The sequence below is a fragment of the Streptomyces sp. NPDC047982 genome, from assembly GCF_043204165.1.
Taxonomy (GTDB): Bacteria; Actinomycetota; Actinomycetes; order Streptomycetales; family Streptomycetaceae; genus Streptomyces.
In genome coordinates this window covers 115,343-230,685 of sequence record NZ_JBIDBS010000008.1, presented here as the reverse complement: position 1 = coordinate 230,685, position 115,343 = coordinate 115,343, and the positions used below count along the sequence as shown (strand labels likewise).

Here is a 115,343-nt window from a genome sequence, read left to right as displayed (position 1 = left end):
GACGGGGACTGCGTCATCGCCACCGCCCACAAGGCCGACGAGCCGGGCTCCGAGTCCCCGTACGGCGACCTGAAGGCCGTGCTCCACTTCGTCCCGTGGGGCCACGACGGCATGTCCCTCGACCTCATGCGCCGCGACCGCTCCGCCGACCCAGGCATGAACGAGTTGCTGATCGTCGCCGCCCTCCAGGCCGCCCCCCGGCTGTCCGTCGACCGGGTCTCGCTGAATTTCGCGATGTTCCGCTCGGCCCTCGCCCGCGGTGAGAAGCTGGGCGCGGGACCGGTGCTGCGGCTCTGGCGCGGGCTGCTGATCTTTCTGTCGCGCTGGTTCCAGATCGAGTCGCTGTACAAGTTCAACGCCAAGTTCCGGCCCCGCTGGGAGCCCCGCTTCGTGGTCTACCGCACCGCCCGGGACCTGCCCCGGATCTCCCTGGCCGCCATGCGGGCCGAGGGCTTCGTGAACCTGGCCCTGCCCCGCCCGTTCGCGCGCCGCTTCCCCCGCTCCCAGCCCCGCCCCTGCGCCCATCCTCCGGCGACAAGCCGGGAGCAGCACGCCCGCGCCGCGTAACGGCACACCGTACGGGGCCTACGCTGGTCGCATGAGTACGTTGCGTGGACGAGGCACGGTCCAGGGCCTGCCGGAGTGGGACCGCTGCGCGGTCATGGGTGTCGTCAATGTGACCCCGGACTCCTTCTCCGACGGTGGTCGCTGGTTCGATACCACGGCCGCGATCAAACACGGTCTCGACCTGGTCGCCCAGGGCGCCGACCTGATCGACGTCGGCGGCGAGTCGACCCGGCCCGGCGCCAGCCGGGTGGACGCCTCGGAGGAGCTGCGGCGCGTGGTCCCGGTGGTCCGGGGCCTGGCCGCCGAAGGCGTCACGGTCTCGGTCGACACCATGCGGGCCAGGGTCGCCGAGGAGGCCGTCGTGGCCGGGGCCGCCCTGGTCAACGACGTGAGCGGCGGTCTCGCCGACCCGGCCATGGTCGGGGTCGTCGCCGACGCCGGGGTGCCGTTCGTCGTCATGCATTGGCGCGGTTTCAGCGAGTCGATGAACAGCCGCGCGGTGTACCAGGACGTCGTCGCCGAGGTCGCCCGGGAGCTGCGGGAGCGGATGGACGCCGTGGTCGCGGGCGGTGTCGCCCCGGAACGGATCGTCATCGACCCCGGCCTCGGCTTCGCCAAGGACGCCGCCCACGACCTCGCCCTGGTCGCCCACCTCGACGACCTGCGTGCCCTGGGCCGCCCGCTGCTGGTCGCCGCCTCCCGCAAGCGCTTCCTCGGCCACGTGCTGGCCGGCGAGGGCGCCACACCGCCGCCCGCCCGCGAACGCGACGCCGCCACCGCGGCGGTCTCCGCGCTCTCCGCCCACGCGGGCGCCTGGGCCGTCCGGGTCCACGAGGTGCGCGCCACGGCCGACGCCGTACGGGTCGCCCGCGCCGTCGAGGGCGCCGCGTGAGCGGGCCGCGCGACGAGCACGCCGAGGCCGCCGCCGACATCGCGGCCGTCGAACAGGCCAACACCGCCTTCTACGAGGCGGTGGAGCGCGGCGACCTGGACGACCTGTCCGGACTGTGGCTGCCGGGCGAGGACCTCACGGTCTCCTGCGTCCACCCCGGCTGGCCGGTGCTCAGCGGCCGCGGCGAGGTACTGCGCAGTTACGCCCTGATCATGGCCAACACCGAGTACATCCAGTTCTTCCTGACCGACGTCGCGGTCTCGATGACCGGCGACACGGCCCTGGTGACCTGTACGGAGAACATCCTCAGCGGCGGGCCCGCGGAGGACGGCAACGCGCTCGGACCGCTCATCGGCCAGCTCGTCGTGGCCACCAACGTGTTCCGGCGCACACCCGACGGCTGGAAGCTCTGGTCCCACCACGGCTCGCCCGTACTCACCGAATCCGACGAGGACGACGAGAACGAAGAGAACGGAGACGGCGAAGGCACCCCCTGACCAGGGAGAAGCCCTTTCCTGACCGCGAAGAAGCCGTCTCCTGGCGGAAGGAAGTTCTCTCCTGATAGCCAGGAGGCCACCTCCCGTCCGGCCGGAAGACATCTCCCGACCGGAAAGTTCGCCTTCCGGGAGGGTTGGAATCCACGTCTGCGGGTAGAAGCGGCTACCAGTCCCGTGAGGTTCTGTCCATAGCCCCCACGGGGGAGCACTGTCGGTGCTCGAAGGTAGATTCGAAAGAGAGCACCTCGCCGTCCGCACGCGGCCCCGTGTCTCTTCACCCAACGACAGCAGGAGTGATTCGCGTGGATCGTGTCGCGCTGCGCGGCCTCAAGGCCCGTGGACACCATGGCGTCTTTCCCCGGGAACGGGAAGAGGGCCAGACCTTCATCGTGGACCTGGTGCTCGGCCTGGACACCCGCCCCGCGGCAGCCACCGACGACCTGACGAAGACGGTGCACTACGGCATCGTCGCCGAGGAGGTCGTCGAGGTCGTAAAGGGAGAACCGGTCGATCTGATCGAGACGCTCGCGGAGCGCATCGCCCAGCAATGCCTCAAACACGAAGGAGTCGAGGAGGTGGAGGTGGTGGTGCACAAGCCGGACGCGCCGATCACCGTCCCCTTCGACGATGTCACCATCACCATCACCCGGAGCCGAGTATGACTGGTTTTCCCGCCAAGGGGCAGAGCGACCCGACCGTACAGCCGGTTCCCGCCTCCGTGGTCGCACAGGTGGACGCCGCCGACAGCACCCTCTCCAACCCCAAACGCGCCGTGCTCTCCCTCGGGTCCAATCTCGGCAACCGGCTGGAGACCCTCCAGGGCGCCATAGACGCCCTGGAGGACACCCCCGGTCTGCGGGTCAAGGCCGTCTCTCCCGTGTACGAGACGGAGCCTTGGGGCGTCGCCCCCGGCTCCCAGCCCTCGTACTTCAACGCGGTGGTCGTGGTGAAGACGACGCTCCCCCCGTCCTCGCTCCTGGAGCGCGGCCAGGCCATAGAGGAGGCGTTCGAGCGGGTCCGCGAGGAGCGCTTCGGGCCGCGCACCATCGACGTCGACATCGTGGCGTACGCGGACGTCGTCTCCGACAACCCGGAGCTCACCCTCCCCCACCCCCGGGCCCATGAGCGGGCCTTCGTCCTCGCCCCGTGGCACGACATCGAGCCCGATGCCCAGTTGCCGGGATCCGGTCCCGTCGCGGAGCTGCTGGCCGATGTCGGACGCGAGGGCGTGCGGCCCCGCGCCGACCTGGAACTCCGTCTGCCCGAGTAGTCGTTAGGCTCGACGGACACAACCAGACGGGCACGGCCATGGGCGGCGAAGGGCGGATCACTCGGTGAAGCAACTACGGCTCGGGGTACTCGTCGGCCTCTTCGCCGCGGCCGGGGTGCTCTCCTGGGGCGGTGCGCGCCTCTGGGACTCCCTGGGCAGTCTGCCGAGCGTTCCCCTCGCCGCGCCGATCGTGCTCGCGGTGATCGCCGCCGTCCTGTTCGCGACGGCGCTGTCCATCCGTTCCCGGCTGCGCGCCCAGCGCGAGCGCCGGCCGGGAGCCAAGGGCGTCGAACCCCTGATGGCGGCACGGGCCGTCGTCTTCGGTCAGGCCAGCGCGCTGGTCGTCGCCCTGGTCTCCGGAATGTACGGCGGCACGGGCGTCTTCCTGCTCGGCTCCCTCGACGTCCCCGCCCGCCGCGACCAGGCGGTCTACGCCGGCTTTGCGGTCCTGGCCGGCGCCGCGGTGGTCGCCGCGGCCCTCTGGCTGGAGCGCATCTGCAAGCTCCCGGAGGACGGGGGCGACGACAAGGGCCGTTCGGCCGCGTAAGGGCGTCGGCTCCGGACCCACTCACCGGGGCCCTTACGCGGCGGGGCAGGGTCTCAGCGGGCCATTATCAGGCTCATCGCCTCGGCCCGCGTCGAGGCTTCGCGCAGTTGGCCGCGCACCGCCGAGGTCGTCGTCTTCGCACCGGGCTTGCGGATGCCCCGGACGGACATGCACATGTGCTCCGCCTCGATGACCACGATCGCGCCGCGCGCCTCCAGGATGCGCATCAGCGAGTCCGCGATCTGCGTGGTCAGCCGCTCCTGCACCTGGGGTCGGCGGGCGAACACGTCGACCAGGCGGGCGAGCTTCGACAGCCCGGTGATCTTGCCGCTCTCCGACGGGATGTAGCCCACATGGGCCACCCCGTGGAACGGCAGCAGGTGGTGCTCGCAGAGGCTGACGATTTCGATGTCCTTCACCAGGACCATCTCGTCGTGTCCCAGATCGAACGTGGTGGTCAGGACGTCCTCGGGCACCTGCCGCAGCCCCGCGAGGATCTCCTTGTACGCCCGCGACACCCGGCTCGGCGTCTCACGCAGCCCCTCGCGGTCCGGATCCTCGCCCACGGCGAGGAGGAGCTCGCGTACGGCGGCCTCGGCCCGCTTCTCGTCGAACTCGCCGATCGGCCCCTGGCCGTCCAACGTCACCGGGTCGGTCATCTGTGCCTCGTTCCTCTGAGCTGTCACCGCACACACTTCTCGTACGGTCGTACGAGAAAGCCGCGCCCTCACAGGCTAGAACCTGCGAGGGCGCGGCATCCATTCCGAGCCCGGTCCGGCCCCCGTGACAGGGACCACATCCGCGTCAGGACTCGGGGCGGTCCTCCGGCACCGCCTCGGTGACCGGAACGGCGTCCGAGGAGACGACCGAACCGTTCGCCGCGGTGGCACCGTTGGTGAGCGCCAGCTCCTTCGGCGAGAGCACCGGGGGCCGCGTCGACGGGGTGCGCCGGGCGGAACCGGTCCACGCCGGGCGGGTCGGACGCTTCACGACCGGGGCGAAGATCTCGGCGATCTCCTCCTTGCCGAGCGTCTCCTTCTCCAGGAGCTGGAGAACGAGGTTGTCCAGCACGTCGCGGTTCTCGACCAAGATCTCCCACGCGTCGTTGTGGGCGGTCTCGATGAGCTTCTTGACCTCTTCGTCGACGAGGGCCGCGACCTCTTCCGAGTAGTCGCGCTGGTGCCCCATCTCCCGGCCCACGAAGGGCTCGGTGTTGTCGCCGCCGAACTTGATCGCGCCGAGCCGCTCCGTCATGCCGTACTGCGTGACCATCGCGCGGGCCGTGGCCGTGGCCTTCTCGATGTCGTTCGCGGCGCCGGTGGTCGGGTCGTGGAAGACCAGCTCCTCGGCCGCGCGCCCGCCCAGCATGTAGGCCAGCTGGTCGAGCATCTCGTTGCGCGTCGTGGAGTACTTGTCCTCCTCCGGGAGCACCATCGTGTAACCGAGGGCGCGGCCGCGGGAGAGGATCGTGATCTTGTGGACCGGGTCCGCCTGCGGAGAGGCCGCCGCGACCAGGGCGTGCCCGCCCTCGTGGTACGCGGTGATCTTCTTCTCCTTCTCGGACATGATCCGGGTCCGCTTCTGCGGGCCCGCCACGACGCGGTCGATGGCCTCGTCGAGCATCTTGTTGTCGATCAGCTTCTGGTTGCTGCGCGCCGTGAGGAGCGCCGCCTCGTTCAGCACGTTCGACAGGTCGGCACCGGTGAAGCCGGGCGTGCGGCGGGCGACGGCGCCGAGGTCGACGTCCTTCGCGACCGGCTTGCCCTTCTGGTGGACCTTGAGGATCTCCAGACGGCCCTGCATGTCCGGCCGGTCGACCGCGATCTGCCGGTCGAAGCGGCCCGGGCGCAGCAGCGCCGGGTCGAGGATGTCCGGCCGGTTCGTGGCGGCGATCAGGATGACGCCGCCCTTCACGTCGAAGCCGTCCATCTCGACGAGCAACTGGTTCAGCGTCTGCTCGCGCTCGTCGTGACCGCCGCCCATCCCGGCACCGCGGTGCCGGCCGACGGCGTCGATCTCGTCGACGAAGACGATCGCCGGCGCGTTCGCCTTGGCCTGCTCGAAGAGGTCACGGACCCGGCTGGCACCGACACCGACGAACATCTCGACGAAGTCGGAACCGGAGATCGAGTAGAAGGGAACGCCCGCCTCGCCCGCGACGGCGCGCGCGAGCAGCGTCTTGCCCGTGCCGGGAGGCCCGTACAGCAGGACACCCTTGGGGATCTTGGCGCCGACGGCCTGGAACTTCGCCGGCTCCTGGAGGAACTCCTTGATCTCCTGGAGCTCCTCGACCGCCTCGTCCGACCCCGCCACGTCGGCGAACGTCGTCTTCGGGGTGTCCTTGGTGATCAGCTTGGCCTTGGACTTCCCGAACTGCATGACCCGGGAGCCGCCGCCCTGCATCTGGTTCATCAGGAACAGGAAGACGACCACGATCAGGACGAAGGGCAGCAGCGACAGGAGGATCGAGATGAACGGGGACTGCTTCGACGGGGAGACCGTGTAACCCTTGTCGATCTTGCCGCTCTCGAACTTCTGCTGCAGCGTGTCGGCCAGCTCGACGCCCTGGTTGCCGATGTAGTTCGCCTGGAACTTGCTGCCGGACTCGCCCGAGAGCTTCTGGTCCTTCTTCAGCTCGATCTTGATGATCTGTTCGTCACCGGTGGTCAGCTTGGCCTGCGCCACCTGGTCCTTGCTGATCGCCTGGACCACCTTGCCGGTGTCCACCGATTTGTAGCCGCCCGACGAGCCGACGACCTGCATCAACACGACCACGGCGAGGACGGCCAGCACGATCCACATGACCGGCCCACGGAAGTATCGCTTCACGTCCATCCATACGGGGCGATGACGCCCCGTCCCTCCTGCCCGTAGGTAAATGCTGCTGTGAGAAAAGACTGTTCTTCGGACGGTACCCCAGCATTGTCACCCGGGACCGCCGGGGACGTCTGTCAAACCGCCCTTCCATGTCCCAACGACGGGAATCGAGTAAAAGGTTCCCGTCGCCGGTTCGCCGTGCCGGATCCCGTCACCGGGTTCCCGCCCGACCCCGTCGTCCGGGCCAGGAGGCGGTGCCGGGAGGCGGTCAGCCGCCGTAGACGTGCGGGGCGAGCGTGCCGACGAAGGGGAGGTTGCGGTACTTCTCCGCGTAGTCCAGCCCGTAGCCGACGACGAATTCGTTGGGGATGTCGAAACCGACCCACTTGCAGTCGAGCGCGACCTTGGCCGCGTCGGGCTTGCGCAGCAGCGTGCAGATCTCCAGGGACGCGGGCTCGCGCGACCCGAGGTTGGACATCAGCCAGGACAGGGTCAGACCCGAGTCGATGATGTCCTCGACGATCAGGACGTGCTTGCCCTTGATGTCGGTGTCCAGGTCCTTCAGGATCCGGACGACTCCCGAGGACTGGGTGCCCGCGCCGTACGACGAGACAGCCATCCAGTCCATGGTGACGGGGGTGGACAGCGCGCGCGCCAGGTCCGCCATCACCATCACCGCGCCCTTGAGGACGCCGACGATGAGCAGGTCCTTGCCCGCGTACTCCACGTCGATCTTCGCGGCCAGCTCGACGAGCTTCGCGTCGATCTCTTCCTTGGTGAGGAGCACCGACTGAAGGTCGGTGCCCATGTCCTTCTCGTTCACCCGCGTCTCTTTCTGTGCCTGCCGGGCCCGGGGCGGCGCCCCGTACCGGCGGCGACCTCTCGCCTGCGTGTCAGCCGCTCGTGCTTCAGCTCTGCCGAATCACAAGTCTGCCACCCTGGCGCAGGGCCTCGACGCGGCCGGGCAGGTTGATGGCCCGCTGGCCGCGCCAGCCGGTGATCAGGCGGTCGACCTCCTCGATGTGCCGGGCGAACAGCGAACCGGCCGGGGATCCGGCCTCCACGACGGCCCGGCGCAGCACCCGGCGGCGCACGGCCGGCGGCAGCGCGTACAGCTTGGCGCACTCCAGCCGGCCCGCCTCGTCCCGGACGGCGCGTTCGGCCTCGACGGCCCAGGTGTCGAGTGCGTCGGCGTCGTCGCGAGAGAGGCGCGCGGTACGGGCCAGGGCCTCGACGACCCCTTTGCCCAGCGCCTTCTCCAGGGCGGGCAGACCCTCGTGGCGCAGCCGGGAGCGGGTGTAGGCGGGATCGATGTTGTGCGGGTCGTCCCATACCGGCAGGGACTGGACGAGGCACGCCTTGCGGGCGGTCTGCCGGTCGAGCTGGAGGAAGGGACGGCGATAACGGCCGGCGGGGCCGGACGCGGCGGCCATGCCGGAGAGGGAACGGATGCCGGAGCCGCGGGCGAGACCCAGCAGCACCGTCTCCGCCTGGTCGTCGCGGGTGTGGCCGAGCAGCACGGCGGCGGCTCCGTGCCGTTCGGCGGCCTCGTCGAGGGCCGCGTAACGGGCGTCGCGGGCGGCGGCCTCGGGCCCGCCCTCGTGGCCGACCCGCACGGCGACGGACTCGACCGGGTCGAGGTGCATGGCGGCGAGGCGGTCGACGACCTCGGCGGCCCGGGTGTCGGAGCCGTCCTGGAGGCCGTGGTCGACGGTGATGCCACCGGCCCGGACGTCGAGCTTGCGCGCCTCGAAGGCGAGGGCGGAGGCGAGTGCCATGGAATCCGCGCCGCCGGAGCATGCGACGAGCACCAGTGGGGTATCGGGGAGTGCGGGGCACCGCCTGCCCGCACCGGCTTCGGTGGACTCGGAGGGCGGGGTGCGCCGGGGATGCCCGGCGTCGCGGGCGTGTCCCGCACTGTCGCAGGTGTGGCCGTGGGTGCTGTTGCGGGCGTTGTTGCGAGTGTGTTCGGTGAGTACGTCGTGGAGTACGCGGCGGACCGCCAGGCGTATCGCCGCGACCGCAGGATGGGGACCCATGTCCGGTGCCCTTCGTGGAGTGTCGGGAGTGCCTCGGAGTGACGGGACGAGCGAGAGTTCCGTCACTCAGAGTGCATCGATGGTGACAGAGGCAAGCCGTCCATCGAGCATTGCACGCCTTCCCATGCCTCTACGGTCCCTCGGATGGGTGATTACCGGCGCGTTGTCGTCCTGTCGCGCGCCGTCGTGGCCGCCACGGTCACGACTCTGCCTTACGGTGCACCCTCGCGATCCAGTCCGCGGGCTTCGAGATCTCCGCCTTGGTGGGGAGGGTGTTCGGCGAGGTCCAGACCCGGTTGAAGCCGTCCATGCCGACCTCGTCGACCACGGCGCGGACGAACCGTTCGCCGTCGCGGTACTGGCGCAGTTTGGCATCGAGCCCGAGCAGCTTGCGCAGCGCCTGGTCGAGACGGCTCGCCCCGCGCGCCCGGCGCTGCTGGAACTTCTCGCGGATCTCGGCGACGGAGGAGACGACCTCGGGTCCGACGCCGTCCATCACGTAGTCGGCGTGCCCTTCGAGCAGGGACATCACCGCGGTGAGCCGGCCGAGGATCTCCCGCTGGGCGGGGGTCTGGACGAGCTCGACGAGGCTGTGTCCGCCCTCCTCGCCGTCCTCGCCCTCGGGACGGCCCCCGGCCAGCGACTGGGCCGCCTCGCGGAGGCGTTCCAGAAAGGCCATCGGGTCGACGTCGGTCTCTTCGAGGAATGACTGGATCTCGCCCTGGAGGTGGTCGCGCAGCCAGGGCACCCCGGTGAACTGGGTGCGGTGGGTCTCCTCGTGGAGGGCGACCCAGAGCCGGAAGTCGTGCGGGTCGACCGCCAGCTCGCGCTCGACGTGGACGATGTTCGGCGCGACCAGCAGCAGCCTGCCGCCGTCGGGCGCGGCCGGGAACTCGCGCCCGGCGGGCGCGAACGTCTCGTACTGGCCGAGGACCCGGGAGGCCAGGAACGACAGCAGCATCCCCACCTCGACGCCGGTCACCTTGCCGCCGACCGTCCCGAGCACGACGCCCCCGGGCCCGTTGCCGCGCCGCCCGCGCATCTTCTCCAGCAGGGGACGGAGCAGTTCACGGAAGCCGTCGGCGTTGGCCCGGATCCAACCGGCCCGGTCCACGACCAGGACCGGGGTGTCCTCCGGTTCGGTCCCTTCCGGGATCAACCGGGTGAAGGAGCGGACGTGGTCCTCCGACGCCTTGGCGTGCCGCCGCAGCTCCGCGACGACCTCGCGGGCCTCCTCGCGGCTGATCTCGGGCCCGGGCCGGACCAGCCGGGTCGCGGTCGCGACCGCGAGATTCCAGTCGACCATCTCGGCCCCACCGATGCTCGTCATGTGTCAACCGTACGTGCTCGGGTCCGTCCGCGCCGGGGTGTTGACGGGGCCGCCGGGCGAAAGCGCCGGACCCGGCGGCCGGCGAGCGGGCCGCCGGGCAGGCGGTGACGGGCACCGCGCAGGGACGGCCGGGCCGCTCAGCGCGCGGGCGCGGCGAGGCTGGTGGCCAGCGCGTCGAGGGAGGACTGCGCCTGGGACGGGGAGGTGGTGCCCGATGCCAGGAAGGCGAAGGCGAGCAGCCGGCCACGCGCGTCGACGACCGTACCGGCGAGCGAGTTCACCCCGGTCAGAGTGCCGGTCTTGGCGCGGACCAGGCCGGTGCCCGCGGACTTCGCCGTGTAGCGGTCGCTGAGCGTGCCGGTGAACCCGGCCACGGGGAGACCGGTGAGGACCGGGCGCAGTTCCGGGTGGGCCGGGTCGGCGGCGCGGGCGAGCAGCCCGGCCAGCAGTCCGGCGGTGACCTTGTCCTTGCGGTTCAGCCCGCTGCCGTCGGCGAGGTTCGCGCCTTTCAGGGGCAGGCCGAGCTTGCCGAGTCGCGCGGTGACGGCGCGTCGGCCGCCGTCGAAGTCGGCCGGTTCGCCCGCGGCGACGGCGGTCTGCCGGGCGAGGGCCTCTGCGATGTCGTTGTCGCTGTTGGTCAGGGTGCGCTCGACCAGGGCGGAGAGCGGGGCGGACAGGTGCCGGGCGACCGGACGGGAGTCGGCGGGCGCGCGGCCGGACACCGGGTCGGACGGGACGGCGATCCCCGCGTCGCCGAGCAGCTCGCCGAAGGCGCGGGCGGTGTCACCGGCCGGGTCCTCGCTGCGCGGGGCGGGCCCGCTGTCGCTGCGGTCGAGCCGCCCCTCGTCGGTCATGAGGGCGGTGACGGGCGCGATGTTCTCGTTGGGGCCGATCGGATGGCGTGAGGGGCCGGTGTAGCGGGAGGTGTCGTAGGTGAGACGGACCCTCTCGATGCCCCGCTGCTTCAGGACGCGGGCGGTGTCGGCGGCCAGCGCGCGCAGGGCCGCCCTGTCGAGGGTGGGGTCCCCGCCGCCGACCAGGGTGACGGCCCGGGAGTCGGGGGATGCCTGGACCGTCGTGGCGATGCGGTGGTGGGGGCCGAGCGCGCTCAGGGCGGCGACCGAGGTGGCGATCTTGACCGTGGAGGCGGGGGGCATGGGCGTGTCGGCGCCCTGCCCGTAGAGCCGCTCCCCGGTGGCGGCGTCGATGACGACGGCGGCGCGCGCGGTGCCCAGGGCGGGGTCCTTCAGCAGCCTGCCGAGGTCCGCGGTCAGGGAGGACGCCGCCCGGTCGGGGGCGGTGCGGGCGTCGGGGGCGGAGTCGTCCGCGGTGTCGCCGGCGCCGGCCGGCGCGGAGAGGGCGGCGAGGACGGGCGGCGCGCTGGGTGCGGGCCGCGCCCCGGACGGCGTACCGGCTTCGTGATGTACGCCACCTGTGCCGCCGCGGGCCGCGGCCCAGTCCTGCTCGGCCTTACGCTGACCCGAGTCCCACGGGCCGGCGGCAAGGGCGACGCCGGCCGCGAGCACCAGACCGAGGCCGGCGGCGACGGCCGTGAACTGCCGGTCGTTCAGTCCCTTCAGCCTGGTCGCACCGCCTCTGCGGGTGAGCGCGCCCAGTCTGTCCAGCGGGTTGACCGACGGTCTCTTCACCGGCTCGTCCACCGTTGACCAGCCCCTTTCGCGAGCACACATCTGCGTGGGGGACACTTAATCACCAGTCGTATGTCTTGATCATGGAGGAGCCACCCGTGGAGTTCGACGTCACCATCGAGATTCCGAAGGGTTCGCGGAACAAGTACGAGGTGGACCACGAGACCGGTCGGATCCGTCTGGACCGTCGGCTCTTCACCTCGACGAGCTACCCGGCGGACTACGGCTTCGTCGAGAACACCCTCGGCGAGGACGGCGACCCGCTGGACGCGCTGGTCCTCCTGGACGAGCCGACCTTCCCGGGTTGCCTCATCAAGTGCCGCGCCATCGGCATGTTCCGCATGACGGACGAGGCCGGCGGCGACGACAAGCTGCTGTGCGTGCCGGCCTCCGACCCGCGGGTGGAGCACCTGCGTGACATCCACCACGTGTCGGAGTTCGACCGCCTGGAGATCCAGCACTTCTTCGAGGTCTACAAGGACCTGGAGCCCGGCAAGTCCGTCGAGGGCGCCGACTGGGTGGGCCGTGCCGAGGCCGAGGCCGAGATCGAGGCGTCCTACAAGCGCCTTGAGGCGCAGGGCGGCGCGCACTGACCCGGGGCACACCCCCAGGCACGGCCCGGGAGCGCTGATCCCGGGCCACCGACCCGAGGGCGCGGGCCCGACGGCATCGGTCCGAGGCGCGGGCCGGGCGCCTGCAGCGCCCTGAGCCCGTCGCACGGTCCCGCCGACGATTCCGTTCGCGGTTCCGTTCGCGATCGCTCGCGGTTCCGTTTGTCTCCGATTCGCGCTTCCGCGCCGAATGCGGGCGGCACTCCTTCCGACGGAGTGCCGCCCGTTTCGTCTGTCCGCCGCGCCGCCCGTCCCCTGCGCCCGGCCCCTCGCGGGCCCGCCCCGGGCCCGTATCCGTACCCGGCCCTTCCGTGCCCATACTGGGGGCAGAGGTGCGAGCCGAGGTCGCACAGCCGAGGAGGAACTGGTCGAGTGGTGGCGGAACCGGGTGGTCCTGAGGACCAGAAGCCCCAGTCCGACGAGGCGCGCAGCGCCTTCGTCCCACCAGCCGGGGTAGAACCGCCCGCGTCGGCACCCGACGACGACCACCCGACATCGGAATTCGCCATTCCGGCCGGTCTGACGACCGAGCCCCCGGGGGCGGGCACGGGTTCCGCTTCAGGGTCCGGCTCGGGTCCGGTTTCTGGTTCCGGTTCGGGCTCGGACACGATCGGCTCCGCCTTCGCCCCGCCGAGGACGTACCGCGCCCACCATTCGCCCCCCGCCTTCACTCCGGCGCACGGCAGCCCGATGATCCGGCTGACCAAGGAGGCCCCGTGGCAGGACCGGATGCGCACGATGCTGCGCATGCCGGTCGCCGAGCGTCCCGCGCCCGAGCTGGTGCAGAAGCCCGACGAGACGGGCCCGGCGGTGCCGCGCGTGCTCGACCTGACGCTGCGTATCGGGGAACTGCTGCTCGCCGGTGGCGAGGGTGCGGAGGACGTCGAGGCGGCGATGTTCGCGGTGACCCGCAGCTACGGGCTGGACCGCAGCGAGCCCACGGTCACCTTCACCCTGCTGTCGATCTCGTACCAGCCGTCGCTGGTCGACGACCCGGTGACGGCGAGCCGCACCGTGCGCCGCCGGGGCACCGACTACACCCGGCTGGCAGCCGTCTTCCGGCTCATCGACGACATCACCACAGGGGACGTCGAGGTCTCGCTGGAGGACGCCTACCGGCGCCTGGCGGAGATACGGCGCAACCGGCACCCGTACTCCGGCTGGATCCTGACGCTGGCCGGCGGCGGTCTCGCGGGGGCGGCCTCGGTGCTGGTCGGCGGTGGCGCGCTGGTGTTCGTGGTGGCCGCGATCGGCGCGATGCTCGGCGACCGGCTCGCCTGGCTGTGCGCCGGGCGCGGGCTGCCGGAGTTCTATCAGTTCGTGGTGGCGGCGATGCCGCCCGCCGCGCTGGGCGTGGCGCTGACCCTGACCCACTGGTCGGATGTACGGCCGTCCGCGGTCATCACGGGTGGGCTGTTCGCGCTGCTGCCGGGGCGGGCCCTGGTGGCGGGCGTGCAGGACGGGCTGACCGGTTTCTACATCACGGCGGCGGCACGCCTGCTCGAAGTCATGTACCTGTTCATCGGCATCGTCGTCGGTGTGCTGCTCGTGCTGTACATGGGCCTCCAGCTGGGCGCGCAACTGAACCCCGGGACCAGGTTCTTCGCCCCCGACCGGCCCGTGGTGCAGATCCTGGCGTCCATGGCGCTCTGTTTCGCCTTCGCGATCCTGCTCCAGCAGGACCGTTCCACGGTCCTGGCGGTGACCCTCAACGGCGCCGTGGCCTGGGTGGTCTACGGGGCGATGGCCCGTACCGGAAACATCTCACCGGTGCTGGCGACGGCGACGGCGGCCGGCCTGGTGGGCCTGTTCGGACAGCTCCTCTCGCGTTACCGGCACACCTCGTCGCTCCCCTTCATCACGGCGGCGATCGGCCCGCTGCTGCCTGGTTCGGCCACGTACTTCGGTCTGCTGGCCGTGGCGCAGGGCAACGTGAACGCCGGGCTCGGGTCGCTGTCCACCGCGGTCGCGACGGCGCTCGCCATCGCGATCGGGGTGAACCTGGGGAGCGAGATCTCCCGGCTGTTCATGCGGGTGCCGGGGGAGGTCGGCGGCGCACAACGCCGCGCGGCCAAGCGGACGCGCGGCTTCTGAGCCCGGGTCACCACGCCCGAGCCCGGGTCACGGCCTCCGAGCCCAGTCATGACGAGCCGGGTGCGGCTTCCCGGCCCCGTTCGGCCTGCCGGCCCCGGGTTCGGCCCGCCGGTCGGCCTTCGGCCTCCGCACCCGCGGCGAGCGGCTCACGGGCTACGGACCCGCGGGCGGTGCCGGTACGCCACGGGGGCGTACGCGCAGTACGCGTACGCCCCCGTGGGAAGCAGGTGACGTGAGTCGCGGAACCGGGTCAGCGCTTGGCGTGGCGCCCGCGCTGGACCACGGCCGGGCCGCCGTCCACGGCTGCCCCTTCGCCCGTGCCGTCGCCCGTCGCCGCGGCCTTCTTCCCCTTGGAACGGGCCCGCAGGAACTCGACCACGATCGGCAACACCGAGATGAGCACGATCAGGATGAGTATGGCCTCGATGTTCTTGTGCACGAACTCGATCTTGCCGAGGGCGGAGCCGAGCAGCGTGACACCGACCCCCCACAGGATCCCGCCGACGATGTTGAACACGATGAACGAGCGGTAGTTCATCCGGCTCACACCGGCGATGATCGGCGTGAACGTCCGCACCACGGGGACGAAGCGGGCGAGGATCAGCGACTTCGGCCCGTACTTCTCGAAGAATTCGTGCGCCTTCTCGACGTTCTCCTGCTTGAAGAGGCGGGAGTCCGGGCGCTTGAAGAGCGATGGGCCGACCTTGCGGCCGAAGAGATACCCCACCTGGTCACCGATGATCGCCGCGGCGGCCACCAGCGTGCAGACCAGCCAGAGCGGGTGCCGCAGCTGGTCCGTGGTCACCAGCAGGCCCGTGGTGAACAGCAGGGAGTCACCGGGCAGGAAGAAGCCGATCAGCAGTCCGGACTCGGCGAAGACGATGAGGAGGACGCCGGGAAGTCCGAAGGTGTTGATGAGATAGTCCGGGTCCAGCCAGCTCGGTCCGAGCGCAAGCGTATTCAAGGGTCCGGGCTCCTGAGTCGGTCAATGGCGGCAGAGTGGCCGCCGACAACTGCGTGGCCGCCCAAAGCTATCAACGCAGAATGCCGCCGTCGGGTTCCAGGCTCCCTCACGGGCGCACGGACCGGGCCAACCAGGACAAAGCCCTCCCTTGTACGGCTGCACAGCCGCAGCAGTACGGTCATGCGGCTGTGCAGCAGTACGTCCGAGCGCCCGTGCAGCCGGGCGGCCGCGACGTTACGAGAGGCGTTCCGCGTTGGCGGCGATGGCATCGCGCAGGTGCTCGGCCAGGCCGGGCCGCGTCGCTTCGTAGAAGTCGCGGAACCGCGGGTCGGACACGTACATCTCCGCGAGCCCCCGGTGTATCTCGGGCGTGCACGCGTAGAACCACTTGGTGATGTGCTGCCGGTGCGCCTCGGCCAGCTCCATCGCGCGCTCACCGGTGGCCGGTTCACCGGCCTCCATCAGGGCGTCGTAGGCGGCGCCCCAGTCGGCCACCTCCGCCTGCATCCGTTTCCAGTCCCCCTTCGTGTACCGGGCGGTCCGGCGCTGCGACGCGGCATAGGCGTCGGTGCCGCCCCAGCGGCGTTCGGCCTCCGCGGCGTGCTCCTCGGGGTCCTTGTCCCCGAACACCTCGAACTTCTCCTCCGGTGTGAGGTCGATGCCCATCTTGCGTGCCTCCATGGCGTTCTCGACGGCGTCCGCCATCCTCTGGAGCCCGGCGATCCGGTCGGTCAGCAGTCGGTGCTGGCGGCGCAGATGTTCGTGCGGGTCCGCGTCCGGATCGTCGAGCAGTACCGCGATCTCGTCGAGCGGGAAGCCCAGCTCCCGGTAGAACCGGATCTGCTGCAGCCGGTCCAGGTCCGCGTCGGCGTACCGGCGGTGGCCAAAGTGGCTGCGTCCACTGGGTGAGAGCAGCCCGATGGCGTCGTAGTGGTGCAGGGTGCGCACCGTGACCCCGGCGAAACCGGCGACCTGTCCCACGGAATAGTCCACGACTCTCCCCACTCCCTTCTTCGTTCTCCGCGTCTCGCGTCTCCGCGCGGCTGCGTTCCGCTCTCCGCCCGGCCATGTCCCGCTCGCCACCCGAGTACGTCCGGCTCTCCGCTACCCGCCGGAATCGGGTGCGTTCCGAGCCTGCGCCCTGACGCCACGTGAGGTGCAAGCGGGAAGTGAGAAATCTCCCCCGCATCGCAGACTCATCACAATGCCTGCAATTCGGCGCATTATGCGATCTTTACTCCATTATGGTGAGCCGATGGACACCGCTTCCCCTGCTGCCGTCGGGCCCGCTGCCGGGCCCGCCCCCGTGCGCCGCCTGCTGCCCCTCATCGCGCCCGCATTGGCCGTCGGGGTCGCCTCGGCCCTCGTCCTGCTCGGGGTGGACCTGATCGCGGAGCAGGTGCGGGTCGTGCTCTGGGAGACGTTCCCCGACGCTCTCTCGGTCGACCGGTGGTCCGCACTCTGGATCATCGTGGTGCTCACCACGTCCGGGCTGGTGGCGGGTCTGCTCATCCGGACGGTGCCCGGCCACGCGGGCCCCGATCCGGCGACCACCGGGCTCGTCGATCCGCCGTCGCCGCCAGGCGTGGTTCCGGGGCTGCTGCTCGCCACGGTCATCACCCTGGCAGCCGGGGTCAGTCTCGGTCCGGAGAATCCGGTCACGGCCGCCAACGTCGCGCTCGCCTTCTGGCTGGGCCGCCGTCTCGCCCCGGACACCGGGGCGGAGCTGTGGGGCTCCCTGGCCGCGGCGGGCACCATCGGCGCGCTGTTCGGCACCCCGATCGCCGCCGCGCTGATCCTCTCCGAGACCCTCGCGTCCCGTCCCGCGCCGGGCGCGCTCTGGGACCGGCTGTTCGGCCCGCTCGCGGCGGGCGCGGCCGGGGCCCTCACCATGACGTTGCTGGCCCGCCCGGCCTTCGACCTCTCGCTGCCGCCCTACACCCGTCCGCAAGGGGGCGATCTGCTCTCCTCGGTCGTCATCGCCATCGCGGGCGCGGCGCTGGGCCTACTGGCGGTGTATGCCTTCCCGTACGCGCACCGGTTCTTCCAGGCGTCGAAACGGCCCGTCCTGGCCCTGACGGTCGGCGGGCTGCTGCTCGGCCTGCTGGGCGCGCTGGGCGGCAGTCTCACCCTGTTCAAGGGGCTCGACGAGGTGAAGGAGCTCGCCGGCGACCCGGACGGCTGGTCGGCGGGGCAGTTCGCAGTGCTGGCCCTGGTGAAGACGGCGGCGCTGCTGATCGCGGCGACCTGCGGATTCCGGGGCGGGCGGATCTTCCCCGCCGTCTTCGTGGGTGTCGCGCTGGGGTTGTGCGCCCACGCCCTGGTCTCGGCGGTGCCGGTGACCCTGGCGGTGGCGTGCGCGGTGCTGGGCGTGCTGCTCGCCGTCACCCGGCAGGGCTGGCTGAGCCTGTTCACGGCCGCGGTGCTGGTCGGTGACACGGGCGTGCTGCCGCTGCTGTGCGTCGCCTCACTGCCGGCGTGGCTGCTGGTGACCGGGCGCCCGCTGATGCAACTGCGCGAGGACGGTACGCCGCTGAGGTGACCCACCCGCGCCGTCGCTCCGCCCGACGCGCCCCGTCCGACGCACCCTCGGGCACACCGCCGAGCCGCACCTCACGGAACGCACCGCGCCCGCCCTGCCACGCCTCGCTCCGCCCTACTCCGCTCCCGCCCCGCCGCACCACGAACGCCTCACACCACTCGACTGCTCGACGCACCGGATGCCCATGTTCCGTATCATCACCTCCGCATGAATACGTCCGGACATGTCCGGACGTACCTCCTCATGCCCTGCCGGAGGTCTCCGCGATGTCCACCCCCGTCAACCTCGCCGTCATCCATCCCGGTCGGCCGGCAGACGCTGACCGCCGCCCGGGTCCGGGCCGCGCGGGTCGTGACGTTCACCCGCGCCATCAACGACGGCCTCTGCGCAGCGCGTTGATCCCCGTGCGCAGCGCCGCGTCCTCACACGAACCCCGCGCCACAGAGGCAAGGACGCGAAGGCCACAGCACGAAGGGCCACAGCACCGAGACCGCGACGCGAAGTTCGCGGCGCGGAGCCCGTCGAGAGGCGGCAAGACGGCAAGCCGACAAGTCGCGAAGTCGAAAAGCTGAGCAGTGGAGAAGCCCGGAACCCCGGGGCCCCGGAAGCGCAGACACCCAAAGTCCAGACGTCCAGACGCCCAAAAACGAGAAGAGCTGTCCGCCGATGCCTCTCCATACAGGATCGCCCCGAGGTACGGAACCGTCCCGGGAACGCCGCAGGCTCGCCCTCAACCCGTTCTTCGGGGAGGCCGATCCGGTCGCCGGCATGGAGACGGCGCCGCCCCGCCACCGGCTTCCCGACGGACCGATGCCACCGTCGACCGCGTACCAACTGGTCCACGACGAGCTGATGCTGGACGGCAACGCGCGGCTCAACCTCGCGACCTTCGTCACCACCTGGATGGAGCCCCAGGCCGGGGTGCTGATGGGCGAGTGCCGCGACAAGAACATGATCGACAAGGACGAGTATCCACGCACCGCCGAACTGGAGCGGCGGTGCGTGGCGATGCTCGCCGATCTGTGGAACGCGCCCGACCCGTCGGCCGCTGTGGGCTGTTCGACGACCGGTTCCAGCGAGGCGTGCATGCTCGCGGGCATGGCGCTGAAACGCCGTTGGGCGGCCAGGAACGCCGACCGCTACCCGGCGACCGCCCGACCGAACCTGGTCATGGGCATCAATGTGCAGGTCTGCTGGGAGAAGTTCTGCAACTTCTGGGAGATCGAGGCGCGGCAGGTCCCGATGGAGGGCGACCGCTTCCATCTCGATCCGCGGGCGGCGGCCGATCTCTGCGACGAGAACACCATCGGCGTCGTCGGCGTCCTCGGCTCCACCTTCGACGGCTCGTACGAGCCGATCGCGGACCTCTGCGCGGCCTTGGACGCGCTCCAGGAGCGCACCGGCCTCGACATCCCCGTCCATGTCGACGGCGCGTCCGGCGGGATGATCGCGCCGTTCCTGGACCCGGACCTGGTGTGGGACTTCCGGCTGCCCCGGGTCTCCTCGATCAACACCTCGGGCCACAAGTACGGACTGGTCTACCCCGGTGTCGGCTGGGCGCTGTGGCGCTCGCCCGCCGAACTTCCCGAGGAGCTGGTCTTCCGGGTCAACTACCTCGGCGGCGACATGCCGACCTTCGCGCTGAACTTCTCCCGGCCCGGCTCCCAGGTGGTCGCGCAGTACTACACGTTCCTGCGGCTGGGCCGGGACGGCTACCGGGCAGTCCAGCAGTCGTCCCGGGACATCGCCTGCCATCTGGCGGGACAGATCGAGGCGTTGGGGGACTTCCGGCTGCTCACGCGGGGCGATGAGCTGCCCGTCTTCGCGCTGACGACCACACCGGACGTGGAGGCGTACGACGTCTTCGACGTGTCGCGGCGGCTGCGCGAGCGCGGCTGGCTGGTTCCCGCGTACACCTTCCCCGCCAACCGGCAGGACCTCTCCGTGCTCCGGGTGGTGTGCCGCAACGGCTTCTCGTCGGACCTGGCCGAGCTGCTCATGGAGGACCTGCGGCTGGTCCTGCCGGAACTACGCCGCCAGCCACACCCGTTGACCCACGACAAGCAGGCGGCGACTTCCTTTCACCACTGACTTCCGCCACTGGTTCCCGCCGCCGACCGCCACCGCCTGCCGCGTCCGCTCCCGTTGGCTGTCGCCTGCAGGCCCTGGTCCCCGGCCCGGGCGAACTCCCCACCCCGGCGCTCAGAAGACTGCGGTCAGCAACAACCACCCTACGACCGAGCCCGGTTCGGCATGGCCGGGCGGCCCCGTGCTCACTCGTCGTCGCCGGGATCGTGGACACCCGTCGCGTACGGATTCTCCTGCCCCTCCGCGAGCACACCGACGAACGGTTCGCCCTCCCCGGCGAAGGTGTACGCCCCAGCCTCGATACGGGCGATCAGCCCGCGCGTCCACTCGGCCCCGGCGTCCGCCGAATGGACCCACATGTTCATGATCTCGCCGATGTGGCCGAGCGATTCGGGCCCGGCCTCGGGCGTGTAGTACTCGGTGACCGAAGCCCGCCAGGCCGCGAGACCGGCCACCCGCTTCTTGAGCAGCCCGACCGCTTCGGACCGCTCCAGGTCGACCATGCCTCCGAGGCCCGCCGCCAGCGCATCCGGCCGCTGGTCGTACGAGGTCAGCGCCTCGCGCAGCAGCGCCAGGTATTCCTCGTTGCCCCGCTCGGTGATCTCGTACTCGGTGCGGGGCGGGCCGCCCACCGTGCTCGGAGCGGTCTCGTGGGCGACCAGCAGCCCCTGCTTCGCCATCTGCTTCAGCGCGTGATAGATCGATCCGGGTTTGGCGTTGGACCATTCGTGGGCGCCCCAGTACTCCAGGTCGTTGCGGACCTGGTAGCCGTGCGCCCGGCCGTGCTGACGCACGGCGCACAGGACGAGCAGCCGGATCGCGGACATGTCACGCACCCTCTCCTGGTCAACTTTGACCAGCGTAACCCTCCGCCCTGGCGACCAGCTCGTACGCGGTGCTGCCGTCCAGGGACTCCCGGATGATGTCGGCGTGCCCGGCATGACGCGCCTGCTCCTCGACGAGGTGGAGCAGCAGCCAGCGCATCGAGACCCGCCCCTCCTCGGGGAACCAGGGCCTGTCGGGCAGCGGGAAAGTGTCGTCCATGCTGGGCACCGCGCGGATGAACGCCTCCACCTCGGCCGCGACGCCGTCCCAGAACTCCAGCATCCCTTCCACGCTCTCGTCGCCGACGAGCCGGAAGCTGTCTGCCCAGGTCTCCTCGGTGCGGGATGTCTCGCTCGGCTGTTGCTGGGCCATGCGCAGCCAGTTGAGCTCGCACTCGGCGGCATGCTTGAGCAGCCCGGACAGGGACAGTTCGCTCGCGCTGGGTCGGCTCGCCGCCTGCTGCGCGGTCAGACCGCTCAGCGAGCGTCGGATCGCGCCGCGCTGTGCCGCGAGGAAGGAGAGGAGCGCGCCGCGCTCGTCGCCGAAGGCTTCCGCGGGAACGTGAGTGACCATGATGTCCACCTCGGGATCGGTGTCGGTTTCTGATCGTTCTTCCTGACACCGGCCACGCTAGAAGCCCATCAGGTCAGATCCCGACCTCACGGTTCACATCCCTGAAGGAGCCGGAACGCTAGGGCGTGTTTTCGCGAAGTCGCGTCTGGCCTTCGGGCGGACGACGCTACTTTCGAAGCACGCCCTGGAACGGGAACGCGCTCCGACCGTGCTGGATGGACATCCACGTCTGGGTCGTGAAGGCTTCGACGGCCGCCTCGCCGTTGAGTCGGCCGACCCCGGAGGACTTCTCGCCGCCGAAGACCACCAGCGGGTCGTCCTGGACGGTGGAGCCGTTGACGTGGAACATCCCGCTGACCACGCGCCGCGCGAACCGCACCCCGCGCTCGATGCCGCGGGTGTGGACGGCGCCGCTCAGCCCGTACGGGGTGTCGTTGGCGATGCGTACGGCTTCGTCCTCGCCGTCGAACGCCATCAGCACCACCACCGGACCGAAGATCTCCTGGGACAGCAGCGGGGAGTCCTCTGGCAGCCCGGTGAGCACGGTCGGTTCGACGAGGTTGCCGCGCGTACGGCCCCGTACGGGTGCGGTGGCCCCTTCGGCGAGGGCCTGGTCGACGAGGGCGGTCAGGGCTTCGGCCTGGAACGTGTTGATGACCGGTCCGATCTCGGTCCGCGGGTCTCTGGGGTCGCCGGTCCGCAGCGCGGCCACCCGCGCGATGAACTTCTCGGTGAACTCCCGCTCGACGCGCCGGTCCACCAGGACGCGGTTGGCGGCCGTGCAGACCTGGCCCTGGTACATGAAGCGGCTGAAGACGGCGGCGTCGACGGCGTGGTCGATGTCCGCGTCGTCCAGCACCACCAGTGCGCTGTTGCCGCTGAGTTCGAGAATCGCGCGCTTGAAGTGCCGGGCCGCGACGGCGCCGACGTGCCGGCCCACCCGGTCCGTGCCCGCGAAAGAGATCGCCTTGGGCACGGGGTGCTCGATGAACGCGTCCCCGATCTCGGCGACATCGGTGATCAGCACGTTGAGAAGTCCTGCGGGCAACCCGGCGTCCTCGAAGATCTTCGCCAGCAGAACACCGCCGGCGACCGGCGCGTTCTGATTGGGCTTGACGACGACGGCGTTGCCGAGCGCAAGAGCCGGCGCGACGGACTTCATCGCCACCAGGAAAGGGAAGTTGAAGGGGCTTATGACACCCACGACGCCTATCGGCCTGCGGTGGACACGGTTCTCCTTGCCGTCCACCGGGGAGGGAAGAATGCGGCCCATGGGGCCCAGTGCCAGCCGTGTCGCGTCGCGCAGGAATTCCTTGGCCGCGTGGATCTCCTGCTCGGCCTTGGAGCGGGTGCCGCCCAGTTCGTCGATGATGACCTCGGCGATGGCTTCGTGCTGCTCACCGATGAGGCGCAGGGCGCGCTCCAGAATGGCACGGCGTTCGTACGGCCCCGTGGTGGCCCAGGACTGCTGGGCGCGTTCGGCCGCGCGGTAGGCGAGGTCGACCTCGCGCGCGGTCGCGATGGTGATAGCGGCGAGTTTCTCACCGTTGTAGGGATTGAAATCGATGATGTCCCACGAGCCGCTTCCGGTCCGCCACTCGCCGTCGATGTACTGGTCGGCCAGCTCGTAGAAGAACGACATACGATCCCCAACTCAGGTGCAGACTCCCATCGGACCGTCATCGTAACGATGAATCAGGTCAGTTGGAGCAGGCCACGAAGGAGATCGCGGCTCTCCTCGGGGCCCGGACTGTCCTCATGCAACCGCGTCATGGCCTTTTCGTACTGAGCGACTTCTTCTGCCTTGTCCAGATAGAGCGCACTTGTCAGCTGCTCCAAGTAGACAATGTCCGACAGATCGGATTCCGGGAATCGGAGCATGGTGAATGAACCTCCCTCTCCCGCGTGTCCGCCGAAACTGAAGGGCATCACCTGGAGGGTGATGCTGGGGTGTTCGGACATTTCGATGAGGTGCCGCAATTGCCCGCGCATCACTTCGCGGTCCCCGTACGGGCGGCGCAGCGCCGCCTCGTCCAGCACCGCGTGGAAACGGGGCGCACGTTCGGAGACGAGGGCCTTCTGGCGTTCCAGCCGAAGGGCGACACGACGCTCGACCTCGACGGCGGGGGCGTCGCCGCCCATGCCCCGGGTGACGACCGCGTGCGCGTACGCCTCCGTCTGCAAGAGTCCATGGACGAACTGGACTTCGTACACCCGAATGAGCGACGCCGCGCCCTCCAGGCCGACGTACGTCTGGAACCACCCGGGCAGCACGTCGCCGTAACTGTGCCACCACCCCGCCACGTTGGCCTCGCGCGCCAGGCCGAGCAGCGCCTCGCGCTCCGCCTCGTCCGTGACTCCGTAGAGCGTGAGCAGGTCCTCTACGTCCCTGGCCTTGAAGCTCACCCGTCCCAACTCCATGCGGCTGATCTTGGATTCGGATGCCCGGATGGAGTAGCCGGCCGCCTCGCGGGTGATCCCGCGCGAGTCGCGCAATCGCCTGAGCTGTGAGCCCAGCAGGATGCGCCGCACCACAGATCCACTCGACTCGCCTGCCGCCACTGGTCCGGTCCTCCCCATCGCTTCCTGGACACGGGGCCGCCCCCAGAACCCCAAGTGCCGGATTCTGCCACCAAAACGCTTCGCCCCGTACTCATTCGATTACGCAGACGGGAAGGGCTTCGTAAAGCCGTGAAAATCCCCGCAGGAAGAAATGACCAAGAACCATCACGGGTTCGGACAGGTCCGGCACGTGCACGTGCATCTGCCCTTGCATCTGCTCGGCGCATTCGGAACGATGGCCATCGCGCACCTGCGTGCTCGTTCGTGTTGTGCCGCTGTACCCCGTAGTACCGATACAGCCGCGAATCCCGGGAGTGCCTCGCATGGGGACGAATGGATCGACGATGCTCGCGCCGTTACGGCAAGGGCTTCCACCCATCGATCCCTCAGCCGTCTCCGGCTCAGCCACCTGTACCTTGCCCGCCCGCTACGAAGCCGTCGGCGGGGCACGGCGGTTCACCAGGACCACGCTGACCGGCTGGGGACTGGACGACCGCTTCGACGACGTCGCACTGGTCGTCTCCGAACTCGTCACCAACGCGCTGCGCCACGCACTTCCCTCGGACATCGCACCGGAACCCCAGGAACCACCCGTTCGGATGCACTTGATGCGTTGGAGCTCACGCCTGGTGTGCGCGGTGCGCGACCCCAGTCAGGAGAGCCCGATCGCCTCGGAGGCAGCGGACTGCGCGGAGTCGGGGCGCGGTCTCTTCCTGGTGGAGTCCATCAGCGACTCGTGGGGCTGGTACCCCTCGCCCTTCCTCGGCGCGGAAGGCGTCGGGGCCGGGGTGATGCCGCGCGGCAAGGTCGTCTGGGCGCTCTTCCGGCTGTCCGGGTGCACGGAGGCAGCGGTCGGCCCACGGGTTCCGTGCACCCGCGCACCCGGTGGACACCTGGCGACCTGACCGCCGGACGGGTCACCCGGCCGACGGGCGAGCGGCTTGTCCGATGGGCGAGCGGCTTGTCCGGTGGGCGGCTTGCCCAGGAGGCGGCGCGCCCAGCGAGTGGCGCGGCACGTCCCGGGTGGGCGGTGCGCGCCCCGTCGGTCCGCAGGACCTACGCGCCTTCTCACTCCGGCCGTCCGCACGACTGTTGAGGGATGCGGTCAGCCACCCGCGACAAGATGGTCGAACTCGCCGTCCTTCACGCCGAGCAGCAACGCCTGTATCTCGGCCGGCGTATAGACCAGTGCCGGACCGTCGGGGTGGCGCGAATTCCGCATCGCCACATCCCCGCCGGGCAGTTTCGCGAACTCCACACATGAACCCTGGGAGTTGCTGTGTCTGCTCTTCTGCCAGACGACTCCGCGAAGCTCTGTGGCCGCCATGCCGTTGTACACGTGGTGCACAGGACGCTCCCCGAGTTACAAGGTGCAGGTGTCAACTGTCTCGGATCATAACCTTGTTCAGATATCCATGCATGAGCAGATGCATGAGCGAATGCACGTGCACGCACGGTGTACCCGCGATTACAGAGTCAGACGCAGGAAGAGGCGTCCGGGATGCCTCTTCGGTTCGCCTACCCCGCCTCGGTCACCTCATCCCGATACCGCGCACTGGTGGCTTGGCGCGGTCTTTATGCCGTACAAGGGGGAATTCGAGATGCGGAAAAGTCGTACGCTCCGGCGCCGTGATCGCCGCCGGACTCCTCACCGACTCGCGCCGACCGGCTGCGGCGGCGGTGACAGTGGGAAGAGCGCCCCGGGCAACGGATCGGACGCTTACGCCGGGAAGACCGGCCGGGCTCCCGGCGGCGACGGCTCACCTGCCGGCAGGCCGGCCTCTGGACAAAAGGTCGGCCCTTCGGCCGTCAGGGAGTCAGGCCGCCAAGGCCCCGGCGCGTCAACCCGCCTTCTCTCCGTTCCGGTTGGCGCCCGGCACCGCGTCCAGCCCGCGGGAGAATTCCTCCAGGGCTTCGAGCAGCAGCCCGGCCCCGCTGCGTACGACCGGGTCGGTTCCTCCCTCGGCCGCTTGCTGTCGCGCGTCCCACCGCGCCAGCACCTCGCGCACGTCCGCCCAGTCCGGTACCCGCCGCTCCCGTACCTCCTTCGCGCCCCGCTCGGTGGACCGGCGCAGCGCCTCGGCCAACGCCCCGGCCTCCGGTACGGGAGTGGCAAAACCGCACGGGAGATGCGCCTCCAGCAGCATCGCGACCCGCCCGAACTCGGCCAGGGCGTGCTCGGTGTCGTGGGCGGCGGCCCGCGAAAGACCGCGGTTGCGCACCGGTTCGTGCTGGGCGGCGGCCACCGCCTCCTGCCAGGCGACCCGGGCCTCACGGGTGTCGAGCAGGGCGGACCGCACCTCGTCCTGTCCGTGCTCGGCCGGTACGGCGTACTGGCCGAGCACCGAGGCGGCGTATCGCCCGTCCGCCTTCAGCCAGTCGCCGAGCCTGCCGCGCAGCCGCGGGGTCTCCCAAGCCGGGTAGACGGCGTACGAGATCACCGCGAGGAGACCGCCGACGAGGGTGAGGACGACCCGTTCCTGCACGGTCTGCGACACGTTGTCGCCCCCCATGCCGAGCAGGAACACGACGTAGGCGGAGACGCACACCTGGCCGACGACGTACCCGGTACGCATCAGCAGGTACATCAGCAGGGCGCAGCACACGGCGAGCACCGCCGACGAGGTCGCGCCGGGGTCGGTGGTCCGGACGATCGCCGTGGCGAGCGCGACCCCGACGATCGTGCCGCCGAAGCGGGCCACGGCACGCCCGTACGTCTGGGAGAACTCCGGCCGCATCGTCATCAAGGCCGCCATCGGCGCCCAGTAACCGTGGCCGAACGGCAGCGCGGCTCCGATGAGATAGCCGACCGCGACGACGACGGCGACCCGTACGGCGTGCCGCAGGATCGGGGAGCCGGGACGCAGTTCGGCGCGCATGGCCCGCGCCACGACGGGGACCAGGCGCAGCAGGGTGGGGCGGCGGCGGTGCGGGGCGACGGGTGCCTCTCCCCCTGCCTGTCCGAGTGCCTCGGCGGCCTGTTCGGCCCGGGCCTGGTCCTCCTTCGTGCCCTCGCCCTCGGCGGTCTCGATGACGTCGGACAACAACGTGTCGAGCCGTTCGGCGGCACGGCGGGGCGGGCCTTCGAGGAGGGAGCCGGTGTCGGGGGTCCTCAGCGCGGCGACGGCGGACGGGGACAGCTTCACCGGGTCGCCGTGACGGATCGCGCGGGCCGCCGAGTCGAGCACGGAACCGGCGGCGGCGAGAAGTTCGCGGACCCGGTCCCGCGCCGGTCCCTCGGGGGGTACGCCCATCGCGGGGTCCGCGAGCGAGGCGAGCACCGGCCTGATCCGCTCGGCGACACCGCGCGAACCGCGCAGCTCGGGTGGACGGCGGCGGGCCTGCCAGGGCGTGACGGCGGCCGCGTTGCGGGCGGTCATCAGCGGCACCGGGTCGAACGGGGCGAGCGGGTCGTGGCGCAGCCGACGGGCGTAGTGGGCCTCGGCGGCCAGGGCGTCGGCGAGGGCGTCGCGCTGGGCACCCCACCGGCGGACCGGGAACAGGACGATCAGGGCCGCCTGTACGAGGCCGCCGAAAAGGATCACCGCGGCGTGCACGGCCGAGTTCGCGACGGAGGTGGGCAGGGTGACCGTCACCAGCATGATCGCCACGTTGGACGACGCGATGAGCCCGGCCGTCGGCCCGGCCGCCCACGACAGCCCCGCGAGGAAGGTCCAGAGCACCAGCAGGGCCAGGAACAACAGCAGGTGGGCGCCGGTGAGATAGCCGAGGAAGGTCGACACGGCGAGGCTCGCCCCGGAGACCAGGGCCAGCACGGGCCGGGGACGCCAGCTGCGCTGGAACGTGGCGATGGCCGCCTGGAACGCGCCGAACGCGGAGCTGGCGGCGACGACGGGCCCGAAGAGCAGGAGGCTGATCCCGATGACGAGGGCGAGCCCGGCCGCACCGCGGATCGCGATGAGCGGTTCGAGACGCCGCCGCTCGATCGTCAGCCCCGAGCGGGCCGTCTCCTTCAGCGCCCGGAGCCAGCTCATGCCCAGAGCGTAGCCGGAATCTCCGATTCGCCCGAGTTGTTCGACTTTGGAATCCTGCCCTCCGGGACAGCGTTCTTCCGGGACGGTTGTTCCGGGACGGTTGTTCCGGGACAGGGTCACGGGCGCCCGGTACCTCGGTACGCGTCCGGGGCCCAAGCTCTCACCGAGAGGCTCGGCGTCCCGGTGCCGTGCGCCCCACCCCGCCCGCCGAATACGCCCCGCCCTGCTACGCCCGTCCCGTTACGCCGGGCCCCTGACACCGGGCGCCGCACCCTGGTACGCCGAGAGCCGGTACGCCGAGAGCCGGTACGTCGGGGGCCGCCCCGCCTCACTTCCGCCGTCGCGGCCTGGTGCGCGCCGCGCTTCCGTCGGCGATGCCGGGCCCCGGGCCGCCCGTCCTGACCCGGTCCGCGGCGGCCGTTCCGTCGCTCCATCCGTCGGGATCGGTGACGCCCCGGACCCTGGTGGTCGTGGTCTGCGGGAACATCCGCTCGGCGGCCTCCGTGACGGCGACGTCGCGAGCCGCGAGGACCGGAAGCAGCCGGGCCGCCGACACGACGTCCCCCCCCGGCCCCGACGGCCCCGGCTTCCGTTTCGGTCTCGGTGACGCGGGCGGTGTCGGCCGCGAGCCGGTCGCCCAGGCGCTGGGCGTACGCCATGAGGAAGGACTGCCGGAACGTCTTGGTGCGCCTGCGTCCGTCGGCCCGCTGACCGGCCTCCGCCTTCGTCATCGCCACCGTGCCCTGGACCAGCAGGGACGTGTACAGCAGCTCCACGGCCTCCAGGTCCGGCTCGAAGCCGACGACCGTGGAGAAGCCGAAGTCGCTGTTCCACACCGCGCGGCAACGGTTCGCCGAGGCGACGGCGTCGAGCAGGATCGCCTTCGCCGTCTCGTACGGGGCGTCGACCCCGATCCGGCACGCGCCGGGCGCTTGCGTGCTGTGTGTACGGGCGGCGAGCAGGGCCTCGTCGATGGAGTGCCTGGCCATCAGCTCCTGCGCCTTGGTGGTGAGGGCCTCCGCCTCCTCGGGGTAACCGGTCGCCTCCGCCTTGGCGAGCAGGGCGCGGATACGGGTGAGCATCCGGGGTTCGCCGTGCGCGGACGGCAGGGGCAGCCCGACCGGGGAGGCGCCGGGTGGCGGGCCGACGGGTTCGATGGCGGGAAGCCGGAGCAGCATCCGGTAGAGCCCCAGGAGGGCAGAGGCGTAAGAGAACCGGTCGGGCCGGTTCCGGGCGGGCGCGGCGGGCAACCTGTCGACCTGCTCCCGCCAGCGGGGCGGCAGCCCCTCGTACCGTCCGGTCTGCGAGACGATCAGCCCGGCGACGAGCCCGGCGGCCGTCTCGTCGAGTTCGCGACGGACGACACGTAGGACGTCGGCAGGCTGCCAGCCGCGTTCCCAGGCACGGCGGACGAACTCCTCTCCGCGCCGGACGAGCTCCGTGTCGGACGCCGGCGCGGCGGCCAGGAGCGAGGCCCCGGTGTCGAGACCGGCGTCGCCGTCCGAGTAGAGAGCCGCCGCGAATGCCTGGTCGATCACCGATTCCATGAGGTCAGCGTAGGCAGGGCGCCGAACGGGCAGGACGCCCGACCTGCCCGGCACCGGGCCGGCCTGGCCCCGTCCCGGCAGGTCGGGCGGTCCGCCCACACCCCCGTCCACAGCCTGTGGATATCGCAGCCCTGCGCGTTGACCGGCTGCCCTTCTCCCCGCCTTCCCCGCCCACTCCTCACCCACCGTCCGACCGGCCGCCCATCCGACCACTCACCGACCGCCGGGCTCTCGGACCACCAGGGCTCTCAGGTGCGCGGCTCCCATCGGAACCGGCGGGCCGCGATCCAGGCGAACCCGCCCGTCCAGGCGAGAGCGAGTACGGACCTGCCGAGCACACCACTCATGGACAGTTCTCCGGTCCACCCCGAACGCACGAGATCGACCGTGGAGGAGAGGGGAGCGAACAGCAGCGCCTCACCCAGGGCCTCCGGCAGCACCTCCCGGGGGATGTAGACCCCGGAGACCATCGGCAGGATGAAGATCGCCGGCAAGGTGGCGACCAGCACGGATTCGACCGTACGGCACAGGGCCGCCGTGGCCGCCGCCATCGCCGTCATGAGCGCGACTCCGGTGATCAGCCCCATCACGGCCGCGAAGGGCTGCCGCGGGACCGCCCCGAACATCACGGACAGCACCACCGCCACCACGACGACCTGAACGACACAGATCGCGATGTACATGGAGGCGCCACCCGCGAGGATCACCGGATCGGACACCTCGCCGGTGCGCAGCCGCTTGAGGACGAGCTCCTCCCGGCGCGCCACGTACAGACCGGTGACGGACGAGTACAAGGAGAAGATCAACAGAATCCCGGTGGCGGTGGACACCATCAACGGCCCGGGTTGGAGACCGTGCTCCCCCAAGTCCAACTGTTCCTGCACGAACCGCATCGCCATGAGAATCATGACCGGGACGAGAAGCACGAAGATGTAGTTGGACTTGATCCGGTTGAACAGCTTCCATTCGATCCGGAACAGGGTCCGCATGTGCCGCATGGCCGTACTGTTCACACCGCTCACGCCGCCCGCGTCATGATCGCCGCCCGCGCGTGCCACCTCGTCCACGCCGCTCACACCGCTCACACCGTCCACGCCGCTCACACCGCCTCTTCCTGTCGTCGACCGTCTTGTCGCCGGTCGTCCTGCCGCCGGTCCTCCTGCGGCCGGCCCTCCCGCCCCCGGCTCCCGCCGACGCCCGCGATGCTGATGAACGCCTCTTCGAGGGAAGCGGGCCGCGCGGTGAACCGGTCGAGCACGACATCGTGGTCCTCGGCCCACGCGAGAAGGCGGGCGGCGTCCTTCTGCAACTGGCCGGTGGTGACGGTCACCCGGCCGTTGTGTTCCCGCACCGTCCCACTGACGGGCAGTTCGGCGGCCGTCCGCCCGTTCAGCCCGAAGGACAAGGTGGACGGATGATCGGCGACGATCTGCGCGACCGAGCCCGAGGCCGCGATCCGCCCACGGTGCATGATCGCCAGTTGGTCGGCGAGGGATTCGGCTTCTTCCAGGTAGTGCGTGGTGAGCAGGATCGTCGCCCCCTGGGATTGCAACTCCCGTATCAACTCCCAGGTTGCATGGCGCCCTTCGGGGTCCATGCCGGCAGTGGGCTCGTCGAGGAAGAGGATCTCGGGCCGCGACAGGGTGGAAATGGCCAAATCCAGCCGCCTCCGCTCGCCGCCGGACAGGTTCTGCACCATCACGTCGGAGCGATGGGAGAGGCCCGCGAGCTCCAGTGCCCGGCCGACCGGGCGCGATCTGGAGGTCAGCTCGGCCCACATCCCGACGGTCTCCCGCACGGTCAGGTGGGAGATGAAACCGCCCTCCTGCAACATCGCGCCGGTCCGCGGACGCACCCGGGCACGGTCGGCGACGGGGTCGAGAGAGCCGAACAGGCGGATGCGCCCCTGCCGCGGCGTGGCCAGACCTTCCAGGAGTTCGACGGTGGAGGTCTTGCCGGCCCCGTTGGTGCCCAGCAGGGCGAACAGCTCACCCGGCCGCACGGTGAAGCTGACACCACGCACGGCGTCGAACGCGTTCTTCCCGCGTCCATATCGGCGCCAAACGTCGTGGACATCGATATGAGCGGCTTTCGCTTCCTTCACTTCCGCCATGTTCTCGTCCTCCTCGCATGCGGGGGTGAGGCGTAACAGATCCTCACACGACGACCCCCTTCCGGCTAACCGGATCGAGCAATTCCGAATTGCCCGCCAGGCACAAACCTCTTCCATTTGAGCTTCGCTTGAGGGTTCGAGGGCTTTACATTTCCACGAGACCTCAAAATTCGGACATTTTGCACAATCATTAGCAAATAGCGATACCTAAAGCTTTCGCCAAGTTGACCTTGACTCACGCTTTGCGGTCGATTAGCTTCATGTCTCGCAGGACGGCTCAGCCTCTGACCTGGGCACTTGCCGTCGAGCTCAAACGGGGTACGGGGAATCACAGCAAATGGTTGGGCATTACCATGCCCGAATCCATTCGCCACCTTCCCCGATTGTCTTCACCACCCCTTTGCCGCCCACTGCACACATGAAGCCTGATCGGATTTTTTTCCCTCAGGCAGCAGCGCGTAAGTCATCACAGGCCATGAGAATTCACATCCGCCGCCTTGATTGAACAATGCGACGGGATTCTCCACGCCTGAACACACGGAAAAGGGAATCCATGCTCACCAAGAAGGTAAACGCCAACTCGTCCCTCGCGGGAATTCTTGAGGCAGGCGCCCCTGCCGGCGGCGCGGCCCCGGTCATGGCCACCCCGGCCCTGATCGCGACGCCCGTGGTCGCCAAGGCTGCCGGCGCCGTCGTCGGCGCCGCCGCGGTGACCGGTGCGGCCTACGTGGCGTACAAGGTCGCGACCGGCTGACACCGGTGACCGCGCCCGCCCCGGGCACCGGCCATGGGCCGGCCCGCGGAAGGGCCGTGCACCACGCCCCCCACCCCGCTCGGCACGGCCGTCCCGGCGCATGGACGGCATCGGCCCACGCCCGGGAAGTCATGGCCCGGGCGGCCGTTCTCTGGCGGCCGTTCCCTGGCAGCCATTCCTCGGGCGCGTTCCCCGGCGCCCGTCCGCTCATGGCCGATTCCGTTCGGTCCGTTGCGTGAGCGTGTGGTGGACCCCATCAGCAGCCCCGTTCGGGCTGCGCCAGACGGTCCGGTTCTGGCAGGCAATGCTGGTGCCTGCCAGAACCGGCCCCTGTCCGATTTACCAGATCAAAGGAGGAAGCACCATGTCGGTGCTCATTGAGAAGGTCAACGCCGGTATCGGTCAGTCGGCCGACGGTTCGGTCGCCCCTGTCATGGCCACCCCGGCCGCCTTCGTGGCGGGCGTCGTGGCGGGCGCGAAGGCGTCCGCCATCCTCACCGCCGCCGCCGGTGTCGGCGTCGCGGTCAAGACCGCCCAGAGGTAACGGGGACACCGGCGGGGAGCCCCCTGGTCAAGGGCTCCCCGCTTCCTCTTTGCTCCGCCACCGCAACAGCCAAGCGATCAGGAACAGATCATGTTGTCACGTCTCCGCAAGGTGGCTGAGTCGGCATGCGCCAAGCCGCTCACCACCGCCGAACGGCTGTCCGCCGCCACGCATCTCCTGTCCAGCCTCGAGTACATGGTGCGCAGGACGGACCGTGAACCGGGCGGTCTGAACGACTGGACCCACACCAGGGCACAGGTCCCGGCCCGGACCCGAGGAATGCAGGCGGTCAGGGACTTCATCGCCCGCGAACCAGTCACCCAGGCCATGCACGGTTCTCGCGCCCTGGCGGCGGCTGTGCTCATCTCGCCGGTGCGGAACAACAAGGTGCGGATGGCCGCCAACGCCTATCTGGCCATCAGCCAGGTCCTGGTGTACCCCCGGCATCTCTTCGGCACCGACGGCTCCGACCAGGTGTCCTTCCTGGTCCAGACCGCGGCGGCGCTCGGCCGCGCTGGCGGAACGGACGCCACCCGCCGCGCAGCCGTGCAGTTCATCGGCGCCCAGACCGTGTTGTCGTACGGGGCGTCCGGGTGGGCCAAACTCCCCGGTGACGCCTGGCGCTCGGGCGACGCACTGGCGAAGATCATGCGGACGCAGACCTACGGCGACGAGTGGTTCTTCAAGCAACTCGACCGGTATCCCGCCGTGTCCCGCGCGATCTGTCACGGGGTCCTCGCCCTGGAGTCCGGTTTCCCGCTGCTGCTGCTCAAGAAGGGCAAGTACATCGACGCCGGTCTGCTGGTGATGGGCGCCTTCCACCTGGCCAACGCCCGCTTCATGGGACTCTCCCGCTTCGCCTGGGCCTTCGTGTCGACCTACCCGTCCGTGCGCGCACTCGCCAAGGGCACCGGGGAGGCGGCGTGAACAAGCGACCGGCGCCGACCTTCCCCACACTCACGACGGCGGGACTGGCGGCATGCCTGGCCGCCGGCCTGGCCCACCGGACGTACGCCAACTTCGTTTCCCGCCGCGGCCACGCGGGCTTCGAGGAGCACCGGCGGCGCTGCTCCAGCGGCAACATCCTCACGTACCACACACGCCGCGGCACCCCGGGGGGACCGACCCTGGTCCTCGAAGCCGGGCTGATGAACACCTCGGCGTCCTGGCTGCTCATGGCCGACCACCTCGACCCCGGCATCTCCCTGCTGCTGTACGACCGTGCCGGGTACCGCGGGTCGCTGCGCCGCTGCCCCGAGGACTACTCCCTGAACGAGTCCGTGAACGATCTCCTGGAGATCATCGACGAAGGCGTGGGCACCGACGGCCCCTGCCTGCTCGTCGGTCACTCGCTCGGCGGCTACCTCGTCCACCGCACCGCGGCGGCGGCCCCGGCCGGCCGGATTCACGGCCTGGTCCTCGTCGACCCGACCCACCCCGGCGAGCTGTTGAACTCCCGCAAGCAGCGCGAGGGTTCGCGCGGTGTGAACCTGACGATGAAACTCGGCCCCTGGTCGGCGGCGTTCGGCGGCGGTCTGCTGATCGACAAGAAGGGCCTGTTCGCCTTCGCCGAGGGCAGCCCGCACTACCGGACCCTGCGGCTCGAAAGCTCCTCCACCTCGACCTGGCACACCACGCGCCGGGAGTGGGACTACTCGTACGCGTTCATGCTCGACGGCGGCCGCCCCCTCGACTCCCTGGAGATACCGGTCCGGGTGCTCGCCGCCGAATCGACCATGCGGAGCACCCCCGAGCACGGGGAACTGTACGAGGAGTACGTCGCCTCGGGCACCGGGGGCAGCGTCCTCACCATCCCGGGCTCCACCCATCTGTCCATCACCGGCGGGACCGAGCACGCCCCGCTCACCGCCCGGGCGATCGAGGACGCGGTGGCGGAGGTCACCAGCCGGTTCTCCGCCGGGCACCAGCAGCAACCGCAGGAGGCAGTGTGAGCAGGACGGCGAAGGCGATGGAGTGGGCGATTCCCACGATCTTCGCCGGATGGTTCGTGGCATCCGTGCTGTCCCAGCACCCCGACCGCGGCTTCGACAAGGTCCGCAAGGCGGACAAGACCGGCACCGGGATCGCGATCCCCAACTGGCGGTTCTTCGCGCCCACGCCCGCCATGGAGGACCAGCACTTCCTGTACCGCCTCGCCAGCGAGGACAAGACGCGGCACACGGAGTGGCGCGAGGTGTACGCGATCAACCCGCGGAAGATGATCCACGCCTTCTGGTTCCCCGGCCGCCGCATCGAGAAGGCCATCTTCGACGTCGCGTCGACCCTCGTGCACAACCCCGGCGCGATGACCCCGTTGCACGAGGAGGCCAAGAAGTCGGCCTACCAGCTCGTCAACGACTTCGTGCGGGCCCGTCTGACGCCCGAGCCGGACTATCCGCTGTTCCAGGTCATGCTCGTGCGCTACTCCGGCTACGACCACAGCGAGGACCCCAAGTACGACCTGGTCTTCGACTACGAGAAGGTGAACCCGTGACCCACGACGTGCAGTACGGCACCGCGGTGGCGTCCGTCTACGACTCCCTGATCGCCCCGGCCATGCCGACCGAGGAGGCCGTCGACCGGCTGCGCCCGTACGTCACGGACGCGCGGGTGCTGGAGATCGGCGTGGGCACCGGCCGCGTGGCGCTGCCGGTGGCCGGCATCGCGCGCGCGGTGACCGGCATGGACAACTCCCCGGCGATGCTGGAGGAATTCCGCCGCAAGGGCGTTCCCGAGAACGTGACGCCGGTGGAAGCCGACTTCCGCCACCCCCTGCCCTTCGACGGCCCCTTCGACGCGGCCTACTCCACCATGGGCTCGCTCGCCTGCGTGGGCTCCCGTGAGGAGCTCACGACCGCGTTCGAGCACATCGTCCGGGTACTCGCGCCGGGCGGTTCCCTGTCGCTGGAGTACTACTCCACCAGCGCCTACCGGCCCCTCGTGGAGCAGCACACGCTGACCGTGCCGATGCCGCATCACGGCGGAACGACCACCTTCACCGTCGTCCTGGACGAGGCGGACGTACTCACCATGGACACCCGCGTCGACAAGGACGGCGAACCGCCGGTCGAGTTCAGCGAGCGGATTCTGCTGATCGAACGTGACGAGGTCGAAGCGTGCCTGGTCGAGGCCGGGTTCACGATCGACCGCGTCCATCCGGCCGAGGGCTTGCAGCCCTACGACTGGTACGTGGCGCGCCGCGCCGACTAGGAAGGAGGCAGCCAGTGTTGACAGCAAGCCGGGCGGCGTGGTTCTTCTGCGCCCTCGCGTTCACGGTGCCGAGCATGCTGGTGCTGTTCAGAGAGGACGGCGGGCTGACCCGACGTTCATGGGTCCTGAGCCTGATCCTGGCGTCCAGTATCGCCGCGATCATCGCGATCTTCTTCGGTGAGGGCGATTCGTGAACATATCCGTGATCGTGCGCCGCCACCGGCTGCTGTTGGGCGTCGGCATCTTCCTCGGCCTGCTGGGCACGGCCGCCACTCTCCTGCAGCCCCTGCTGATCGGCGATCTGATCGAGGCGGTCGCGCTGGACGAGTCGGTGACCCGGCCCATCGTCCTCATCGCCGGGCTCTTCGCCGCCGACGCGTTGCTGGCCGCGACGCACTTCTACCTGATCGGGCGGGCCGGCGAGAACATCGTCCTGGACATGCGCACCACGCTCACCGGGCGTCTGCTGCATTCCCGGATCAGGGAGTTCAACAAGCTCGAACACGGCGACGTGTTCACCCGCACCGTGTCCGACACCTCCCTCGCCCGGGTCGCCCTGTCGTCGTCGGTGGCGCAGATGATCACGGCCGGGTTCACCAGCCTGGGATGCGTCATCGTCATGGCGTGGATCGACTGGCGATTGCTGCTGGTCACCGCGGTCTGTCTGGGGGTCGCCTCCGCGGTGGCCCTCGGGCTGGCCCGGGCAGTGCGCAAGGTGGCCGTCACCAACCGCGAGGACACCAGCAACTACGGCTCCGGGCTGCTCCGGATCCTCAGCGCGCTGACCACGGTGAAGGCGTCGCGTGCCGAGCAGCGGGAGGCCGACCGGCTCAAGGAGCTCGCCGACGCCGCGCGGGACAGCGGTGTCCGCGTGACCCGGCTGTCGGCCATGCTGCTGCCCGCCATGAACGTGGGCACCCAGGTCTCGCTGGCCGTGGTGATCGCCTGGGGCATGGCCCGGACCGCGACCGGGGCCCTGCCCATCGAGGACCTCACCGCGTTCATCATGTACCTGTTCTACCTGGTGTCCCCGCTGGTGATGCTGTTCATGTCCATCGGCGAACTCCAGCAGGGCAGGGCCGCCATCGACCGGGTGCGGGAACTGGCCGTGGTGGAGCAGGAGACCACCGACGACGAGGCCGTGACGACCACCGACGACGGCGCCGCGAAGAGCGCCGCCGCGGACGTCTCCATCGAGTTCGACCGGGTGACCTTCGCCTACAGCGGTCAGCCCGCCCCCGCGGTGCAGGAGATCTCGTTCTCCCTGCCCCCCGTCGGCGTGACCGCGATCGTCGGCCCGTCCGGTGCAGGAAAGACCACGCTCTTCCAGCTCATCGAGCGCTTCCACGACCCCGACCAGGGCACCGTGCGCATCGCCGGCCGCGACACCGCCACCATGCCGCTCACCGAGCTGCGGGGACGGATCGGCCTGGTGGAGCAGGAGGCTCCGCTGATGCGCGGCACCGTGCGGGAGAACCTGGTGTACGCCCAGCCGGACGCCACCCCCGACGAGATCGACGAGGCCCTGCGGGCGGCCCACCTCACCGACGTGATCGCGGCCCTGCCCGACGGCATGGACACGGAACTCGGCGAAGGCGGCCACGGCCTCTCCGGCGGTCAGCGTCAACGCCTGGCCGTCGCCCGTGCCCTGCTCACCCAGCCCGAGGTGCTCCTCCTCGACGAGGCCACCTCGAACCTCGACTCCGACTCCGAGAACGAGCTGCGGAACGCGCTCGTCACCATCGGTACCCGCTGCCAGGTCCTCACGATCGCGCACCGGGTCTCCACCACCATCGGCGCCGATCACATCCTGGTCGTCGAGGGCGGCCGGCTGCGCGACCGCGGCTCCCACGCCGAGCTGATGGACCGTGACGCCACCTACCGCAGGCTGGTCAGCCGGCAGCTCGCCCCGGCCGAGGCCGTGTCATGACCGATGCGGCGGTCGTCGGCACCGGACCCAACGGACTCGCGGCCGCGGTGACCCTCGCGAGGGCGGGCCTCAAGGTCGCCCTGTTCGAAAAGGCCGGCACCATCGGCGGCGGCCTGCGCACGATGCCGCTGTTCGACAGCGATGTCGCGCACGACGTCTGTTCGGCCGTCCACCCGATGGCCGCCGCCTCGTCGTTCTTCCGCGCGTTCGATCTGGGGACCAGGGGCGTGCGGCTCCTGCAACCCGACATGCCGTATGCGCACCCCCTCCCCGACGGGCGCGCCGCGGCGGCATGGCGTGACATTGCCCGCACCGCCCGGGGCCTGGGCGCGGACGGCCCGCGCTGGACCCGGCTCATGGCGCCGCTGGCCCAACGGTCCAGCGGGGTCGTCGACCTGGTGCTGTCCTCTCAGCGTTCCCTGCCCCGGGACCTGGTGGCCGCCGTGCTGCTCGCCTCCCGCGCCCTGACCCACGGCACGCCCCGTACCCCGTTCGCCACCGCAGAGGCGCGGGCTCTCCTGACCGGAGTGGCCGCGCACGCGGTGGGCAAACTCCCCACGCCGACGTCGGCGGTGGTCGCGCTGCTCCTGGGGCACGTCGCCCACAGCAGTGGCTGGCCGCTGCCGGAAGGCGGAAGCGCGCGCATCGCCGACGCGCTGGCGGCCGACATCATCGCTCACGGCGGCACCATCCACACCGGCCACCATGTCCGCGACCTGGCCGAACTCGGCACTGTCCCGCTGGTCATGCTGGACACCAGTCCCAAGGAATTCCTCGCCATCGCCGGGCGGCGGTTGCCCAGCGGCTACGCACGTGCCCTTCGCCGCTTCCGGTACGGACCGGGCGCGGCCAAGGCCGACTTCCTCGTCAGCGAACCCATCCCCTGGGCCAATCCCCTCGTACGGCAGGCCGGCACTGTGCACCTCGGCGGCACCCACAGCGACATCGTCCGGCAGGAAACGGCCACCGTGGCAGGTCGCGCGGTTCCCGACCCCTTCGTCCTGGTCGTGGACCCCGCCGTGACCGATCCGTCGCGTGCGGCGTCGGGCAGGCGGCCCGTATGGGCCTACGCCCACGTCCCTCATGGTGACGAGCGCGACCCGACCGACATGATCCGGCGGCGCATCGAGGAGTACGCGCCCGGCTTCAGCGACACCATCGTCGCCTCCCGCGGGCTGCCCGCCGCCCAGTACGAGGAGTACAACCCGAACTACGTCGGGGGCGACATCGGCGCCGGCGCCATGACGCTGCGCCAGTCCCTCGCCCGGCCCGTGGCACGCTGGGACCCGTACAGAACACCGCTCCCAGGCGTGTATCTGTGCTCGGCGTCCACACCCCCGGGGCCTTCCGTACACGGCATGTGCGGCTACCACGCGGCCCGGTCGGCACTCCGGACCCGTTACGGGCTGCGCACCCCGCCCGATCTCTCCCCCAAGCCGAAGGAACGCGTCTGATGCTCGGATGACGCGCAGGCGTGTGCCGTGTCCGCAGCACCCACGTGCTCCGCTCCGGACACACGCCGTTCACCCAACTTCCCACCAGCGACCCGGTGTTCGTGACCGGGGGGCGGGCGCCATGCGTACCGCACCCCCGCGCCTCGTCACAGGGCCGCGTCCGGTGGGCGGACAAGCGGGGCCACTCACGCCCCATCCCCCCATGAAAGGAACAAAACCATGAACGGCATCGACAAGAACACCCTCGACGAGGTCATCGCCAAGACCTTCAAGGAAGTCAAGACCGCCATCGACACGCACAGCGAGAAGAGCATCCACATGTACAGCGAGGCTCTCCGCGCGCTGGTGGAACTGCGGCAGCAGGTCGTTTCCGAGGAGCGTGCCAACGGCTGACGCCGCCATGCGCGGTGGTGAACACACCGCGTGAGGAAGCTCCATGCGTGCTCGGTCCTCAGTCCCGTCCTCGGTCGGGGCTGAGGACCGAACCGTTTGAGGGTGAAAGCGGTGTGGTCCGGGCTACGGAAGGTGCACGGCGGTCACACCACGCAGCTCCCGGTGAAGCCGGAAGGCGAGCATGCCGGGGAGACGGGGCTTGCCGTACGGGGAGAGCACGTCGTTCTCGGAGACACGCCATCCGGTGTCGGTGAGTTGGTGGAGGGCCCGACACCCCATGGAGGCGGGGTTGGCGTACACGCAGTACGGCGTACTCGGCCCTGCGCAGGAATGGGCACTGGCGGACCGGCACCCGTGCGTGCTCGGCGCACGGGGGCGGCATGGAGGTGAGGGACCTCTCGGGCCAGGTCGGAGCGGGTCCGGGCGCCGCCAGCCGAGAAACAGCCACCCGTTCCGGTCCCGGTCGGCCGGCCCGCCCGCAGACCTGGCACAGCAGGCCCTCCATGCACACGCGCTGCCGCCGCACATTCATGCAGTCGTACAGCACACGCCCGCCGGTGGCTTCGGCGCCGCCTGATGACCGGGCCAACAGCTACCGGATCCGGGACGCCCCATCGTGCTCAGCACGGTGGGGCTCCTTGTCATACGGAACCCACGGCGCCGACAAGGACCGCACGGTCGTAACGCCGGGCCGTACCCGCGAGCACGAGGAAAGCCCACCGATCGCCCGCAACGCGTCCAGGGCGCACGTCCCGAGAACCAACCCCGCGTATGCGGGGAGCAGTCCGCAACGGCGACGCCGTGCGCGAGAACTTGGGCAGCGTGTGGCATGGAGACTACTCGGCCGCGACCACTGCCGCCGCCCTGGCGGCAATCGCCAACGCGGCGTCAGCTCGGGTGGGAAGCCGGACAGCCGAGGCGATTGAGCCATCCGGCCCGACCCGCTGACGATGTATCGGCTTTCATCCGTTTATCCACGTTTCGCGTGTTCTCATCTCGCCATGGAGGCGATCACGTGAAGACCGATGGCAGGACCGTAGACCGACAGCAGGACGCGAGCGCAAGGGCGTTCACATCACGGCGGCGGGCGCTGGCGGCAGCGGCGCTCGCGCCGGTACTGACGGCCGTAGGACCGGCCGCCGCCGCGCACGCCCTGCCCTCAAGGCCCGCAGGAGCCGCGAGGCCCGAAGGGCCCAGAGCATTCGGAGCGACCGGAGCACCCGCCAGGTCTGCCGCGCCCTTCGCACCGCCACACGGCGGACGGGTCTCGCCTGTTCCCACCGCGCCAGAGGACTGGGCGCGCGTGGCGAGGGCGCTGGGTCGAGAGGGCAACATGCTGCGCGGCGTGATCTACCACACCGGCTTCCCCCGACGGGACCTGCACGTGGTCTCCGAGGGGGTGAACGTCACCCCGGGGCTCGCGCTCGGCACGCATGTGGCCTTCGTCCGCTACGCCGACGGCAGCACGATGCTGATGGGCGACGTTGCGGTCACCGAGGACGAGTTGCAGCGGGTGACCGACGCCTGGCTCGCGCACGGGATCGGGCAGACCGCGCTCCACAAGCACCTGCTCTCCCAGACCCCCGACATCTGGTGGACCCACGTCCACGCGCACGGCCACGACGCCGTGGCCATGGCCCGCGGTCTGCGCGCCGGGCTCGACCGCACCGGCACCCCGCCCGCCCAGCCGCCCCGGCCGTCTGCCCCGGTGGACCTGGACACTGCCGGAATGGAGGCGGTGCTCGGCACGAAGGGGACCGTCGAGGACGGGCTCTACAAGGTCCTCTTCGTGCGCCGCGAGACGATCACGGACGGCCACCTGATCCTGCCGCCCGGCCTCGGATCGACCAGCGCGTTCAACTTCCAGCCCCTGGGCGGCGGCCGGGCCGCGCTCAGTGGCGACTGCGCCATGCTCGCCGACGAGACCCCGGCCGTACTGAAGGCCCTGCGGCGCGGCGGCATCAAGCTCGTCGAGCTGCACAACCACCACCTCGCCGAGAACCCGCGCCTGTTCTTCACCCATTTCTGGGCCGTGGGCGACGGTGTCGCGCTCGCCCGCGCTGTGCGTCCGGCCCTGGACGCGACCAACGTCGTGCCGTCCCCGACCGGCTGAGCCGACCCGCGCCCGGACCGCCGGTACGGCCACGGCGACACGCGCCCGGCCCGCTGCCCCTAACTCCGCGAGCGTCACCCCGGCGCACGTCGGCCTGCCGCCCGTAACCCCACCAGCACCCACCCGACACACGCCGACCCACCACGCGCAACACCACCAGGCATCACCCCGGCGCGCACCTGCGTGCCCCGGCCCACCGGACCACCGCCCCACGCGCCGAATCCGCCGGTCCAGCGAACCCGGACACACCCGGGCGTGGGATCCGTTCTGCATATGGGCCAATATCTGGACCAATCGGACCCGGACGGCGCGTGTCCGTGCGGGAGACCGGGCACCCATGTCCCGTCCAGCCCGCCCCCACCGCCCACGCTGCCCCAGACGTCCAGCCCCCTTCCCCTCTCCCCCGGACCACCCGTCAGTTTTCTCCCTCTGGAGCTCCGCATGGAACCAGCCACCGGCGCCCGGCTCTGCCCGTTCGACTACGCCGAAGCCCTCGAATTCGACCCGGTTCTCAAGCACTTGATGACTGAAGAACCCGTCTCGCGCATCCGGTTGCCGCACGGCGACGGCGACGCGTGGCTCGTCACCGGCTACGACGACGTACGCACGGTGACCACCGACCGGCGCTTCAGCCGAAGCGCCATCATCGGCCGGAACTTCCCGCGCATGACGCCCGAGCCGATCGTGCAGGACGAAGCGATCAACGTGATGGACCCGCCGGGCAGCAGCCGACTGCGCAGCCTGATCTCCAAGGGCTTCGCCCCCCGCCACATGGAGCGCATGCGGGTGCGCACCCAGCATGTCGTGGACGAGTTGCTGGACCGGATGGAGGAGCACGGCGCCCCTGCGGACCTCTTCGCGCATCTGGCCGACCCGCTGCCACTGACCACCATCTGCGAAGTGCTCGACATCCCGGAGGGCGAAGACGCACAACTGCGCGCCCACGCCCGGACCATGATGGACACCACCGTCGAGAACCGGGACAACGCCGTACGGTCCAAGGCCGACCTCCGCGCCTACTTCCAGAGGCTGACGGCGGAGCGCCGCGCGAATCCCGGCGACGACCTGATCAGCGCACTGGCCATGGCGCGCGACGGGGACGAGATCCTCAACGACCAGGAACTGACCGTGATGGCCATGGTCCTGCTCATCACCGGCCAGGACACCACCACGTACGAGATCGGGAACATCTGCTACACGCTGCTGACCAGGCCCGACGAACTGGCCATGCTGCGCGAGCGCCCCGAGATGCTGCCGCAGGCCATCGACGAACTGCTGCGTTTCATCCCCTTCCGCAAGGGCGTTGGCATCCCCCGGGTCGCCACCGAGGACGTGGAGCTGAGCGGAGTACTGATCCGGGCAGGGGACATCGTGCACGTCTCCTATCTGACGGCCAACCGCGACCCGCGGAAGTTCGACCGCCCCGACGAGCTGGACCTGGGGCGCGAAGGCCCCTCGCACATGACCTTCGGCTGGGGCGGCCACCACTGTCTCGGCGCCCCGCTCGCCGTCACGGAGCTGGAAGTAGGAATCGGGACGCTGCTCAGGCGCTTCCCCGCACTGAAACTGGCGACGCCCGCCGAGGAAGTGCGCTGGAACAAGACCTCGATCTGGCGCTATCCCCTCGAACTACCCGTCACCTGGTGACCGGCCGACTGGCGATCGGCCCGGCGGGCAGGGAGCGGCCCGGCTGGTAACCGGTCAGCCGGTCACGGGCGGTGTTTCCCATACCGTTGTCGACCGTCATCCTGAAGCCGACCGTCATCGATGATGCGGCCCGGCAAGGCGCCCGGCAACCGGAACGCTCCGGGGCGCGGCCCGGCCGGGTCCCTGAACGGTCCCGGAACCGTCCAGGCACGTGCCCGGAATGTCCCCGGGTACCGCCGGGTGCCGCTGGCCAGGCCCCACCCCAGCCGCACCCGATGTCCGGGGCGCATCGGGCGCACACGGGCACCCCGCCGGCCCCACGGCGTACCGGCCGATCGCCATGACGCCTTACCGATCGCCCCAGCACCCGCGCCCGCCTCCGCCCAACTCCCACTCCCACTCCCGTCCCCACTCCCCCTCCCACTCCCGCCTCCGCCCCACTCCCCCTCCCACTCCCGCCTCCGCCCCGCTCCCGCCGTCGCCCCAACCGCTGCACAGCAGGGGGCGAGACGGGGCGGGGCGGGGACGATCGCTGTCTCGACGTGCGGCATCGATCCCCCTGCCGTAGCGTGTTCCCGACGGCCAACCAAGCCGTGGCGGATGAGGATCCGCCCACGAACGGCGAGCACGCACTGTTTCGACGGTCGGCCCGTCCGCGCCCGCTCCAGGGGTATCGAGACCGGCGCGGGAATCCCCCACAGTCCCCTCGCACAACGCCGTGCGGCCGGGGTCGTGGTGGGCGATCCCGCCCTCTCCCTCCGTCTCCCGCCGTCGGCGGACACTCCTCGACCGCTCCGGGCCCGGCCGTGTTGGACCAAGTCCGCTAGGAGGAGTTCCATGGCGGTTCTCTGCAAGCCGGCAATCGAGGTGCCCGAGTACGTCATCACCAACGAGGAAACCCTTGAGCTGGCTCGGCGGTTGCACAGCGACCACCCACAGCTCGACCTGGTCCTTCGCCTGATCGAACATACCGGGGTGCAGAAGCGGCACCTGATCCAGCCGATCGACAAGGTGCTCCAGCACCCGGGCTTCGACGCCCGCAGCATCACCTACGAGCAGCACACCAAGGCGCGGGTCCCGGCGGTGGTGCGCCGGGCGCTCGACCAGGCCGAACTGGAGCCGCGTCAGATCGACTTGATCGTGTACGTCTCCTGCACCGGGTTCATGATGCCGCCGCCGACCGCGTGGCTCATCGGCGAGATGGGCTTCCGGCCGGAGACGCGTCAGCTGCCCATCGCCCAGCTCGGCTGTGCCGCGGGGGGCGCGGCGGTCAACCGTGCGCACGACTTCTGCAGGGCGTACCCCGACGGCAACGTCCTGGTGGTCGCCTGCGAGTTCTGCTCGCTCTGCTACCAGCCCACGGACCTGGGCGTGGGTTCCCTGCTGTCCAACGGCCTGTTCGGCGACGGCATCGCCGCCGTCGTACTCCGTGGCCGCGGCGGCACCGGCGTACGGCTGGAGCGCAACGGCTCGTACATCATCCCGGACACCGAGGACTGGATCTCCTACGCGGTCCGGTCCACCGGGTTCCACTTCCAGCTCGACAAGCGGGTGCCCGGAACGATGGAACCGCTCGCTCCGGCCCTCAACGCGGTCGCCGAGGAGCACCAGTGGAACGCCGGGAAGATGGACTTCTACATCATCCACGCGGGCGGCCCGCGCATCCTGGACGACCTGAGCCGCTTCCTCGACGTGCCGCCCGAGGCGTTCCGCTTCAGCCGCGCGACACTCACCGAGTACGGCAACATAGCCAGCGCGGTGGTGCTCGACGCACTCGGTCGCATGTTCGATGAGGCGTCGGCCCTCGACGGCCACCGCGGTCTGATGGCGGGCTTCGGGCCCGGCATCACCGCCGAGATATCGCTGGGCACCTGGACGACGGACTCGTAGTCGCGATGGCCCCCGGTCGCCCCCGCCGGCCTTCTGGCACGGGGATGGGGGGGGGGGGGGGGGGGGGGGGGGGGGGGGGGGGGGGGGGGGGGCCGCGGGGCCGGGGGGGGGGGGGGCGGCCCCCCCCCCCCCCCGGGGGGGGGGGTCAGCTCTGCTGGTTGGACCAGGGTGCGGCGGAGCGCTGCGGGGCGGCGGTGGGGGGGGGGGGCGGCGCGGCGGGCCCGCCCCCCCCCCCCCCCCCCCCCCCCCCCCCCCCCCCCCCCCCCCCCCCCCCACCGCCGCCATCCCTGTCCGGTCACGCTGTCATCGCGCCCTCGCCCCGTCACCGCACCCTCGCCCTGCCACCCGCTACCTCCGCCACCTCCGCTACCCCGTCCCCCCGCCGCCTCCGTCACTGTACGCGTCCGGCGCTCACTGTCCGTGCCTGCTGTCAGTGGTGGGTGCCAGACTCGACGGCATGACCGAACGTTGGGCTCTGGCCACCACAGAGACCGGCGGCGCGCTCCTCGCCCCGCTGGACGCCTCCGGCGTGCCCACCGCACCGGTCCTGACCGAGCCCGACGTCGTGACGGCCGTCCGCTCCCGGCCGGAGGTCACGCGCTGGGTCTGGCGTTCCACCGCCGAGACGTACCCGCGACTGCTCGCGGCGGGCGTGCCGGTGCACCGCTGTTACGACATCGAGGTCGCCGAATCCCTCCTCCTCGCCCATGAGGGCCGCCTGGGCGAACCGCGCTCCGCTGCCGCCGCCCACGCCCGCCTGCACAACGCCCCCGTGCCTCCCGATCCGCCGCCCCGCGCCGCCGAACCCGGCTCGCAGTCCACCCTCTTCGAGCCGCGCCCCGGCACGGACCTGCCGTTCGAGGGCCTGATCCAGGTCTACGCCGACCAGCTCCGCCGTCACGACGCCACCGCGCACCCGGGCCGGATGCGCCTGCTGACCGCCGCCGAGTCGGCCGGCATGCTGGTGGCCGCCGAGATGAACCGGAGCGGCCTGCCCTGGCGTGCCGACGTGCATCGGGAGGTGCTCCAGGAACTGCTCGGCGAGCGCTACGCGGGCGGCGGGGAGCCCCGCAGGCTGGCCGAGCTGGCCGACGAGGTCTCGACAGCGTTCGGCAGACGCGTCCGCCCCGACCTCCCCGCCGATGTCGTGAAGGCGTTCGCCCAGGCGGGCATCAAGGTGCGGTCCACGCGCCGCTGGGAGCTGGCGGGCTTGGACCATCCGGCGGTGGAACCCCTCATCGCGTACAAGAAGCTGTACCGCGTCTGGACGGCGCACGGCTGGAGCTGGCTCCAGGACTGGGTGCACGACGGCCGCTTCCGCCCCGAGTACCAGCCGGGCGGCACCGTCAGTGGCCGTTGGACGACCAACGGCGGCGGTGCGCTGCAGATCCCCAAGGTGATACGGCGGGCGGTCGTCGCCGACGAGGGCTGGTGCCTCGTCGTGGCCGACGCCGACCAGATGGAGCCCAGGGTGCTGGCCGCGATCTCACGCGACCCCGGCCTGATGGAGGTGGCGGGCCACGACGGCGACCTCTACACGTCCCTGTCCGACCGGGCGTTCCACGGCGACCGGGAACACGCGAAGCTCGCCCTGCTCGGCGCGATCTACGGCCAGACCTCGGGCGACGGCCTGAAGAACCTCGCTGCCCTGCGCCGCAGGTTCCCGCTCGCCGTGGCCTACGTCGACGAGGCCGCGAAAGCGGGCGAGGAAGGACGCCTGGTACGGACGTGGCTGGGCCGCACCAGCCCGCCCGCGGTGGGCGGGGCCGAGGACGACGAGGCCGGCATTCCCCAGGAGGAGCCCGCGCCCCTCTCTGCGGACGGATCCACTGACGGATCCGCCGACGATTCCGACGGTTTTGCCACCGGCGGCTTCACGCCCGGCTACGCGTCGTCCAGCGCCCGCGCGCGGGGGCGCTTCACCCGCAACTTCGTGGTGCAGGGCAGCGCCGCGGACTGGGCCCTGCTGCTCCTGGCCGCCCTGCGCCGGGCCATCAGCTCCGCCGGGCTCCGGGCCGAACTCGTCTTCTTCCAGCACGACGAGGTGATCGTGCACTGTCCACGTGAGGAGGCGGAGGCGGTCGTGGAGGCGATCCGGGCAGCGGGTCGCACGGCCGGGCGGACCGTGTTCGGCGAGACACCGGTGCGTTTTCCGTTCACGACGGCGGTGGTGGAGCGCTACTCGGACGCGAAGTAGACGCGGTGCAGTTGCGGAACAGGGGCCCGCACGTAGCTCACCGCACCCAGCCCAGATGCCCGGAGCGCCAAGGGCCCGCTGGCCGCTGACCGCAGGCAACTGACGGCTCGGATCTGACGGCTGACCGCCGTCCGCCGGCGACTCAAGGCAGGCTTGTCAGTCGGTGCCTGTTCCGGAACCGGAAGAGTCGCCTTCCCGCCGTCCGGCCACGTCCCGCCGTCCGGCCACGTCCCGCCGTTCTACCGTGTCCTGCCGTTCTACCGTGTCCTGCCGTCCTGGAGCCGCACCGGAATCCGCTCCTGATCGGCGGCCGGGGGCCGAACCTGTACCTGAGGCCGGGCCCGACGCGGGGCGGTCCCCGAACCCGGCCAGGCCGTGGTCGTAGTGCACGCGACGCAGATGCTGATGCCGGTGCCGGGTGTTGAGCAGATGGATGACGAACGCCGCGATCGCGATCATCGCCAGGACGACCACGACATTGATCAGGGTGTCCATGCGCCACGGCCTCCCTCGACGTGCGGGCCGACACGACCGGCTCACCTCACCAGGAAGCCGTACACCCCCAGGCTACTCCCCGGCCCCGCCGCCCCCCCGGGACAGCCGACGGCCCGGACCGGAAGGCTTCCGGTCCGGGTGCGGCGTGTACCCCGCCGGTGACACCCAGGCACCGCCGCGAGACGGTGGCACCAGCCTTGCCGATCCGCGCCGCCTGCACACCTCGCCGGGCGACGGGCCCGCGGTGGGCCTCACCTTCGTCCCGCTCCACAACCGCTCCACCCGAACCGACGCAGGTCTGATCGCCTGCCGTGCCGACCCGTGCTTCGGCCACTGCTCCGGCCGCGTCCGCGACCACGAGGGGCGTGAGATCGTCGTGGACCGGCTCCTGGGCTGGGCCGAGGACGTCCACATGCGCTTGAACTCCCCGTCGCGCACCCCTACCCATAGGTTCGTCGCATGCGAATAGGTGAGCTACTGGGTGCCGGACGCACCGCCGACGTGTACGCGCTCGACGAGAACTGGGTCCTGCGACGCAACCGCGACGGGCTGGACGCCACCCATGAGTGGGCAGTCATGTCCTACCTCAGCGCACACGGCTACCCGGTTCCCCGGCTCGGCCCGCGCGACGCCGCTACGGCCTCCTGCGACCTGGTGCTGCGGCGCCTGACCGGCCCGACCATGCTGGCATCCCTGGAGTCCGGCGACCTCTCCACGTCCGAGGCGGCCACCGTACTGGCCGGGCTCCTCGGCGAGTTGCACACCGTCCCGGCACGACTCTCCCCGCACCCCGACGACCGGATCCTCCACCTCGACCTGCACCCGGGCAACGTGATGCTGACGCCCGGGGGACCGGTGGTGATCGACTGGAGCGGCACGGCGGAGGGCGCGCCCGCCCTGGACCGCGCCATGACGGCCCTGCTCCTGGCCCGGACGACGATCGACCCCCGGGTCCGGGACGCGGTGTCGGCAGGCGCCCTCGCCCTGCTGAATGCCTTGGCGCCGCACTTCTCCGCGTCCGGCGGCATCCCCGCTCCCCAGCTCGCGGAAGCCGCCGCGCGCCGCACCGCCGCCACGGCGCACGCGGGACTCGAAGGGCACGAGGGGCACGAGGCGGGCCTCGTCGACCGTGCGATCTCCCTCGTCACAGAGGTGATGTGACACCACAACACCCCGACTCCGCCTGCCGATCGGCTCTGCTTACAGCCCAGCTCTGCCTACCGACCAGTTCCGCCTACCGACTGCGGCTCCCGCCGTCGGGGCGGAGGACGGCCTTGGTCCAGCCCGCGTCCCGGTTGTCGAAGTGCTCGTACCGTTCCCAACCAGTGCGCATGAGTGACCCCTGGACCCACCGCCGTGTACTGGGCGCGTCCCGAACGGTGTTGGAAGCACTCGGTCCCCGCTTTCGCGTCCCGTCCACAGGATCAGGCTTGGAAGTCGAGATCAACATCGGGCTCCCCCGGACTGGGCACAGACGAACCCGGTCGATCCCGGCACACGCCGAGTCGTCACCGACGGCGCCCGCCCCCTACACGACCCGGGCGCCATCCTTGCCTCCCTGATCCAGGTCTGCCGATCGTGACGACCTCGGCACCGAACGGCTGACTCAAGGGCATTCGGACAGTTCCCCTACCCGACGTCACCATTAAGCGTCCTGCCCCAGGTCGGCAGGAGCGCCGCCGAGGCGACCGCGAAGCTGGTCCCCCTTCAGCGCAAGGCCGAGGCGGAGAAGGCGACACGCAAGGCGGCGAAGAAGGCTGCGGCCAAGAATGCCAGGGCGAAGGGCGGCAAGCCGAAGGACAAGGCAAAAGCCCAGGCCAAGCGCCGCAAGCCCAAGAAGTAGGTCCCTGAGCGGCTCCGCTCAGGCATCGCTCACGCAAGCAAAGTCGCGGCACCCCAGCCGTGTGAGTCGCATGCCCCGAGCAACAGAAAACCCCAGGTCACGGTTTATGTGAACTGGGGTTTCTCTGAGCCGCCTTCGGGATTCGAACCCGAGACCTACGCATTACGAGGGCCTGCAAGATCGTGACGGGTGGTGCCGGACGGTGCCGCAGAATCCCGTTTCCCCAGGCCAGAGACCTAGGCCCCACAACCCACGTGCTGCTCAATCCACCCTGTCCCACCCAGTCCGCTCACGCACCGCTCACGCAATTCCGTCGTCCCGGGCAGTCGGGGTGAGCTGCTTCTGGAGCTCCTCGATCCGGCTGCTCGTAGCAGCAGTACGCTACTGCTGGCGGCAGAGCTGCTCCTTCGCCTTGGTCAGCTCGGCAGCGACACATGCCTGCTCCACCTCACTCCGGGCTGCCTCCACGCCATCGTCGCTATATGCGAGTCCGAGCCGCTTGCTCTCGCCGCGTCTGACACTCCGGGCAGTCGACCACTCACCGGACGTAGGTGTTCTCCCGGTGCTGGATGAAGGTGGTCACGTGATCGCAGGTGAGGATCAGCTCCCAGGCGTCCAGGTCCTTCTTGCGTTCCTCGGCAGAGGGGAAGGTCTGAAAGAGTCGAGTGAGCTTCTCGATCTGCGCCGGCCCCATCGGTGGCAGCGGACAGCATAGACAGCAGTGCCTCATGCGCGACCCGCCTGTGCCCCAGCGGCCGCTCTTGCAATCTGGGTGCAGCTCCCGGAACCGCTCTTCCATGACCTCGTAGTCGCGCTTCTCCTCTTCGGTGAGGTACATGAGCCCCGGCCAGTTCCCCAGGCCGTCATACATGGGTTCGCCACATCCCCGACATGGCACCCCGGCCTTGTGCTCGTCCCAGATGAGCCGTATACCTTCACGCGCCCATGCTTCCCGCCGCTCCGTGTCCCGGCGATCCTCGCCGACGCCTGGGGCCGAAAGTATCCGGCGATCGTCAGGCTCTGGGAGAACGAGTGGGCGGAGTTCACCCCATTCTTGCGGTTCGACACCGAGATCCGCCGCATCGTCTGCACCACCAACGCGATCGAGTCCGTGAACGCCAGGATCCGGCGGGCGGTCAAGACCCGCGGACACTTCCAGAACGAGACCGCCGCCCTGAAGTGCGTCTACATGGCGATCATGTCGCTCGACCCCACGGGCAAGGCTCAGGCCCGCTGGATCATGCGCTGGAAGACCGCGCTGAACGCCTTCGACATCACCTTCGACGGCCGGCTCTCCGCGGCACGTCAGTAACCTCAACCACCCGCGTTACACCGTTTGATTGACAGAACCCCGAGCAGCTCTTCAAGAGCACGGGCATACAGAACCGTGCCCTGGCACAAGCGATGACTTCTTGCACCAGGGCACGGACTAGCGGGTGATCTCGGCTGTCAGAGAACATCCTTGATCTTGTTGAGGTATAGCTCAGCGAAGCCGCCCCATTGCTTCCTCAACTGTCCGTACTGCTCGTTCGGGGTGTCGTGCATCGACTCAGCCTTCGCGTAGGCGACAAGCAGCAAAGTTATGGCTTCGATCGCTCGACGTGCCGTCGTCTGCAGCGACGGAGCATTCGCCATGGTGACGTCCTTGGAGAGAGCATTAAGCGGCTCGTACATCTCCCGGTAGAAGGCGTGTCGCTGATTGAGCCGGATGATCGTCTGGTCCCCAAGGTGGGTCAGCTCGATGAGTTGGTCGCCAGGGAAGCTGACCGTCTCGATCACGAAGGGCATGTCCTTGATCTCTTGGACGTATGCTGCCTGCTCTTCCTCGGTCGAGCTGCGCCCCGCATCCTGAGCAAGGTCGACGTACTCCCTGTCCCGTTCGTCCGGAGTGGGTACGTCCTTGACTCGCGACTTGGGCATCGTGCGATCGGCTTCCTTCACCGCCTTGGCCAGAGAGGCGTGCTCCCCTGACTTCACCGCTTCGGTCCGATCGTCATCGCCCCAGTGGCGCTGGAGTTCTTCGCGCGCCCGCGGGATGATCCGGCGAGCCAAATCACGGAGAGTCTTGCGGAGTTCATCTGCCGGCACTGCTCCGCGCTTGACGTTGCGAACGCCCATGAGGCGGTCGAGCTCAGGGGTGAAGTAGACCTCGAAGCCGATGAACCTGTCCGGCGTAAGGATCCCGTCGGGGAAGAGACGGGCCACCGGCGTGTAACTGATCTCGCGATCGAGCCGCATGAAGCTGATTGCGCCCTCGTTCTCGGGCAACCGCAGCTTGCGTGCCAGGGCGTCTCCACCCTTGCCCTTGGCCCGCAGCACTTCGCGGGGTGCGAGCGTAATGACCACTCGAATCTTGTGATCGGTTCCCTGGACGTCCACTTCTTCGTTGAAAAAGACCTGCCCCTCGAAGTGGGTGTCCTTGTCGTCCCGCGGCGCGTTCTCGCGGCGAGCGATTTCATCCGTCAGGACCTTGTCCACCCAAGTTCCCTTGCGCAGAAACGTCGGGTCGTGGGGCACAAGATCGGTGTGGTCGACCGTGATCCTGATGCCGCCGCAGAGGAAGTCCCGGAAGATCCTGGAGAGTTCCTTGGTGATTTCTGTGCGGACGTGGTCCGGGGTGCTGCGGCCGTGTCCGTCGGACACCCGGTCGATCTTGGACCAAAGGACTAGCGTCCCGGTGCCTTCCGGGAAGTAGGGCACGAGATGGGCGGGCAGCGGCTCATCGTCGGGCGGGTTAATGCCGATCTTCTCCCCCCGCTTCTCTGCTTCGACGGCATCGTCCAGGTCGAACATCACATGCCTGATCGCCTCGCTACCCGCCACACGAGACCATGCTTCGATGCACGTGCCCACGCTGAGGCCGGCCAGCTTGGCGCCGACACCAAACTTGCCGATGGTTTTGTCGGACATGAACCGCGTGGAGAAGCCAAGTTGCAGGTAGTGGTGCAGGGTCTTGTCATCCATGCCCTCCCCGTCGTCGAAAAAGGCGATCTGGCTGATCACCTTCTTGCGCCCCTTCATGACCTCTTCAGTCATGATCTGGACGTGGTTGGCGCGTGCCTCGACGCTGTTGTCGATCACTTCCCCGACTGCGGACGGGAAGTTATGGCCCGACTCACGGAGGCTGAGGAGTGCCTGGCCGGACAGGACGACGGGAATGGCGCCCTCGGCGATGTCGTTCATACTGGTCTCCTGATCTACAGAGTGTGCGGCGGAGGGAGAGCGCGGCGCAGCGCGCGCTCAATTTCGGTCTCGTAGCAGTACGGGCAGCGTCGGCCTGTTCCTGCGGGGCTGGCGGGATGGATCAAGTTGGCGATCGTGGCGCTCGTCGAGAGGTAGCGGTGGTACCAGTACGACTCGATGGCGTAGGCGTGGTGGCTGTCGCGTGTTGGCGCGGCTACGGAGGGGGTGACGGATCAGACGTTGACGGAGACAGGTGTCGGAGCGGCCGACGTACAAGGGCGTGGCCTGTTGCTGTTCGTATTGCAGAAGTAGGTAAGCGCCGATGGTTCCCACGGGAATCTGCAGGTTGACGACGGCCCGCGTGAAACGGAGAGCCAAGCTTCCCTTGCTCTCGTACGGCTCACCAAGACGAACACCTGATCCTTGGAGCCCCGTCACGGCGGGATGCTGATGAGCGTCTTCGCGTGCTGGCGAAGTGCGTGTCGGGTCCGCTCCACGGTCGCCACAGACCGCTGCGTCTGTACTGCGGAGTCGGCGACGGTCATCATGTCGAGCCTTCCTTGGAGGCACGCGGGCCCATGAGATCCGAGTGTCCTCGCAAAGACTCTCAGCTCCTGCAGAGTCTCCGCTGCGACGGCACAAGCCTCGGGGGTGATATGAGTGATCACCTCGGCCACCGTCGCTCCGTCTGCGGGCGTGGAGCACACACGGCGGCGAGCTGCGTCAGCGAGCGGGCGGCAGGCGGCCTGCTCGCGAGCGTTGGCATGCGCGCGACGAATGGTCCGGCGTGCGTCCCTGATGACGTTCCGGCACGGATGGTCTGGGTCATCCGCGGCGCGCTTCTCGCCGAGCGTGAGGTTGAGTGTCGAGCACATCGAGGTACTCGCCATCCCATGGACGCTTGCTGTACTTCGCGTAGAGACGGCACATCGTTTCGATACGGACTTCGTTGAGCTGGAGCATGGAGCCCCTCCCCGGTGCCCGGCTGCTGTAAGCCGGACCCACTCAGTCTTGACCCACTCTCCCTTTGGCCGTCGTCGCCAGGTGGTCGACTTCGGCATGAGCAGGTTCTTGAACTGTAGAGCGCGCCACTGACAGTCATCTGCGGAACGCCCACATCTCCTATGGGACAGCTTTGAGGTCCTTCCCCTCACCGTCGTCCCTGCGGATTCCCATCTGTCCGCGCTGGCGCAGGTCACATGGCACGGAGGCGCGAGGAATGCTGGAAGAACGCCCTGTCGGTTTCTGTCACCAGGTAGCGTTGGGGGCGGCTTGGATCATGTCGCTCTGGAGGGCCCTGCGTGAACGCGAAGACGATCACATACACGTACCCAGCACACGTCACGCAGCAGACGGCATCTGGCAAGCCGCTGGTCTTCTTCGCGGCGCCGGCGACCGAGATCGACCGGTGGGTCGGCGTCCCGCAGCGCAGCCGACTCGATGACGAGGAAACGATCGGCTTCCAGCGGCAAGAGAACAAGACTCGCATCCGCGAGCTCTCGAGCTTCTACCATGACGAGCGCAACATCGTGCAGAACCCGCTCCTTGCGGCGCCGCAGACCAAGACGTTGGTGGAGTTCGAAGAGCTCGATGGGCATCCCCAGTTCGGCACGATCAAGATCGTGAGCCCTGACTTCAGCGACACCTCTCTGCTGGACCTCATGACTCAGGTTGTCGAGCAACTGGAGTCACGTGTTCCGGAACTCAAGGAAACGGACCTGGACCCAGATCGCTTGTCTTCGATCATGGACAGAGGGCGCAAAGAGCATGGGCTCGAAGTCCTCACGGAAGAGGACGAAGACGAAGACGAAGAGGGAGCAGAGGAAAACGGGGGCAACGGCGATGACACGGACGCTGCCAGCGTGCTCCTCACAGACGAGACGCATCTGATCGACTTTTACACCGAGCTCAAAGGACGCATCAAGGTCCTTGGAGCCTTGGACCCAGATGCGAACCCCGACAGGATCCTCGGGTTCGACCGCAATGCCATGATCAGCTACCTCAAGCCGATCATGCTTGTGGACGGCCAGCACCGCCTGAAGGGTGCCGTACTTGCAGCCGAGAGTCTCGCCGAAGGAAGCGAAGGGGAAGACTTCCTGCTGGACGCGGCCGAGGCTGGCAAAGACCCCGGGCAGGCGAAGGCCGAGTTCATCGGCCAGCACTCCCGACAGCTCCCGGTCTCGCTCCTCATGGACGACAGCCCGAGCGAGCACGTCTTTCAGTTCGTGGTGGTCAACCAGAAGGCGACCCCCATGGGCAAGGCGCTCCTGGGCACGATCGTTTCAACCAGCCTGAGCAAGGAAGAGCTCGACCCTGTTGCCCAGCGTCTCAAGGACGCCGGCATCAAGCTCGATGACTCGCAGGCCATTGCCTACCTCACCCGCGCTGATGAAAGTCCTTTCAAGAACTTCGTGCAGACAGGCATCACGGGTGCCACCGGGGATCAGAACACCCATCTCCAGTGGTCCGTACTCAAGGGACTCGTCAGCATCTTCCGTGAGCTGTCAGGTGGCAAGCTCTTCGCACAGAAGAATGACTGGGCAAAAGCCTGGGCGAAGTTCCACCTGGACGACAGTTCCTACGTGGCTGCCTTTGACACCCACAAGGAGAAGCTTGCCGAATGGGGTCGCCCCGACGGCCCCTGGCGCGAAGTCTTCATCAGGTTCTACTCAAACATCAGGGAGAAATTTGGCTCCGATGATCCCGAGGCGCTCAACGCATGGGGGACGACGCGAAGCAACCTGTTCAATAAGGTATCCCTGACGATCCTGGCCGCCGACTACTTCGAGTATCTTCGCACCCAGAAGAGGACGCTCAATAATCTGGCTGATGTCGACGCCACCATGAGTGAGTGGCTTGACGGAGTCAATCTCGCCTACTTCAACCGGAACTGGAAAGTCGAGAAGAAGGACACCCCTCTGATTCGTCGCACTTGGGCCCGCCTGTGGAATGACTACCGCAGGAACCCTGACTACCTGCCCAAGGAAGGCGAGTTCAACCCCACTGCAGGGGCGTGATGCAGCCGCAGGAAGTCGGCGATTTCTTCGCCGAGATTAAGAAGGCGCTGGATAGTAACTGGTCAGATGAGGCTTTGAAGTCACTCTCGAAGCACACAGTTCCAGAGGTTATCCCTGGAAACCATGGCTGGCTACTGCGCGGAGATCTCTCCACTGTATGGGCGCGGTGGTTCATCGAGAGTTTGGTGGACCTTGCTCCGTACGAACTGGACGCGGAACTCAATATCGGACACCTTCATCGACCGATACTTTCCTTCTTCAATGCGACCAGCCCGCAGGTTCCCCTTGATGAGCGTACGAAGTACGCCAAGGTCCTCACGAGATTTGCCTGGCAAATGATCCTTGCCCGAAGGGCACGGAAGCGAGTGGAAATCGGCATTTCGCTACGTGAAGACCTCTGGGCCTTGGGGCAACCGCAACCGCGCTGCTATCTATGCGGATTCCTTTTCGGGCCCCAGGCTCGGGATAAGTTTCTCCGCGAATCTAAAGCGGGGCCGCCAGTATCGAAACTCGTTGACTTCACGCGCCCTCGCGGCCAACTTCCCGCACAGCTATGTATTGAAGTTGACCACGTAATCCCCGTCGCCGAGGGTGGGCAAACGATAATCGACAACTTGCGCCTAGCCTGCGGCTGGTGCAATTCGACAAAAAATCGATACACGAACATCTACGATGCCACCCCGTGGTCAGGTGGCATATTTCAGCACCCCGCGCTTGGACCCGTGACGCGACCCCAGCCACTCTGGGTATTGCGCACGGTCGCTACTCGCAGAAGGTGCGAGCACCCCGACGGGTGCTCGTCAAAAATTGAGGACAGCGAGCTGTTCGCGGGGCCTAGAAATCCTAAAGGAGCCCTGACGCCTGTGAATCTCGCCGTGTACTGTGAGACTCACGACCCCTGGCATCTAGATAGATGGATTGGACCGAAGCGCCTTGCCGCGTCTTCCACGGCGTAAGTGGGATGCGCTGGCGAGTTTCTAGAATTCGGGCGAAACCCGCCAGCGCATCCATTACGAAGGATTGGCTGTTCCGACCAGCCCTTCCAGAGATTGAAACTCCTTTTGACCGCCCAGGTGGCCAATTCCTCGGTGTAGATGAATCGTCAAAGTCTTGGCGACGTTTTCATCCGTCGGCTCTTCCCCGTCGGCAATACAGCGTTGCTTAAGGAGTGCAAGATAGATGTCGCCGTACTGGCCGGCGAAGGTCTTCCATGACATCTCCACAGTCGAATCGGTGACGATGTCCTTCACCAACGGGGTCGACGGGTCCTTGAGTGACATGACGAGGGCCCACCGACACAGAACATTCCAGTTGGGGATCCCGGTCGTGCGCTTCAGCCACGACAAACGATCTTTGGCTGGCTGCGAGAGACGGACGCTATCGAGCGACATGCAGGGCTCCTTCGTTCCACCAGTACCCCTCGACGACGTTGGTGGTGAAGGTCGTATCGTCGTGGACCAGCGTGTAGGTATGGGCTACCGACTTCTTCAGGCGGCCCAGCAGGTATTCGTCGATCTCCTCGTCAGTGGAGAGGAGAAGTACCTGGTCGCTCGCCTGCGGGAAGTATCGGTCCACAAGGTGCTCGCGATGGCGGCTGTCGAGGCGTCCGAGCGGCGTGTCGATCACGCTGGGAAGACGGTTTCCGGCGACTTTCATCAGCCCCCACAGAAGTGAGACGGCTAGGATCTGCCGCTCGCCAGCGCTGAGGCGCCCAGGGTCGATCGTGTCGCCTTGAGAGTCGGTCAGCGTGAGCCTGAAGTCGCCGGCGATGCGGAGGTCTTGGACGAGTCCCCGCTTTCGCATGAGGTCCTTGAAGCTCTGCAGTACAGCCACCTCAAGCCGACTGATATGCCGCTGCAGGAGTGCTTCACCAAAGCGCTCAAGAGTCCCTCGGGCCTTCTCCGAATACTTGATGATCCGCTCGACTTCTTCGGCCTTCACCTTCGTCCGGACGAACTCCTTGTGAGCACGTTCAAGGGCGGCTTCCACGTTGGCCCGACGCCGCTTGAGTTCGGCGGCCCGTTCCCTGCCACGGGCGACCGTGGCCTCCATGCGGGCAAGCTCTTTGAGCTGTGCTGCGCGCTTCTTCTGGAGGTCTTCCACCTTGCTCTGCTCCGGGACACCGGCCAGCTGGCGATCCAGTTGATCGAGTTCCTCAGCAGCAGCGGCAACAAGTGCCAGAAGCTCGCTGGCCCGAGCCTCGTCTCGTACGAGAACCTCGTCAAGCACCGTCAGCTGCGCCAGAGCATCGTGGGGAAGCGCGAAGTCCACCTTCAAGACAGAAGACTTGGAGCGCTTGACTCGGTCTTCCTCCAGCCTCTTCGTGATCGTGTCCCTTGCATCCTCGGGCAAGAGATCGAGCAGCCACTGATCTCGCTTCTCCAAGACGTCAAGGACCTGGCCGGCTTCAGCCGCCGACTGCTCACGCCGGGCCTGCTTGCGGACGTCCTTCAGGTGCGTACGCATCATGAGCAGTGGTAGCGGGCCTGCTGCGACCTGGGCTAGGGACAAACGAAGCTCGGCAAGGCGCTCGTCAGCCCGCTTACGCTCTTGCTCGATCTCGAGACGGCGCTCGAAGAGGCCGCCTCCTTCGTTCTGGAACTCGCGCTCCAAGCTCTCAAGTTTGTGGCGAGCATTCTTCAGCAGAGCATCTTGGTGCTTCGAATCCTGCTCCGCCACGTCCAGCTGTTCCTGAACAGACTCGCGTTCATGCTCCTGTGCACGAATGTTGTCCATCAGGTGCTGTTCCTCATCGGACAGCTTCTGGCGACGTTGGAGTGCGAGCAGGTCAGTGCGGAGCTGTTGCACGGTGCTTACTCCGAGCAAGGAATGCACCGCTGACTCGATGACCGAGGCTGCACGCTCAGGGTCGGCGAGGGACTCGATCTTCTCGCCGTCGAAGAAGGACAGCGATGCCACTTCAAGCGGAAGCAGGTCTTCGACGTAGTCTGCCCAGCCTTCGCTGAGTAGCCTGCTGTACTTCAGTTCTGGCTGAGTACGGCGCCCAGGCTTGGTGACGTAGTTCTCATCAACGGAGACGTTGAGGAATTCCTTCAGGGTCTTGCCGTTGACGTGCCAGCTTCGGACGACACTGTAGTAGTGCTCTTTACCGTCGACAGTGACGGTAAATTCCAAAGTGACTGAGGAACCACGTGCCGGGTCGTGCTGTCGGTTGATGCTCTCGCGAAGGTAGGTCTCGTATGCCTTGCTGCCTCGTCCACTGCATCGGGCACGCGGACCGTACAGGGCGAGCTGGATGGCATCGAGCAGAGTCGTCTTGCCGCAACCGTTGAGTCCACCGATCAGGATGATCGGCTTGCTCTTCTTCACGGTGAGGTCGAGTGACTGCTTACCTCGATAAGCGCCGAACTCTTCAAGGGTGATGTTACGCAGGAGCATCAGTGTCGGTCACTTCGTCGAAGGTCGGGTTGGTCTCTACCTCTTCGCGCCACTTCTTCTTGCGCTGCGCGAACGCGACGGCATCGTCACGATCCTCATAGAAGCCCTTCTGCACTGCGCCTTCGAGTGCCTGGAAGAGTCCTGAGCGTCGCGTCATGGTGCGGTACTTGCGCTCGACGGAGAGCAACTCGCGCACCATGTCGTAATGCAACTCGTCGCCGTCACAGACCTCTTTGAGGAGCTCCATCTCATCGGCACCCATGACGAGCTGCTCATCGAGCGGACCACCGGGGAACTCCTCGCCAGTAGCCTTCTTGTAGATCGTCGGTACAGAGTCCTCAACCTCGTGCTTGTCGAAGACCCAGATGCGCCGGATCTCCGTGAGCTCTTCGATGCTGATGAGCTCAATGTTGCGGACGTGCTCGGGCGCGTGGGCCCTGATCCAGGTTTGGGCAGTCAGGAGCTCCCTGAGCCACTCCTCCCGGTACTTCTGAAGGTAGGGGCCATGGACGACGCTGAATTCCCCATCGCTGCGACGAGTGAACAGGTTGACTTGTCCGTTCATCCGGCGGAAGTCACGAGCTTGCTTGTCTGGCCGAGGGTGCGGGATCTTCTTGCCGGGCTGGTAGTCGGGGTCCAGCTTGTCCTCTACGAAACCAAAGGGCGAATCGAGTTTGTCCCTCAAGTTCAGCAGAGGGATCATCCACTCCTTCTCTTCGTCATTTTGGATCATTGCCGTCATTGACTTGTCCTGCTCGACCAGCGTGCACGTCCAGCAGCCGAAGCGGCTTGAACCACAAGACGGAGTAGTGGAGTCGACCACCAGCGGGCATTCCCCGTCTTCAGAGGCGCCCTGATACATGCTGAGGAGGTCCTGATTGTTGTAGCCCCATGGGTTGGGCTTCTGCATCAGGTACTCCCACACGTCATCGTTGGTCCAGTCCTCAACGGGGCTGTAGACGAGTGAGTTAGGGAGGTTTGCGTTCGGCGAGAGTCGGTCGCGGACACGGCGCTTCTCGTGCTTCTCCATCGCGCGGGCACGGGCCTGGCTCTCAGTCTTGCGAATACCGAGAACCATGATGGCTTCGCCGTGAGCGGCTACGACACTTCGGATGAACGAGTTGGAAGGTTTGATCTTCAACCGCTCGGTGCACCAACGGAACTTGGGACGCGGTGCAGGGTATCCGCGGCCGATGAGGTTGACCCAGAAGGTGTCCTTGATCTCTGGAGTCAGGCGATGCGGCTCGACAGGCAACCCCTGCTCGGCAGCAGCCTTCTCCATGGTTTCGAGCGACGCAGTAACCCAAGCCGCCACTACCGGGTTCTCAACCAGGGTGTCTGTGCTGATGACATGAACCGGCTTGATGAGTTTGTCGGCTGGCAGTTCTTTCAGCGCCGTCCAGACCAGCTGAAGCACTGCGGTGGAGTCCTTGCCACCGCTGTACCCGATCACCCAAGGAACTTCATCCGCGGTGTAGAGCTCGCGCACCTCGTCAGTCAGTTCGGCGACGACGTCGTCGAGCAGCCGACCGTCAAACGGCAGCCGTCGGACGGAGGGCAGGCCAAGGGGAAGGGGGGTATTCATGCATCGCCTCGCAGGTATGCGTCTTCCACGCGCTGCTCCTCGGGGCTAAGCCCGAGACCGAGGTGGTTGCGCAGGTAGTTCACGGTCAGGGTCACGTTCTGGTGGCTCTTGGACACACGGCCGCCGACGATGGCACGTCCCTCCCAGTCGGTATTCGCCCGCGCCCAGTCCACCTGCTCAAGTGGGGCGAGCCGCTTCTGCCACTTGGCCGGCGAGGTGGATTCACGCAGGAGGGAGTTTCCGATTCGCCCGAGGGCATGAAGGGCGATGCCGTGACTATGGATGAAGTCGCGCCGCATCTCGGCGGAGGTGAGAGCACGGGTGCGGACCATCTCCCACTCAGGGAGGGCCTTGTCGATCGTCTCCCAGTACAGCTGAGCCAGCTCCGTAGCAGCGTCTTGCTTGAGGTCAAGTCCTTGGAGGAGCGCCTGCGTTCCGTAGTACAGGGCGCTCAAGGTGAACATCATCCGGGAACGGGCCGAGAGATTGCTTTTCTCCATCTCGACGTAGCCCTTGAAGATCTTCGCCCTTCCCGTCATCTCCCGCACCACCTGGGAGGAAGGGTCCCGGTGGTCGTAGAGAACACCGATGGAGCGCGCCGGACGGACAGCATGCCGGTTGAGGTCGGCGAACATCTGCTGGGATCGATCCAACCCGGCGTCGTGGAAGAAGACGACAGCAATCGTCTCCTCGCCCAGGTCTGGGTTCTCCTTGAGGGCGAGCTCGATGGCTGCCCGTCGGTGCTGCCCATCATTGATCAAGAACCTGGCGTCCATGGGGATGCGGAGCTGCCCTGTGCGGAAGCCTGTGCCATCCGCGCTGTGGCTGTCGAAGTCCATTTCGCCATCGACCGAAGCGGTCAGAGCACTGAAGACGTAATCAGCCGGATTGTCCAGAATATACTTAGTAAGGGCGGGGAGTCTCCCCTTGTTGAGGATGCGTTGCGCCCGCAGCTCCGGAGACAGCTCATCTTCGTCAAAGATAAAGATCTTGGGGATCAGCCGCAGCGGGCACATAGAGACGTAGAACTCTCGACCTGCCTGAATGCCGCGGATCGCAGGGAAGGTGTACTCGAACCCCGTGGAAGTGCGGGGGGCGACGACTCGGGTCGCAGGTGCCACAGCTTCGCTCTCCACTTCGCAACTTTAACGTACTGGCGTCAGCTGGCAGCCATCATTTGACGTACCAACGCTCCCCCTCAGCGCCCAGGTCACGATGGAGCTAGCGCAGGGGCGAAGCGTGAATCGGTGGGCGCCTCGCCGTGACGCCACCCGGCGGGATGACGTGCGGCACCTCTTGTGTTGACAGAGACGGCGGTGCCCTGCAGCGCGTTAACGCGTCACACGTGTACGTTAACCGATTGACGTACACGATGGCACGAGAAACGTCCTAGAAGTGGGTGGCGGTTGTGGTGGCGTATCTGGATGTGGCAGCAACGACTCGGGTGGACCCCCGCGTGGCGGATGTCGTGCGCCACTGGATGACTGAAGAGTTCGGCAACGCCGGCAGCCGCACCCATGAGTACGGAGCGCGCGCCAAGAAGGCGGTGCAAGAAGCTCGGGCATACCTAGCGGGCTCGGTAGGCGCCAAGACCGAGGAGGTCATCTTCACCTCCGGGGCAACCGAGTCGAACAACATCGCCCTTCTGGGCATGGCTCCCTACGGCGAGAAGAGTGAGCGACGCCACATCATCACGTCCGCAATCGAGCACAAGGCAGTGCTTGAGCCCCTTCAGCACCTGCAGAGCCGGGGCTTCGAGGTCGACTTCTTGGAGCCGGGAGCATCTGGCCGAATCGAGACAGAGGCGGTACTGGCGAGGTTGCGCCCAGACACGCTCTTGGTCTCCCTCATGCACGTGAACAACGAGACTGGCGTCATCCAGCCCGTCGCGGAGCTCGCCGAGAAGCTCTGCGAGACGCCGACATTCCTGCATGTCGACGCCGCACAGGGCTACGGCAAGGTCCCGCAGGACCTCAAGGCCCCCATCGACATGATCAGCATCAGCGGCCACAAGATCGGCGCCCCGAAGGGCGTGGGGGCGCTGGTGACGCGACGACGCGGGTGGGACAAGGTTCCACTGGAGCCGATCATGTTCGGAGGCGGCCAGGAGCGAAAGCTCCGCCCGGGGACGCTACCTGTGCCGCTGATCATGGGTCTTTATGAAGCAGCAAGGATTTTCAACGAGGGGCAGGCCCGTTGGAAGCGGGACGCCCTTGCGATCCGAGAGCGAATGCTCACCGCCCTTGGCAAGACGCGCTTCCGGATTAATGGGGACGCTGATCGCACCGTGCCCCACATTCTGAACGTGACGTTCGATGGCCTCAATGCGGAGGCGCTGATCGTGCGCCTTAAGAGTCAGGTAGCTGTGGCGACCGGCTCGGCATGCACCAGCGCGGCGTACACGCCCAGTCACGTTCTGACAGCGATGGGATTGCCGGAGGAAGTTGCAACCAATGGGCTGCGATTTTCGTGGTTCCCGAGTCAGATTGCAGACTTCGACCCGGAGGACGTGGCAGCGACGATCGCTCGGATGCAGCCTGACGCAGTCTGATCTTCGAGGGCTGGGTCAGCCTTCCGGACGCCGGACGAGCCGGTGGCCGCGCAGTTCGCGGCCACAGCGGATGAGCTCGGCTTCCCAGCCCTTCTCGGTGCCGATGAGGTGTGGGTGCTCGTACAGCCCCGCCTTCACCTCGGAGCTGGTGAGCCGGTGGTAACGGTCCACATCGGGGTCGTCCGGTGCCAGGAACTCATGCTTGCGGTGGAGAAGCGGGCGGTTCTCCGAGTTCGCGTAGGATAGGTGTGACGTCTCGAGGGACTTCAGGTCCACTAGGTAGGAGGACAAGATCCGCGGGTGTGGGTCCTTGTCGAACTCGGGATAGTCGAGCCAACTGACGGCCCGGCCTTGATGCTTCAGCTTCGCCAGGGTCCATTCCTGTGGGCGGCCGGCGGCGATGGACGCGCAGTGCTCGTACAGGCGCAGGATCGTGGGCATACGGTCCAGGGCGCGCCGATGGACGTACAGCGCGGTCGGTGTCATCTTGCCGATGGCTGAGGCGTTCATGGCGCCGCGCACGTAGGCGTCGTCGCGGAGCTTGAGGAGGAGCCGGTCGGATCGCTGGCAGGCTTCCTTGTACGACGTGAAGAAGGATCGGACGTCGAGCTGCACGCCGAGGGGCAAGCTGGCGAAGGGGCCTCGGCCGTTGAACAGCTCCACCGCCAGGTAGAGCAGAGTGTTCAAGGTGGAGCGCTTTCCGCCCTCAGCAACCTTGCCGGGATCTGCGGTGTCGTTCACCAGTCGCTTCACCTCACCGGGCTTGAGATGCGCGAGGAGTTCGGCCGTCGCCCGGGGCATCTCGTCAATGCGGGGCGGACGTCCCCGCCGCTCCACGTAGTCGACGAGAGCCGTGATCGCGGACGCGGTGTCCTCGGAGGTCAGCCACTCGGCATCTGGGGTGATCCGATGGGCGAGATAGCCGAGTCGGGCTGTGTCGTCCTTGAAGACGTAGACGATGCCGGGGGCCGCCGAGACAACCCGGGCACCGGTGACTTCCTCGACGTAGGAGCGCAACTCACTGGCACCGAAGAGATGTTGGAAGGTCTGGCGGCTGGTGAGCAGGCCGTCACCGAATGCCTCGCCGCGGACTTTGGACTTCTCCCAGGTGAGACGTGCGGAGACGATCAAAACGGTGCTGGCGAGTTCCCAGGCGCGCTTCAGGGTTTCACGGCGTTCAGCCGAGTCCTCGATCACGTTCAAGACGTAAGTGAGGAGGACAACCGAGGAGGGCTCAGCGCGCGTCTCCGAGCGGTAGTAGGGGTCCCAGCCGACGACCTTGCAGTCCAGTCTTTCCAAGGCCCGCACGTCGTCGCCGCGTCCACAGCCGTAGTCGAGGATCGTTCTGTCAGGCGTGAGCTGTCTGTCGGCGAGAGCTTGGCGGGCGGGGACGGAGAGGGCGACACGGCCGATGGCAGTGCGGCGGCGATCACTGTTCCAGGTCTGTTGCTGCATTGAGCCTCGCTGCATCTCACGAACCTGGAGGCAGCGTAGTTGCGGGCAGCGCTGGGCGTGACCTCTTCGAGGAATTGCTTGATCCCAAGGTGCTCGGGGCCGAGGCTTGGGCTTCGTAGCACTCAGCCCCGAGCAGCGTTCCGTGGACGAAGGTGATCAATCCCTGCTCGTGGGTGTGGAGAGCGAGGCGGTGGCTTCGTTGCCCTGCGCAGGGACTGAGGGTGATCCGTCGAGTCGGTACTGCTCAGACTGCACCAGGTACATGCGGCGGAAGTCCCCAGGGCCCTTGGCGTCGAGGTGCATCAGGTCGTCGAAGGATCCGGGCTCCGTCACGCGGCCTTGGTCGAGGACGTAGATCTCGTCGGCATACCGGACGCTGTGGAGGCGGCTGGATGATGTGCCGAGGCGTACGGAACTGGCCGTTCTGCCCTGCCGTAGCGATCTTGCCGAGCATGTACTCGTACAGGTCGCCCTTGATGTCCTTGTCGTCCATGTCGATGCCGTTGATCATGTCAACAGCCTTGGCAAGCAGGTTCCAGGTAGTAATGGTGAAGCGAGCGTCCTTCATGTGGTGCTAGGTGGACTCCTCACCACCCAGCGCGCGAAGCCGGGGAAAGACGCCGTCACGCACCTGTGTGAGCATGTTCTCGGGAGACTCGTTGATGAACACCGGCCAGCGCAGAACCTGGGTGACGTCCGCGTAAATCGGGTTCTCGACGGGACGCCCGGTGCGGTTGGCCTTGTTCTCTTTGGCCTGTTCCAAGATGTCCAGGCGCCGAATGAACATCAGGTAGGTGATCTGCTCGATGACCTCCAATGGGTTGGAGATCCGGCCAGACCAGAAGGCGTCCCAGAGTCGGTCGATCTTGCTCTTCAGCTCACCTGTAATCACGCAAGCAGGCCAGCGTGTCGCACTGACACACGCGGCCGTGTCGGCCGGGGAACAGCGGGCGCTGTTGGGCGAGCGGCGTGTCACGCGGAGCCTCTGACCAGGCACCCCACGCTACATGGCGACCTATGGCGCCACTCCACGTTCCAGGTATGCAGTCACCCCGTCGGCACGGGCTTCAATGCCAGCAGCGATACGGCGCACGAGGCGAGGGATTGTGAGGGCTGACAGTTCCCTGGTGTCGTGGAAGGCGTATCCACGGAGCTCGTCGGCTTGAAGCTCGATATGCCCGCACTCATCCTCGGTGAGACGGCCTCCGTCGAAGAGATAAAGGACCTTGTCGCCCTCTCCCGGGTTCGGCGCCCAGTCCACGACGAGCAGCCGCCCGATGGCGGGCTTGATGCCCAGCTCCTCATGGACTTCGCGCACGCACGCTTGCAGCGGAGACTCGCCGTTCTCGACGTAGCCACCAGGGATGTCGCGGTAATCCTTGTACGACGGCTCGACGAGCAGGACCCTGTCGGCGTCGTCGAAGAAGAGCGCGCCGGCGGCCATGCGCGGGTGGGCCATCTTCGCTTCGTGCTCGTTCTCGGTCACGGAACGGACTCTAACCGCCGACCACGCCGAGCCGACGAGCCAAGTCGGCCACTGGCTGGGACGGGCGGCCTCGGGTGCCGCGGATCCACCCGATGACCAGTTCGCGGCTCAGGTAGTGGTGGCGTACCTGCTCGGGTGCGGCTCGCTCGGCGTCCAGCAGCGTGTCCAGGGCCTCGTCGGTCCGGTTCCAGGCGCTGAGGGCTCGGGCGACTTCCAGGCTGTGCCTCACGCGCCGTTCCACCGGCAGGCCGCTGGTGTCGATGCGCTGCCCGAGGTCTGCGGCGATCTGGATGTCGCCGAGTTCTCCTGCGGTGGCGACGCAGTGGATGGCCACGTTGGTCGGGCCGAAGGCCGTCCAGAGGTGGTTCGCGTCGGCACCCAGTCGTTGTGCGACCTCATCCGCTTCGCGGAGGAAGGTCTGGGTGGTCGCACGGTCCTCCGCTCGGGCGGCCGCCATGGCGCCGGCGAGGAAGAGCGTGCCGTAGACCGAGAGGTACTCGTCGTTCGCGGTGCCCAGGCCGGGCTGCATGACGGCCGCCGCGTCGTTCACCAGCTGGATCGCCGCGGTGAAGCGGCCAGTGGCCATCAGGCAGTGCGTGACCGCGCGGAAGAGCGAGCCTGTCACCGTGCTCTGGCCGCTCCGTTGCGCTGCCGCCAAGCCGCGGTCGGCGGCGATCCACGCCAGTTCCGACTCCCCGACCTTGCCCAGCACCATGGCCGCACCGTGATAGGCCAAGGCGAGTTCGGCATGGGCCTCCTCCCCGTCACGCCCTGAATACGAGCGGGAGGCTGCGAGGGCGTCGGCGAGGACGAGGGGAAGCCGTCGGGTCGCGAAGCCGTACTGAGACACCTGGTAGGCGTCGAGGACTTCCGTCACTGCGTCCCGCAAGCCCGCCAGGGGCGGCGGTTCGTCGTCGGGTGGGAGCCCCAGCAGGGGCGTGAGCTGCTTGTAGTCCATGAGCGCGTCACGCAGAGCGGGCACCGTACGGCGGCCGCTGTCACTCGACCACTCCAGGAGCGTCGGCTCGGCGAGGAGATCCCCGAGCGAGACATCCAGGGCCTCGGCGAGTGAAGTGATCACCGAGAGGCGGTCGAGCTCGATCCGGTTGTTCTCCGCTTTGCTCAGCCAGTCCGTGGTGCGGCCGACGAGGCCGGCCAAGACCTCTTGGGAAAGTCCGCGTCGGCGCCGATACCAGGCAACGCGTTCGCCGATGGTCAGGTTCTCTGTCATCCCTCGCATGTCCTGAGCATCACCTCGTGGCCGTAATCGACCCCGGAAGGTTTTTCCGGGGTGCTGCGGGGCGCCGCGCCTACTGTCGCAGCAGACCGAGAAAGCCGCAGGGCGATGGAGGTAACTCCCGCCAATCCAGAGGTTCTTGGTGATCGGTTCTGCTTCTCGAACGGGACGGAGGTGTGTGGAGGATGAGCAGCACGAAGACCGTGGATCCATGGGTCGGACAAGGGCTCGGGCCGTTCGGCGTGGCAGTCCTCAAGCCGTACTCCAGAACGCGGTTCGCCATGGACGGCAGTGCCGTACTGAAGGTCTACGTCGGCATCGACCCCGAGGGCCGGCGCCGACGGGAGGCCACCACGGTCCAGCGTGCTGCCCTGCGCGGCATCTCGGTTCCGACCGTCCTAGCGACGGGATGCGACGAGGCCGGGTCCTGGACCGTATTCCGGGTGGTGCACGGGACGCCGTGCTCGGTGACCACCCGCAAGGCGACGGAGGACTACATCGGTCACGTCGTGGCGGTGAGCGGCATGCTTCACCGGCCCACTGCCGGCGCTACCCCTGGCCCCGGCTGGACGGCACGGACTGACAGCCCTGTTTCCGCGAGCCAGTTCCTACTGGATCAGTTCTCGGCCCGCTGCCGGTGGATGCCCTGGTGGGCTGCGTTGCGGGAGGCCCTCCAAGCGATCGACGCCCACCCAACCGTTCACCTACATGGCGATCTCAAGCCCGAGCACCTCCTCGTCGACGGAGAGCGCCTGCACGTCGTCGACTGGGAGGCGAGCTCCTGTGGCCCAGCCGTTCTCGACTACACCGACGTCGTCTTCCACCTCGTACGGGATCTGCTGTACGAGGACGTAGCGCCGGCGCGCATCCCGGTCAATCTCGCGGACCGCTTGCCGTTCTGCGGGCCGGTACTCGCCTGGCGCCTGCTTCTCTGGCTCGATCGCCGTCGGACCCAGGACATCGACCTCGTCACGACCCACGACATCGTCCGACTCGCTACTGAAGAACAAGCCGTTTCCGCGTACAAGTCGCTCGCAGAGATCGTGGCGCATCTCCGCGCTGCTGGAGTCCCTCGCTGAATCTCGACCGCACCGCTCGTCCAGGTGTGCTGACGCCTGCGCTCATCCCCTTCTTCCCACCCCTGAACGGGAGTTCGTGATGCCTCGTACGAGCACGATCATCGGTAACAGCCACCTCGTCATCGACACTGCCATGGCCAGACCGGACGCGACGACCATCGTCGAGCGGAAGGGGCTCGGTCATCCGGACACCCTCGCCGATCACCTCGCTGAGCGGCTGTCCCGTGCCTACAGCCACCACACCGTCGCCCGCTTCGGCGCCGTACTGCACCACAACTTCGACAAGCTCGCTCTCCTCGGCGGCGCCAGCGAAGTCCGCTACGGGGCAGGCGAGATGACCGCCCCGGTCCGCGTCCTGGTCAACGGTCGCGCGGCCCCCATGTGCGGGGGCGAGACGATCCCGGTCGAGGAGATCGTCGAGACCGAGGTGCGGGCGTTCTTCGCCAAGCGGCTTCCCGAGGTGTCGGACCACCTCGACATCGTCTTCAACATCACCAGCAACTCCAGCCCAGGGGCGGTCCTCACCGGCGACGGGACCCCCGACCGCACGCGCTGGTTCAATCCCCGCTCCGTCGACGACCTCCGCGAGCGCCGGGTGCGGCTCTCGAACGACACGTCGCTGGGGACCGGCTGGGCTCCCGAGAACGCCTTCGAGTCGTTCGTCCGCGACTTGGTGAACCACTTCTCCGGCGAGAGCGAGTTCACCCTCTCCCACGCGTGGTGCGGCTCCGACGTCAAGCTCATGGGCTTCTGGGACGGCGACGAAGCCGACATCGTCCTGTGCGTGCCGCAGAAGTCGCGGCACGTGGCCAGCCGGGCCGAGTACATCCGCAATAGGGAGACCGTCCTCGCCGAGTGCCACCGGCTGGCCGGCCTCCGACTGCCAGGCGCCCAGGCGCGCTTCCGGCTCAACGCCCGCGACGTCCCGGAGAAGGACGAGCTGTACCTGACCTACACCGGAAGCTCGATCGAGTCGGGGGACGAGGGCGTCGTCGGGCGCGGCAACCGCGTCAACGGACTGATCACGCCGCTACGCCCGATGAACCTGGAGGGCGCCAACGGCAAGAACCCCGTCTACCACGTCGGCAAGCTCTACAACATCGCTGCGCAGCGCCTGGCCCACCGCCTGCACGAGACCACCGACGGGCACGCGGAAGTGCATCTGGTCAGCACCACCGGCCAGCGCCTGGACGAACCCTGGCGCATCCTCGTCCGCCTCTCCGCCCCGGACGCCGAGGTCGACAAGGTGCAGGCCCTCGTCACGGAGGTACTGGGCGAGTTCCCAGCCCTGACGGACGAGCTCGTCTCGGACGGGATCGAGCTGAGCTGATGACGAAGCGGACGCTCGGGGAGGTTCCCGCGGGGTGCAGGCAGCGGCTGCTCGCGCACTACGGGCCTGCGGTCAAGCCGTGGCTCGACGCCGTCCCGGGTCTGCTGGCACGTGCGGCAGGGAGGTGGAAGCTGACGCTCATGGCATACCACGACGCCGGCCACGCCTCGGTGATCGCGACCTCGGCCCGTCCCGACGGGCGTCCGCTGCTCCTCAAAGCATGGGTTGATCCGTCTCGATTTCGCCACGAGGTGGAGGCGTTACGGCTCTGGGCCCACGGGCCCACGGTCGAGGTCGTGGAGGCCGCGGATGACTTGGCCGTGGCCGCGCTCGAACTCATCGGCGGGCAACCCGGCGGCGCGGATCGGCCGCGGCGGGAGCTGCAAATGGTGGCGGCGGCCGTGCACGGGCTCCACAGCTTGGGGCGCCACAGGCTCCGGTCGGAGCAGCTTCCGCTCCTCACCGATTACGTCGCCCAAGAAGTCCGCCCGCAGATCGCGCGGCGGATGCGTGAACTCGACCTTGGTGGCTGGCGTCCCCACGTCGAAGCAGGATGCGCTGCCGCCGCCGATCTGGAGGAGGGATCCCGCCGGGCGACGGTGCTGCACGCCGACCTGTACCGGGAGAACGTCTTGTTCGACCGGCGGGGACACCCCCGGCTGATCGATCCGCTCCCCATGGTGGGAGATCCCGCGTTCGACTGGGCGTTCTGGACCGTCTACTACGAGCTCGGACGCGAGACGACCGCACGGCTGGCAGTCGCCTCACGTACGTCCCGGATCCCCGTCCCCGCGCTCGCGCCCTGGTGCCGACTCCTGGCGGTCCACGGCCTCCTCTTCTACGTGGAGTCCGGCGACCCACGCGCGACGTCCATGGCCACCGTGCTCAGCGATCTTCTGGCGACAGCGACAACCCCTCGGAGCGGATCGTGACGACCTACATCCTTCGCCATGGCCAGACCGACTACAGCAAGCGGTACCTCGTCAACGGCGACCCGACCAAGCAGATCCTTCTGACCGACGAAGGCCGCCAGTCGCTCGGCCGTGCGTGGAACGCCCTCCCGCTCCACTCTGTGGCCACCTGGCTGACCAGCGAATTTCCACGGGCCCGGCAGACCGCCTCGCTCCTTATGGGCGTCCCCTCGCCCGAGCTGGTTGTCGACGCCCAGCTGAACGAACTCGACTACGGGGAGTTCGAGGGCAAGCCCTTCCTCGAATACGCGGCCTGGCTCGACGAGCACGGCCCACGTCGGCGCCCGCCGGGCGCCGCGGAGTCGCAGCACGAGGGCATACGCAGGCTGCTCACCGGCGTCCTCGCCGCTCTGGAGCACCCAGGGCCCCGCGTCCTGGTCGGGCACGGCCTGCTGGTTTCCGTCCTCCATTGGCATGGAGATCGCGCGGCAGGCGAGCCCATGCGGCTGTTCTTCCCCGAGGCTCCCTATATCGAACCGCTCGCCATCGGCGACGACGATCTTTCCCTCTTGGCCACGGAGCTCATGGATGATCTTCAATCAGCCGCTCTGCGCGAGACCACCACCGGCGGTGACGCGTCGATATTGCGGATCGGCGAGCGCCCGGCGGTTGCTACCGTCGATGCGGTATCCCCGTCCCACTCGCCGGATAAGAAGGATCTTCCCCATGCATGATGCCCGCGCCCTGATTGAAATGGGTGCCGAAGCGGTACGTCGGCTCGCTCGTCGCGGTTACTCCCTGGACCTGTCCCGGCTGGAAGACCTCCAGTCCCGGCGCAACCAGAGCATCCGCTCGGCCGATGAGCTGCGGGCGGAGTCCAAGCGGGTGGCGAGCGAGGTCCAGCAGACGGCCAAGCAGGGTGGGGACATCTCCAAGCTGAAGGAGCGGGCCCGCGAGCTGAAGGACCAGATCCGCGACATCGAGACCGCGCAGGAGAAGGTCCAGGAGGAGCTCACCGAGCTCCTGCTGACCATCCCGAACCTCCCAGACGACGAGGCCCCGGACGGCGACTCCGAGGAGTTCGCGGTCGAGATCCGGCGCGTCGGCAACCCGCCGGCGTTCTCGTTCGAGCCGAAGGACCACGTCGACCTGGGCGAAGCCACCGGCATCCTCGACTTCGCCCGCGCAACCAAGCTGTCCGGCTCGCGCTTCGCCGTCTCCCGCGGTGCCGGCGCCGCCCTAGAGCGCGCTCTGGCCACGCTCTTCCTTGACATCCACACGCGCCGCCACGGCTACGTCGAGCATGGTGTCCCGTACCTGGTGACCCGCAAGACGATGACCGGCACCGGCCAGCTGCCGAAGTTCGAGGAGGACCTGTTCAAGACCGGCGCTGCCGATCGCGACCTGTTCCTCATCCCGACGGCCGAGGTCCCGCTGACCAACCTCTACGCCGACGAGATCATCCCGCCGGCCGAGCTGCCCCTGGCCCTCACGGCCCACACCCCGTGCTTCCGCTCGGAGGCCGGCTCGTACGGCCGCGACACCCGCGGCCTGATCCGCCAGCACCAGTTCTCCAAGGTCGAGATGGTCAAGATCGTCGACCCGGAGACGGCGGACACCGAGCTGGAGACGATGGTCGGCCACGCCGAGGCGTGCCTGAAGGAGCTCGGTCTCGCGTACCGCGTGGTCAAGCTGGCCGCCGGCGACACCGGCTTCTCCGCCCAGCTCACGTATGACATCGAGGTCTGGATCCCGAGCCAGAACACCTACCGGGAGATCTCCTCGATCTCCAACTTCGGCACCTTCCAGGCCCGCCGCGCCAACATCCGCACCCGCGGCGAGGACGGCAAGCCCAAGCTCGTCGCGACGCTCAACGGTTCCGGCCTGCCCGTCGGCCGCACCCTGGCCGCGCTCCTTGAGCAGTGCCAGCAGCAGGACGGCTCGCTCGTCCTCCCCGAATCTCTCTTCCCGTACCTCGGCTTCCGCCGGATCTCGGCGGACGGAACACCGGAGGCATAAGTGCTCGTCGGCGTCTGCGACTTTCCCGGTAGCTACGCCTTTCCACCCGCCGGATACGGCGGAATCGAACGATGGCTGTGGGCGGTCGCCGTAGGTGCCCGAACCGCAGGCGCCGACGTACACCTCCTCGGGCCGGGCTGGCTCACGGACCTGGAACACGACTGGGTCCGCAAGCCAGTCCGCCTGGAGGACATCACCGCCGGATCACTCGCCGAACGCGAGCTCCGCGCCAACGACTACGACCTCCTGGTCGTCGGCCACGAATACCCCTCACTGCCCACGTGGACCCGCACGTGGAACGAACTGGACTGCGACGTCGCCACGTTCCAGCACTCGCCGGTCTTCCAGCACACCGATGCCGCGTTCGACGGCAAGCGATCCCGCCTCTACTGCTACTCGCCCGAGATGATCGAGCGGTATGCCAGCTGCGAGCCCATCCCGGAACTGGCCGTACACCTCGGCCTCGACGAAGCCGAGCCACCCGCCGTCGGCGGGCGCGACCTCCTATGGCTCGGCCGCGTCGACGCCGAGAAGGCGCCCCATCTGGCGGCCCGCGCCGCACAGTTACTCGGCCGCCGGATAAGGATCGTCGGCCCGGTCTTCGACGAGAAGTACGTACGCCGCCACGCTCGACTTCTCAACGCGGACCACGTCGAGTGGGTCGGCGAACTCGGCGGCCCCGCCAAGACCGCCGCCATCCGCGACGCCTCCGTCTTCGTCTACACATACGCCCGCACCTACGTGGAGGCTGGCGCCGCCGTCTTCGGAGAATCCCTCCGCGCCGGCACGCCTATGGCCGCGCTCACCTGGCGCACGGGCACCTGCGCCGAAGCCGCCCTGTGCGACGCGACCGGCACGATCGCCGTGGCCGACCCCGAGGAAGACGACGAGACCGCCGCCCACCAACTGGCGCACGCCATCGAGCAGGCGGAGAGCCTGGATCACCGGCAAGTCCAGGGGATCGGCCTCCACCGCTTCGACCCAGCACGGCACTTCACCGCGATGGCGGCACCGCCGTGCTGACCCGATCGTCCAGTTCGGCCGGGGACACGCTGGCCCGACAGATACCTGCCGTTCTCCGCGCGAAGTTAGGGCCGCACTGGGAGTTCACGACCGCCGCCGACCGCATCGAAATTCGGCACCCACACCGAGGCACCCCCTACAGGCCACCACGTAGAAGCCCCTCGTGGAGGGAGCTGCTCGACAGTCTGGAGACCTCCTTCGCACGCCACGGAGCCGCTCGCGACACCTGCCTTCCTCTCCGCTGGGGCAGGGAGACAGAACTGACCATCTCCGCGGTACAGGCCCTCGATCCGCTCCTCAAGGATGGCAAGCCCCACACCTATCGCAGCGGCTTCCTCGCCCAGCCGGTCGTCCGCTTCACCGGTCAGCGCGATGCCTCGGGCCTCCTGAAGGACGGGTTCCTCACCTCCTTCGTCAACATCTCCCGCGTCCAGCCCGTGAACAACCTGGACGAGCACGGGGGCATCCTGGATGGCTGGCTGACCACGCTCTCCCACCTCGGGTTCCACGCTCGCCACTTGAGCATCTACGGGGTGTTGCGACCGTGGCGTCGGCGACAGGTCGAAGGCATCACGCTCCGCTTCGCGCACCTGAACCTCACCCTCGGGGACATCGTCCTCCTATGGCACACCGACCACCCCGATCGCCTGGCGGTGGACCTCGGCACGGGCCTGGAGCGTCTGGCGTGGGCACGCACCCAGGCTCGTTGGGACGAGCTGATCTACAGCCGCTTCGCCCACGCGGCACCACCGGCGACGCTGGACGCTATCCGCACCGCCACCCTTCTCCTGGGTTCCGGGATCAGCCCTGCGGCCCAGGGCGCCGGCGGTGTCACCCGGCGCGTGGTGAGCACGATCGCCCGGGATGCTGTGCGCCTCGGCGTCAGTGCCATCGTCCGAGACACACACGACTACTGGTCCCTGTTCAACTCTCTAAGCGTCCCCTGGCCAGAAGTCGCTCGCGCCGTCGAGACGGAGATGGAGCGGCAATCAGGACAGCCGACGCCGACGGAAGCTGGCTCTGCGCAACATTTGTGACCTGAGTCGCGACCCACCGTGCCTCGTCTGCCGGGGCGGCTCCTCCGTCGATTTCCCAGTTCGCCTATGGCAGACGGGAAAGAGCTCGGAATGACTGGATCACGGCGTCACGGCATGTCAACGTACAGCACACCCTGCCGGGAGTTGGTCCCGCATCACCTGGAGGTGCCCCTGCACTCGCGTCACTCCGACGAACCCTCCCCTTCCGACCCGCAGGACCCGGTGTACTGGGTCGCCCCGCGTCACCTGGCCGGTGACGACGGCGTTCTTGCCGAGCAGGTCGGTGACACTCTCACCGCTCTTGACTGGCGGGTGTGGCCGACCGCGCACAACGCCCTGCTGTACGTCAGCCCGAACGGGCTGCTCGGCGCCGAATGGCTGCTGGCCTCCTACCCGTTCGAGCTGGGCGGCCTGCCTGTGGCCTGGCAGGTGAGCACCCGGTCGCGCGTCGATTCCGTGATGGCGGAGTGGAACGTGTACTTCACCGCCGGAGTGCCGTACGAGGCGGTTACGGACTTCCTCCTCGCGCTCGACGCCCGCCTGGCGCCGGACGAGGGCTTCGGCGGGCCGGACGTCGTACTCCAGGAGCTGGGTGCTCGAGGCTGGTTCCGTGATGCCGACCGTCCTCGTGCTGCCGCCTTCGACCCGGTTTTCTCCGCCGGCGTCTCGCTGGAGTTGCTGCCTCCGTTGGTTCAGGACTCGGATCCGCGTCCTGGCCAGATGGGCTGGCAGGCATGGGCGGAGCCTGGTCTCGGCGATCCGTACCTGTGGTGCGCGAGCTTCAGCTCCAGCGTTCCGCATTGACTCACCATCGCTCGCCGCAGCTAACAACTGGACTGTTGGGATTGCCCGTTGGGCTCCGTGGCGCCCTCCGTGGAACCCCGTTTCCGCACACGCCCGATGAAAGAGATGGAGACCTCATGTTCCGACGCCGTTCCCGCGCCGACCGGGAGTTCCGCGAAGCTCAGCGCGCAGGCCAGGCACTCCTTGCTTACACCGCCCACCTGCCCTGGCCGGAGGCACCCACCACGGTGCCGGAATTCCTGCCGCCGGAGTTCCGGGCGCCGTGCCGCCAGGACGTCTCGGTCTTCATGATGCGCTGGGACCTGCCGCTCGTCATTGACGGCGAAGTCCACGCCTGCCACTGCGGCGCGTACCGGAACTGGATCGTCTTCAACATGTGCGACGACTCGGTATGGCTGCGCTGCGAGGCCGGCCACGAGACGCAGGAGAGCCGGCTGGACACCGCCTGGTACAACCGCAACTCCGGCCCGGTCGACCACTTCCACCCCACTCTCGAAGACGGCCTGCGTCACCTCGGCCGCTGAAGGCGCGGAACCCCTTCCCCTCACCCCTGCGTTCGTCGGCACCCGGAGGGCCGACCCGGTCAGACCATCCGTCTCGGATCACCAAAGGGGTTTTCGCATGCGCCGCTCCACCACAATCGGCCTCGGTCTCAGCGCCCTCTGCACCACCCTCGCCCTCACCAGCTGCGCTGGCCACGCCGACTCGGCCGACTCCTCCGCCCCTGCACACCCGGGCGCCAGCACGCCCACGGCGTCCGGGCCACTGTCATCGACACAGCTGAACCAGCTGCTGCTCAACGAGAACGACCTGGGCACCGGCTACACCCGCAAGCCCGAAGTGCCTCGCCGCAGCGACGACGTGACCGTGATCGGCTGCCCGGCACTGGAGAACCTCGGCGGCGCCACAGCCGCGGGCTCCGGTCTCGACTTCGCCCGCAAGGCGAAGGCGTCCTTCACGTACACCGGCAGCAGCACCTCCGAGATGAGCGAGGAGCTGTACAGCGACAGCCCGGCGAAGCTGTCCAAGGGCATCTCGAAGGTCTTCAACGCGATGCTCTCCTGCCCCTCGTACCAGGTGGCTTCAGGGAGCACGGTCATCGACATGGGCACCGCGAGGTCGGCCGCGCCCGACCTCGGCGACGAGCGGTGGAGCCAGCAACTCGCTCTCTCCGCAGGCGGACAGCGCAGCGTCGTCAAGCAGACGGCGATCCGCACCGGCAACATAGTGGTCGTCGTCTCCGGCTCGCCGGGGCTCGTAGACACTCAACTGGCGCGGGCCGTTGGAAAGGCGAGCGTGCGCTGACCTCTGGGTACGCGAAGGGGGCCTGCGGCCGGAAATCATTCCGGCCGCAGGCCCCCTTCCTCATGTCAGTGTCTGGATGGAGCCGCCTGTCAGAAGGCGTAAGGAACCGCCGTGAGAGGCGAACCGTCCACTGCGTAGAGCAGTCGCTCGAGTTCGTCCTGTTCGGTCGCGGTCATGTCCTCGACGATCGTGCCGAGATGCTTTTTGATGAGCCGCTCTACGAATGGATCGAGGAAGCGGTTCAGCTCCCTTTGGGCCTTGTTCATTCCACGTCGGTACTCCAGGTAGTGCGCGAGATGCCCTCCGGCCTCCATGGGCTGGCGCTGGGTGACCCGTTCGACGGTGTACTGCTCTTCTTGGGTGAAGGGACGCCCGTCACGATGCGACCAGGTATTGGTGTCTGGCCGGTACGTGAAATCCGTGTCGCACATCAGGTCGATGATCCGACGGTTCTGTTCCTTGCTGCGCATGTGAGTGCTCCTTACAGGGGGCGGCTGGGAACACAAAGGATCCGGAGATTCCCCGGTTTCGGTAACCGGGGATGTGCGGCTACCATCCGCCCGCGCTCCTGCCGGCTATCGCCTGCGACAGATGCCACCAGCTGAAGCCCGACCCTCACATCGGTCTGCTCGCAGCCGCACTCTGGTCTGTACTCCTCGAACGTGTGACGTCGCAGAGAGCTGCCGTGTAGCGGGGTCTTACTCACGCACCTGGAGTCGTGGCGGCCTGCCGTTGCACGGGCCGCCGCCCGTGCCCTGTCACCGCCGTGGACGGTTGTCCCGTCCCGGAGCGGAGGATGGCTCGCCCGTCGGGTGTGCGGGCGGCACCGCACTGCCGGCCACTGACGCCCACATGGTCGAGCTCCGTCGTGCCGCTTCGGCTCGGCGGTTGGGTACGGGGTTTCGGCTGGTGTGCTGGATGCGAGTGATCAGGACGCGGGCGGGCTGTCGAGCGGTGCCCAGTTCGCGCTGCTCTGCGGTCTCCTTGAGGAGTTGGTGCGGCTTGTGGCCGCCGGCTTCGGCATCGGCGAGAAGCGCGGCGAGGGCGGGCCAGCTCCGGTCGGCGAGGATTCGTTCGGCGTGGTCGGGGACTGCGGTACGTACATCACTGGCCAGGGTCCGGCGGGCCTCTTCGCGCGGCTGGTGGCGTGCCAGTTCGGTGAGCGTGGGGGCCAGTGCGTGATCGGCGGCGGCTTGGAGGTGTCGGAGGGTTTGGCGGGCGGCGTCGGCCTGGTGGGCGTGGTTCTTCGCCTCGTGCCACCGCCCGGCGAGGATCGTCGCCCAGACCAGGGCCGCGAGCAGGGCTGCGAGTGCGCTGCCGTCCGGGCCGGTGGCGGTGTGCACGATGTCACGGGCTGCGATGCGTACCGCGTCAGCGGCTCGGTCTTCGGCGCGGATCTGGGAGCGCTGGGCGCGAGCGAACGCCCGTGATGCGGCTCGGAGTTCAGCTTGCAGGTCCTTGGGGGTGTGCTGTGCGGTGGCTTCGATCAGCTCGCCGAGCGCGGCTATGTGGGCCTGGGCCCGTGCGTCGCTGCCGGACCCGTCGTCACCGGTGGCGTCGGTGAGCTCGGCGTGGAGGCTGTCGAGGGCGTCGGTGGCCTGGTGCCAGGGGGTGGCGGTCCGCGAGCGTCGGGCGGTGGGGTGCTCTTCGGCCTTACTGGTCGCCAGGCGGGCCTGCAGCTTGGGCAGGCTGAGGTCGGGGGCGATCTTCCCGCCCGGCTTGTAGATCTGCTCGCCCTTCGCGTTCACGTCGCCGGGGCGGCCGACGGCGTAGCCGAGCAGGTCTCCGGAGGGGCCGCGCCTTGGCTTGACTGCGAGGCCGTCGGCTTCGAGGTACGTGAGAAGTTCCTCGGCGTCGGTGACGTGCGGGATGGCGGCGCGGATGCGGTCTTCGAGCCACTGCTGGCTGGTCTGTTCCCAGCCGAGGCGTGTCGCCTTGTGCATCTCGGCCTGGGTCGGCCGACGGCTGGCGGTGCCGTCGCCCTTCTTCAACTGGCGGAGCCCGTAGTCCTTCTCGATCTTGCGGCATTCGTCACCGACGCGGATGCCGTTGTTGTGGAGTTTGGGTCGGCGGCCGTCCTCGCGGACCGTGGTGGCGAGGATGTGGATGTGGTCGTCGGCGTGACGTACGGCGATCCAGCGACAGGCCAGGTCGTCGCCTTCCGACGCGATGCCGGCCGCGTGCACGATGCGCTGGGCGATCTCACTCCACTCGGCATCGGAGAGGTAGCGGTCTTCGGGGGCTGCTCGGACGGGGCAGTGCCAGACGTGGTCGGTGACCGGTTGTCCGAACTCGCTGTTGCGCAGCCGTACAGGCTCGTCGAGGTAGCGGCCGAGTTCGGTGAGGGTGGCGTTCTCGTCGCGGCCGGGGTCGGGCATGGCGAGCATCGCGAAGCCAGCCACGATGTGCGGATCGAGGTGCTCGTCGTGCCGACCGGGTCCATAGAGGTAGGCGAGCAGACCGCGTGTCTTGGTCCCTGCGGGTTTGATAGCGGCGATCATGCGGCCAGGTCCTCTGTCGGGTCGGCGGGCTCGCGCAGGGCCTCGGCGATCAAAGACAGCAGGTGGTCGAGTTCGTCGAGCCGCTGGCGTATGTCGGGTGGGGTGAGGTCGCTGTTGAGCGCTCGGGCGATCTGGTTGACGTTGACACCGATCCGGTTGAGCTGGCGCAACACCTGGGCGCGGAACATGTGGGTGCGACGGCGGTCCTCGGACAACGGCAGGTTCGCGGTGAAGCGGCCGTCCAGGAAGGCGAGGACGACGTCGGCACAGAACCCGGACTCTCCTTTGTAGCCGTGCTCGGCGGTGGTCTCCCGGAGGCGTGCACGCTCATCGGAGCGGAACTGCAAGGGGCCGACGCGTTCCGTGCGCTTGTCACCTGTGAAGCGACGAATCGTGGGCTGCACACTCTTAACGGTCGGCTCGCCGGCGACGGTCTCGATGACGGAGGCGGGGCGCAGAATGGCGCGTTGGACGGCGTGGCGCGTGTCCAGGTCGGGGCCGCCCTCGGCCCCGACCTCCGGGTCCGGCGCCCCCTGGCGCGGGACCGTCTCCGCCACCCCCGGGGTGGAGATCCCCGAAGACCGGCCTTGAGTCGGACTCGGGGTACTACTGGCTCCGCCCGGGGCCGCCCGTCCGAACGCCCGCCGCAGGCGTGACAGCAGCCCGGGGGACTGTGTTGAGGCGAGCGGCTCGGCAGGGGTGTCGTCAGGCAGATGTTGGCTGTGCTGCATGGAAGATGCTCCAGATACGGCTTGGCGGACGAGATCACGGCGACCCGGTGGTGTGGGCCATCGCGTTGTCCACAGGTGTGGAAATCTGCGGGCGACCGGCGGGTGCTCGGGTGACCGGAAGGGTTCCGGTCACCCGAGCACGCTGGGTGTCAGCCGCCGGAGACCTTGATGCCGGTGGCCTCGAGTTCCGGCCGGAGCAACTCCATGACTTCGGTCTGCCGCGCGCTGCCGATCGTCAGGTTCCGGTCCTTCACGGCAGCTCGGAGCAGGTCGCGCGTGAGTTTGCCGTGTTGATGAGCGGTGGTCCGGCCGATGTCCACCAGTTCCGCGATGGTTGCCTTGGGCGGACGGCCGCCTGTCGGCTTGGCCTCTGGCAGCTGGGATGTAGATTCCGTCCGCTGCCCGCCTGGGGCTTGCGGATCGTCAGATCGTCAGCGGCGGTGTCCTGCCGTCGGTTATCGCTGCGGTCGTCGACCGACCGGTTTCGTAGCTGCGCGGAACCGGTGTCGAAGGGGTCGGCGGTCGGTGCGACGAGCTGGTGGATCTGCCGCATCAGTATGCCGAAGGCGATCATCGCGGCGGCCGGAGGGACGGCGGCGACCACGTAGTCGAGGAGCGGGATGCTGCGGCCGCTGTCCGTACCGCTGACCCCGGCGACGTTCAGTGCGATGGAGCCGACCGATCCGGTGGCGGTTACGGCGATCGCCCAGAGGTCGTTCGTACGTCGGAGTGCTGCGCGCAGCATGAGCAGTTCGCCGGCGACGATGAACGCGTCCAGGGTGGCGGGCCAGGCCCACCGGCGGATGGGGGATGCGCCGAGCCCGTGCTGGCCGGCGACATCGGCGAGGTGCGCGTAGGACAGCCAGAACGCTCCGGCTGTCAGGACCACGATGACGATGCCTGCCGCGCCGAGTGCGAGCTGCTCTGCGTCGGCACGCTTCGGCCGCTGCTCTTCGGCGTGCGCGCCGTCTCGTATCTGCGGCGATAGCGCGGTGAGGTGCGGGGCGGTCAAGCGGGAATCTCCTTGGGCTAGTGGTGTGGGGCGTCTTTGCCGTCTTGGACGTTGCATGCGCAGGTCAGCGCGGTACGGCAGCGCGCTGGAAGTGCCGTCTCGGCAGGAAGCGCTGTCGTCTTGTCTCGACTCGGGACAAGGACCGCGCGCCTTGCGATTCGGCTTCTGTCCGCGTACCTCCACTTGCTGGGACGGCTGCGCAGCGGCAGCCGTCCCAGTGAGCGGGTCCGTGATCTGCGGCGATACGGCGCGGACGCCTGGGACGGAGCAAGACGGATCTGGACGCTGTGCCTTGGCTGGCTGCACGCACTGAGGCGGTGCGTGCCGTCTTGCCCTCGGCTGTCGTCTTGCCGGTGTGTGCCCTGACCTGCACGATCACGGCAGGGACGACAAGGACGGCAACCAGGTAGGTGAGGGTCAGCCTTCGTCGCGACGGGGATCGATGGGGTGGACGGTCGGGCAGTAGCGCCGCCACGCATCGAGGAACTTGTTGCGCATGTAGCCCTTGCGCTGCGTCCGGTCGGCCATGCGCACATTGCCGGGCCGGATGTCGTAGTCGCGCAGCATCCCGCTGAGATCCCGGGAGGTCAGTCCGAAGCGGCCACGCTCGCCCCACGGGGCTTCGGCGTCCGCGTTCAGGTGGTGCAGGAGGTCCTCGGTGGAGAGGCTGTCCGCCTCCCGCTGCGCGAAGAAGACCCGTCGGATGTCGGCGAGGATGCGCGCCCCGCTCGGATGGTCCTCCTCGGCGGCCACTTCGGCGGCGACCATCCGCGCGCAGGCGACCCGCGCGAGCCGTGGCCAGCTGCCGCCGGCCAGATCGGCGACGATCACCAGGGGCTCCCAGGTGTCGACGGCTCGGTCCTCCACCGGCATGTCCGGCTCCAGGCTCGCGGCCTCCTCCAGTAGCGGGAGCGCCCAGGTACGGATGCGGTCGCGCAGCTCGTGCAGAGCCGGGATGTCGCGTCGCGAGCGGAAGGGTTTGACCTTCTCGCCCTCGGCCCTGCGGCGCATGCGGATGACGACCGACCGGTCCATGACGGTGTCCGGCAGATCCCCGATGCCCGCGATGGCCGCCATGGCGAAGGTGGCGAACTTGTGCGGGGTGTGGTCGTTGCCGACGACCCGGGTGACGTACCGGCCGCGCTGATGACCGGCGTTGAGCAGGCCGCGCGTCTCCTCGTTCTTCTCCGCGACCTTGGGGCCGAAGATGGTGTCGGCCTCGTCCACCAGCAGCGTCGGCGGCTCCTCCTCGTTGATCGAGCGGAAGATGGCCGCCGGCGTGGTGTTGATGGTGAGCATCGGCTCGTGGACCGTCTCGGTCAGCACGTCCAGCAGCCGCGACTTCCCGCACCGCTTCGCAGGTCCCACCACTGCCAGCCGAGGGGCATGCTGCCACGCGGGCTGAAGCTGCGTCGCCGCCACCCACAGGGTGATCGCGTCCAGCGCCTCGGGAGAGGGTGGGATCACGAACTGGGCTATCTGGCAGCGCAGTTCGTCCAGTAGCGCAGAGCCTCGCGTCGGCTCCGCGTCGGGGATGGCCTCCAAGCCCCTCGCCGGGTCCGCCTCGCTACTGCCAGCAGCCGCACTGTCGTACGCGTCCGCTGTGGCGCCGTCGGCCTGAGCGGAGCGCAGGTGGGCGCCGGGCTGGCCGGGTATGGCTGTGGCGGGCCAGGCCGCTTGGGCGGGGGTGGAATAGGAGTCGGGGTTCTCGGGTTGCATTGGGCGGCTCCTCGTCTGGCGGTGTCGGGTTTGCACGCCCTTGCCGCCGGGTCGGATCTCACGGGATTGCTGGGGAGTCTTGGGGCCTCCGGCGTTGCACCGCCGGAGGCTCTCCCGTGTCTCGCGGTGGCTTCCGCACTGCGAGCGACCACGGACAGTACGTTCACGCCGTGCCACAGTCCAGCGTTTCTGTGTCAGCTCAGCGCAGAAGATCCCACTGCGCATCGAGCCCGTCACGCCGCCAGCCCCAGCAGGGCCAGCAGGTCCGCGGTCACTACCCGGTAGGCGTTCCCGAGCCGAAGCACCCTGCACGGGTACTGGCCGCGCTTGGCCAACTCGTAGCCCTTGCTCCGGCCGAGCCCCAGCGCACGGTTGCCTGTCTCCAGGTCAACGGCGGCAGGGAGTCCGAGAAGCTCCTCACGGCTCATGCCCTTCGGCTGGCCGATCTGTTCGTTCTCGCGCATACGCACTCCATCCATGACTGAGCCCACGGCGAACGCGACCATCACGTCCGTCTCCAGGTCTTGGAATCAACGCTAGGCGAGCTAATGTGTCTACATGACACAACGTCGTAGTCACCCTAGAGACAAGAAGGCCGACGACGGGGACGACGTCCCGGAGTGGGTGGACCAGGTCATGGCCACCGTGGCCGCCGAGGTCCGCAGGCGACGGAAGGAACTGGGTTGGAGTGCACAGGACTTGGCCGACAAGTGCGAGGAGATCGGCCACCCGATCCCCCGCAACGTCATCGCCAACATGGAGTCAGGACGCCGCTCGAACCTGCCCTTGGTCGACGTCATGGTGCTGGCCGAGGCGCTGAACACCCCACCCGTCTGCCTGCTGTACCCCGTCGGCTACGTCGAGGACGTGCAGCGGCTCCCCCTCCAGGACTCCACTTCCGCTCTGGACGCGCTGCGCTGGTTCACCGGCGAGGAGACCGACCTCGGCGCGGACGACGACATGCTCCGCTACTTCCGCGCCCACCACGCCGCCCAGGAGCAGATGCGCCGCGCACAGCAAGACGAGGAACACGCCCGCTACCAGGCCAAGACCGCCCACAACGCGGATCGAAAGGCCGAGGCCCTGCTAGCCCAAGCGCAGGCCGCCGTAGCCGCCGAGAAGGCCAAGACACGCCTGCACCGGGTCCGCGCCTTTATCGAGGAAGAGGGCGTCACACCGCCACGCCTGTGGCCCGACGTCATCAGCGCCATCGAATCGACCGGCACCGACCCCGACACCACCGAGGAGAATGATCTTTGAAGGGCTCCACCTACCGCCGCTGCTCCTGCCGCGACCCGAAGACCGGCAAGGAACTCGGCAACTCTTGCCCCAAGCGCAACAGCAGGAACCACTGCACCTACTCCGTACGACAAGAGCTCTCACCCCGCGAGGACGGCAGCCGCCGCTCCTTCGCCCGTGGCGGGTACGCCAGCCTCAAAGCCGCCCAGGCCGACCTCGACCACGTACGCGCCCTCCTCGGACTCGCCGACTCGGACGACCCCGAGGGCACCGAACTCATCGCGGAGATGCTCGCCGAGGTCAGCCGCGAGCGCTCGGCACTGCCCGAGGTCGAGGAGACACGGCGACGTCTCAACTCCGGCCAGGACCTCATCGGCAGCCTGACCGTGGCCGAATGGCTCGACCGGTGGCTGGCCGGCAAGCGGATACGCAAGTCCGGCCTCAACCGCTACGAGACCGACATCCGGGTCCATCTGAAGCCGCGCATTGGCAACAGGCGGCTGGACCGGCTGCGCGTGAGCCACCTCAGTGAGATGTTCACCGACATCCGCGAGGCCAACGCCCGGATCCTGGAGGACAACGCCCAGCGAAGGGCTACACTCGACGAGCTGGCGACGGTGCCGTGGAAGGGCGCCGGAAACCGAGCCCGTCGCAAGGCGATGAAGGCCGCGATCGACGAGATGCCGGCCTTCCGCCGCATCACCGGCCCTGCCACGCGTCAGCACGTCAAGGCCACCCTCCGCGCGGCCCTGAACGACGCAATCGGGCAGCAGATCATCACGTTCAATCCGGCCGCTCACGTCGAAATAGACCCTGTGCGCAAGCCGAAGGCGCTCGTGTGGACCGACGAGCGGGTCGCCAAGTGGGAGCAGACCGGCGAAAAGCCGTCCCCCGTGATGGTGTGGACTCCTCAGCAGACCGGTGCCTTCCTCGACTTCGTCGCCGAGGAACGGCTTTACGCGATGTGGCACCTGATCGCGTTCCGCGGCCTGCGCCGTGGCGAGGCGTGCGGGCAGCCGTGGTCGGAGACGAACCTCGACACCCACTTCCTCACCGTCTCCTCCCAACTCGTCCAGGACGGCTGGGAAGTAGAAGCGTCCGACCCCAAGACCGACAGCGGCTCCCGCGTGGTCGCCCTCGACGACGACACAGTCGACGTCCTGAAGCGCCACCGCGAACGGCAGAACAAGGCCCGCGAGGAGTGGGGATCGGCCTGGGTCGACACCGGCCATGTCTTCACGCAGGAAGACGGCTCCTGGCTCCATCCCGGCAAGGTAACCGACCTCTTCGAACGCTTGGTCGCCGCCTCCGGTCTCCCGCCGATCCGCCTGCACGATCTGCGCCACGGAGCGGCAACGCTCATGCTCGCCGCCGACATCGACATCAAGATCGTGTCGGACACCCTCGGGCACAGCGACACACGGATCACCCGCGACATCTACCAGAGCGTGCTCCCCCACGTCGGCAAGAGCGCCGCCGAGGCCACCGCGAAGCTCGTACCTCTCCAGCGCAAAGCCGAGGCCGTGAAGGCCGCACGCAAGGCCGCGAAGAAGGCGAAGGCCAGGAAGTCTGCGGCCAAGGAGGCCAGCGCTGGCAAGGACGGCAAGCCGAAGAAGGACAAGGCGAAAGCCCAGGCCAAGACCGCCAAGAAGAGCACACGCCACAAGCCCAAGAAGTAGGTCCCCAAGCGACTCCGCTCACGCATCGCTCACGCAAGCAAAGTCTCGGCACCCCAGCCGCGTGACGCCGCATGCCCCGAGCAACAGAAAACCCCAGGTCACGGGCTATGTGACCTGGGGTTTCTCTGAGCCGCCTTCGGGATTCGAACCCGAGACCTACGCATTACGAGTGCGTTGCTCTGGCCAACTGAGCTAAGGCGGCATACCCCGTCGCACTATGGTGCGATCAGCGGCGTCGCCAAGTCTACACAGTTTCCAGGGGTGCTCCGTACCACCCCGGATCCCGGCCGTCTCCTCAGGTCAGCGGCCCGATGGCGGTAGGCCCGATGGCGGTGAGAAGGGCGGCGGAGAGAAGAGCGGCAGGGTCAGGAGCACCGTGTGCCGTCGGCCGGCGGGGTGCCCTCCAGAAGGTAGGTGTTGATCGCCGTGTCGATGCAGTCGCTGCCGCGGCTGTACGCGGTGTGGCCGTCGCCGCGGTAGGTGAGGAGCGTGCCGGAGGAGAGCTGGTCGGCCAGGGACTCGGCCCACTTGTACGGGGTGGCCGGATCACGAGTGGTGCCGACCACCACGATCGGGGCCGCGCCCCTGGCCTCGATGCGGTGAGGGGTGCCCGTGGGGCGGACCGGCCAGTGGGCGCAGTTCAGAGCGGCCCACGCGAAGGGCCGGCCGAAGACCGGGGAAGCCTTCTCGAAGTCGGGGAGTGCCCGGATGACGGCTCGGGCGTCGGTGAAGGGGGGCGGCTGGTCCAGGCAATTCACGGCGGCGTTGGCGGACATCAGGTTCGCGTACGTGCCATTCGGTTCGCGCTCGTAGTAGCTGTCCGACAGGGCGAGCAGACCGGAGCCGTCGCCCTTCGCGGCACCGGCGAGCGCGTCGCGGAGCTGGGTCCAGGACGATTCGTCGTACATGGCGGCGATCACGCCGGTGGTGGCGAGGGACTCGGTGAGCTCTCGGGTGTCGCCCGTAGGGATCGGCTTGGCGTCGAGGGCGGTGAAGAACCCCTTCAGACGGGTGGCCGCGTCGGCGGTGGAGGTCGTGCCGAGCGGGCAGTCCGCTCTCCTCACGCAGTCGGAGGCGAAGGACTGGAACGCGGTCTCGAAGCCCGCCGTCTGGTCGCGGTTCGCTTCGAGGGCGGAGAGCGACGGGTCCATCGCGCCGTCCAGGACCATCCGGCCGACCCGGGCCGGGAACAGTTCGGCGTACGCGGCACCGAGGTAGGTGCCGTACGACGCCCCGACGTAGTGCAGCTTCTCGTCACCCAGCAGCGCCCGCAGCATGTCCATGTCGCGGGCGGTCTCGGCGGTGGAGACGTGGGGGAGCACCTGCCCCGAGTGCTGCTCGCAGCCGCCCGCGAACCGCTGGTACGCGGCGCTCAGCCGGTCGACCTCGGTCTCGTCGTCGGGTGTCTGGTCGACCTGGGTGTACGTGTCCATCTGCGGGCCGGTGAGGCACTCGACGGGCTCGCTGCGGGCGACCCCGCGCGGGTCGACGGCCACCATGTCGTAGCGGGCCCGGACCTGGGCGGGGTAGCCGAGGGCCGCGAAGTTCTGGAGGTAGCCGACGGCGGAGCCTCCCGGTCCGCCGGGATTCACCAGAAGCGAGCCGATCCGCTCCCCCGGGCCGGTGGCACCGACGCGGGAGACGGCCAGATCGATGTCGCCGTCGTCCGGCTTCGCGTAGTCCAGGGGCGCCTTCATCGTCGTGCACTGGAACCCCTCGGCCCCGCAGTCCCGCCAGTTCAGCCGCTGCTCGTAGTACGGCTGGAGCGCGGCAGGGACGGCGGGGGCGGACGGGGACGGGTTCGCCGAACCGTCGCCGCTGCAACCGGAGACGAGCAGGCCGGCAGTGCTGAGCGCAAGGGCGAAAATGCGGAGCGGGCGCCTGGTGTCCATCCCCGGAGCGTAGTCGCCGGACGGCGCCTCGCCCGCTTTACCGCCCATACGGGTGAAAAATCAGTGACGAACGGTGGCGGCAGAAGTGGTGCGGCGCGGTGCGCTGCACAGCCGATGGCGGCGGTTCCGTGTCACGGTCGCAGTGACCGTGAGAGGGGACGGGAGAACGGAAACGGGGCGGCGCCGGTACGTCAGCCCGCGCGCAGCGCCATCGTCATCGCCTCCACCGCGAGCAGCGGGGCGACATTGCGGTCCAGCGCCCGTCGGCACGCGATCACCGCTTCTATCCGGCGCAGGGTGCGTTCGGGGGTGGAGGAGCCGGCGACCCGGTCGAGGGCGTCCTGCGCGTCCGAGTTCGCGATGGCGATCCGCGAGCCCATCTGCAAGGCCAGCACATCGCGGTAGAAGCCGGTCAGCTCACTGAGCGCGAGATCGAGGCTGTCGCGCTGGGTACGGGTCTTGCGGCGCTTCTGCCGGTCTTCCAGCTCCTTCATCGCACCCGCCGTGCCACGCGGCATCCGGCCTCCGGCGGCGGCGCCGAGGGCTGCCTTCAGTTCTTCCGTCTCCTTGGCGTCGACCTCCTCCGAGACCTGCTTGGCGTCCTCCGTGGCGGTGTCGATCAGCTCCTGGGCTGCCTTGAAACAGCCTCCGATCTCCTCGACCCGCAGCGGCAGCTTCAGCACGGCGGCGCGCCGGGAACGGGCCCGCTCGTCCGTGGCGAGACGGCGGGCCCGGCCGATGTGGCCCTGAGTGGCACGGGCGGCGGACGCGGCCCGCTCGGGATCGACGCCGTCACGCCGGATCAGTACATCGGCGACCGCGTCCACGGACGGCGTGCGCAGGGTGAGGTGACGGCAGCGGGAACGGATGGTGGGCAGCACGTCCTCGAGCGAGGGCGCGCAGAGCAGCCAGACCGTGCGGGGAGCCGGTTCCTCGACCGCCTTCAGGAGAACGTTTCCCGCGCCCTCGGTGAGCCGGTCCGCGTCCTCCAGCACGATGACCTGCCAGCGGCCGCCGGCCGGGGACAGCTGGGCGCGGCGGACCAGCTCGCGGGTTTCCTTCACACCGATGGAGAGCAGGTCGGTACGGACCACCTCGACGTCGGCGTGCGTACCGATGAGGCTGGTGTGACAGCCGTCGCAGAAGCCGCACCCGGGGGCGCCGCCCAGGGCCCGGTCGGGGCTGACGCACTGGAGGGCTGCGGCGAAGGCCCGGGCCGCGGTGGAACGGCCGGAACCGGGCGGGCCGGTGAACAGCCAGGCGTGGGTCATCTTCGACCCCGGCGGCACCGGCTCCCCAGCGGAGTGGGCGGTGACCAGCGCATCGGCGTCCCGGGCGGCGGCACCGAGCTGCTCCTGCACCCGGTCCTGCCCGACCAGGTCGTCCCATACGGTCATGGGTCACCGCCTTTCCGGTGGTGTGCGGCCTCGTGGCCGCACCGTTGTCGTACGCCCTGCTGTCGTCGTACGCCCTGCTGTTGTACGCCGTGCCCTTGTACGCCGTGCTGTTGTGCACCCGCACGCCGTCCTGCCATGCGCCGTGGTGTTCATGCACCGGGTTGTCGCGCGACGCGGCCCCACGACCCGCGCGACGGGATGTCGCTGCTCGCCGGTCCCGTTCGCCCGCTTCGGCCCCACCCCGGCCCTGCTGGTCCCGGCCACCGGAACCCGAAACCGAAGCGGACTCCCCTTGTCCGGACTCCCATTGTGACGGACGGGTCTGACAATCCCGGCAGGACCGAGCCCGACCTAACAGGACCGCACGCCGGTCCCCCGGCGGACCGGCACGGGCCAGACGCCCGGCGGTGGACCAGCTGCCGTCGGCAGACCTGAACACCGAGAGACCTGACAACCAGAAGACCGACAGTCCCGTGGACCGACAACCTTCGGCCGCCGGTCCACGGGTCCGCATCAGCGGCGCGGGCGGCGCCCCCCGCGCGAGGACCCTGGATCCTCGTCGCCCCGGCGGTCGCCCAGCAGCTCGTCCGCCAGTGTCGGCAGATCGTCCAACGGGGTCTCCTCGGCCCAGTCAGGGCGCGGGCGCCGGGCTCGGCGCTCCTGACCGTCCCAGTGGTCCTGTGTCTGCTGCGGTCCGGCGCCGCCCGCATAGGAGTCATCGATCTGCGGGAGCTCGCGCGTGCGCTCGTTCTCGCTCTCCGCCGCGGAACCCGCCGACGGGCGCTCGTCGCGGAAGATTCCCCGCGGAACCCGGTCCGCCGGATCCGCCGACCACGCGTCCCGCGCACCCCATGCGTCCCTCGGCTCCCGGGCGTCACGCGCACTCCCCGTGTCACGAGGACGCGGCGTGTCCCGTACCGGCGGCTGCTCGTCCCGCACCGGAGGAAGGATCGCCGTCTCTGCGTCGTCGGAGCGCGCGGGACGCGTGGTCGGCGAGGGCACCTGCTGCGTCACGTCATTCGGGTCGACGATCGGTGTCGGCACCGTGATCTCGTTGTCCGGCACGGACGCCGCCGCGGCCGTCTCGGCCCTGGCCGCCTCGGCCCGGCGCCGGGCCTCCTCGGCACGCAACAGGGCCTCCTCGGCCGCACGCTGCTTCTCCAGGCGCCGTTCCTCGGCCTCCTTGCGCTGCCGGGCCTCCTCCTCGGCCCTCTTGCGCAGCCTTTCCTGTTCCGCCTCGCGAGCCGCCTCCTCGGCCTCCCGCTTGGCCCGCTCCTCCTCGGCGCGTCGGCGGGCCTCCTCCGCCCGCTGCCGGGCCTCCTCCGCCTGGCGTTCGGCCTCGCGCCTGCGCGCCTCCTCCAGCTCGCGGCGCTTGCGTTCCTCCTCTTCGGCCCGGAGCTTGGCGAGCTGTTCCTGCCGCTCGCGCTCCAGCCGCTCTTCCTCGGCCTTGCGGGCCGCCTCTTCCTCGGCCTTGCGCCGGGCCTCTTCCTCGGCCTTCCTGCGCGCCTCCTCCTGGGCCTTGATCTCGGCCTCGGAGAGCGGAAGGAGCTGGTCGAGGCGGTGGCGTACGGCCGTGCTGATCGTCTCCGGGTCCTGGCCCGCGTCCACCACCAGGTAACGGGTCGGGTCGGCCGCCGCCAGCGTCAGGAAACCGGCCCGCACGCGTGCGTGGAACTCCGGCGGCTCGGACTCCAGCCGGTCGGGCGCCTCGGTGAACCGTTCCCTCGCGGTCTTCGGATCGACGTCCAGCAGGACGGTCAGATGCGGCACGAGCCCGCCCGTGGCCCAGCGCGAGATCCGGGCGATCTCGGTCGGCGAGAGGTCGCGGCCCGCGCCCTGGTAGGCGACGGACGAGTCGATGTAACGGTCGGAGATGACGACCGCACCACGCTCCAGCGCCGGGCGGACCAGCGAGTCGACGTGCTCGGCGCGGTCGGCGGCGTACAGCAGCGCCTCGGCCCGGTGGGAAAGCCCGGCCGACGACACGTCGAGCAGGATCGAGCGCAGTCGCTTGCCGATCGGGGTCGCGCCCGGCTCCCGGGTGACGACGACCTCGTGGCCCTTGGCGCGGATCCACTCGGCGAGCGCCTCGACCTGGGTGGACTTTCCGGCGCCGTCGCCGCCCTCCAGGGCGAGGAAGAAGCCGGTCTTCGCGGGCGCCACATCCGGTTCGCCACCACGCAGCGCCTCGCGCAGGTCACGGCGCAGCGGCACGCCGGAACGGTCGTCCGTCTTCGCGAGGACGATCACCGCGACGGGCAGCAGCAGCGCGCCGATCAGCATGAGGGCGAAGGCCGCTCCGCCGTGGGCGAAGACGAACGCACCGGACGCCAGCCGGTGGGCGCCGATCGCGGCGGACAGCAGCGGACCGACGAGTGCGCCGAGCCCGACGAGGACCCGTACGACGGCCTGGAGGTGCTCCGTGGTCCTGGCCCGGCGGGACTCCTCGGTCTCCTGGTCGACCAGCACATGCCCGGTGCGGGCGGCGACGCCCGCCGCGTACCCGGCGAGCACCGCGATCAGCACGACGGTCGCCGTGTCCGGCACCAGGCCCATGGCGAGGAGTGCGACGCCGGTGACGGCGACGGCCAGCGCGAGCAGCCGGCGCCGCGACAGCGTGGGCAGCACCTTCCCCGCGGTGCGGATGCCGACGCCCGTGGCACCGGTCAGCCCGAGGATCAGCAGGGCGAACGTGACGGGCCCGCCGTCCAGCTCCCCGGCGTGCAGCGCGGCGACGGCAGCGGCGGCGGCGATGGCCCCGGCGACAGCCGCCGACGCGCCGATGATCACCGGTACGGCCCCGGTGCGGCCCCGGTCGGGTCCGCCGTCGGCCGACGGGCGGCGCAGGCCCTCCAGCGGCGAACGCGGGCGGGACGTCTGCGAACCGGGCAGTTCCAGGAAGTACAGCGTGGAGATCGAGGCCGCGAACAGACCTGCCGCGACGTAAGAGCCGAGCGCCGCCTGGTGGAGCGAGAACCACTCCAGGCCCGAACCCAGCAGGTTGCCGACGAGTGTGGCGGCCAGCAGAGCGGCCCCGGCGACCGGGATGGCGGCGAAGTCGGTACGGAGGGAGAGTCGGCGCAGTGCGTCGAGGTGGTCGGGCAGCGGGCGCACCGCGGCGCCCTCGGGCGGCGGGGCGGGCAGCAGCGCGGGCGCGGCGCCGTCCTTGGCGACCGTCCACAGGCGCTCGGCCGCGCCGACGAGGAAGACGGTGATGAGGATCATCATGAGCGCCTGCTCGGGCATCCAGTCGATCCACAGCGGTGCGACGACCAGCAGCGCGAGCCGGAGCCCGTCCGTCCCCATCATCAGCCAGCGTCGGTCCAGCGGTCCGCCCGGCGCGGTGAGCGTCGTCAGCGGACCGAGGAGTACGGCCCCGAAGAGCAGGGTGGCAAGAATCCGGGCACCGAACACCGCTGCGACAGCGAACGCCGCCCCTCGGTACCCGGCTCCGAATGAGCCCTCCTGGACCGCCGCTTGCAGCGACATCAGCACCAGCACGAGAAGGGCGAGGGCATCGCCGATGCCTCCGACGAGCTGGGCGCTCCACAGCCGCTTGAGCGGCGGGACACGCAACAGGGCTCGTACGGCGCGCTCGCGTGAGTCTGCGGCAAGTGTGTCGGAGGTGGGGCTCACGACCGTTGGCTGCTCGGCTCGCGTCATTCGCCCAGCCTATCCGGATCGGCCGACTCCCCGGAGGCCGCGCCCGAACATGTGGACGACGAGGTGCGGCACGCGGGCAGCACGGGGCGTGCGGCATGAGCACGACCTGGTTTACGGAGGAGGCGTGGCCGCAGCGGCCCGCGCCCCCGTCCCGTACAGAAACCGGGCCTCATCTGCCCGTTTCGTACGGAAACCGGGCCACCCTCGGTACGAGCATCGGTCCACCCCTGCACGGAAGACGGGACGCCCCGTGCGGAAACCGGGGCGTCCTTGCGATCAGCTCTCCGCGGACGACGCGGTGGGCTCCTTCGCGACGGCCGTCTTCTTCGCCGCCGCCTTCTTCGTGGCTGTGGTCTTTTTCGCCGCGGTCTTCTTGGCGGTCGCCGTCGTCTTCTTGACGGTGGTGGTCTTCTTGGCGGTGGTGGTCTTCTTGGCGGCCGTCTTCTTGGCCGGCGCCTTCTTCGCCGTCTTCTTCTTGGCGGGTCCCTTGGCACGCTTCTCGGCGAGCAACTCGTAACCGCGTTCGGGAGTGATCGTTTCGACGCTGTCGCCGGTCCGCAGCGTGGCGTTGGTCTCGCCGTCGGTCACGTACGGGCCGAAGCGCCCGTCCTTGACCACGACCGGCGCCCCGCTGACCGGGTCGGTGCCGAGTTCCTTCAGCGGCGGCTTGGCGGCGGCGCGACCGCGCTGCTTGGGCTGCGCGTAGATCGCGAGGGCATCTTCGATGGTGATGTCGAAGAGCTGCTCCTCGGAGGCGAGCGAACGCGAGTCCGTGCCCTTCTTCAGATACGGGCCGTAGCGGCCGTTCTGCGCGGTGATCTCGACTCCGTCGGCGTCCTCGCCGACGACGCGCGGCAGCGACATCAGCCGGAGCGCGTCGGCCAGCGTCACCGTGTCCAGCGACATGGACTTGAAGAGCGAGGCCGTCCGCGGCTTCACCGCGTTCTTGCCGGTCTTCGGGGTGCCCTCGGGCAGCACCTCGGTGACGTACGGGCCGTAGCGCCCGTCCTTGGCGATGATCTGGTGCCCGGTGACCGGGTCCGTGCCGAGCTCGAAGTCGCCGCTCGGCTTGGCCAGCAGCTCCTCCGCGTACTCCACGGACAGCTCGTCAGGGGCCAGGTCCTCCGGCACGTCCGCGCGCTGGTGGCCCTCGGAGTCCTTCTCGCCACGCTCGATGTACGGCCCGTACCGGCCGACCCGGAGCTTGATGCCGTTGCCGACGGGGAACGACGAGATCTCCCGGGCGTCGATCGCGCCGAGGTCGGTGACGAGTTCCTTGAGACCACCGAGGTGGTCGCCGTCGCCGTTGCCCGCGTCGGAGGCCGCGCCCGCTCCCGCCAGGTCGTCTCCGCCCGCGCCGAAGTAGAAACGCTTCAGCCACGGCACGGCCTGGGCCTCGCCCCGCGCGATGCGGTCGAGGTCGTCCTCCATCTTCGCGGTGAAGTCGTAGTCGACGAGTCGGCCGAAGTGCTTCTCCAACAGGTTGACCACGGCGAACGAGAGGAAGGACGGGACGAGCGCCGTGCCCTTCTTGAAGACATAGCCACGGTCCAGGATCGTGCCGATGATCGAGGCATACGTCGACGGGCGGCCGATCTCGCGCTCTTCGAGCTCCTTGACCAGTGATGCCTCGGTGTAGCGGGCCGGGGGCTTGGTGGCGTGCCCGTCGGCCGAGATCTCCTCGGCGGACAGCGCGTCTCCCTCGGCGACCTGCGGGAGGCGGCGCTCACGGTCGTCGAGCTCGGCGTTCGGGTCGTCGGCGCCCTCGACGTACGCCTTCATGAACCCGTGGAAGGTGATCGTCTTGCCGGACGCGGAGAACTCGGCGTCCCGGCCGTCGCTCGCCCGGCCGCCGATCTTGACGGTGACGGAGTTGCCGACCGCGTCCTTCATCTGGGAGGCGACGGTCCGCTTCCAGATCAGCTCGTAGAGCCGGAACTGGTCGCCGGTCAGCCCGGTCTCGGCCGGGGTGCGGAAGCGGTCGCCGGACGGGCGGATCGCCTCGTGCGCCTCCTGCGCGTTCTTGACCTTCGCCGCGTACGTGCGCGGCCTGTCCGGCAGGTAGGCGGCGCCGTACAGCTGCGTGACCTGCGCCCGGGCGGCGGCGACCGCCGTGTCCGAGAGGGTCGTGGAGTCGGTACGCATGTACGTGATGAAGCCGTTCTCGTACAGCTTCTGCGCGACCTGCATGGTCGCCTTGGCGCCGAAGCCCAGCTTCCGGCTCGCCTCCTGCTGGAGTGTCGTCGTGCGGAAGGGGGCGTACGGGGAACGGCGGTACGGCTTCGACTCGACGGACCGCACGGTGAACGCGGTGTCGGCGAGCGCGGCGGCCAGGGCGCGGGCGTTCGCCTCGTCCAGGTGCAGCACCTGGACCGGGCCGGACTTCAGCCGTCCGTCCGGACCGAAGTCACGGCCCTGGGCGACACGGCGGCCGTCGACCGTGCTGAGGCGGGCGGTGAAGGACGACGGGGCGGAGGCGTCCGCCCGCCCCGCGTCACCGAAGCCGGCGGCCCCGTTCGCGCCTGTTCCGGTGGAGAACGTTCCGGTCAGGTCCCAGTACTCGGCGGAACGGAAGGCGATGCGCTCGCGCTCCCGCTCGACGACGAGACGGGTCGCCACGGACTGGACACGGCCGGCCGACAGACGCGGCATGACCTTCTTCCACAGGACCGGCGAGACCTCGTAGCCGTAGAGCCGGTCGAGGATGCGGCGGGTCTCCTGGGCGTCGACCATGCGCTGATTGAGCTCGCGCGGGTTGGCGACGGCGGCCCGGATCGCGTCCTTGGTGATCTCGTGGAAGACCATCCGGTGGACCGGGACCTTGGGCTTCAAGACTTCCTGGAGGTGCCACGCGATGGCCTCGCCCTCGCGGTCCTCATCGGTGGCGAGGAAAAGTTCGTCGGACTCGGCGAGAAGCTGCTTGAGCTTCCTGACCTGGGCCTTCTTGTCCGCGTTGACGACGTAGACGGGCTGGAAGTCGTGCTCGACGTCGACGCCGAGCCGCCGGACCTCGCCGGTGTACTCCTCCGGAACCTCTGCGGCGCCGTTCGGCAGGTCGCGGATGTGCCCGACGCTCGCCTCGACGACGTATCCGGGGCCGAGGTAGCCCTTGATCGTCTTCGCCTTGGCAGGCGACTCGACGATGACGAGTCGGCGGCCGCCCTGTGCGGTCTCGCTGGTCGGGGACAACTTCGCTCTTCTCTCCGGTCGACGCTCGGTGGGCATCCGGGCAGCGGCATGACGCTGCCGACGGTGCCGTCGCTGCGGAGTGTGACGGTACAACCCGCCCCCGTGTCAAACGGCAAAAGCCCGCAACGGCCACTCGAACGGTAACCCGACTCCCGGCATTCCTGCCGCCCGGAGTACCCGGAACGCGGGGCGTACGGCCGCTGCCTGCCGGTTCGCGACCACTGCGGCGCTGCCCCGACGGCGGGGGCTGCCCGTCACGGGACATGGGCTCTCGGGGCGTGTTCCTCGCCACGTCCGGTGTGTCCCCCACCACGTTCTCGTGCCGTCTTCACCATGTCCCGCCGGGCAGCCTCCCCGGATGCCCGCGGAGTCCGCCATGCGTGGCGACGGTCCGGCGGAAACGCAAGGGTTTTCCGGTGGGAAGTGGATCAGATGCGGGTGAAGCACCACACACCGAGAACGAGAAAAAGTACGCCGAACACAGTGGCGAGCGTGGCGGAAGCGAGGGGATTCACACCATGCGCCACCGGCGCGCGGTGCACCACGCGCACCCCCGTCCACAGCAGCAGCGCGGCGCCGAACAGCGCGAACACTGTTCCGGCGAGGACCGCGGGTCCGCTCTCCATGTCCGTCCGCCTCCCTGTCGGTGTTCGGGCCGGGGCCCCGTGCCGCCCGGTCAGGTGGAGGCTGTCACCCCGGGGCGTCGTGGACGCGAACCCTGGGTGAATGGCCGGATTCACCCGCCGCGGCGGGCACGGCCTTCGGCTCGGGCCCGGACGGCGGCGCCGACGCCCGGCGGCGGGGCGGCCCCGGAGCCGTGGGGCGTCCGGCGACGCGGTCAGGTCCGGAGACACGGACAGGTCGGGCGGCTGCTCGGAGCGCCGAGCCGTCCGAGCAGCCGGACGCCGGACCCCGCCCCGCCCCGGCTCCGGCTCCGGTCCCGCTGGCCGACGCCCACCAGAACACGACGCCAACCGGAACACGAGGCACAACGGCGGACCTCGGGACGGGAGACGCGGCGCCGCCGATGACGAGGACGTTCACCGCATACAAAGATGTGCCCCGCACCGGAACGACTTCGATCCGGAACGGAGCAGAACAGCCCCCTCGCCGGAACGAAGCCGTCCCCCTGGCGGCATGGCCCCGGCACGGCTACCGGAACCGAACCGCCGAAACCGACCCGTGGCGAAACCGACCCGTGGCGAAACCGACCCTGAGCGAAACCGACCCTGAGCGAAACCGACCCCGGAACGAAATAAGCCGGGGATCGCAACGAGTCCGCCGAGGAGCGTCGACCACACCACCGGCAGCCGTCCGCCCCTCCGGATCACGGCGACACCGTCACCCCGCCGGCCGCACCGGCTGCAGGAAGCCCTCTTCCACCAGCAACCGGATCGCCTGCGGGGTGCGATCGCGCAGCAACACCGGGTCCTCGTTCATCAACTGAGCGATCGCGTCCAGGATCCGGCCCGCGGGCAGCGTCCCGTCGCACACCCCCGCGAAGCCCGCGCCGACGGCGTCGACCTTCGTCGCGCGCCGCATGCCCCGGTTCTGACGGAGCACCACGTGCTCGGGGTCCTCCGCGCCCGGCAGACCGACCTGCTCCTGCACGACCTCGGCGGCGAGCGTGAACCTCCCGGCCAGCAGCCCGGCGTCGTCCTGTTCGCGGAGGTAGTCCTGACGGGCGAAGTGGGCCTGCGCGACTGGTCCGAGCGGCTGTTCCACCGCGTGCGGCCATTCTTCGATCACGATGGACGGATTCCCCGAGGCGGCCGCGGCGGACTTCCGCAGGGTGATCCAGCCGAAGCCGACGCTCTTGGTCTTGCGGGCCTCGAACTCGTCCAGCCAGGCGCCGTACCGCGCCGCGTACTCCGCGGGGTCCGTACGATGGTCGCCGCTGTCGCGCAGCCACAGCTCCGCGTACTGCGTGACGTCCTGGACCTCACGCTGCACGATCCAGGCGTCGCAGCCGTACGGCACCCAGGAGCTCAGCCGGTTCTGCCACTCCTCGCCCTCCACGTGCTGCCAGTTGGCCAGGAAGTGGGCGTATCCGCCTTCGTTGAGCCGGTCGCCCGTCTGCTGCACCAGGGTCCGGCACAGGTCGTCGCCGCCCATGCCGCCGTCGCGGTAGGTGAGGCGTGCACCGGGCGAGATGACGAACGGCGGGTTGGAGACGATCAGGTCGTACGTCTCCGTGCCGACCGGCTCGTACAGGGAGCCCAGGCGCAGGTCCGCCGTCGGCGCGCCGGACAGGGCGAGCGTCAACCGGGTGAACTCCAGTGCGCGCGGGTTGAGATCGGTGGCCGTCACCCGACCGGCGTGCTGCGAGGCGTGCAGCGCCTGGATGCCGGAGCCGGTACCGATGTCGAGCGCGGAGGCGACCGGCGTACGGACGGTGATCCCGGCGAGGGTGGTGGACGCCCCGCCGACTCCGAGGACCACGCCCTCCTCCCGCGAACCGATGCCGCCCGCGCCGCCGACGGAGCAGCCCACGTCGGAGACGATGTACCAGTCCTGCCCCTCGGGCCCGCTGTACGGACGCACGTCGACCGCGGCCCGCACCTCGTCACCGGCGCGGACCACCCAGCCGTCCTCCATGCACTCCGCCAGCGGAAGCGCGGCTCGGGCCCGCTCGTAGGGGACGGCTTGCTGGAGCAGGAAGAGCCGCACCAGGGTGTCGAGCGGGGACGCCCCCCGGGTGGCACGCAGCGCCGGAACCGTCTCGCTGCGGGCGAGCGCGGCATAGGCGGGCGCACCGAGCAGGTCCAGGAGCCCGTCGGCGGTGAAGGCGGCGGCGAGCAGGGCTTCGCGGAGCCGGGGCGAACGATCGGGCGCGGGAAGGCGGGTCGTACTCACCCGACCATTGTGTCCGCTCCCACCGACAACAGCAGCGGCCCGGCACCCATCGGACTGTTCAGGCCGTTCGGAGAGCACCGGGCCGACCGGTCACGCTTCCTTGCTGGGCGACGAGGACGACGCCGGGGCGCCCGGCCCGGGGGAGGTGGTTTTCGGCGGCACCGAGGCCGTCGGCTTCTGGCAGCCCTTCTGCTTCGCCATCGCGGTGGCGACCTCGCCGGACTGAAGCCGCTTCAGGGCCTCGTCGCCATTCGTGCTGATCTTGTTCAGCTCGTCCGCGATGTCCTTGAGGCCGTCGGCGAACTTCGCCTGGTCCTTCGCGTCGAGGGCGTCGACCTTCTTCTGCAGGTCCGCGTACGCCGCGGAGGAGGTGTTGAGCTCCTTCACGGCGTCCTTGTGTGTGGTCTCACCCTTTTCGACAGGCGGCGGGCCCGCCGATTCGACGGCCTTGCCCAGCGCCTTGTACGCCTGCGAGATCTGCTGGAAGGCAGCCGAGTCGGTCTTCTGGACATCGGCGGGCTTGCTGTTGTCGGCGGTCTGCTGCTGGATGGCGGCGTTGGCGTTCGCGATCTTCTGCAGCTGGGGCTGGACCTGGTCGCAGACCTTCTTGGCCCAGGCGTTCACCTTTTCGCTCTGGTCGTCGCCCCCACAGCCCGACAACGTGAGTACCAGTACCGCACCGCCGGACAGTGCGGCCGCAAGCTTCTTGTTCACCGGATCGGTCCCTTCCAAGACTCTCGGCCCCGGAACTTACACGCCGGACGCCCTCCATCCGGGTGCCGTACGTCCGACAGATGGCCTTTTGCAGCCATTTGCACCAAGAGGAATGAGGGAGATACAACTCACCCACTCAGCCGTCGAGCACAGGAACAACCGAGCGAAAACGATACGAACACGCATGCATGCATACATGCGTACGGGTACACGGGCATGCTCGTAGCGAACAACCCGGGAACCACCCCTGCAACCAGCCACAGCACCGCACCGCCACACCACCAGGCCACCACCGCACCGCCGCCGCACCACATCCCCACGCACGCACCATCAGGTCACCACTGCACCGCGTCCCCACGCACCGCCGCGCCTCTACGCCGACACGCACCGCCGCGCGACACGGACCACGGCACCGGCACCGGCACCAAGGCCGACGCCGCCATCGCCACCGAGGCCGGCCAGGCCACCCGACTGGCCGATCATCCAGCGTGCAGCGCCGGCCGGCCGACGGGTCATCAGCCCCCTTCGTCCACTCGGCCGTGGATCCGAACCTCTCACCGCCTCACGAAACGGCCGCCCGACCGGGCCGGGCGTGGCTGTCGCCACCTCCGTCCCCGCCACCCGGTCCCTCCTCGTCCCCGACGGCGATGCCCCGCCGCTTGGAGACGCGGACCGCGCACACGATGACGACGACGGCGAGCGCCGCGACCACCGCCCGGACCACCGGGCTCGCGTCCTGCCCGTAGCTGAACTGCACCACCGCCGGGGCGATGAGCAGCGCGACCAGGTTCATCACCTTCAGCAGGGGGTTGATGGCCGGCCCCGCGGTGTCCTTGAACGGGTCGCCGACCGTGTCACCGATGATGGTCGCGGCATGGGCCTCGCTGCCCTTGCCGCCGTGCCGGCCGTCCTCGACGAGCTTCTTGGCGTTGTCCCAGGCGCCACCCGAGTTGGCGAAGAACACCGCCATCAGCGTTCCCGCGCCGATGGCGCCCGCGAGATACGAACCGAGTGGCCCGACCCCGAGCGTGAACCCGACGGCAATCGGTGCCAGCACGGCGAGCAGGCCGGGCGTGGCGAGCTCGCGCAAGGCGTCCTTGGTGCAGATGTCGACGACGCGTCCGTACTCCGGCCTCTCGCCCCGGTCCATGATCCCGGGATGCTCGCGGAACTGCCGCCGCACCTCGTGGACCACGGCCCCGGCGGACCTGGACACCGCGTTGATCGCCAGTCCGGAGAAGAGGAAGACGACCGCGGCGCCCAGCATCAGACCCACCAGGTTGTTGGGCTGCGAGATGTCCAGGCTGAGCGACATCGCCCCGGTCCCGGCCCCCGCGTCGTCCACCGCCCCTGCGATCGCGCCGCGGTACGAGCCGAACAGCGCCGCCGCCGCGAGGACGGCGGTGGCGATGGCGATGCCCTTGGTGATGGCCTTCGTGGTGTTGCCAACGGCGTCCAGGTCGGTGAGGACCTGCGCGCCGGCGCCCGTGACATCACCGGACATCTCCGCGATGCCCTGCGCGTTGTCGGAGACCGGCCCGAACGTGTCCATGGCCACGATGACCCCGACGGTCGTGAGCAGCCCCGTACCCGCCAGGGCCACCGCAAAGAGCGCCAGCATGATCGACGCGCCGCCGAGCAGGAACGCCCCATAGACGGCCAGGCCGATCAGCAGCGCCGCGTAGACGGCGGACTCCAGTCCGACGGAGATGCCGGCGAGCACGACGGTGGCCGGGCCGGTCAGCGAGGACTTGCCGATGTCCCCGACGGGACGCCGGTTCGTCTCGGTGAAGTAACCCGTCAGCTGCTGGATCAGGGCGGCGAGCACGATCCCGATGGCCACCGCGACCAGGGCGAAGACCCGCGGGTCCCCGCCGTGCGAGGTGATGGCGGTGTCGGTGACACCGTCCAGCTCCGCGTATGAGGACGGCAGGTAGGCGAAGGCGCCTGCGGCCACCAGCGCCAGCGAGATCACGGCGGAGACGAAGAAGCCGCGGTTGATGGCCGTCATTCCGCTGCGATCCGCGCGCCGCGGGGCCACCGCGAAGATCCCGATCATCGCGGTGAGCACTCCGATCGCCGGAACGATCAACGGGAAGGCCAGCCCGAAGTCCCCGAAGGCGGCCGTCCCGAGAATGAGCGCGGCCACGAGCGTCACGGCGTACGACTCGAAGAGGTCGGCCGCCATGCCCGCGCAGTCGCCGACGTTGTCGCCCACGTTGTCGGCGATGGTGGCGGCGTTGCGCGGGTCATCCTCCGGGATTCCTTGCTCGACCTTGCCGACGAGGTCGGCCCCGACGTCCGCGGCCTTCGTGAAGATGCCACCACCGACCCTCATGAACATGGCGATGAGCGCGGCACCGAGCCCGAAGCCTTCCAGCACCTTCGGCGCTTCGGCGGCGTAGACGAGCACGACGCAGGAGGCCCCGAGCAGCCCGAGCCCCACGGTGATCATGCCGACCACACCACCGGTACGAAAAGCGATCTTCATCGCTTTGTGTGAAACGGTGGTGAGGTCCTTTTCCGGTTCGCCTTCTTCCGGAGTCGCCTCACGCGCAGCGGCAGCCACGCGGACATTGCTGCGTACGGCGAGGCGCATGCCGATGTATCCGGTGGTCGCCGAGAAAAGCGCACCCACCAAGAAGAAGAGCGAGCGGCCCGCGCGCTGCGACCAGTTGTCGGCCGGAAGCACAAGGAGCAGGAAGAAGACCACGACCGCGAAGGCTCCGACGGTACGCAACTGCCTCCCCAGGTACGCATTCGCGCCCTCCTGAACAGCGGCAGCGATCTCCTTCATCCGGTCGGTCCCCTCGCCCGCCGCCAGCACCTGCCGCAACAGCAACCGGGCGACGACCAGCGCGGCGACGGCCACAGCCGCGACGACGACCACGATGACGCGATTGTCATCGGTGAGCACCGCGGCCGCGAAAGAAGACGGCTGGCCCGAACGCGCGGAAAGTGCGGAATCTTGCGCCAGTCCTGCCAGTGGGGTGTTGAAGATCTCCGCCATACGTCCTCCTTGACGCTCAGCGCTCAAGACGTGGACGAATTGTAGGGAGAAAGGACCGAGCAAAACAGTGTGCTGCAAATGTGATTGACGTTCATGACCGGATCGATAAAAGATCGGGGTCGCAGATCGCTCCGAATGCAGTAATGCGACAGAGTCATTTTCCCGCGGACGACCGACCACACGGAAATGTAAAGGCCCGGCTTCCCGCGGTCGACCGGTGACAGGCTCGTGGCTTCGCCCCCTTTTCGCGCGGGTGCGGGAGGCACCCACGCAGGCTCGCGACCAGTCCAGCTCACCTGCCGCGTGCAGTTCGCCAGGCAGGACCTGACGCAGACGGTCGAAGATCCCCGCGGCGTGCCACGGCCCGGCCGACGTCGGCACGTCTGCCCGGAGCCGAAGCCCAGCTCCAGCGGCGGCTTGCCGGCTGATGTCGTTGTCGAGCACGTACAAGATGCGCTGCGGACACAGCCGGTCAGGCACCGGTCTCGGGCCGGGCGCATTCTCGGGCCAGGGCGGCGGTAACGGCTCGATCGGCGCACTCAAGTCGTTGCCAACGATCCATGTCAGCTCGCCACACCCCGTGAGCGGCGGAATCATTCCCCGCTCACGCCCGACCAGCGCACCTAGACAAGATCGAAGATCGTGCTAGGAGCTCATAGGGCGGATCAAGACATCGGCACGAACGGGGACTCCGACCGAGTTGGGCGGCGGGCCGCCGCCGTGACGGCTACGGCACTCGCTTCAGGGAAGAACCGGCGCGGGCGTCCTCGGCCAGGTCATACGGATCACTCCGCCGTTGATTCCCGATCTGACCTCCACGTCGTCGACGAGGCCGCTGATGACCGCGAGGCCCATCTCGTCCTCGCCGTCGACCTCGGTGCCGGACTCCGACTCGTCGAGGCCCGCGCCGGGAGGGAGTTCCGCCCCCGGGCCAGGCACCTCGTCCCCGACCTCGATGGAGAAGGACTTCTCCTCCTCGGTCAGAGCGACGGAGACGGGAGCGGTGATGCCATGACTGCGGTGCAGCCCCACGGCGCGGCTGCAGGCTTCACCGACGGCGAGTCGGACCTCGTCGAGCACGGCTTCATCGACCCCTGCGCGACGCGCCACGGCGGCGGCCACGAGGCGCGCCGTCCTGACGTGTTCGGGCTGGGCACTGAAGCGGAGTTCAACGGTGGCCATGCGATCCCCCTCAGACGTACGGGCGTGCATCCTGGGAGCCCGGGCACACTGCCCGCCGCTCCGGCTCTTCTTCCGGTTTTCCTCGGGTCTTCACTTCGGCCATGGTCGGGTCGGCCTCCAGACTGCCAGGCGTCTGTCCCGCGTCCGGCGGTTTCCGCGCCCATTCCCGTGCCCGGTTCCTTCGTCCGGCTCTTTGTCCGGGCCTTCGCACGGCACTGGCTTCGACCTGTCCGACCGCTTCCCGTCTCGCCGGACGAGCCCGTCGACCGAAGGGCACCCCATCGGCTATCGGACGTCCGCCACTGGCGACATGCAACCGCCGACCGCACGACGGTCCGGGCTCGCGGCCCCGATCGACCGGCCGGTCAAGCCTGCCTACCGACCGGTCAGCCGGTCAGCCGGTCACGAACGGTCCGAAGGCGCACTCTCCACGCAGACCATGCGGAACGGCCGACCACCGACCACTGGTCAGGCCGCACGGCCGACCAGCGAACGCCGAACGCCACTCGGCAGGGTGCCGTCGGTCACCTCACCGGTCGACCGACGGATGCCTGGTCCGTCGGCTGTTGTCCTGCCAACCGGCAGATGTCCGACCGACCAGTAAGTTTCCGGCCAGTCGTGACACCCGGTTACTCCGGGCCGAACACCCTCCGGCCGACGGGAACGACCACTGCCTGCGTGCCCGGCTTCCGGCATCCCGGCTGCCGGCGCGCCCGACGCCACGGCGTGCCCGAGCGGAGGCCTGCACTCATCGGCATGCACCGACAGACGGTCGCTGGACGCATACGTTCCGTACAGACCGCCTGTCGGGCCGACCGGTACGCCGGGCCGACGGATACGCCTGTCGCGTGCCGGACCGACGGCTGTCGGCCGATCCGGTCACTGAAGCGGACGCGGATCGGCGACGGTCCAGACGTATCGGGGCGGACCGGACCGTCAGTCGGTGGCCGCGACCGCCTCGTCGACCGTGGTGTGAATCGGGAACACCTTGGTCAGACCAGTGATCCGGAAGATCTTGAGAATGCGCTCCTGGTTGCACACCAGGCGCAGCGAGCCCTCATGGGCCCGGACACGCTTCAGGCCACCCACGAGCACGCCGAGGCCGGTGGAGTCGAGGAAATCGACGCCCTCCATGTCGACAACCAGGTGGTAGCTGCCGTCATTCACCAACTCGACCAACTGCTCGCGCAGCTTGGGCGCGGTATACACATCAATCTCGCCACCGACCTCGACGACCGTACGGTCGCCACCAGGGCCGGACACATTGCGTGTCGACAAGGACAGGTCCACGGATCCTCCAGCACCTTGCTATCGAGCGGTCGCCCCTCGGTCTCCCCGGCGGAGCCAGGGGACGGATCGCCAGCCGCGATGGCATTCAATCACTTACCAGCAGCCATGCACGACGCCTTGGGACCATTGTCCGTCACGCCAGTGACACACTCGGTGCCGATGGCCAAGAATCACCGCCCCAGTCGACCGCCCGGGAACACGGACTCCGGCCCCTCTCCCGCCATGGTCCTCGACCGGCTCACCGCAGCGGCGGGCCGGTCCGCGCGCATCACTCATACGGAGCACTTGCCCCCGCGTGCGGGAACCCATGCCTCCTGGCCCGATCGCATCCGGCCAGAAGTGATCGCCGCGATCCGACGGGCCGGAATCGACCACCCCTGGGTGCACCAGGCGGTGGCCGCCGAGCACGCCCTGGACGGCGATTCCGTGATCATCGCCACGGGCACGGCGTCCGGGAAGTCGCTGGCCTATCTGGCCCCCGTGCTCACCGCTCTGCTCGACGGTTCCGAGGCCCCGAACGGCCGGGGCGCGACCGCTCTGTACCTCGCCCCCACCAAGGCCCTGGCCGCCGATCAGAGGCGCGCCGTGAAGGAACTCGCGGCGCCCCTCGGCAACGCCATCAGGCCCGCGGTGTACGACGGCGACACTCCGGTCGAAGAACGCGAATGGGTGCGCCAGTACGCCAATCACGTCCTGACCAACCCCGACATGCTGCATCGCGGGATACTTCCCTCCCACCCCCGTTGGTCTTCCTTCCTGCGCGCCCTGCGCTACGTCGTCATCGACGAGTGCCACACCTACCGAGGCGTCTTCGGCTCCCACGTCGCCCAGGTCGTACGGCGGCTGCGCCGTCTGTGCGACCGCTACGGGGCGAACCCGGTCTTCCTCCTGGCCTCGGCCACCGCCGCGGAACCGGCCATCGCGGCGAGCCGCCTCACCGGGCTCCCCGTCAAGGAGGTCTCTGACGACTCCTCGCCCCGCGGCGAACTGGTCTTCGCCCTGTGGGAGCCGCCCCTGACCGAACTGCACGGCGAGAAGGGCGCGCCCGTGCGCCGTACCGCCATCGCCGAGGCCGCCGATCTCCTCACCGACCTCACCGTCCAGGGCGTCCGCTCGGTGGCCTTCGTACGCTCCCGCCGCGGCGCCGAACTGATCTCCGTCATCGCCAAGGAACGCCTCGCCGAGGTGGACCGCTCCCTGCCGGCCCGGGTCGCCGCCTACCGAGGGGGGTACCTTCCCGAAGAGCGCCGCGCGCTGGAACGTTCCCTGCACTCCGGCCGACTCCTCGGCTTGGCCGCCACCACCGCCCTGGAACTCGGCGTCGACGTCTCCGGCCTGGACGCCGTCGTCATCGCCGGCTACCCGGGCACGAGGGCGTCGCTGTGGCAGCAGGCCGGTCGCGCCGGACGCTCCGGCCGAGGCGCCCTGGCCGTCCTGGTGGCCCGCGACGACCCGCTGGACACCTTCCTCGTCCACCACCCCGAGGCGCTGTTCCAGCAGCCCGTGGAATCGATCGTCCTCGACCCGGACAACCCGTACGTCCTCGCCCCGCACCTGTGCGCCGCTGCCGCGGAGCTCCCGCTGACCGAACCGGATCTGGAGCTCTTCGGCCCGGCCGCGGCCGGGCTGCTGCCGCAGTTGGAGGCCGCCAAGCTGCTGCGCAGACGGGCATCGGGCTGGCACTGGACCCGTCGCGAACGCGCCGCCGATCTCACCGACATCCGGGGCGGGGGCGGCCGCCCCATGCAGATCGTCGAGGAAGGCACCGGCCGACTGCTGGGCACGGTCGACGAGGCCGCCGCGCACACCGCCGTCCACGAAGGTGCCGTCCACCTCCACCAGGGCCGTACCTACCTCGTCCGGAAGCTGGACCTGGAGGACTCGGTGGCCTTGGTCGAGGAGGCGACACCGCCGTACTCGACGACCGCCCGCGACACCACATCCATCACCGTCCTTGAGACCGACACCGAGGTCCCGTGGGGCGACGGACGGCTCTGCTACGGATCCGTGGAGGTCACCAACCAGGTCGTCTCCTTTCTGCGTCGCAAGCTGATCACGGGCGAGGTGCTCGGGGAGACCAAGCTGGAGCTGCCGCCCCGTACCCTGCGCACCCGCGCCGTGTGGTGGACGGTCACGGAGGACCAGCTCGACGCCGCCCGCATCAACCCGGAGATCTTGGGTGGCGCCCTGCACGCTGCCGAGCACGCCTCCATCGGGATGCTGCCGCTCTTCGCCACCTGCGACCGGTGGGACATCGGTGGCGTCTCCGTGCCGCTGCACCCGGACACCCTGCTGCCCACGGTCTTCGTGTACGACGGCCACCCGGGCGGCGCCGGATTCGCCGAACGGGCCTTCCACACCGCCCGTGCATGGCTGTCCGCGACGCGCGAGGCCATCGCGTCCTGCGAATGCGAGGCGGGCTGTCCCTCTTGCATCCAGTCCCCCAAGTGCGGCAACGGCAACGATCCGTTGCACAAGCGCGGTGCCGTGCGCCTCCTCGGCGAACTCCTCCGGTTCGCTCCACCGGCGCGGGGGGATTCAGGTCCCCCGGCACCCCTGAATCCCCCGTCACCACCGGAGGCGACACATCCGGGGGCGGCGGAGCCAGGGCGGACGGAGCCGAGGGGCCAGGAGCAGCCGTCGGAACCGTCGCCGATGCCGGAGGTCCAGGAGAAGCTGCCGGAGGGCCGGCCCGAGCCCTGACCGCCGGTTCGTACGGCCCGAAAGCCGCCCGGGCCGTGACGTCGGCAATCTCCCCGTGCACCGTGCACCGCACCACCGTCGCCCCCTGCACCGCAGCCACCTTCTCTGCCGCCTCGCATGCCTGCTCGGTTCCTCGCAGGGCCCGGTCGGCAGCTGCCAAGGCCGCAAGGTCCGCCGCTCCCCCGGCCCGGTGTCTGACGACCACCACCTGTCCGAGCGCCAGCACGCCGGCGAACACCACGCACAGGGTCGCGGTCGTCATCGCCACCCACACCGTGGCCAGCCCTTCGTCCCGGCCCGCCCGTCCCCGGGCCGGTCCTGGCCCCGGAACCCCGATCCGGCCCGGGACGGATTCACGGCCGAGGACCGTTTCACGCCCCCGAGCCGGTCCACAGCCCGGCACTGGTGCACCGCCCGGTACCGGGACGTACCGAGGACCGGGCCCGGGACCGCCACCCCCATGAGGGCTCGGCCCGCCGACAACAACGGCCTTCCACTTTCCTCCTCCACCGATCACGACGCCTTCACCGGTCACGACCCCGCCCCCACCGTGTCCTCGGCCAGTGCCGCCGCCTCCGCGTGAAGTGTCAGGGCCAGCGGGCCGAGGCCGGGCGCGGGCGCCGCCACCCGCACCCGCCACAGCTCGCCGGTCCGTTCCATCGAGACCTCTGCTCCGCCGGGTGCCGCCGCACGGGCGGCCTCCAGCGCCTGGGCCTCCGGTTCCGAGCGGGCCGCCGCCCTCGCCCCGGCCCTGGCCGCGTCCACGCATCGGATCTGGGCCGAGGCCGCCATCAACGCCCACACCAGCGACAGGGCGAACACCACCAGTACAGGAACCGCCATGGCCGCCTCCGCCGTCACCGCGCCCCGGTCCCCGCTCCTGCCAGCGGTCCCGGAACGGTCTCCGCCCGCTGTACCCCGGTCGTCCCTAGAACTTCGCATCGAGCGCGTTCTTCAGCAGTGACTGCAGCGCGGACATGACCGGCTGGCTGGTGACCACCTTGTAGAGCACCGCCGCGAACGCACAGGCCGCGATCGTCCCCACCGCGTACTCGGATGTCGTCATTCCGTTGTCCGACCGGATCCGGCGCATCAGCCCCCGCACCCAGCTACTGATTCGCTGTGCCATTTCAACCCCCACAAAATGCTTGTTTCACATCGATTCACATTGATCTTGCTGATTCACGTCAGCCCGTATCGATTCGCATGAGTCCGTGTCGAATGGAGAGGCACGAACCGCTCCATGTCAGCCGGCCTGCAGCAGCCCGGCCGCCAGACCGAGCACCACCGGTGCCACCCCGACGGACAGGAAGGCAGGAAGGAAGCAGAGCCCCACCGGCGCGGTGATCAGCACGCCGGCCCGCTGCGCACGCGCCACTGCCACGCTCACCCGCTCCGCCCGCATCGCCTCGGCCAGCCGCGCCACCGGTTCCGCTGCCGGCGCACCGGTCGCGCCTGCCCGGTCCAGGCAGCGGGACAGGGCTCGGGCACCGGGTATCTCGCCGAACCTTCCCCAAGCCGCCGCGGGTTCAGCGCCCAGCCGGATCTCCGCAGCGGTCCGTGCCAATCGCACTCCCACCGGTCCTCCCAGCGACTCCCCCACGGCCTCCGCCGCCTCCCTCGGCCCGGCACCGGCGGAGATGCAGGCGGCCAGGAGGTCCGCCGCAAGCGGCAGCTGCCGCACCGCCTCCGCCGTCTCCACGGCGTCCGGCCCCGGTTTCCTGCGGCACCGGTTCCGCTGCCACCGCCGGGCGCCGTACGCCGCCACCAGGCCGGCCATGCCCCCTGGCAGGCCACCAACCAGAACCACGCCCGCCACGGCGGCGCCCACCGGCGCCACCCACTCCTTTCCCCGGCCCCCGGGCACCGTCCGTCTGCGTCCGCGCTTCTCCGGACCGGCGCCCAGCATCAGCGCGCCCCGGCGGCGCCCCGCACGCTTTCGTCGCTGTCCCACCAGGGCGAGTGCCAGATACACGGCCGCGCCCGCAGCGGCCGACACGACCGCCACCCCGTGGGCGGCTCCGCCGGTCGCCCCGTTCATGCCGTCTCCGCCGCTCGTACGATCCGAGCGGCCCAGCAGAGCCCAGCCGCCTCCAGCAGCCCACCCGTCGCCAAACAGGCCAACCCGGCAGGAGTGTGGAGCAGCACCCGCAACGGTTCGGCGCCCAGCGCCGCCCCCAGCCCCAGTCCCAGCACCGGCAGCAGCGCCAGCACGGCCACCGTCGACCACGCTCCGGCCAGTTGGGCCCGTAGCTCTTCCCGTCTGCGCCGCTCAGCCCGTAGAGCGCCCTCCAAACGGTCCAGTCCCGCCGCAAGACCCGCGCCCCCGTCCACTGCCACGCGCCAGCAGGACGCCACCCCGACGAGCCCGTCCAGACCCGGGACCTGGGCCGCCTGGCCAAGTGCCGACGGCACATCCCCGCCGAATCGCGCGGCAGCGGACACACCGGCCTCCGCCGCCCCCAGCACCCCGGTGCCTCGCACCGCGACGAGCAACGCCCTTCCCGGTTCGTGCCCGGCCCGCAACTCGCCAGCGACAACACTGCACAACGCGATCACCCCGTCGGCCCGGCGTTCCCGTTCCCGCCGTAGAGCCCGTCGTCGCAGCCACCGCCGCACCAGGGGAACCACCGCCACGCCGGCCAGGAGCGGAAGCACGGACTGCCCCAGCGCCGCGACGATCAGCGCCACCGGGAGACAGGACCACTCCTGCCGTTCCCGCAACCGCTTCCGGAGCCGGGCCCATGCCCGCTCGCCCCACAGGTGCAGCGGTGACTTCGCCACGCCGTCCACGAACAGCACCCGGGCCCTGCGCCGCCCCCGGCCCCGCACCACCAGCGACCAGACCACCACCGCAAGACACAGGACCGCCGCGCAGTTCGCGCCCGATGCCAGTCCCGCCATCACACCTCCGCGCACGGCGCACCCCCGATCAGCGACCGCAGCCGCTCCCATCCCCGCTCCCGGACGAATCCGGTGGCGCCCCAGCGCAGCGCGGGCTCGGTCACGACCAGGCCGGACGCGTTCCTGTCCAGGACGTGCACCTCCGCAATCCGCCGTTGCCCGGTCCGGTCCCGCACAAGATGGACGACCACCGACAGCGCCGCCGCCAGCTGGCTGTGCAGAGCCGTCCGGTCCAGCCCCGCCGCTGTGCCCAGCGCCTCGAGACGGGCCGGAACGTGCTCGGCGGCATTCGCGTGAACCGTCCCGCACCCGCCTTCGTGCCCTGTGTTCAACGCCGCCAGCAGTTCCGAGACCTCGGCACCCCTCACCTCCCCGACCACCAGCCGGTCGGGCCGCATGCGCAGCGCCTGCCGCACCAAGTCGCGCAGGGTCACCCGTCCCGCTCCCTCCTGATTGGCAGGGCGTGACTCCAGCCGCACCACGTGCGGGTGGTCCGGCCGCAACTCCGCAGAGTCCTCGGCGAGCACGATCCGTTCCCGTTCCCCGACCGCGCCCAGCAGGCTCGACAGAAGCGTCGTCTTCCCGGCACCGGTCCCACCGCTGATCAGATAAGAGACCCGGGCCTCCACCAATGCCCTCAGCACCCGGTCTCCGCCCGGCGGCACCGTTCCCGCCTCGACCAGTTCCGTCAGTGCAAAGGCCCTGGGCCGCACGACACGCAGCGACAGAGACGTCGATCCGACGGACACCGGCGGCAGAACGGCGTGCATGCGGGTGCCGTCCGGCAGCCTGGCGTCCACCCAGGGCCGGGCGTCGTCCAGTCGTCTCCCCGCCACCGCTGCCAACCGCTGCGCCAGTCTGCGCACCGCGGCGGCATCCCGGAAGGTCACCCCGGTGAGTTCGAGCCCGCCGCCCCGGTCCACCCACACCCGGTCCGGCGCGGAGACGAGCACGTCCGTCACCGCCGGGTCGGCGAGAAGCGGCTCCAGCACCCCGGCCCCTACCAGCTCGCCGCGCAACTCGTCGGCTGCGCAAAGCACTTCGGCATCTCCGAGCAATCGCCCTTGTGCTCGCAGTGCGGCCGCCACACCGGCGGGCGTCGGCGCCGTACCGCTCTGTGCCAGCCGCTGCCGTACGGCGTCGAGCAGCATCTCGGTCATGACGCGCCTCCCACACCGAGCCCCGCCGCACCGTCCGGAAACGACGCCCGATCCCAGAACGCCGCGCAGAATCTGGCCAGTGGGTCACGCCGACCGCCACCGGGAGGATCCCCGCTCTCCTGAGCAGCCGACAACCCCGCATCGAGCGGGAGTTCACCGGCGAGCGGCAGCCCCAGCGCCTGCGCCACCCACCGCTCATCAAGGCCCGCCGCGTAGGGACCGCGGGCCACCACACGCAGGTCGTCCAGGATCATCCCAGCCGTCGATGCCACCCGCTTGGCCGCCGCGACTGCGCGGAGTTCCCCGGGCACCACCAGCAGCCCGAGGTCCAACTGGGCGAGCGCCTCGGCCACCGACTCGTCGATCCGGCGCGGCAAATCCACGACCACGACGCCGCCGAGCCTTCGCGCCGCCGCCAGGACCGCCCGCATGGCCTGCGGCGGGATGACCACACAGTCGTCGCGCCCCCAGCTGAGCACCCGCAGCCCATGCAGCGTCGGCAGCGACTCCTCCAGCGCTCCGGCGCCGACCCTCCCCTTGGATTGGGCGAAATCCGGCCACCGCATGCCCTCGGCCCGCTCGCCGCCGAGCAGCACATCGATGCCTCCACCGAGCGGGTCTCCGTCGATCAGCATGGATCGCCGCCCCGCCCTGGCCGCGGTCACCGCAAGGGCACAGGCCAATGTGGATGCCCCGGAGCCGCCTCGTCCGCCTATCACCCCGACCGTGAGCGCGGGCCGGCCGACACCCTCCGCCGCATTGGCGATCTGGTCGACGAGCCACCCTTCCGATTCGGGCAGCCTCAGCACATATTCGGCGCCGATCTCCACGGCACTGCGCCAGACGTCCGGGGCATCCTCGTCCCGCCCGACGAGCATCACCCCGCGCCTGCGCACCGCCCCGCGGCACCTCCGCGCGGCGTCGTCCCCCACAAGAACCATCGGGGCCTGTTCCCAGCCACCCCTGCGCTCGGGCAACGAGTGATGAACTTCCGGTTCCGCTCCGGCTGCCGCGCACAGCCGCAGCAGATCATCGAGGAGTTCCACGTCCTCGGTCACGATCAACGGTCCGCCCGGCCGTGCTCCGACGGCCGACAGACGGTCCCGAGCGATGGGTTCAGCCACGATCTCCGCCCCCTTCTCACTGCACGTTCATCGCGATTCGCGACGATCTCGGAAGGTTCCGAGGTCGTCGATTCCGCAACCCGCGGACTTCGCGGCTGGAATCACCGTGCAGCGCTTCCGGAAATCCTGTGGATCTTGCTCAAAAACTGTGGACAACTCCGCCCCTGTGAATAACTCCGTCACCCATACCGATGACTTCCGGAGAGCATCCCTTCCGTCACCGAACGTGACGGATCAAGATGTAGGAGCCGGAGCCGGAAGCGGGCCGGCTCACCCGAAACGGAGACAGAATGCTTGATTCCGTGCGACACAAACGTGCCCGGACATGCGACGACCCCCGCCGGGGGGGAGAGCGGGGGTCGTCCCCACGGCCGACTCGGGGGGGGAGGAGCCGGACCGGGTTAGCACGGTCGCGAACGATCCGTGACTTCCATGGTGTACCCGAGAGCGTTCTCAGGCAAACCCACGCGCCGGAGTTTACGCCGAATGGTGGGCGCCTATGCTCTGCGTTGTGGAAAACCGCTTCTTGCCGCGCACAGCAGCCTTCTTCGACCTGGACAAGACGGTCATTGCGAAGTCTTCGACGCTGACCTTCAGCAAGTCCTTCTACCGCGGCGGACTGATCAACCGCCGCGCTGTACTGCGCACCGCGTACGCGCAGTTCGTGTTCCTTGCCGGAGGTGCAGATCACGACCAGATGGAACGGATGCGGGAATATCTCTCTGCGCTATGCAAGGGCTGGAACGTCCGGCAAGTCAAGGAAATCGTCGCCGAGACCCTGCACGACCTGATCGACCCGATCATCTACGACGAGGCGGCGACGCTCATCGAAGAGCACCACACCGCCGGACGCGATGTGGTGATCGTCTCCACCTCGGGTGCGGAGGTCGTCGAACCGATCGGCGAGCTGCTCGGTGCCGACCGGGTCGTCGCCACCCGAATGGTCGTCGGTGACGACGGCTGCTTCACCGGCGCAGTGGAGTACTACGCCTACGGGCCGACGAAGGCCGAGGCGATCAAGGCGCTCGCTGTGTCGGAGGGGTACGACCTCTCGCGCTGCTACGCCTACAGCGACTCCGTGACGGACGTACCGATGCTGGAGTCCGTCGGGCACCCCCACGCGGTGAATCCTGACCGCGCCCTGCGACGGGAAGCGACCCTTCGCGAGTGGCCGATTCTCGTCTTCGACCGCCCGGTCCGCCTCAAGCAGCGACTGCCCGCCTTCGCGATGCCTCCGCGCCCGGCGCTGGTCGCGGCAGCAGCAGTGGGCGCGGCCGCCGTCACGGCGGGGCTCGTCTGGTACACCTCCCGCCGCCGGAGCACCTCGGCCTCCCTCTGACAGCGGGCACGAGGACCGACAACCAGCACGACGTCCCACACGAACCACCGACGCGGGGGTTCAACACCTCGCGCCCGCCACGAGGCCGGGCGGCGCCGCCTCACCGACCCCACTCGCGCGGCCGCCCGGGGCCCACCCAGCGTCGCAACGCGCGAGCGGCCGAACCTTCGATCTGCCGTTACTCGGATTCACCCGGCAGCCAGGGCCGACCCACCGATCCGGCCTTTATGCGCAACTCACGCGTAATTGAACCTAAAAGTAAAGAAGTGCGGCCGCCACTACCGCTCACCCCGGCTCTGGAGTACAAAGGACTCAACGGCCCGCGAGACCAAGGACATCCGAGAGGATTACCTGTAACGCACAGAAGGCCCCACGGACCGAGCATGAAAACCGAGCACCCACGCGACGTCGACCCGTCGATTACGGGCCAGCCGCACCAGGAAACGGGCAATGACCCCGACCTGATGGGCATATATCGAGGACGCATGGTAACTGGGTGGACATGCCAGCGGCGGTACCGAGGACGGTACCGCCGCAACCCTTTTGTGAGGGGCGCGCCCTTTGTGCGGCGAGCCAGTATCCAACGACAGACCGACCGCATGCCCTGCACGGCGCCTTCACGGCCG

96 protein-coding genes, 1 tRNA gene and 3 pseudogenes (1 of these 100 cut by a window edge) are annotated in these 115,343 nt (G+C 69.0%); 45 read left to right on the top strand and 55 right to left on the bottom strand.

Annotation, left to right across the window (positions count from 1 at the left end):
- From ACGF2V_RS13040 to ACGF2V_RS13015, 6 genes are all read left to right on the top strand, one after another.
- Positions 1–567 carry the final stretch of a phosphatidylglycerol lysyltransferase domain-containing protein gene (locus ACGF2V_RS13040; RefSeq protein WP_362626416.1) on the top strand. 1,275 nt of this gene lie to the left of the window's left edge, so the window shows 567 of its 1,842 coding nt (coding positions 1,276–1,842); its start codon lies off the left edge, out of view; the stop codon is at positions 565–567.
- 94 nt (positions 568–661) lie between these two features.
- On the top strand, positions 662–1,459 hold the full coding sequence (gene folP, locus ACGF2V_RS13035; protein WP_362626455.1) for a dihydropteroate synthase: 798 nt from the start codon (positions 662–664) through the stop codon (positions 1,457–1,459).
- The gene (locus ACGF2V_RS13030; protein WP_362626413.1) at positions 1,456–1,956 is read left to right on the top strand and encodes a nuclear transport factor 2 family protein; all 501 of its coding nucleotides are present in this window, start codon (positions 1,456–1,458) and stop codon (positions 1,954–1,956) included. Before folP ends, ACGF2V_RS13030 begins: the two co-directional genes overlap by 4 nt.
- Before the next feature lie 302 nt (positions 1,957–2,258).
- The gene (folB, locus tag ACGF2V_RS13025; protein WP_362626410.1) at positions 2,259–2,618 is read left to right on the top strand and encodes a dihydroneopterin aldolase; all 360 of its coding nucleotides are present in this window, start codon (positions 2,259–2,261) and stop codon (positions 2,616–2,618) included.
- On the top strand, positions 2,615–3,226 hold the full coding sequence (gene folK / locus ACGF2V_RS13020; protein ID WP_362626408.1) for a 2-amino-4-hydroxy-6-hydroxymethyldihydropteridine diphosphokinase: 612 nt from the start codon (positions 2,615–2,617) through the stop codon (positions 3,224–3,226). Before folB ends, folK begins: the two co-directional genes overlap by 4 nt.
- 64 nt (positions 3,227–3,290) lie before the next feature.
- Complete coding sequence (locus ACGF2V_RS13015; protein WP_362626405.1) at positions 3,291–3,773, top strand: DUF3180 domain-containing protein; 483 nt, start codon at positions 3,291–3,293, stop codon at positions 3,771–3,773.
- Positions 3,774–3,826: 53 nt separating this feature from the next.
- Here the strand turns inward: ACGF2V_RS13015 and folE are convergent, their stop codons facing one another.
- From folE to dacB, 6 genes are all read right to left on the bottom strand, one after another.
- Positions 3,827–4,432: a GTP cyclohydrolase I FolE gene (gene folE / locus ACGF2V_RS13010; protein ID WP_362626454.1), complete on the bottom strand. Its 606-nt coding sequence runs from the start codon at positions 4,430–4,432 to the stop codon at positions 3,827–3,829.
- A 145-nt stretch (positions 4,433–4,577) separates the two neighbouring features.
- The gene (ftsH, locus tag ACGF2V_RS13005; protein ID WP_362626402.1) at positions 4,578–6,608 is read right to left on the bottom strand and encodes an ATP-dependent zinc metalloprotease FtsH; all 2,031 of its coding nucleotides are present in this window, start codon (positions 6,606–6,608) and stop codon (positions 4,578–4,580) included.
- A 250-nt stretch (positions 6,609–6,858) separates the two neighbouring features.
- A complete protein-coding gene (hpt, locus tag ACGF2V_RS13000; protein ID WP_362626451.1) occupies positions 6,859–7,398 on the bottom strand; it encodes a hypoxanthine phosphoribosyltransferase in 540 nt (179 codons plus the stop codon).
- 100 nt (positions 7,399–7,498) lie between these two features.
- Positions 7,499–8,629, bottom strand: coding sequence for a tRNA lysidine(34) synthetase TilS (gene tilS / locus ACGF2V_RS12995; protein WP_362626399.1), 1,131 nt, complete (start codon positions 8,627–8,629; stop codon positions 7,499–7,501).
- A gap of 199 nt (positions 8,630–8,828) precedes the next feature.
- Positions 8,829–9,959, bottom strand: coding sequence for a zinc-dependent metalloprotease (locus ACGF2V_RS12990; protein ID WP_362626396.1), 1,131 nt, complete (start codon positions 9,957–9,959; stop codon positions 8,829–8,831).
- Between the two features lie 137 nt (positions 9,960–10,096).
- Positions 10,097–11,620 (bottom strand): D-alanyl-D-alanine carboxypeptidase/D-alanyl-D-alanine-endopeptidase, encoded by a 1,524-nt coding sequence (dacB, locus tag ACGF2V_RS12985; protein WP_362709734.1) that lies wholly within the window; start codon positions 11,618–11,620, stop codon positions 10,097–10,099.
- 86 nt (positions 11,621–11,706) lie between these two features.
- On the opposite strand from dacB, the gene ACGF2V_RS12980 reads away from it, so the two are divergent.
- Together ACGF2V_RS12980 and ACGF2V_RS12975 are read left to right on the top strand one after the other, a co-directional pair.
- Complete coding sequence (locus ACGF2V_RS12980; RefSeq protein WP_351518875.1) at positions 11,707–12,201, top strand: inorganic diphosphatase; 495 nt, start codon at positions 11,707–11,709, stop codon at positions 12,199–12,201.
- A 390-nt stretch (positions 12,202–12,591) separates the two neighbouring features.
- Entirely contained in the window at positions 12,592–14,313 is a 1,722-nt protein-coding gene (locus tag ACGF2V_RS12975) for a threonine/serine exporter family protein (RefSeq protein ID WP_362626389.1), read from the top strand.
- A gap of 250 nt (positions 14,314–14,563) precedes the next feature.
- Here ACGF2V_RS12975 and ACGF2V_RS12970 read toward each other — a convergent pair whose 3' ends face one another.
- Both ACGF2V_RS12970 and ACGF2V_RS12965 read right to left on the bottom strand, forming a co-directional pair.
- A complete protein-coding gene (locus tag ACGF2V_RS12970; protein ID WP_362626386.1) occupies positions 14,564–15,277 on the bottom strand; it encodes a VTT domain-containing protein in 714 nt (237 codons plus the stop codon).
- A gap of 234 nt (positions 15,278–15,511) precedes the next feature.
- Positions 15,512–16,270, bottom strand: coding sequence for a MerR family transcriptional regulator (locus ACGF2V_RS12965; protein ID WP_362709737.1), 759 nt, complete (start codon positions 16,268–16,270; stop codon positions 15,512–15,514).
- Positions 16,271–16,532: 262 nt separating this feature from the next.
- Here ACGF2V_RS12965 and ACGF2V_RS12960 point away from each other — a divergent pair, with 262 nt between their 5' ends.
- Together ACGF2V_RS12960 and ACGF2V_RS12955 are read left to right on the top strand one after the other, a co-directional pair.
- Positions 16,533–17,819, top strand: a complete 1,287-nt coding sequence (locus tag ACGF2V_RS12960) for an ion channel protein (protein ID WP_362626381.1) — start codon at positions 16,533–16,535, stop codon at positions 17,817–17,819.
- A gap of 666 nt (positions 17,820–18,485) precedes the next feature.
- Positions 18,486–19,910 (top strand): glutamate decarboxylase, encoded by a 1,425-nt coding sequence (locus tag ACGF2V_RS12955; RefSeq protein ID WP_362626378.1) that lies wholly within the window; start codon positions 18,486–18,488, stop codon positions 19,908–19,910.
- A 182-nt stretch (positions 19,911–20,092) separates the two neighbouring features.
- On the opposite strand, the gene ACGF2V_RS12950 is transcribed toward ACGF2V_RS12955, so the two are convergent.
- The 5 genes from ACGF2V_RS12950 to ACGF2V_RS12930 form a co-directional block, all read right to left on the bottom strand.
- The gene (locus ACGF2V_RS12950; protein ID WP_362626375.1) at positions 20,093–20,734 is read right to left on the bottom strand and encodes a PadR family transcriptional regulator; all 642 of its coding nucleotides are present in this window, start codon (positions 20,732–20,734) and stop codon (positions 20,093–20,095) included.
- Between the two features lie 19 nt (positions 20,735–20,753).
- On the bottom strand, positions 20,754–21,305 hold the full coding sequence (locus tag ACGF2V_RS12945) for a DinB family protein (protein WP_362626372.1): 552 nt from the start codon (positions 21,303–21,305) through the stop codon (positions 20,754–20,756).
- Positions 21,306–21,471: 166 nt separating this feature from the next.
- Entirely contained in the window at positions 21,472–22,947 is a 1,476-nt protein-coding gene (locus tag ACGF2V_RS12940) for an aldehyde dehydrogenase family protein (protein WP_362626370.1), read from the bottom strand.
- A 53-nt stretch (positions 22,948–23,000) separates the two neighbouring features.
- On the bottom strand, positions 23,001–23,885 hold the full coding sequence (locus ACGF2V_RS12935; protein ID WP_362626367.1) for a helix-turn-helix transcriptional regulator: 885 nt from the start codon (positions 23,883–23,885) through the stop codon (positions 23,001–23,003).
- 73 nt (positions 23,886–23,958) lie between these two features.
- Complete coding sequence (locus ACGF2V_RS12930) at positions 23,959–24,276, bottom strand: hypothetical protein (protein WP_362626461.1); 318 nt, start codon at positions 24,274–24,276, stop codon at positions 23,959–23,961.
- Between ACGF2V_RS12930 and ACGF2V_RS12925 the strand changes: the two genes are divergently transcribed.
- Positions 24,212–24,772 carry an ATP-binding protein gene (locus ACGF2V_RS12925; protein WP_362709760.1) on the top strand — a complete coding sequence of 187 codons (561 nt, stop codon included), beginning with the start codon at positions 24,212–24,214 and terminating at the stop codon, positions 24,770–24,772. The genes ACGF2V_RS12930 and ACGF2V_RS12925 overlap by 65 nt on opposite strands.
- Positions 24,773–24,972: 200 nt before the next feature.
- Here the strand turns inward: ACGF2V_RS12925 and ACGF2V_RS12920 are convergent, their stop codons facing one another.
- From ACGF2V_RS12920 to ACGF2V_RS12900, 5 genes and pseudogenes are all read right to left on the bottom strand, one after another.
- Positions 24,973–25,215 (bottom strand): DUF397 domain-containing protein, encoded by a 243-nt coding sequence (locus ACGF2V_RS12920; protein ID WP_362626364.1) that lies wholly within the window; start codon positions 25,213–25,215, stop codon positions 24,973–24,975.
- A 493-nt stretch (positions 25,216–25,708) separates the two neighbouring features.
- Entirely contained in the window at positions 25,709–27,862 is a 2,154-nt protein-coding gene (locus ACGF2V_RS12915; RefSeq protein ID WP_362626361.1) for an FUSC family protein, read from the bottom strand.
- Between the two features lie 328 nt (positions 27,863–28,190).
- A pseudogene (locus ACGF2V_RS12910) lies at positions 28,191–29,409 on the bottom strand (DUF2786 domain-containing protein).
- Positions 29,410–29,657: 248 nt separating this feature from the next.
- Complete coding sequence (locus ACGF2V_RS12905; protein ID WP_362626355.1) at positions 29,658–30,512, bottom strand: ABC transporter permease; 855 nt, start codon at positions 30,510–30,512, stop codon at positions 29,658–29,660.
- Positions 30,509–31,522: an ABC transporter ATP-binding protein gene (locus ACGF2V_RS12900; RefSeq protein WP_362709741.1), complete on the bottom strand. Its 1,014-nt coding sequence runs from the start codon at positions 31,520–31,522 to the stop codon at positions 30,509–30,511. Before ACGF2V_RS12900 ends, ACGF2V_RS12905 begins: the two co-directional genes overlap by 4 nt.
- A gap of 553 nt (positions 31,523–32,075) precedes the next feature.
- Here ACGF2V_RS12900 and ACGF2V_RS12895 point away from each other — a divergent pair.
- The 10 genes from ACGF2V_RS12895 (at position 32,076) to ACGF2V_RS12850 (ending at position 39,807) form a co-directional block, all read left to right on the top strand.
- Complete coding sequence (locus tag ACGF2V_RS12895; protein WP_362626349.1) at positions 32,076–32,276, top strand: hypothetical protein; 201 nt, start codon at positions 32,076–32,078, stop codon at positions 32,274–32,276.
- 364 nt (positions 32,277–32,640) lie between these two features.
- Positions 32,641–32,820 (top strand): hypothetical protein, encoded by a 180-nt coding sequence (locus tag ACGF2V_RS12890; RefSeq protein WP_362626346.1) that lies wholly within the window; start codon positions 32,641–32,643, stop codon positions 32,818–32,820.
- Between the two features lie 90 nt (positions 32,821–32,910).
- On the top strand, positions 32,911–33,747 hold the full coding sequence (locus ACGF2V_RS12885; protein WP_362626343.1) for a hypothetical protein: 837 nt from the start codon (positions 32,911–32,913) through the stop codon (positions 33,745–33,747).
- Positions 33,744–34,772: an alpha/beta hydrolase gene (locus tag ACGF2V_RS12880; protein ID WP_362626341.1), complete on the top strand. Its 1,029-nt coding sequence runs from the start codon at positions 33,744–33,746 to the stop codon at positions 34,770–34,772. The genes ACGF2V_RS12885 and ACGF2V_RS12880 overlap by 4 nt, the downstream gene beginning before the upstream one ends.
- On the top strand, positions 34,769–35,314 hold the full coding sequence (locus ACGF2V_RS12875; protein WP_362626338.1) for a hypothetical protein: 546 nt from the start codon (positions 34,769–34,771) through the stop codon (positions 35,312–35,314). Before ACGF2V_RS12880 ends, ACGF2V_RS12875 begins: the two co-directional genes overlap by 4 nt.
- Complete coding sequence (locus ACGF2V_RS12870; RefSeq protein ID WP_362626335.1) at positions 35,311–36,030, top strand: class I SAM-dependent methyltransferase; 720 nt, start codon at positions 35,311–35,313, stop codon at positions 36,028–36,030. The genes ACGF2V_RS12875 and ACGF2V_RS12870 overlap by 4 nt, the downstream gene beginning before the upstream one ends.
- A 14-nt stretch (positions 36,031–36,044) precedes the next feature.
- Positions 36,045–36,224 (top strand): hypothetical protein, encoded by a 180-nt coding sequence (locus tag ACGF2V_RS12865; protein WP_362626332.1) that lies wholly within the window; start codon positions 36,045–36,047, stop codon positions 36,222–36,224.
- Positions 36,221–37,960: an ABC transporter ATP-binding protein gene (locus ACGF2V_RS12860; RefSeq protein WP_362709744.1), complete on the top strand. Its 1,740-nt coding sequence runs from the start codon at positions 36,221–36,223 to the stop codon at positions 37,958–37,960. The genes ACGF2V_RS12865 and ACGF2V_RS12860 overlap by 4 nt, the downstream gene beginning before the upstream one ends.
- A complete protein-coding gene (locus ACGF2V_RS12855) occupies positions 37,957–39,414 on the top strand; it encodes an NAD(P)/FAD-dependent oxidoreductase (RefSeq protein WP_362709747.1) in 1,458 nt (485 codons plus the stop codon). The genes ACGF2V_RS12860 and ACGF2V_RS12855 overlap by 4 nt, the downstream gene beginning before the upstream one ends.
- Before the next feature lie 219 nt (positions 39,415–39,633).
- Complete coding sequence (locus tag ACGF2V_RS12850) at positions 39,634–39,807, top strand: hypothetical protein (protein WP_362626325.1); 174 nt, start codon at positions 39,634–39,636, stop codon at positions 39,805–39,807.
- Between the two features lie 123 nt (positions 39,808–39,930).
- Here the strand turns inward: ACGF2V_RS12850 and ACGF2V_RS12845 are convergent, their stop codons facing one another.
- Complete coding sequence (locus tag ACGF2V_RS12845; RefSeq protein WP_362709750.1) at positions 39,931–40,107, bottom strand: hypothetical protein; 177 nt, start codon at positions 40,105–40,107, stop codon at positions 39,931–39,933.
- A gap of 1,003 nt (positions 40,108–41,110) precedes the next feature.
- Between ACGF2V_RS12845 and ACGF2V_RS12840 the strand changes: the two genes are divergently transcribed.
- From ACGF2V_RS12840 to ACGF2V_RS12825, 4 genes are all read left to right on the top strand, one after another.
- A complete protein-coding gene (locus ACGF2V_RS12840) occupies positions 41,111–41,920 on the top strand; it encodes a DUF1259 domain-containing protein (RefSeq protein WP_362626323.1) in 810 nt (269 codons plus the stop codon).
- A gap of 441 nt (positions 41,921–42,361) precedes the next feature.
- Positions 42,362–43,567 carry a cytochrome P450 gene (locus ACGF2V_RS12835; protein ID WP_362626321.1) on the top strand — a complete coding sequence of 402 codons (1,206 nt, stop codon included), beginning with the start codon at positions 42,362–42,364 and terminating at the stop codon, positions 43,565–43,567.
- Positions 43,568–44,404: 837 nt separating this feature from the next.
- Positions 44,405–45,457, top strand: coding sequence for a type III polyketide synthase (locus tag ACGF2V_RS12830; RefSeq protein WP_362626318.1), 1,053 nt, complete (start codon positions 44,405–44,407; stop codon positions 45,455–45,457).
- A 457-nt stretch (positions 45,458–45,914) separates the two neighbouring features.
- Positions 45,915–47,654 carry a bifunctional 3'-5' exonuclease/DNA polymerase gene (locus ACGF2V_RS12825; protein WP_362626705.1) on the top strand — a complete coding sequence of 580 codons (1,740 nt, stop codon included), beginning with the start codon at positions 45,915–45,917 and terminating at the stop codon, positions 47,652–47,654.
- A gap of 156 nt (positions 47,655–47,810) precedes the next feature.
- Here the strand turns inward: ACGF2V_RS12825 and ACGF2V_RS12820 are convergent, their stop codons facing one another.
- Positions 47,811–48,149 carry a hypothetical protein gene (locus tag ACGF2V_RS12820; RefSeq protein WP_362707470.1) on the bottom strand — a complete coding sequence of 113 codons (339 nt, stop codon included), beginning with the start codon at positions 48,147–48,149 and terminating at the stop codon, positions 47,811–47,813.
- 145 nt (positions 48,150–48,294) lie between these two features.
- On the opposite strand from ACGF2V_RS12820, the gene ACGF2V_RS12815 reads away from it, so the two are divergent.
- On the top strand, positions 48,295–48,618 hold the full coding sequence (locus ACGF2V_RS12815; RefSeq protein ID WP_362707473.1) for a DUF2804 domain-containing protein: 324 nt from the start codon (positions 48,295–48,297) through the stop codon (positions 48,616–48,618).
- Positions 48,609–49,310, top strand: a complete 702-nt coding sequence (locus ACGF2V_RS12810) for a phosphotransferase (protein WP_362707476.1) — start codon at positions 48,609–48,611, stop codon at positions 49,308–49,310. Before ACGF2V_RS12815 ends, ACGF2V_RS12810 begins: the two co-directional genes overlap by 10 nt.
- Before the next feature lie 1,220 nt (positions 49,311–50,530).
- Here ACGF2V_RS12810 and ACGF2V_RS12805 read toward each other — a convergent pair.
- A complete protein-coding gene (locus ACGF2V_RS12805; protein ID WP_289956427.1) occupies positions 50,531–50,863 on the bottom strand; it encodes a hypothetical protein in 333 nt (110 codons plus the stop codon).
- Positions 50,864–50,968: 105 nt separating this feature from the next.
- Here ACGF2V_RS12805 and ACGF2V_RS12800 point away from each other — a divergent pair.
- Positions 50,969–51,304: pseudogene (locus ACGF2V_RS12800) on the top strand (transposase); the annotation flags it as partial.
- 137 nt (positions 51,305–51,441) lie between these two features.
- Here ACGF2V_RS12800 and ACGF2V_RS12795 read toward each other — a convergent pair.
- Complete coding sequence (locus tag ACGF2V_RS12795) at positions 51,442–53,175, bottom strand: ATP-binding protein (RefSeq protein ID WP_289947615.1); 1,734 nt, start codon at positions 53,173–53,175, stop codon at positions 51,442–51,444.
- 1,301 nt (positions 53,176–54,476) lie between these two features.
- Here ACGF2V_RS12795 and ACGF2V_RS12790 point away from each other — a divergent pair.
- Together ACGF2V_RS12790 and ACGF2V_RS12785 are read left to right on the top strand one after the other, a co-directional pair.
- Complete coding sequence (locus ACGF2V_RS12790) at positions 54,477–56,192, top strand: hypothetical protein (RefSeq protein WP_362707480.1); 1,716 nt, start codon at positions 54,477–54,479, stop codon at positions 56,190–56,192.
- Positions 56,192–57,148: an HNH endonuclease gene (locus tag ACGF2V_RS12785; RefSeq protein WP_392911932.1), complete on the top strand. Its 957-nt coding sequence runs from the start codon at positions 56,192–56,194 to the stop codon at positions 57,146–57,148. Before ACGF2V_RS12790 ends, ACGF2V_RS12785 begins: the two co-directional genes overlap by 1 nt.
- Positions 57,149–57,202: 54 nt before the next feature.
- Here the strand turns inward: ACGF2V_RS12785 and dndE are convergent, their stop codons facing one another.
- Genes dndE through dndB form a run of 4 tightly spaced genes read right to left on the bottom strand, consistent with a single transcriptional unit; the run spans position 57,203 to position 62,312 of the window.
- Positions 57,203–57,583 (bottom strand): DNA sulfur modification protein DndE, encoded by a 381-nt coding sequence (dndE, locus tag ACGF2V_RS12780; RefSeq protein WP_362707483.1) that lies wholly within the window; start codon positions 57,581–57,583, stop codon positions 57,203–57,205.
- Positions 57,570–59,591: a DNA sulfur modification protein DndD gene (dndD, locus tag ACGF2V_RS12775; protein ID WP_362707485.1), complete on the bottom strand. Its 2,022-nt coding sequence runs from the start codon at positions 59,589–59,591 to the stop codon at positions 57,570–57,572. Before dndD ends, dndE begins: the two co-directional genes overlap by 14 nt.
- On the bottom strand, positions 59,578–61,176 hold the full coding sequence (gene dndC, locus ACGF2V_RS12770) for a DNA phosphorothioation system sulfurtransferase DndC (RefSeq protein WP_362707488.1): 1,599 nt from the start codon (positions 61,174–61,176) through the stop codon (positions 59,578–59,580). The genes dndD and dndC overlap by 14 nt, the downstream gene beginning before the upstream one ends.
- Positions 61,173–62,312 carry a DNA sulfur modification protein DndB gene (gene dndB, locus ACGF2V_RS12765; protein WP_289947630.1) on the bottom strand — a complete coding sequence of 380 codons (1,140 nt, stop codon included), beginning with the start codon at positions 62,310–62,312 and terminating at the stop codon, positions 61,173–61,175. Before dndB ends, dndC begins: the two co-directional genes overlap by 4 nt.
- A gap of 263 nt (positions 62,313–62,575) precedes the next feature.
- Here dndB and dndA point away from each other — a divergent pair, with 263 nt between their 5' ends.
- The gene (gene dndA, locus ACGF2V_RS12760) at positions 62,576–63,727 is read left to right on the top strand and encodes a cysteine desulfurase DndA (protein ID WP_289947632.1); all 1,152 of its coding nucleotides are present in this window, start codon (positions 62,576–62,578) and stop codon (positions 63,725–63,727) included.
- Positions 63,728–63,742: 15 nt separating this feature from the next.
- Here dndA and ACGF2V_RS12755 read toward each other — a convergent pair whose 3' ends face one another.
- The 5 genes from ACGF2V_RS12755 to ACGF2V_RS12735 all read right to left on the bottom strand — a co-directional run bounded on the left by ACGF2V_RS12755 (position 63,743) and on the right by ACGF2V_RS12735 (position 67,899).
- On the bottom strand, positions 63,743–65,197 hold the full coding sequence (locus ACGF2V_RS12755; RefSeq protein ID WP_362707492.1) for a DNA phosphorothioation-associated putative methyltransferase: 1,455 nt from the start codon (positions 65,195–65,197) through the stop codon (positions 63,743–63,745).
- A gap of 141 nt (positions 65,198–65,338) precedes the next feature.
- Positions 65,339–65,515, bottom strand: coding sequence for a hypothetical protein (locus ACGF2V_RS12750; RefSeq protein WP_362707495.1), 177 nt, complete (start codon positions 65,513–65,515; stop codon positions 65,339–65,341).
- 241 nt (positions 65,516–65,756) lie between these two features.
- The gene (locus ACGF2V_RS12745; protein WP_362707498.1) at positions 65,757–66,074 is read right to left on the bottom strand and encodes a type I restriction-modification system subunit M N-terminal domain-containing protein; all 318 of its coding nucleotides are present in this window, start codon (positions 66,072–66,074) and stop codon (positions 65,757–65,759) included.
- Positions 66,075–66,197: 123 nt separating this feature from the next.
- Positions 66,198–66,668, bottom strand: a complete 471-nt coding sequence (locus tag ACGF2V_RS12740) for an NUDIX hydrolase (protein ID WP_362707501.1) — start codon at positions 66,666–66,668, stop codon at positions 66,198–66,200.
- Positions 66,669–66,678: 10 nt separating this feature from the next.
- Positions 66,679–67,899: a helix-turn-helix domain-containing protein gene (locus ACGF2V_RS12735; RefSeq protein ID WP_362707504.1), complete on the bottom strand. Its 1,221-nt coding sequence runs from the start codon at positions 67,897–67,899 to the stop codon at positions 66,679–66,681.
- 191 nt (positions 67,900–68,090) lie between these two features.
- Between ACGF2V_RS12735 and ACGF2V_RS12730 the strand changes: the two genes are divergently transcribed.
- From ACGF2V_RS12730 to ACGF2V_RS12685, 10 genes are all read left to right on the top strand, one after another.
- Positions 68,091–68,984, top strand: a complete 894-nt coding sequence (locus ACGF2V_RS12730; RefSeq protein WP_362707506.1) for an aminoglycoside phosphotransferase family protein — start codon at positions 68,091–68,093, stop codon at positions 68,982–68,984.
- Positions 68,985–69,063: 79 nt separating this feature from the next.
- Positions 69,064–70,314: a methionine adenosyltransferase gene (locus ACGF2V_RS12725; RefSeq protein ID WP_362707509.1), complete on the top strand. Its 1,251-nt coding sequence runs from the start codon at positions 69,064–69,066 to the stop codon at positions 70,312–70,314.
- Positions 70,314–71,246 carry an aminoglycoside phosphotransferase family protein gene (locus ACGF2V_RS12720; RefSeq protein WP_362707512.1) on the top strand — a complete coding sequence of 311 codons (933 nt, stop codon included), beginning with the start codon at positions 70,314–70,316 and terminating at the stop codon, positions 71,244–71,246. The genes ACGF2V_RS12725 and ACGF2V_RS12720 overlap by 1 nt, the downstream gene beginning before the upstream one ends.
- Complete coding sequence (locus ACGF2V_RS12715; protein WP_362707515.1) at positions 71,243–71,959, top strand: histidine phosphatase family protein; 717 nt, start codon at positions 71,243–71,245, stop codon at positions 71,957–71,959. Before ACGF2V_RS12720 ends, ACGF2V_RS12715 begins: the two co-directional genes overlap by 4 nt.
- Positions 71,952–73,244, top strand: coding sequence for a serine--tRNA ligase (gene serS, locus ACGF2V_RS12710; RefSeq protein ID WP_362707518.1), 1,293 nt, complete (start codon positions 71,952–71,954; stop codon positions 73,242–73,244). Before ACGF2V_RS12715 ends, serS begins: the two co-directional genes overlap by 8 nt.
- The gene (locus ACGF2V_RS12705) at positions 73,245–74,267 is read left to right on the top strand and encodes a glycosyltransferase (protein ID WP_362707521.1); all 1,023 of its coding nucleotides are present in this window, start codon (positions 73,245–73,247) and stop codon (positions 74,265–74,267) included.
- Positions 74,261–75,304 carry a hypothetical protein gene (locus tag ACGF2V_RS12700; protein ID WP_362707524.1) on the top strand — a complete coding sequence of 348 codons (1,044 nt, stop codon included), beginning with the start codon at positions 74,261–74,263 and terminating at the stop codon, positions 75,302–75,304. Before ACGF2V_RS12705 ends, ACGF2V_RS12700 begins: the two co-directional genes overlap by 7 nt.
- A gap of 114 nt (positions 75,305–75,418) precedes the next feature.
- Positions 75,419–76,108, top strand: a complete 690-nt coding sequence (locus tag ACGF2V_RS12695) for a DUF317 domain-containing protein (RefSeq protein ID WP_362707527.1) — start codon at positions 75,419–75,421, stop codon at positions 76,106–76,108.
- A gap of 116 nt (positions 76,109–76,224) precedes the next feature.
- Positions 76,225–76,632, top strand: coding sequence for a hypothetical protein (locus tag ACGF2V_RS12690; RefSeq protein ID WP_362707530.1), 408 nt, complete (start codon positions 76,225–76,227; stop codon positions 76,630–76,632).
- Between the two features lie 97 nt (positions 76,633–76,729).
- The gene (locus ACGF2V_RS12685) at positions 76,730–77,413 is read left to right on the top strand and encodes a hypothetical protein (protein ID WP_362707533.1); all 684 of its coding nucleotides are present in this window, start codon (positions 76,730–76,732) and stop codon (positions 77,411–77,413) included.
- An 89-nt stretch (positions 77,414–77,502) separates the two neighbouring features.
- Here ACGF2V_RS12685 and ACGF2V_RS12680 read toward each other — a convergent pair whose 3' ends face one another.
- From ACGF2V_RS12680 to ACGF2V_RS12655, 6 genes are all read right to left on the bottom strand, one after another.
- Entirely contained in the window at positions 77,503–77,883 is a 381-nt protein-coding gene (locus tag ACGF2V_RS12680; RefSeq protein WP_362707535.1) for a hypothetical protein, read from the bottom strand.
- 288 nt (positions 77,884–78,171) lie between these two features.
- Positions 78,172–79,914 (bottom strand): relaxase/mobilization nuclease domain-containing protein, encoded by a 1,743-nt coding sequence (locus tag ACGF2V_RS12675; RefSeq protein ID WP_362707538.1) that lies wholly within the window; start codon positions 79,912–79,914, stop codon positions 78,172–78,174.
- On the bottom strand, positions 79,911–80,471 hold the full coding sequence (locus tag ACGF2V_RS12670; RefSeq protein WP_362707540.1) for a MobC family plasmid mobilization relaxosome protein: 561 nt from the start codon (positions 80,469–80,471) through the stop codon (positions 79,911–79,913). Before ACGF2V_RS12670 ends, ACGF2V_RS12675 begins: the two co-directional genes overlap by 4 nt.
- Before the next feature lie 424 nt (positions 80,472–80,895).
- Complete coding sequence (locus ACGF2V_RS12665) at positions 80,896–81,657, bottom strand: DUF2637 domain-containing protein (RefSeq protein ID WP_362707542.1); 762 nt, start codon at positions 81,655–81,657, stop codon at positions 80,896–80,898.
- A 417-nt stretch (positions 81,658–82,074) separates the two neighbouring features.
- Positions 82,075–83,376, bottom strand: coding sequence for a DUF3631 domain-containing protein (locus ACGF2V_RS12660; RefSeq protein ID WP_362707545.1), 1,302 nt, complete (start codon positions 83,374–83,376; stop codon positions 82,075–82,077).
- A gap of 233 nt (positions 83,377–83,609) precedes the next feature.
- The gene (locus ACGF2V_RS12655; RefSeq protein WP_362707547.1) at positions 83,610–83,840 is read right to left on the bottom strand and encodes a hypothetical protein; all 231 of its coding nucleotides are present in this window, start codon (positions 83,838–83,840) and stop codon (positions 83,610–83,612) included.
- A 94-nt stretch (positions 83,841–83,934) separates the two neighbouring features.
- On the opposite strand from ACGF2V_RS12655, the gene ACGF2V_RS12650 reads away from it, so the two are divergent.
- Together ACGF2V_RS12650 and ACGF2V_RS12645 are read left to right on the top strand one after the other, a co-directional pair.
- Entirely contained in the window at positions 83,935–84,636 is a 702-nt protein-coding gene (locus ACGF2V_RS12650; protein WP_362707549.1) for a helix-turn-helix domain-containing protein, read from the top strand.
- On the top strand, positions 84,633–86,294 hold the full coding sequence (locus tag ACGF2V_RS12645) for a tyrosine-type recombinase/integrase (protein WP_362707552.1): 1,662 nt from the start codon (positions 84,633–84,635) through the stop codon (positions 86,292–86,294). Before ACGF2V_RS12650 ends, ACGF2V_RS12645 begins: the two co-directional genes overlap by 4 nt.
- Positions 86,295–86,422: 128 nt before the next feature.
- Here the strand turns inward: ACGF2V_RS12645 and ACGF2V_RS12640 are convergent.
- From ACGF2V_RS12640 to ACGF2V_RS12590, 11 genes are all read right to left on the bottom strand, one after another.
- A tRNA-Thr gene (locus ACGF2V_RS12640) sits at positions 86,423–86,496 on the bottom strand.
- A gap of 163 nt (positions 86,497–86,659) precedes the next feature.
- Complete coding sequence (locus ACGF2V_RS12635; protein WP_362626659.1) at positions 86,660–88,186, bottom strand: alpha/beta hydrolase; 1,527 nt, start codon at positions 88,184–88,186, stop codon at positions 86,660–86,662.
- Positions 88,187–88,377: 191 nt separating this feature from the next.
- Entirely contained in the window at positions 88,378–89,583 is a 1,206-nt protein-coding gene (locus ACGF2V_RS12630; protein WP_362626656.1) for a DNA polymerase III subunit delta', read from the bottom strand.
- 513 nt (positions 89,584–90,096) lie between these two features.
- Positions 90,097–93,246: a dTMP kinase gene (gene tmk / locus ACGF2V_RS12625; protein WP_362707555.1), complete on the bottom strand. Its 3,150-nt coding sequence runs from the start codon at positions 93,244–93,246 to the stop codon at positions 90,097–90,099.
- Positions 93,247–93,522: 276 nt separating this feature from the next.
- Positions 93,523–96,435, bottom strand: a complete 2,913-nt coding sequence (gene topA / locus ACGF2V_RS12620) for a type I DNA topoisomerase (RefSeq protein WP_362707558.1) — start codon at positions 96,433–96,435, stop codon at positions 93,523–93,525.
- Positions 96,436–96,863: 428 nt separating this feature from the next.
- Positions 96,864–97,061: a hypothetical protein gene (locus ACGF2V_RS12615; protein WP_362626647.1), complete on the bottom strand. Its 198-nt coding sequence runs from the start codon at positions 97,059–97,061 to the stop codon at positions 96,864–96,866.
- Between the two features lie 715 nt (positions 97,062–97,776).
- On the bottom strand, positions 97,777–99,291 hold the full coding sequence (locus tag ACGF2V_RS12610; RefSeq protein ID WP_362707560.1) for a class I SAM-dependent methyltransferase: 1,515 nt from the start codon (positions 99,289–99,291) through the stop codon (positions 97,777–97,779).
- A 90-nt stretch (positions 99,292–99,381) separates the two neighbouring features.
- A complete protein-coding gene (locus ACGF2V_RS12605) occupies positions 99,382–100,005 on the bottom strand; it encodes a small secreted protein (RefSeq protein ID WP_362626643.1) in 624 nt (207 codons plus the stop codon).
- A gap of 562 nt (positions 100,006–100,567) precedes the next feature.
- Complete coding sequence (locus ACGF2V_RS12600) at positions 100,568–103,015, bottom strand: sodium-translocating pyrophosphatase (RefSeq protein ID WP_362707563.1); 2,448 nt, start codon at positions 103,013–103,015, stop codon at positions 100,568–100,570.
- Between the two features lie 741 nt (positions 103,016–103,756).
- The gene (locus tag ACGF2V_RS12595; protein WP_362626639.1) at positions 103,757–104,197 is read right to left on the bottom strand and encodes an ATP-binding protein; all 441 of its coding nucleotides are present in this window, start codon (positions 104,195–104,197) and stop codon (positions 103,757–103,759) included.
- A gap of 936 nt (positions 104,198–105,133) precedes the next feature.
- On the bottom strand, positions 105,134–105,487 hold the full coding sequence (locus tag ACGF2V_RS12590; RefSeq protein WP_003967428.1) for an STAS domain-containing protein: 354 nt from the start codon (positions 105,485–105,487) through the stop codon (positions 105,134–105,136).
- Between the two features lie 78 nt (positions 105,488–105,565).
- On the opposite strand from ACGF2V_RS12590, the gene ACGF2V_RS12585 reads away from it, so the two are divergent.
- A complete protein-coding gene (locus ACGF2V_RS12585; protein WP_362626638.1) occupies positions 105,566–108,190 on the top strand; it encodes a DEAD/DEAH box helicase in 2,625 nt (874 codons plus the stop codon).
- Between the two features lie 40 nt (positions 108,191–108,230).
- Here ACGF2V_RS12585 and ACGF2V_RS12580 read toward each other — a convergent pair.
- The 7 genes and pseudogenes from ACGF2V_RS12580 to ssd form a co-directional block, all read right to left on the bottom strand.
- Positions 108,231–108,452 (bottom strand): annotated as a pseudogene (locus ACGF2V_RS12580) (Rv3654c family TadE-like protein); the annotation flags it as partial.
- 269 nt (positions 108,453–108,721) lie between these two features.
- Positions 108,722–109,132, bottom strand: coding sequence for a TadE family type IV pilus minor pilin (locus ACGF2V_RS12575; RefSeq protein WP_362626635.1), 411 nt, complete (start codon positions 109,130–109,132; stop codon positions 108,722–108,724).
- A complete protein-coding gene (locus ACGF2V_RS12570) occupies positions 109,119–109,319 on the bottom strand; it encodes a DUF4244 domain-containing protein (protein ID WP_362626632.1) in 201 nt (66 codons plus the stop codon). Before ACGF2V_RS12570 ends, ACGF2V_RS12575 begins: the two co-directional genes overlap by 14 nt.
- 117 nt (positions 109,320–109,436) lie before the next feature.
- A complete protein-coding gene (locus ACGF2V_RS12565; protein ID WP_362626629.1) occupies positions 109,437–110,231 on the bottom strand; it encodes a type II secretion system F family protein in 795 nt (264 codons plus the stop codon).
- Positions 110,228–111,094 carry a type II secretion system F family protein gene (locus ACGF2V_RS12560; protein ID WP_362626626.1) on the bottom strand — a complete coding sequence of 289 codons (867 nt, stop codon included), beginning with the start codon at positions 111,092–111,094 and terminating at the stop codon, positions 110,228–110,230. The genes ACGF2V_RS12565 and ACGF2V_RS12560 overlap by 4 nt, the downstream gene beginning before the upstream one ends.
- Entirely contained in the window at positions 111,094–112,254 is a 1,161-nt protein-coding gene (locus ACGF2V_RS12555) for a TadA family conjugal transfer-associated ATPase (RefSeq protein ID WP_362626623.1), read from the bottom strand. The genes ACGF2V_RS12560 and ACGF2V_RS12555 overlap by 1 nt, the downstream gene beginning before the upstream one ends.
- Positions 112,251–113,312, bottom strand: coding sequence for a septum site-determining protein Ssd (gene ssd, locus ACGF2V_RS12550; protein ID WP_362626710.1), 1,062 nt, complete (start codon positions 113,310–113,312; stop codon positions 112,251–112,253). Before ssd ends, ACGF2V_RS12555 begins: the two co-directional genes overlap by 4 nt.
- 565 nt (positions 113,313–113,877) lie before the next feature.
- On the opposite strand from ssd, the gene ACGF2V_RS12545 reads away from it, so the two are divergent.
- Positions 113,878–114,717: an HAD-IB family hydrolase gene (locus ACGF2V_RS12545; protein ID WP_362707566.1), complete on the top strand. Its 840-nt coding sequence runs from the start codon at positions 113,878–113,880 to the stop codon at positions 114,715–114,717.
- The last annotated feature ends 626 nt before the right edge of the window (positions 114,718–115,343 follow it).

Bases quoted from the DNA above. Each gene is read 5' to 3' on its own strand.
- folP (WP_362626455.1), top strand. From the start codon at position 662: ATGGGTGTCGTCAATGTGACCCCGGACTCCTTCTCCGACGGTGGTCGC.
- folK (WP_362626408.1), top strand. From the start codon at position 2,615: ATGACTGGTTTTCCCGCCAAGGGGCAGAGCGACCCGACCGTACAGCCG.
- folE (WP_362626454.1), bottom strand. From the start codon at position 4,432: ATGACCGACCCGGTGACGTTGGACGGCCAGGGGCCGATCGGCGAGTTC.
- ftsH (WP_362626402.1), bottom strand. From the start codon at position 6,608: ATGGACGTGAAGCGATACTTCCGTGGGCCGGTCATGTGGATCGTGCTG.
- hpt (WP_362626451.1), bottom strand. From the start codon at position 7,398: ATGGGCACCGACCTTCAGTCGGTGCTCCTCACCAAGGAAGAGATCGAC.
- tilS (WP_362626399.1), bottom strand. From the start codon at position 8,629: ATGGGTCCCCATCCTGCGGTCGCGGCGATACGCCTGGCGGTCCGCCGC.
- ACGF2V_RS12990 (WP_362626396.1), bottom strand. From the start codon at position 9,959: ATGACGAGCATCGGTGGGGCCGAGATGGTCGACTGGAATCTCGCGGTC.
- ACGF2V_RS12960 (WP_362626381.1), top strand. From the start codon at position 16,533: ATGGACACCGCTTCCCCTGCTGCCGTCGGGCCCGCTGCCGGGCCCGCC.
- ACGF2V_RS12955 (WP_362626378.1), top strand. From the start codon at position 18,486: ATGCCTCTCCATACAGGATCGCCCCGAGGTACGGAACCGTCCCGGGAA.
- ACGF2V_RS12950 (WP_362626375.1), bottom strand. From the start codon at position 20,734: ATGTCCGCGATCCGGCTGCTCGTCCTGTGCGCCGTGCGTCAGCACGGC.
- ACGF2V_RS12945 (WP_362626372.1), bottom strand. From the start codon at position 21,305: ATGGTCACTCACGTTCCCGCGGAAGCCTTCGGCGACGAGCGCGGCGCG.
- ACGF2V_RS12940 (WP_362626370.1), bottom strand. From the start codon at position 22,947: ATGTCGTTCTTCTACGAGCTGGCCGACCAGTACATCGACGGCGAGTGG.
- ACGF2V_RS12935 (WP_362626367.1), bottom strand. From the start codon at position 23,885: ATGGGGAGGACCGGACCAGTGGCGGCAGGCGAGTCGAGTGGATCTGTG.
- ACGF2V_RS12925 (WP_362709760.1), top strand. From the start codon at position 24,212: ATGCTCGCGCCGTTACGGCAAGGGCTTCCACCCATCGATCCCTCAGCC.
- ACGF2V_RS12915 (WP_362626361.1), bottom strand. From the start codon at position 27,862: ATGAGCTGGCTCCGGGCGCTGAAGGAGACGGCCCGCTCGGGGCTGACG.
- ACGF2V_RS12900 (WP_362709741.1), bottom strand. From the start codon at position 31,522: ATGGCGGAAGTGAAGGAAGCGAAAGCCGCTCATATCGATGTCCACGAC.
- ACGF2V_RS12895 (WP_362626349.1), top strand. From the start codon at position 32,076: ATGCTCACCAAGAAGGTAAACGCCAACTCGTCCCTCGCGGGAATTCTT.
- ACGF2V_RS12890 (WP_362626346.1), top strand. From the start codon at position 32,641: ATGTCGGTGCTCATTGAGAAGGTCAACGCCGGTATCGGTCAGTCGGCC.
- ACGF2V_RS12885 (WP_362626343.1), top strand. From the start codon at position 32,911: ATGTTGTCACGTCTCCGCAAGGTGGCTGAGTCGGCATGCGCCAAGCCG.
- ACGF2V_RS12855 (WP_362709747.1), top strand. From the start codon at position 37,957: ATGACCGATGCGGCGGTCGTCGGCACCGGACCCAACGGACTCGCGGCC.
- ACGF2V_RS12850 (WP_362626325.1), top strand. From the start codon at position 39,634: ATGAACGGCATCGACAAGAACACCCTCGACGAGGTCATCGCCAAGACC.
- ACGF2V_RS12835 (WP_362626321.1), top strand. From the start codon at position 42,362: ATGGAACCAGCCACCGGCGCCCGGCTCTGCCCGTTCGACTACGCCGAA.
- ACGF2V_RS12830 (WP_362626318.1), top strand. From the start codon at position 44,405: ATGGCGGTTCTCTGCAAGCCGGCAATCGAGGTGCCCGAGTACGTCATC.
- ACGF2V_RS12825 (WP_362626705.1), top strand. From the start codon at position 45,915: ATGACCGAACGTTGGGCTCTGGCCACCACAGAGACCGGCGGCGCGCTC.
- ACGF2V_RS12820 (WP_362707470.1), bottom strand. From the start codon at position 48,149: ATGGACACCCTGATCAATGTCGTGGTCGTCCTGGCGATGATCGCGATC.
- ACGF2V_RS12810 (WP_362707476.1), top strand. From the start codon at position 48,609: ATGCGAATAGGTGAGCTACTGGGTGCCGGACGCACCGCCGACGTGTAC.
- ACGF2V_RS12805 (WP_289956427.1), bottom strand. From the start codon at position 50,863: ATGTATGACGGCCTGGGGAACTGGCCGGGGCTCATGTACCTCACCGAA.
- ACGF2V_RS12795 (WP_289947615.1), bottom strand. From the start codon at position 53,175: ATGAACGACATCGCCGAGGGCGCCATTCCCGTCGTCCTGTCCGGCCAG.
- ACGF2V_RS12785 (WP_392911932.1), top strand. From the start codon at position 56,192: ATGCAGCCGCAGGAAGTCGGCGATTTCTTCGCCGAGATTAAGAAGGCG.
- dndE (WP_362707483.1), bottom strand. From the start codon at position 57,583: ATGTCGCTCGATAGCGTCCGTCTCTCGCAGCCAGCCAAAGATCGTTTG.
- dndD (WP_362707485.1), bottom strand. From the start codon at position 59,591: ATGCTCCTGCGTAACATCACCCTTGAAGAGTTCGGCGCTTATCGAGGT.
- dndC (WP_362707488.1), bottom strand. From the start codon at position 61,176: ATGAATACCCCCCTTCCCCTTGGCCTGCCCTCCGTCCGACGGCTGCCG.
- ACGF2V_RS12755 (WP_362707492.1), bottom strand. From the start codon at position 65,197: ATGCAGCGAGGCTCAATGCAGCAACAGACCTGGAACAGTGATCGCCGC.
- ACGF2V_RS12735 (WP_362707504.1), bottom strand. From the start codon at position 67,899: ATGACAGAGAACCTGACCATCGGCGAACGCGTTGCCTGGTATCGGCGC.
- ACGF2V_RS12730 (WP_362707506.1), top strand. From the start codon at position 68,091: ATGAGCAGCACGAAGACCGTGGATCCATGGGTCGGACAAGGGCTCGGG.
- ACGF2V_RS12725 (WP_362707509.1), top strand. From the start codon at position 69,064: ATGCCTCGTACGAGCACGATCATCGGTAACAGCCACCTCGTCATCGAC.
- ACGF2V_RS12720 (WP_362707512.1), top strand. From the start codon at position 70,314: ATGACGAAGCGGACGCTCGGGGAGGTTCCCGCGGGGTGCAGGCAGCGG.
- serS (WP_362707518.1), top strand. From the start codon at position 71,952: ATGCATGATGCCCGCGCCCTGATTGAAATGGGTGCCGAAGCGGTACGT.
- ACGF2V_RS12695 (WP_362707527.1), top strand. From the start codon at position 75,419: ATGTCAACGTACAGCACACCCTGCCGGGAGTTGGTCCCGCATCACCTG.
- ACGF2V_RS12690 (WP_362707530.1), top strand. From the start codon at position 76,225: ATGTTCCGACGCCGTTCCCGCGCCGACCGGGAGTTCCGCGAAGCTCAG.
- ACGF2V_RS12685 (WP_362707533.1), top strand. From the start codon at position 76,730: ATGCGCCGCTCCACCACAATCGGCCTCGGTCTCAGCGCCCTCTGCACC.
- ACGF2V_RS12680 (WP_362707535.1), bottom strand. From the start codon at position 77,883: ATGCGCAGCAAGGAACAGAACCGTCGGATCATCGACCTGATGTGCGAC.
- ACGF2V_RS12675 (WP_362707538.1), bottom strand. From the start codon at position 79,914: ATGATCGCCGCTATCAAACCCGCAGGGACCAAGACACGCGGTCTGCTC.
- ACGF2V_RS12660 (WP_362707545.1), bottom strand. From the start codon at position 83,376: ATGCAACCCGAGAACCCCGACTCCTATTCCACCCCCGCCCAAGCGGCC.
- ACGF2V_RS12655 (WP_362707547.1), bottom strand. From the start codon at position 83,840: ATGCGCGAGAACGAACAGATCGGCCAGCCGAAGGGCATGAGCCGTGAG.
- ACGF2V_RS12650 (WP_362707549.1), top strand. From the start codon at position 83,935: ATGACACAACGTCGTAGTCACCCTAGAGACAAGAAGGCCGACGACGGG.
- ACGF2V_RS12635 (WP_362626659.1), bottom strand. From the start codon at position 88,186: ATGGACACCAGGCGCCCGCTCCGCATTTTCGCCCTTGCGCTCAGCACT.
- ACGF2V_RS12630 (WP_362626656.1), bottom strand. From the start codon at position 89,583: ATGACCGTATGGGACGACCTGGTCGGGCAGGACCGGGTGCAGGAGCAG.
- tmk (WP_362707555.1), bottom strand. From the start codon at position 93,246: ATGACGCGAGCCGAGCAGCCAACGGTCGTGAGCCCCACCTCCGACACA.
- ACGF2V_RS12615 (WP_362626647.1), bottom strand. From the start codon at position 97,061: ATGGAGAGCGGACCCGCGGTCCTCGCCGGAACAGTGTTCGCGCTGTTC.
- ACGF2V_RS12600 (WP_362707563.1), bottom strand. From the start codon at position 103,015: ATGGCGGAGATCTTCAACACCCCACTGGCAGGACTGGCGCAAGATTCC.
- ACGF2V_RS12595 (WP_362626639.1), bottom strand. From the start codon at position 104,197: ATGGCCACCGTTGAACTCCGCTTCAGTGCCCAGCCCGAACACGTCAGG.
- ACGF2V_RS12585 (WP_362626638.1), top strand. From the start codon at position 105,566: ATGGCATTCAATCACTTACCAGCAGCCATGCACGACGCCTTGGGACCA.
- ACGF2V_RS12575 (WP_362626635.1), bottom strand. From the start codon at position 109,132: ATGCGAAGTTCTAGGGACGACCGGGGTACAGCGGGCGGAGACCGTTCC.
- ACGF2V_RS12570 (WP_362626632.1), bottom strand. From the start codon at position 109,319: ATGGCACAGCGAATCAGTAGCTGGGTGCGGGGGCTGATGCGCCGGATC.
- ACGF2V_RS12565 (WP_362626629.1), bottom strand. From the start codon at position 110,231: ATGAACGGGGCGACCGGCGGAGCCGCCCACGGGGTGGCGGTCGTGTCG.
- ACGF2V_RS12560 (WP_362626626.1), bottom strand. From the start codon at position 111,094: ATGGCGGGACTGGCATCGGGCGCGAACTGCGCGGCGGTCCTGTGTCTT.
- ACGF2V_RS12555 (WP_362626623.1), bottom strand. From the start codon at position 112,254: ATGACCGAGATGCTGCTCGACGCCGTACGGCAGCGGCTGGCACAGAGC.
- ACGF2V_RS12545 (WP_362707566.1), top strand. From the start codon at position 113,878: ATGCTCTGCGTTGTGGAAAACCGCTTCTTGCCGCGCACAGCAGCCTTC.